The organism is Pseudomonas sp. TWR3-1-1, from assembly GCF_049896545.1.
In the GTDB taxonomy this organism is placed as follows: domain Bacteria; phylum Pseudomonadota; class Gammaproteobacteria; order Pseudomonadales; family Pseudomonadaceae; genus Aquipseudomonas; species Aquipseudomonas weihenstephanensis.
Window position 1 is genome coordinate 1 of the sequence record NZ_JAFCUO010000010.1, and the last position, 115,343, is coordinate 115,343.

General features: G+C 57.2%; 72 protein-coding genes and 1 pseudogene (1 of these 73 running past the window's edge). 40 read left to right on the forward strand and 33 right to left on the reverse strand.

The genetic code is table 11. The features are described 5' to 3' along the window. The 4 genes and pseudogenes from ACP7A4_RS19230 to ACP7A4_RS19245 form a co-directional block, all read left to right on the forward strand. A pseudogene (locus ACP7A4_RS19230) lies at window positions 1–138 on the forward strand (Hcp family type VI secretion system effector); the annotation flags it as partial. A gap of 110 nt (window positions 139–248) precedes the next feature. Beyond that, the gene (locus ACP7A4_RS19235; protein WP_426247962.1) at window positions 249–2,756 is read left to right on the forward strand and encodes a type VI secretion system Vgr family protein; all 2,508 of its coding nucleotides are present in this window, start codon (window positions 249–251) and stop codon (window positions 2,754–2,756) included. 49 nt (window positions 2,757–2,805) lie between these two features. Beyond that, window positions 2,806–4,956, forward strand: a complete 2,151-nt coding sequence (locus tag ACP7A4_RS19240) for a T6SS effector phospholipase Tle3 domain-containing protein (protein WP_426247963.1) — start codon at window positions 2,806–2,808, stop codon at window positions 4,954–4,956. Further along, window positions 4,956–6,533: a type VI lipase adapter Tla3 domain-containing protein gene (locus ACP7A4_RS19245; RefSeq protein WP_426248034.1), complete on the forward strand. Its 1,578-nt coding sequence runs from the start codon at window positions 4,956–4,958 to the stop codon at window positions 6,531–6,533. The genes ACP7A4_RS19240 and ACP7A4_RS19245 overlap by 1 nt, the downstream gene beginning before the upstream one ends. A gap of 214 nt (window positions 6,534–6,747) precedes the next feature. Here ACP7A4_RS19245 and ACP7A4_RS19250 read toward each other — a convergent pair whose 3' ends face one another. From ACP7A4_RS19250 to ACP7A4_RS19275, 6 genes are all read right to left on the reverse strand, one after another. After that, a complete protein-coding gene (locus tag ACP7A4_RS19250; RefSeq protein ID WP_059761615.1) occupies window positions 6,748–7,161 on the reverse strand; it encodes a hypothetical protein in 414 nt (137 codons plus the stop codon). 50 nt (window positions 7,162–7,211) lie between these two features. Continuing rightward, window positions 7,212–7,820: a His-Xaa-Ser repeat protein HxsA gene (gene hxsA / locus ACP7A4_RS19255; protein WP_059761614.1), complete on the reverse strand. Its 609-nt coding sequence runs from the start codon at window positions 7,818–7,820 to the stop codon at window positions 7,212–7,214. Beyond that, the gene (hxsC, locus tag ACP7A4_RS19260; RefSeq protein ID WP_059761613.1) at window positions 7,817–9,052 is read right to left on the reverse strand and encodes a His-Xaa-Ser system radical SAM maturase HxsC; all 1,236 of its coding nucleotides are present in this window, start codon (window positions 9,050–9,052) and stop codon (window positions 7,817–7,819) included. Before hxsC ends, hxsA begins: the two co-directional genes overlap by 4 nt. Continuing rightward, entirely contained in the window at window positions 9,052–10,539 is a 1,488-nt protein-coding gene (gene hxsB / locus ACP7A4_RS19265; RefSeq protein WP_426247964.1) for a His-Xaa-Ser system radical SAM maturase HxsB, read from the reverse strand. The genes hxsC and hxsB overlap by 1 nt, the downstream gene beginning before the upstream one ends. Then, window positions 10,536–10,835, reverse strand: a complete 300-nt coding sequence (gene hxsD, locus ACP7A4_RS19270) for a His-Xaa-Ser system protein HxsD (RefSeq protein ID WP_059761611.1) — start codon at window positions 10,833–10,835, stop codon at window positions 10,536–10,538. Before hxsD ends, hxsB begins: the two co-directional genes overlap by 4 nt. A 239-nt stretch (window positions 10,836–11,074) precedes the next feature. Beyond that, complete coding sequence (locus tag ACP7A4_RS19275) at window positions 11,075–11,989, reverse strand: LysR family transcriptional regulator (protein ID WP_048364829.1); 915 nt, start codon at window positions 11,987–11,989, stop codon at window positions 11,075–11,077. 267 nt (window positions 11,990–12,256) lie between these two features. On the opposite strand from ACP7A4_RS19275, the gene ACP7A4_RS19280 reads away from it, so the two are divergent. From ACP7A4_RS19280 to ACP7A4_RS19295, 4 genes are all read left to right on the forward strand, one after another. Next, a complete protein-coding gene (locus tag ACP7A4_RS19280; RefSeq protein WP_059761610.1) occupies window positions 12,257–13,276 on the forward strand; it encodes a zinc-dependent alcohol dehydrogenase family protein in 1,020 nt (339 codons plus the stop codon). Between the two features lie 437 nt (window positions 13,277–13,713). Continuing rightward, window positions 13,714–15,153, forward strand: coding sequence for a hypothetical protein (locus tag ACP7A4_RS19285; protein WP_426247965.1), 1,440 nt, complete (start codon window positions 13,714–13,716; stop codon window positions 15,151–15,153). A 90-nt stretch (window positions 15,154–15,243) separates the two neighbouring features. After that, complete coding sequence (locus tag ACP7A4_RS19290) at window positions 15,244–16,893, forward strand: VRR-NUC domain-containing protein (RefSeq protein ID WP_426247966.1); 1,650 nt, start codon at window positions 15,244–15,246, stop codon at window positions 16,891–16,893. Then, window positions 16,890–19,142, forward strand: a complete 2,253-nt coding sequence (locus ACP7A4_RS19295; RefSeq protein WP_426247967.1) for an ATP-dependent DNA helicase — start codon at window positions 16,890–16,892, stop codon at window positions 19,140–19,142. Before ACP7A4_RS19290 ends, ACP7A4_RS19295 begins: the two co-directional genes overlap by 4 nt. A 347-nt stretch (window positions 19,143–19,489) precedes the next feature. Here ACP7A4_RS19295 and ACP7A4_RS19300 read toward each other — a convergent pair whose 3' ends face one another. Then, the gene (locus tag ACP7A4_RS19300) at window positions 19,490–19,765 is read right to left on the reverse strand and encodes a peptidylprolyl isomerase (protein ID WP_048364834.1); all 276 of its coding nucleotides are present in this window, start codon (window positions 19,763–19,765) and stop codon (window positions 19,490–19,492) included. A gap of 45 nt (window positions 19,766–19,810) precedes the next feature. After that, complete coding sequence (locus ACP7A4_RS19305) at window positions 19,811–21,979, reverse strand: ATP-binding protein (RefSeq protein ID WP_426247968.1); 2,169 nt, start codon at window positions 21,977–21,979, stop codon at window positions 19,811–19,813. Window positions 21,980–22,233: 254 nt separating this feature from the next. Between ACP7A4_RS19305 and ACP7A4_RS19310 the strand changes: the two genes are divergently transcribed. Together ACP7A4_RS19310 and cobF are read left to right on the forward strand one after the other, a co-directional pair. Further along, the gene (locus ACP7A4_RS19310) at window positions 22,234–23,535 is read left to right on the forward strand and encodes an OprD family porin (RefSeq protein WP_203303383.1); all 1,302 of its coding nucleotides are present in this window, start codon (window positions 22,234–22,236) and stop codon (window positions 23,533–23,535) included. Window positions 23,536–23,639: 104 nt separating this feature from the next. Then, window positions 23,640–24,389 (forward strand): precorrin-6A synthase (deacetylating), encoded by a 750-nt coding sequence (gene cobF, locus ACP7A4_RS19315; protein ID WP_426247969.1) that lies wholly within the window; start codon window positions 23,640–23,642, stop codon window positions 24,387–24,389. A 6-nt stretch (window positions 24,390–24,395) separates the two neighbouring features. On the opposite strand, the gene ACP7A4_RS19320 is transcribed toward cobF, so the two are convergent. Then, a complete protein-coding gene (locus ACP7A4_RS19320; RefSeq protein WP_426247970.1) occupies window positions 24,396–25,694 on the reverse strand; it encodes a glycosyltransferase in 1,299 nt (432 codons plus the stop codon). 162 nt (window positions 25,695–25,856) lie between these two features. Between ACP7A4_RS19320 and ACP7A4_RS19325 the strand changes: the two genes are divergently transcribed. Genes ACP7A4_RS19325 through ACP7A4_RS19340 form a run of 4 tightly spaced genes read left to right on the forward strand, consistent with a single transcriptional unit; the run spans window position 25,857 to window position 31,528 of the window. Further along, complete coding sequence (locus tag ACP7A4_RS19325) at window positions 25,857–27,044, forward strand: acyl-CoA dehydrogenase family protein (protein ID WP_426247971.1); 1,188 nt, start codon at window positions 25,857–25,859, stop codon at window positions 27,042–27,044. Between the two features lie 58 nt (window positions 27,045–27,102). Further along, complete coding sequence (locus ACP7A4_RS19330; RefSeq protein WP_203303380.1) at window positions 27,103–28,857, forward strand: FAD-dependent oxidoreductase; 1,755 nt, start codon at window positions 27,103–27,105, stop codon at window positions 28,855–28,857. 12 nt (window positions 28,858–28,869) lie between these two features. Then, the gene (locus ACP7A4_RS19335; RefSeq protein WP_203303379.1) at window positions 28,870–29,901 is read left to right on the forward strand and encodes a ferredoxin--NADP reductase; all 1,032 of its coding nucleotides are present in this window, start codon (window positions 28,870–28,872) and stop codon (window positions 29,899–29,901) included. 19 nt (window positions 29,902–29,920) lie between these two features. Then, complete coding sequence (locus tag ACP7A4_RS19340) at window positions 29,921–31,528, forward strand: FadD3 family acyl-CoA ligase (RefSeq protein ID WP_426247972.1); 1,608 nt, start codon at window positions 29,921–29,923, stop codon at window positions 31,526–31,528. 124 nt (window positions 31,529–31,652) lie between these two features. Here the strand turns inward: ACP7A4_RS19340 and ACP7A4_RS19345 are convergent, their stop codons facing one another. Together ACP7A4_RS19345 and ACP7A4_RS19350 are read right to left on the reverse strand one after the other, a co-directional pair. Continuing rightward, on the reverse strand, window positions 31,653–32,024 hold the full coding sequence (locus ACP7A4_RS19345) for a hypothetical protein (protein WP_203303377.1): 372 nt from the start codon (window positions 32,022–32,024) through the stop codon (window positions 31,653–31,655). Window positions 32,025–32,313: 289 nt separating this feature from the next. Next, on the reverse strand, window positions 32,314–33,099 hold the full coding sequence (locus ACP7A4_RS19350; protein ID WP_203303376.1) for an enoyl-CoA hydratase: 786 nt from the start codon (window positions 33,097–33,099) through the stop codon (window positions 32,314–32,316). A 132-nt stretch (window positions 33,100–33,231) separates the two neighbouring features. Between ACP7A4_RS19350 and ACP7A4_RS19355 the strand changes: the two genes are divergently transcribed. From ACP7A4_RS19355 to ACP7A4_RS19400, 10 genes are all read left to right on the forward strand, one after another. Then, entirely contained in the window at window positions 33,232–34,017 is a 786-nt protein-coding gene (locus ACP7A4_RS19355; protein WP_203303375.1) for an SDR family oxidoreductase, read from the forward strand. Window positions 34,018–34,070: 53 nt separating this feature from the next. After that, window positions 34,071–35,048, forward strand: a complete 978-nt coding sequence (locus ACP7A4_RS19360; RefSeq protein WP_426247973.1) for a bifunctional MaoC family dehydratase N-terminal/OB-fold nucleic acid binding domain-containing protein — start codon at window positions 34,071–34,073, stop codon at window positions 35,046–35,048. Between the two features lie 10 nt (window positions 35,049–35,058). After that, complete coding sequence (locus ACP7A4_RS19365) at window positions 35,059–36,192, forward strand: acyl-CoA dehydrogenase family protein (protein ID WP_426247974.1); 1,134 nt, start codon at window positions 35,059–35,061, stop codon at window positions 36,190–36,192. Next, window positions 36,164–36,583, forward strand: a complete 420-nt coding sequence (locus ACP7A4_RS19370; protein ID WP_059761593.1) for a MaoC family dehydratase — start codon at window positions 36,164–36,166, stop codon at window positions 36,581–36,583. Before ACP7A4_RS19365 ends, ACP7A4_RS19370 begins: the two co-directional genes overlap by 29 nt. A gap of 18 nt (window positions 36,584–36,601) precedes the next feature. Continuing rightward, window positions 36,602–37,780, forward strand: a complete 1,179-nt coding sequence (locus tag ACP7A4_RS19375; protein WP_059761592.1) for a lipid-transfer protein — start codon at window positions 36,602–36,604, stop codon at window positions 37,778–37,780. A gap of 9 nt (window positions 37,781–37,789) precedes the next feature. Then, complete coding sequence (locus ACP7A4_RS19380; RefSeq protein ID WP_426247975.1) at window positions 37,790–38,959, forward strand: acyl-CoA dehydrogenase family protein; 1,170 nt, start codon at window positions 37,790–37,792, stop codon at window positions 38,957–38,959. A 62-nt stretch (window positions 38,960–39,021) separates the two neighbouring features. Next, on the forward strand, window positions 39,022–40,212 hold the full coding sequence (locus ACP7A4_RS19385; RefSeq protein ID WP_203303371.1) for an acyl-CoA dehydrogenase family protein: 1,191 nt from the start codon (window positions 39,022–39,024) through the stop codon (window positions 40,210–40,212). Between the two features lie 10 nt (window positions 40,213–40,222). Then, on the forward strand, window positions 40,223–41,377 hold the full coding sequence (locus tag ACP7A4_RS19390; RefSeq protein WP_059761589.1) for an acyl-CoA dehydrogenase family protein: 1,155 nt from the start codon (window positions 40,223–40,225) through the stop codon (window positions 41,375–41,377). A gap of 20 nt (window positions 41,378–41,397) precedes the next feature. Then, window positions 41,398–43,086: a class I adenylate-forming enzyme family protein gene (locus tag ACP7A4_RS19395; RefSeq protein ID WP_426247976.1), complete on the forward strand. Its 1,689-nt coding sequence runs from the start codon at window positions 41,398–41,400 to the stop codon at window positions 43,084–43,086. 87 nt (window positions 43,087–43,173) lie between these two features. Next, window positions 43,174–44,556 carry a DUF1329 domain-containing protein gene (locus tag ACP7A4_RS19400; RefSeq protein ID WP_256209643.1) on the forward strand — a complete coding sequence of 461 codons (1,383 nt, stop codon included), beginning with the start codon at window positions 43,174–43,176 and terminating at the stop codon, window positions 44,554–44,556. Window positions 44,557–44,792: 236 nt separating this feature from the next. Here the strand turns inward: ACP7A4_RS19400 and bcsC are convergent, their stop codons facing one another. The 10 genes from bcsC to bcsE are packed head-to-tail and all read right to left on the reverse strand — an operon-like array spanning window position 44,793 to window position 58,649. Beyond that, entirely contained in the window at window positions 44,793–48,059 is a 3,267-nt protein-coding gene (gene bcsC, locus ACP7A4_RS19405; RefSeq protein WP_426247977.1) for a cellulose synthase complex outer membrane protein BcsC, read from the reverse strand. Further along, entirely contained in the window at window positions 48,047–48,322 is a 276-nt protein-coding gene (locus ACP7A4_RS19410) for a hypothetical protein (protein WP_426247978.1), read from the reverse strand. Before ACP7A4_RS19410 ends, bcsC begins: the two co-directional genes overlap by 13 nt. Further along, entirely contained in the window at window positions 48,310–49,419 is a 1,110-nt protein-coding gene (gene bcsZ, locus ACP7A4_RS19415) for a cellulose synthase complex periplasmic endoglucanase BcsZ (RefSeq protein ID WP_426247979.1), read from the reverse strand. Before bcsZ ends, ACP7A4_RS19410 begins: the two co-directional genes overlap by 13 nt. A 3-nt stretch (window positions 49,420–49,422) precedes the next feature. After that, complete coding sequence (bcsB, locus tag ACP7A4_RS19420) at window positions 49,423–51,741, reverse strand: cellulose biosynthesis cyclic di-GMP-binding regulatory protein BcsB (protein ID WP_059762300.1); 2,319 nt, start codon at window positions 51,739–51,741, stop codon at window positions 49,423–49,425. After that, window positions 51,738–54,338: a UDP-forming cellulose synthase catalytic subunit gene (gene bcsA, locus ACP7A4_RS19425; protein ID WP_059762301.1), complete on the reverse strand. Its 2,601-nt coding sequence runs from the start codon at window positions 54,336–54,338 to the stop codon at window positions 51,738–51,740. The genes bcsB and bcsA overlap by 4 nt, the downstream gene beginning before the upstream one ends. Next, window positions 54,335–55,057: a cellulose biosynthesis protein BcsQ gene (gene bcsQ, locus ACP7A4_RS19430; protein WP_059762302.1), complete on the reverse strand. Its 723-nt coding sequence runs from the start codon at window positions 55,055–55,057 to the stop codon at window positions 54,335–54,337. Before bcsQ ends, bcsA begins: the two co-directional genes overlap by 4 nt. Next, window positions 55,054–55,308, reverse strand: a complete 255-nt coding sequence (gene bcsR, locus ACP7A4_RS19435; RefSeq protein WP_426247980.1) for a cellulose biosynthesis protein BcsR — start codon at window positions 55,306–55,308, stop codon at window positions 55,054–55,056. Before bcsR ends, bcsQ begins: the two co-directional genes overlap by 4 nt. Further along, window positions 55,278–56,921, reverse strand: a complete 1,644-nt coding sequence (gene bcsG / locus ACP7A4_RS19440) for a cellulose biosynthesis protein BcsG (RefSeq protein WP_059762304.1) — start codon at window positions 56,919–56,921, stop codon at window positions 55,278–55,280. Before bcsG ends, bcsR begins: the two co-directional genes overlap by 31 nt. Further along, window positions 56,908–57,108, reverse strand: a complete 201-nt coding sequence (gene bcsF / locus ACP7A4_RS19445; RefSeq protein ID WP_059762305.1) for a cellulose biosynthesis protein BcsF — start codon at window positions 57,106–57,108, stop codon at window positions 56,908–56,910. Before bcsF ends, bcsG begins: the two co-directional genes overlap by 14 nt. Then, on the reverse strand, window positions 57,105–58,649 hold the full coding sequence (gene bcsE / locus ACP7A4_RS19450) for a cellulose biosynthesis protein BcsE (RefSeq protein ID WP_426247981.1): 1,545 nt from the start codon (window positions 58,647–58,649) through the stop codon (window positions 57,105–57,107). The genes bcsF and bcsE overlap by 4 nt, the downstream gene beginning before the upstream one ends. 473 nt (window positions 58,650–59,122) lie before the next feature. Between bcsE and ACP7A4_RS19455 the strand changes: the two genes are divergently transcribed. Continuing rightward, window positions 59,123–59,389, forward strand: coding sequence for a YdcH family protein (locus tag ACP7A4_RS19455; RefSeq protein ID WP_059762307.1), 267 nt, complete (start codon window positions 59,123–59,125; stop codon window positions 59,387–59,389). Next, window positions 59,389–59,700, forward strand: coding sequence for a putative quinol monooxygenase (locus tag ACP7A4_RS19460; RefSeq protein ID WP_059762308.1), 312 nt, complete (start codon window positions 59,389–59,391; stop codon window positions 59,698–59,700). The genes ACP7A4_RS19455 and ACP7A4_RS19460 overlap by 1 nt, the downstream gene beginning before the upstream one ends. A 54-nt stretch (window positions 59,701–59,754) precedes the next feature. On the opposite strand, the gene ACP7A4_RS19465 is transcribed toward ACP7A4_RS19460, so the two are convergent. Together ACP7A4_RS19465 and ACP7A4_RS19470 are read right to left on the reverse strand one after the other, a co-directional pair. Further along, window positions 59,755–61,527, reverse strand: a complete 1,773-nt coding sequence (locus ACP7A4_RS19465) for an acyl-CoA dehydrogenase C-terminal domain-containing protein (protein WP_426247982.1) — start codon at window positions 61,525–61,527, stop codon at window positions 59,755–59,757. Window positions 61,528–61,572: 45 nt separating this feature from the next. Continuing rightward, window positions 61,573–63,195, reverse strand: coding sequence for an acyl-CoA synthetase (locus tag ACP7A4_RS19470; protein ID WP_426247983.1), 1,623 nt, complete (start codon window positions 63,193–63,195; stop codon window positions 61,573–61,575). A 169-nt stretch (window positions 63,196–63,364) separates the two neighbouring features. On the opposite strand from ACP7A4_RS19470, the gene ACP7A4_RS19475 reads away from it, so the two are divergent. Further along, complete coding sequence (locus ACP7A4_RS19475) at window positions 63,365–64,849, forward strand: PAS domain-containing sensor histidine kinase (RefSeq protein ID WP_203303362.1); 1,485 nt, start codon at window positions 63,365–63,367, stop codon at window positions 64,847–64,849. Between the two features lie 3 nt (window positions 64,850–64,852). Then, complete coding sequence (locus ACP7A4_RS19480; RefSeq protein ID WP_059762312.1) at window positions 64,853–65,488, forward strand: response regulator transcription factor; 636 nt, start codon at window positions 64,853–64,855, stop codon at window positions 65,486–65,488. Here ACP7A4_RS19480 and ACP7A4_RS19485 read toward each other — a convergent pair. Continuing rightward, a complete protein-coding gene (locus tag ACP7A4_RS19485; protein WP_426247984.1) occupies window positions 65,475–66,875 on the reverse strand; it encodes a PLP-dependent aminotransferase family protein in 1,401 nt (466 codons plus the stop codon). The two genes, ACP7A4_RS19480 and ACP7A4_RS19485, sit on opposite strands and share 14 nt — an antisense overlap. A 147-nt stretch (window positions 66,876–67,022) precedes the next feature. On the opposite strand from ACP7A4_RS19485, the gene ACP7A4_RS19490 reads away from it, so the two are divergent. Together ACP7A4_RS19490 and ACP7A4_RS19495 are read left to right on the forward strand one after the other, a co-directional pair. Then, window positions 67,023–67,655 carry a LysE family translocator gene (locus ACP7A4_RS19490; protein ID WP_059762375.1) on the forward strand — a complete coding sequence of 211 codons (633 nt, stop codon included), beginning with the start codon at window positions 67,023–67,025 and terminating at the stop codon, window positions 67,653–67,655. 158 nt (window positions 67,656–67,813) lie between these two features. Continuing rightward, window positions 67,814–68,701 carry a site-specific integrase gene (locus ACP7A4_RS19495; RefSeq protein WP_059762314.1) on the forward strand — a complete coding sequence of 296 codons (888 nt, stop codon included), beginning with the start codon at window positions 67,814–67,816 and terminating at the stop codon, window positions 68,699–68,701. A gap of 118 nt (window positions 68,702–68,819) precedes the next feature. Here ACP7A4_RS19495 and ACP7A4_RS19500 read toward each other — a convergent pair whose 3' ends face one another. Both ACP7A4_RS19500 and ACP7A4_RS19505 read right to left on the reverse strand, forming a co-directional pair. Beyond that, the gene (locus ACP7A4_RS19500; RefSeq protein ID WP_426247985.1) at window positions 68,820–69,269 is read right to left on the reverse strand and encodes a GNAT family N-acetyltransferase; all 450 of its coding nucleotides are present in this window, start codon (window positions 69,267–69,269) and stop codon (window positions 68,820–68,822) included. 362 nt (window positions 69,270–69,631) lie between these two features. Then, window positions 69,632–70,261 carry a dTMP kinase gene (locus tag ACP7A4_RS19505; protein ID WP_426247986.1) on the reverse strand — a complete coding sequence of 210 codons (630 nt, stop codon included), beginning with the start codon at window positions 70,259–70,261 and terminating at the stop codon, window positions 69,632–69,634. A gap of 441 nt (window positions 70,262–70,702) precedes the next feature. Here ACP7A4_RS19505 and ACP7A4_RS19510 point away from each other — a divergent pair, with 441 nt between their 5' ends. The 7 genes from ACP7A4_RS19510 to ACP7A4_RS19540 all read left to right on the forward strand — a co-directional run bounded on the left by ACP7A4_RS19510 (window position 70,703) and on the right by ACP7A4_RS19540 (window position 101,362). Further along, window positions 70,703–79,075 (forward strand): neuraminidase-like domain-containing protein, encoded by an 8,373-nt coding sequence (locus tag ACP7A4_RS19510; protein ID WP_426247987.1) that lies wholly within the window; start codon window positions 70,703–70,705, stop codon window positions 79,073–79,075. Window positions 79,076–79,159: 84 nt separating this feature from the next. Continuing rightward, window positions 79,160–80,956: a Hint domain-containing protein gene (locus tag ACP7A4_RS19515; protein ID WP_059762318.1), complete on the forward strand. Its 1,797-nt coding sequence runs from the start codon at window positions 79,160–79,162 to the stop codon at window positions 80,954–80,956. A 102-nt stretch (window positions 80,957–81,058) separates the two neighbouring features. Next, window positions 81,059–81,589 carry a hypothetical protein gene (locus ACP7A4_RS19520; RefSeq protein WP_426247988.1) on the forward strand — a complete coding sequence of 177 codons (531 nt, stop codon included), beginning with the start codon at window positions 81,059–81,061 and terminating at the stop codon, window positions 81,587–81,589. A 28-nt stretch (window positions 81,590–81,617) separates the two neighbouring features. After that, on the forward strand, window positions 81,618–88,859 hold the full coding sequence (locus ACP7A4_RS19525; protein WP_426247989.1) for a SpvB/TcaC N-terminal domain-containing protein: 7,242 nt from the start codon (window positions 81,618–81,620) through the stop codon (window positions 88,857–88,859). Window positions 88,860–89,144: 285 nt separating this feature from the next. After that, a complete protein-coding gene (locus ACP7A4_RS19530; protein ID WP_426247990.1) occupies window positions 89,145–92,000 on the forward strand; it encodes a Tc toxin subunit A in 2,856 nt (951 codons plus the stop codon). 27 nt (window positions 92,001–92,027) lie between these two features. Then, complete coding sequence (locus ACP7A4_RS19535; RefSeq protein ID WP_426247991.1) at window positions 92,028–96,854, forward strand: neuraminidase-like domain-containing protein; 4,827 nt, start codon at window positions 92,028–92,030, stop codon at window positions 96,852–96,854. Beyond that, window positions 96,851–101,362, forward strand: coding sequence for a SpvB/TcaC N-terminal domain-containing protein (locus tag ACP7A4_RS19540; RefSeq protein WP_426247992.1), 4,512 nt, complete (start codon window positions 96,851–96,853; stop codon window positions 101,360–101,362). The genes ACP7A4_RS19535 and ACP7A4_RS19540 overlap by 4 nt, the downstream gene beginning before the upstream one ends. A 72-nt stretch (window positions 101,363–101,434) precedes the next feature. Here the strand turns inward: ACP7A4_RS19540 and ACP7A4_RS19545 are convergent, their stop codons facing one another. The 6 genes from ACP7A4_RS19545 to ACP7A4_RS19570 form a co-directional block, all read right to left on the reverse strand. After that, a complete protein-coding gene (locus ACP7A4_RS19545; RefSeq protein ID WP_426247993.1) occupies window positions 101,435–104,356 on the reverse strand; it encodes an RHS repeat-associated core domain-containing protein in 2,922 nt (973 codons plus the stop codon). Window positions 104,357–105,092: 736 nt separating this feature from the next. Next, window positions 105,093–107,270 (reverse strand): RHS repeat-associated core domain-containing protein, encoded by a 2,178-nt coding sequence (locus tag ACP7A4_RS19550; protein WP_426247994.1) that lies wholly within the window; start codon window positions 107,268–107,270, stop codon window positions 105,093–105,095. 348 nt (window positions 107,271–107,618) lie between these two features. After that, window positions 107,619–108,809 carry a hypothetical protein gene (locus tag ACP7A4_RS19555; RefSeq protein WP_426247995.1) on the reverse strand — a complete coding sequence of 397 codons (1,191 nt, stop codon included), beginning with the start codon at window positions 108,807–108,809 and terminating at the stop codon, window positions 107,619–107,621. Beyond that, window positions 108,793–110,472: an AAA family ATPase gene (locus tag ACP7A4_RS19560; RefSeq protein WP_426247996.1), complete on the reverse strand. Its 1,680-nt coding sequence runs from the start codon at window positions 110,470–110,472 to the stop codon at window positions 108,793–108,795. The genes ACP7A4_RS19555 and ACP7A4_RS19560 overlap by 17 nt, the downstream gene beginning before the upstream one ends. Before the next feature lie 177 nt (window positions 110,473–110,649). Beyond that, complete coding sequence (locus tag ACP7A4_RS19565; protein ID WP_059762327.1) at window positions 110,650–110,985, reverse strand: RcnB family protein; 336 nt, start codon at window positions 110,983–110,985, stop codon at window positions 110,650–110,652. A gap of 115 nt (window positions 110,986–111,100) precedes the next feature. After that, window positions 111,101–112,147, reverse strand: coding sequence for a DNA topoisomerase IB (locus ACP7A4_RS19570; RefSeq protein ID WP_426247997.1), 1,047 nt, complete (start codon window positions 112,145–112,147; stop codon window positions 111,101–111,103). Window positions 112,148–112,428: 281 nt separating this feature from the next. On the opposite strand from ACP7A4_RS19570, the gene ACP7A4_RS19575 reads away from it, so the two are divergent. From ACP7A4_RS19575 to ACP7A4_RS19585, 3 genes are all read left to right on the forward strand, one after another. After that, on the forward strand, window positions 112,429–113,595 hold the full coding sequence (locus ACP7A4_RS19575) for a DUF1624 domain-containing protein (RefSeq protein WP_426247998.1): 1,167 nt from the start codon (window positions 112,429–112,431) through the stop codon (window positions 113,593–113,595). 70 nt (window positions 113,596–113,665) lie between these two features. Then, on the forward strand, window positions 113,666–113,872 hold the full coding sequence (locus ACP7A4_RS19580) for a hypothetical protein (protein WP_426247999.1): 207 nt from the start codon (window positions 113,666–113,668) through the stop codon (window positions 113,870–113,872). Further along, window positions 113,869–115,212 carry an OprD family porin gene (locus ACP7A4_RS19585; RefSeq protein WP_426248000.1) on the forward strand — a complete coding sequence of 448 codons (1,344 nt, stop codon included), beginning with the start codon at window positions 113,869–113,871 and terminating at the stop codon, window positions 115,210–115,212. The genes ACP7A4_RS19580 and ACP7A4_RS19585 overlap by 4 nt, the downstream gene beginning before the upstream one ends. 41 nt (window positions 115,213–115,253) lie before the next feature. Here ACP7A4_RS19585 and ACP7A4_RS19590 read toward each other — a convergent pair whose 3' ends face one another. Beyond that, window positions 115,254–115,343, reverse strand: the 3' end of a protein-coding gene (locus ACP7A4_RS19590; RefSeq protein ID WP_203303948.1) for a potassium channel family protein. The gene runs 687 nt beyond the window's last position; 90 of the gene's 777 nt are visible here — the last part of the coding sequence; the start codon falls outside the window, past its right edge; the stop codon is at window positions 115,254–115,256.

A 115,343-nucleotide genomic window follows, 5' to 3' on the forward strand; every position in this document is an offset into this window, starting at 1 on the left:
CACAACTGCCAGGACCCGTCGAATTCGCACTTCACGCACCTGGAAGACGTGGAATTCACCTACCGCAAAATCACCTGGACCCACGAAGTGTCCGGCACATCCGGTTCGGATGACTGGCGAACTCCGGTCGCAGGCTAAGGCTGCGCGAGCGCGTTAAAGCCCCGGGCAGTCAACTGTCCGGGGCTGCTCACCTTTCAGTGTTTTTTACCCGTCACAAATGCCCACTCTTTTGACTAAGGAACAGTTAAATGCGTCAAAGGGATTTGAAGTTCACCTTCAGCGTACTGACCAGTCGGGCGCAATTCGAAGTTGTAGAGTTCACATTGGAGGAGGCTATCAGCGAGCCTTTTCGCCTGACTCTGCAACTGGCCAGTGACAACCCCGCCATAGAGTTTGCCCAGATACTGGATCAGCCCGCGTTGCTCACACTGTGGGCTGGCTCCACGGCGGTACGCTACGTTCACGGCCTGGTTTCAAGCTTCACCCAAGGCAAAACCGGCTTTCGCCGCACGCGCTACAGCGTGGTGGTTGAGCCACAGCTTGCGCGGTTGGGTTTGAATAGCGACTGGCGCATCTACCAGCAAAAAAATGTTCCCGAGATCATTAAATCGGTGCTGAGTGAACACGGCATTCTTGAATATGAAACGCGCATCAATACTGAACATTTACCGCGTGAATATTGCGTTCAGGCGGGTGACACCGACCTCTACTTCTTTGATCGCCTTTCGTCCGAAGAGGGGCTGTTCTACTTTTTCAAACACAACGACAGCGCCCACACCCTGATTCAAGGCGACAAATTGTATGTGCAGGAGCGCATTGCGGGCGGGCCGGTGCTTTACACCTCGCAACCGGCGGCTGATGCCACCCAACCTGTGTTGTACGCTTTCAGCTACACCGAAAACGTGCGCACGGTTGAGCACACCGAGCGCGACTACACGTTTAAACGTCCTGCATTCGACTTGCAACAGCATGCGGTAGGCGAAGACATGCAGCGCCAATCCTTGCCCTATGAACGCTACGAATACCCGGGCCGTTACAAAGCCAGCACCGCCGGTAAACCGTTCACCCAGGACCGCCTGCGCGGTTATCGTCGCGATGTTCAAATGGCCGTGGTGCAAGGCGATGATCCACGCTTGATTCCGGGGTTTTCATTTCAACTTCGCGGCCATCCACGCGAGGATTTCAACCAGTGGTGGCGCTCAGTGCGCATTACCCACCGTGGGATACAACACGCCAGTCAGGAAGAAGAATCCGCAGATGCTGACATGGGCGTAAGTTATGACTTCACTGCCCAGATCATTCCGGAATCAGTGGAATGGCGATCACCACCATTGCCCAGGCCGCGAGTTGAGGGCCCGCAAATAGCCAGCGTGGTGGGACCTGACGGTGAAGAGATCTACACCGATGAATATGGCCGGGTAAAGGTTCAGTTCCCGTGGGACCGTGAAGGCAAAGACAATGACTTCAGCTCCTGCTGGATTCGCGTAGCGCAGAACTGGGCCGGGGCAGAGTGGGGCCATATGGCGATCCCGCGAATTGGCCAGGAAGTCATCGTTGATTACCTGGATGGCGATTGCGATCAGCCGATCATCACCGGTCGCACTTACCGCGCGACAAACATGCCGCCGTACCCGCTACCGAACCTCAAAACCCTCAGTACCATCAAAAGTAAAGAATACAAAGGTGGGCGGGCCAATGAGCTTCGCATTGACGACACCAATAAAGAGATCAGTGCAGCGTTGATGAGCGACCATGGCAGCACCGCTTTGCACTTGGGCTACTTGACCCATCCACGGCCCGAGGGGGGCGCCCCTCGGGGTGAAGGTTTTGAACTGCGCACAGATGAGAAAGGTGCGCTACGGGCGGCCAGGGGTTTGCTGATCAGTACAGAGGCGCAACTGGAGGCTGGCGGTGGCCATCTGGACCGTGGCACCGTGGTGCAAGTGCTCGAAGCGGCACTGCAACTGGCCAAGGGCTTGGGAGACTATGCCGTCGATAACCAAGGTATCGACCATGACACCGATCCGCAAAAAACACTCAGCGAAGCAGTGCGAGACTTGGGCCATGGCGCCAACAACGAACCGGACAAGCCCAATGGCGGCAACCCCGCAATAGCGCTTAGTGGTCAAGCCGGTGTGGCAGTCACATCACCCGGCAGCATTACCGTGGCTGCGGGCGAGCACATCGATAGCGTGGCCATGGAAAATCAGCAGCTCACTTCAGGACAAAAGTTTGTGGTTAACGCAGGCACTGATGTGGGGTTATTTGCGCAAAGTGGTGTGATGCGCCACATCACCCATCAGGGCCTGCTACTGTTGCAGGCGCAAAAAAACAATATTCGGCTGGAGGCGGACCAAAGTGTGGAAGTCACCGCGAGCAACCAGCATGTACTGGTATCGGCTAAAGAGCACATCACCCTCATGTGCGCAGGTGCGTACATCACCCTCAAAGGCGGCAATATCGAATTGGGCATGCCGGGTAATTTCACGGTAAAGGCAGCCAAACACAGTCATATCGGTGGCACTAGTCTGGAAGCCGAATTGCCAACGTTCAAAGTAGGGGACACCCAGCGGCGATTCATGCTCAAACAAATTGATGGCGCCACCCCGATGGCCAACGTGCCCTACAAAATCACATTGGGAAATGGCGAGATTATTGAAGGCATCACCGATGCGACAGGCGCCACGGATCTGTTGCAAAAAGATGCGATGAACATTGCCAACGTACGCATGATGCAACCCAAGGCAGAGTCATGAGTCTTACTGACACAACGGACGTGGTTAATCACCAGCAAGGAGCACACCCATGGGCGAAGCCGCTCAGATGAGGACTATCGTTTCAGCCAAAGCCATCACCTTGCCCGGCGGCGGCGATGTGCATTTGATTGCACCGCCGCCCAAGCCCTGCGTGACCATCCTCGTGCATGGGGTTAACGACCTGGCGGGGTGTTATGCGCGCATCGAAAGCGGGTTATGCCAAGGGCTGAATGAACGCTTGGACATGCCAGAAACGTTACCGGGCGGGATGAATAATCCCGGCTATATGAGATCTGCGGGCTACAGCTTGCCTTCGGACGACTCCGGCAAAGCTACTAACCCGGATGCGATGTATTACCGGCGCAAATTTAATGCAGCTGACGATGCCAAACCGACGCGAAGTGTGGTCATTCCGTTTTATTGGGGTTTTCGCGAAGAAGAAGCCCACATCAATAAAACCGCCCCGCACGGGGAGTGGCTGGACCGCAACAATAACCGCCTGGACAAGGCCGGTACCAAGGAAGGCGGGCAGTTTGCCAATGCCACTACTAACTTGCCGGACATGTGGGGCAAGGGCTTCAACGGCAAGCTGTTTGGTTTCATTTCTCTGGATAAAATTGGCGGCGATATGACCCATCCGCTGCACTCGGCCGCCGGGCGGCGTTACATGGTGCTAGCGGCGATGCGTCTGGCCATGGTGATCAAAATTATCCGTAAACGTTACCCGAACGACACCATCAACGTTGTGGGGCATAGCCAAGGCACGCTCCTGACGCTGCTGGCTCACGCCTATCTTAAAGATGACGGTGTGCGAGCAGCCGACTGCGTCGTGATGTTGAACTCGCCATACAGTTTGTTTGAACCATTCACCGAGAAATTCCAAAGCACGAAGGGCAGTCAACAGACTTCGCAAGCCCGGATTGCCACACTCAACGGTATTTTGCAGTTCATCGCTCAAGCACCTAATTTACACCCGGCTCTGTCACGCGTCGCCCTGAAAAACTGCCCGGGCTACGGTGCCATTGGTGGTTCAGGCTGGACCGGTGGTGCGGGGAGTCAAGCTAATATCAAAGGGGGAAAAATCCCTTTCAATGAGCGGGATAACCGAGGCAGTACCTACCTCTATTTCACGCCTCAGGACCAGACCGTGGGTTTGGCTAACGTGAAGGGCATAGGCTGGCAAGGGATCGGAGACGAGGTATATGGCCAGCCTGTCCGCTCGCTGCTACCCCTACATTTTCACCAACGGGTGTTCACTCTTCGCAAGCGTGCAGGTGAGCCAGAACGGGTGGGTAAACATACCCCGCCTTACGTCTATCCCCTAAGGCTAAAAGGAGAAGGAACATGGGACGACACCGGGCTGCCATTCAAGCAAAAACTCTCATTAGTCCGTGCCGAGCTTGAAGTGGGCGGGAAAGTGTTGCTTACCGCGCCGTTATTGCCTGTTGCGGCAATTGCGGATTTCAAAGCAGATGGTGTGGTAACTGCGCCAGGCGGTGATTCGCCAAGTGGTATTTACCAATCGACGGACTCGCTGGACCCTGTAGATGCAGCTATTGCCGTGAGCAACAAGGGCTGGGTACCGCAAGATACCCGACATGCCAGGCACGCACTCATGAGTGAAGCCGATGCCTTCAAGCAGGGGCGTGACAACGCAAGTATTGAAGCGGTCCTTAATGAAGGTAAAGAAAAGGCACACATGACTCACGTGTTTAGCGCTCGCGCCAAGGGTGACGGTCAAGTGCTAGTGACGCGCTCTGAGACGCCTTATGAAGCAAGATTGCGTTTACAAAAGGAATACAACGAACCGTTGTCGTTTCACTCTGCGATTCCCAACAACCCGGAACATAGTCGGCAAGTATTAGCGTATGACGTGGCGATTGGGGCAGGGGAGAGCGTGGATGATGTGACGTTTTATGCGTATTTATGCCGCGTGGCTGATTGGCGGCAGGATTGGAAGAGTACTCGGGGTAAGGCTAACGCACAGAGCGATGCCGATGTTGACCTCCCTAGTGAAGACGTTGATGCATATTATTTGAAAGAGAGTGAAATCAACCGCTCGATGATCGACTCGACTGTGGTTTATCGTACAAGCGGTGAGTTCCCAGTAATAAGTGACTTGATGCCTAAATTGATAGCCGCGCAAACAATAGCTGAGCGTGATGCGGGTAAGTCAATTCAATTTGGAAGCAAAGCATGATGCGCGCACTGACTATTTATTTATGCTTGACTGGTCTGATATTTACTAGCAATTCGATTGACGCCTCTCAAAATCCGAGCCGTTGCTTTGAACTTTCAGCGTCGCCTGTAAGTGCCTACATTCCTGTGGAGAAGATCACCACTATGACCACTGACGCACAGTACCGCGCACCGACCACCTCACCACGCTTAAACACATTGGATGTACTTAGTATTGGCATGAGTGTTGATACTTATCGGCAGGGACAAATATGGCATGTACTGCAAGAGCAAAGTGCAGGGCAGCCCAACTCTTTACACGTTGGAAGTGCACTCCCAATGGACCCGAAGAAGTACCCAGTATTAGCCGATGATAAAGACGCGGCTTACAGCCAACGTGAAACTGACGCATTAGAGTTGGGGTTAAAGGATTTTCCAGAAAAATGGCCAATTCCAACAATCACGGTTGTCAGTGATTGGGATCCAGACGCTATGAATTTACGCTTTACGCCGCCAAGAACACGAAACAGCTTGGCGGCAATGGTTAACGACATGCGATCCCCAGCAGGCTTACATTGGCACCGCATTAGAAATTTGAAAAATGGGATTATATGTGATGACACGCCAGAAGGGTTAGTTGAAGCTCTTTTTCAACTCTTTGAACACAACCCTGATCTTCCTGCCGTACTTGTATACAGCAATGAAGGTTTTAATATGGCGTATTCACTTTCATCTAAAGACACACCACTTATAGGCGGTGGCGGACCACGCAAACCCGGCGAACTTACTGACGCCATGGTTGCGCTGGTCGTAGGTCGCCCTGAGCGTGTCGAGTGGCTGCGTTACTACGCGCAATACGCCAAGGTCAACGAGAACAAGATCGATCCAGAGTTCCGTGGCTGGGGCTGGCGTAAACCACCGATTGAGTTTCAACCTTCCGAATTCATCCCGCAACCCTGGACGCAGCGCGCTTTTGAGCAATGGGATGCCATGCAGGTACTGGCCAAAATTCATCGCCCTGTGACGGTCTCACTCAAGCGACCCGATAACGGCGAACGCCTGAAGCGCGAAGCACTCTCAGCGCAATTGGCGGCCGGATGGAATAAAGCCACAGACGCGCTCACCCCCAAACCTGCGCGGCTATTTTATGACGGCGGATTGAACAGCAGACCCATTGCCGAGCTGTCCCCGGCATTGCACGCCGCCCACAGTTCTCTGGACCTGCTCGATTCACGCGAAAGCTACGACTTGACCCAGCGCCTGGGCGACACCGGTTCTGCGTCACCGTTTGTGGGTATCGCTCTGGCCACAATGGCCAGTTACCTGAATGCCGACACCAGCGTGGTCATGCCCATGCGCCGTCAGGATCAAGCGACGATTATTCCGATTACCTCAGCCACACCGGGCAAAAAACCTGTCAGCAACCCGTTTGGTATCAACCTCATGCCGCAGACAGCCAGCAGTGATGAGACGCCAGAGATAAAACCCGAACCTGTGCGACAAGTGCCAGCCATCCGCCCGTTAGCAGACGTGGACTACACCCTCGAAGAGTTTTTGGCCGAGCAGAACAAGAACCGAAACTGGATGGATGAGTTGTAAAACTGCGCGAGGCCGTTGCTTAAAAGCAGTAGCCTCGCGAGGCCATGCCTGCGTTTTTGACTGAAGAGTCAGGGCGCCCCATGAACGTGCAAGGTTTACGTTCGAGATTACAAACTATCCGGATCACTAAAAAACTATAACCAGACTCCAAGACGGTAGTTTTAAGCCTGCTCACCGAGTAAGGCTGTTATCTGCATTCGAACAAAAACTCGGCTCAGGGTAGGAGCCAAGTGCTGTTTGGGGTGGTGGACCGGATGCCGACTGCTTGGCACTGCTCCAGAATCGGCAGAATGTAGGTGATGTTGGTACGGCCCGGTTTGCCTTCTGCTCTGTAACGAGCCGCTTGGCAAAGTGGGCCGGCATTTTCGTAGGCATGGTTGGAGCGAATATTCACGGCTTGTGCTTGCCCGAAATGGTTGTTAGAGGCGAGGTAGTCCAACGTTTGCTGGAAAGCTGCCCGAGTCAGCGTCAACAGCGAGTCTTCCGATCCGGTCTGAATCACAACGCCATTGGCATCAACAGCCACGATACGAAAACGGGCACCTTGCGACGGTGTTTGCAGTTGCGCTCCTTGCAAGCGGCTGATCAATGCCCAAAGAGTGTTGTCGACTTGCGTGATGCGCTGCATGGAACAGTTCCTTAGTTGCTGAAGGGGGGTGAGTTTTACCATGAGACGAGTTATGGAACCTTGATCCCCAACGCATTCAGCGATGGCGTATCCATCCGGCCATTCACGGTGAGCCCAGTGTCCATTTGAAAGGCCATCAACGCACCACGTGTCGCTTTGCCCATCACCCCATCAATGGTGCCTTGGTAATACTGGCGTACCATCAGCGCGGTCTGCACACGGGTGACCAAGTTACTTTTCTGCTCATTGGTCGCTCGGCTCTTTGAAGCGCTGGAACTTGTCGCGCGGGGAGTTCCTGACGACTGATAAAGGCTGTTGCTGCTTGAGGCGCTGCTCGAAGTACTCGGCGCGCTGTAGCTTCGGGTAGTGGTAACGGGTGGGCTGTAATAGCGAGGTGCGCTATAGCCACCCGAGCCGCTGTAGTGAGAGCTGTGCGAACTGTGGGACCGGTGTGAACTGTGCGAGCGATGCGCCGCATAGATGTTAACGGTGTCTGGCGCATTGAGCGTATCGGCAAATACCGGAGGCAGTAGCTTGTCAGTGGGTTGCCAGTTCGTATCGGCGAGCGACAGATGGCCCGCCTGGGCCAAGGGAGTCCCTGCCATTGGCAGCAGGCTGATCCCACTGATCAGAACTTTCCAGCGGTCGAGCAATTTCACTGTGCACTCCTTGCATAGGCGCTGAAGGCCTCGGTCGATAGAGGTTGTACGCCTCGGCTCTGCCAGCGGTCGGTGTGGGATTTGAAGAAGCCGGAGCAATGTTTGACGGCTGCGCATTGCTGGCAAGTATCGATGAACAGGTTCTTCCAATCCGAGATGCTCTGGCGGCTGAAACGCGAGAGGTGAGCCGGGATCAGGCACAGGGGCAAGTTGTAGATCGAAACCGGCACTGCGCGGTTGAACAGGAAATACACGGCCTGGCTCAACGACTCCTGAAAGTCCAGCGGGTCAATCCACAGCTCTTCGTAGTGTTTTCTAGCCAAGCCGGTACTTTCGATACCCATAAGCGCAACATGCTGCACGAAGGGGAGGTTCCTAAACACGTAGTGGGCGAGCTCTGGCAAGCGTGGAGTGGTCAGGCGATTGAGGACCACGCGTATCTCGATGACCTGGTGGGCGCGTGCCAGGTTATAAAGACCTTGCAGGGTTTCGCTGAACGCGCCAGGCGCCTGTACCACATGATCATGGTCTGCGGCATTGTCGGCATACAACGGGATCCCCCAGCTCAACCGAGGGTGCCCAATGGCAGACAGCGCTACGATCCAACCCAGGTCTTGGAGCAGACGCCCGTTGCTGAGTACATGAATGGATTTGTGTGGCAAAACGGCTTTGCACTTGGCCAGAATTTCGAGCAGGCCGTCGCGATAAAGCGTTGGTTCCCCGCCACTGATTCCCAGATTCTCCTCGCCCGGGTCCATCAGGTCGATCAGCCGTAGATTCTCCTCAATGTGCCAACGGTCATCGATATCTTTAGGCGGCTGCGAGCACATCAGACAGAGGCTATTGCAACGATCGGTCATGAACAGCAAATTGCTGTCTGAGCCTCGTCGGTAGAGCACTCGCACTAACGTGTTGCCAGGTGTGATGGCAATGACATCGCCCGGCTGCACCACATTCGCATCTTTGGGGGAGTGCAGGTGTGGTCGCTCGCTGTCAAAGCCGCCGATCACTGGCTCCGGGACCAGGAATCCACCTACTGGTAATGAGAGAAGATGCGGGTTGCGTAACCGTTCTTCATTGGGTAGCCAAAGCAGCAGATCACCGAAATCAGCACTTGCGGCACAAACAGCCAGTCCTTGCTCGATGAACTCATCCACAGTGATGACCTTGAGCAGTTTGGGCTCATTCAGGTGATGGATTTGGAAGTGGGTATCTTTGCGTAGCATCGCCATCAGCCCCTGTAACCGGGGAACTGGACATCGTTGTAAGAGCGCCTGTTCAACCAAGACAGCAGCACCCTCTGGACTTCGTCGTCGCCATCATAAAGCAGGCCGAAGAGATGCTTGAGCAGCCCCATGTTCTTCTGACAGAAGCTGCTGAACACCCGGTGTCCGACCGGGTCAGCTTGGCGGGCATAGTGTTCGATGGGGTCAGCACCACAGTACGGGACAAGCGCGCAGTCAGAGCAACCCGGCAGCGCCTCTGCTACACCACTGGCAAGCAACGCATTCATAACGGGCGATGCGAGTAATTGCGACAAGGGTTGCTGCACAGTGCCTAACCTCAAGCCGCCTTCACCCATCTCCAGCAACATTCGGGCTTCGTCCGAGGGATAGACATAACCGTCGTAGTTGTAAACCAGCACCGCAGTACCTGCGCCAACAGGGGAACGCAGATCTACATAGCCAGAGGAAAAGGGTGTGAGGATATTCTTCAGCAATAGGCTCGTATAACTCTCTGAGAGGTATACGCCCTGTTGGTTGATATGTAGCAGATAGGCCAGTGCCTTCTTGTAGAAAGCCAGGTATCGCTCAATAGGGTAATCAAGTCGATGGGCACTCTTGGTGGCAAACCCATAAGGGCTCAGAGGTCGAAGCGAGATGCTGGAAAAACCCAGGTTTACATACTCATCGATGATCGCTTCCGGCTGTTCGAGGCTTCTTGAAGTCAGTGTGGTCAGTGCGCAAACAGAATCATGGCCAAGGCGCTCACGGACCCACTGGATGCCTTTTACAGTGCGCTCGTAGGAATCTCGTGACGGGGTAGGGCGGTTGGCGTTGTGCAAGGACGCCGGCCCATCGAGCGAGGTCGAAAAATGGATGCGATGTTGTTCTGCGAAATCGAGTATTTCCTCCGTAAGGTGGTGCAGCGTGGTGGTGATGACGAACTGAATATCCCGTTGCTCGACCCTGTTGCGCTCAACAACCCATTCGACAATCTGGCGCACCCGTTTAAAAGCCAGCAGCGGCTCGCCACCCTGAAACTCCACAGTCAGGGCGGGAGCGTTCGATTCGAACAGGCGATCGACCGCGGCCTGTGCATCGGCTTGCGACAGGTCGTGACCTGAGCCTCCCTGAGGGGCCCGCGACACTTGGCAGTACTGGCAGGTATGGTTGCAGCGCAATGTAACCACGAACAAGTGCAGTGCAGGGCCCTGGAAGAGGAAGTCCTTGCGGCTGCGATACTGCGCGGCCATCTCCGGTAGCGGGTAGTGGCGGCCTGGTTCGTAGATGAAGTGGCGGGCCAGCAGATCCTGGTAGAAAGGAGTACCTGCTTGAACCTCGAAGTAACTGAGGGCTCGTAATTGCGCGTCGTTCACGCGTAAGTACTCTCCGGTATCGGAGGTGAGCAGGATGTCACGCTCATGTCCGGTGTCTAGGCGCATGAATCGCAACGGCAGCAAACGGTAGTGCTTGGCGTCTGTCGCAATCAGTGTCACTGGGAAATCCCACATCCAGCGAGCGCGGCCCGGGCCAGAACTTCGCGCAACCCCGCTGTTTCGCGGTGGATGTGATCGCGTAGAGCGAAGTCGTTCAGATGCCGAAGAATCAGCGAGTGAGCCAGCTCAGGGGAAAGCGTAAGCCTTGCTTCCACGCGGTGAGCCGTGAGGCTTATCTGATTGGTTTCAATACCGACCTGAATCGTGACAGTGTCGGCCAGGGAATAAGCAACACGTTGCACCACATTGAGCGGGTAGGCTGCGCTGTCGAGTTGTAGCGTGACGGGCCATGTCATAGGAACCGATCCTTCAAATCCATTGGGAACGCGGGGATTTTGCCGGTTGCCGGAGCATTGTGCCATCCTATTTTTTACATTTGCGCACACTTGTCCAGCCTGAGAGTGATGCGCTCACTATGCCTCTGCCATTGATGCGGGGGAGGACCGAGGGTTGCTATCTCTTAGTCCATCCTTAGCCACAGCGGCTCCTGCGGCATCCCAACCTCACGCATCTGCATCTGCCTGACGGAAGACGCCTAAAGGCTATCCGGATCCCCAAAAAACATTTGAATACGGGAGCGTAGCCAACGTTCCCCTGGATCGTTGTCTTGAGCACCGCGCCAGGCCATATGCAGTTCAAACGCCGGGGTGTCGAGCGGGGGATCTTCTGCGCGCACACCGCCCGCGGCGGTCAGGGCCTCAGCGGTGTAGTCCGGCACGGTGGCGAGAATGTCGGTGCCCGCCAGCAATGTACTTAAACCATTGAACTGGGGAACCGCCAGTACCACGTGCCGCTTGCGGCCGAGCTTCTCCAGTTCGGTGTCGATAAACCCGCTCAAATCGCCGGCGAATGAAACCAGCGCGTGCGGGCGGGCACAGAAATCATCCAGCGACAGTGCGCCAGGGACCGTGTCGGCACGCAACAATTTGGGTTTACTGCGGCGCAAGACTTTGCGCTTCGCATTGGCGGGCAGGTCACTGGTGTAACTGACACCCACCGATATCTCGCCCGACGCCAATAGGGGTGGCATCAGGATGTAGTTCACCCTTCGCACCACCAAAACGATACCCGGTGCTTCGGCACGTAAGCGTTTGAGCAGCATGGGTAGCAGCGCAAACTCCACGTCGTCCGACAAGCCAATGCGAAAGACCGACGTGCTGGTGGCCGGGTCAAACTCCGAAGCACGGCTGACAGCCGTGGAAATTGAGTCCAGTGCCGGTGAAAGCAGGGCGAAAATCTCAATCGCCCGTGCCGTTGGCTCCATGCTGCGGCCGGTGCGCACAAACAACGGGTCATCAAACAGACCGCGCAGGCGCGACAACGCTGCGCTGATCGCCGGTTGCCCCAGGAACAATTTCTCTGCGGCACGGGTCACACTGCGTTCATGCATCAAGGTTTCAAAGACGATCAGCAGGTTCAGATCGACGCGACGCAAGTCGTTACGGTTCATCTAGCAGGCTTCACAGGCGGGTCTACAAACAATGAGGTAACGGATCTTACGGTGATAGATGTCGAATCGTCACTGCCTAGATTGGCTTTCTTATTGCCTGATCCGATTTTCTTGCAACTCAAAACGCCTTCGAGCGTGGGTTGATCCGCTTGAATCTGTCTGCGGATCAATGTCAGGCATGTCGACTATTAATGCTGTCTGGTAGTCTTGCGCCCAAAGCCCCGATAAAGTCCTGGGGTATTAGCGATTTATTTGGCGAGGTTTGCAATGTCGCGCACGATCCGTTTTCACAAATTTGGCTCGGCCGAGGTGCTCAAGTGCGAAGAGCACGAGGTCGCTGCGCCTGCGTCTGATGAAGTGCAGGTGCGCGTCCAAGCCATAGGCATCAGTTGGTATGACGTGCTCTGGCGTCAGAACCTGGCGCCGTCGCAAGCCCGCTTGCCCGCAGGTCTTGGCCATGAAATGGCAGGCGTTGTCACGGCCGTGGGCGAAGATGTGACCGATTTGCAGGTCGGTGACAAGGTGGCCAGCTTTCCCGGCCAGAGCGCCAATGAATACCCCACATACGGCGAGCAGATTGTCATGCCGCGCTCAGCACTCACGCGCTACCCGGATGTCTTGACGCCGGTTGAAGCCAGTGTGCATTACACGCCGTTACTGATCGCCTACTTCGCGTATGTCGATCTGGCGCGGGTCAAACCGGGGCAAACGGTATTGATCACCGACGCCAGCCATTGCTCTGGCCCCTCGTTCGTGCAACTGGGCAAAGCACTGGGGGTCAAGGTGATCGCGGCGACCAAATCGGCTGAGGAGCGCGACTATCTGTTGGGCCTGGGCGCCGACAAGGTGATCGTGACCGAAGAGCAGGACCTGCTGATGCAGATCAACAAGCTCACGGACAACCGGGGCGTGGACGTGGTATTTGACGGCCTGGGCGGCCCGCAAATGTCGGTATTGGGCGATGTGTTGGCCCCGCGTGGCAGCTTGATCCTCTACGGCTTGCAAGGCGGCAACCAAACGCCGTTTCCGGCCTGTGCCGCGTTCCAGAAAAACATTCAGTTCTACGTACACTGCATCGGCAACTTTACCGGCAAACCTGAACTGGGTATTGCGCAGGACGTCGAGGCCATGCAGCGCGCACTGCGCGATATCAATCAATTGACGGCAGATAAAATCTTGCGGCCGTTGGTGGTTCGGGTTTTCCCCTTTGACGAGTTTGTTGAGGCCCACCGCTACATGGACGACTGCCCATGCCGCGGGCGGGTAGCCTTGGCGCTTGAAGCTTGAAGCTTGAAGCTTGAAGGCATTATTCCTTCGGTTTAAAAAACGCTGCTGAGCACTTTGTTCAGCGGCGTTTTTTCTGGGTCACACTTCAACCGCTTATACAGCACTGATCACGCCCGTTTAAGAGGCCAACCGCCTACGTTTAATGAGGTTGGCGCGCACCGTCAATATTCCATCGTGTTAACCCGACGCCTCCAGCCAGACGAGAAAAGTTAAATGCTCGACTTGGCTTTTCATCGCAACATAAATACTGATAGTTTGTGAGTGGGCACTCATTTAATTATGAAGCTTGGCAATAACTATCTTATTGAATGTTTATTTGTAGGCTTATTCTTATGTAAATGTAATGCAGACCTTTAGCTTTTTGGCGAAATCAGAACACTTTAAGCGTCACTGACCAGGCCATTGAATAATAATTCGATATTACGGAGGCTTAACCAATGAGCACATTCCATGAACAAGCGATGAGCTTTGTTTATCAACAAGTCTTGCATCGACTGCTGGGGCTATTTAATCGTCACGAGCGCGTTGCACTGCAACTGTTGATCCAGCGCTTATTGGTCGCGGCAGGCGGTATCGAACGCATAGGGCACTTTCGAGTGATGGTGGTGCATGAAGGCGGCAAGGAAAGCGCTTATACACTGGCGTTTTTAAGGGCTGCACAGCTAAGCATCTCTGCGCGCGCGCCCGATACGTTCATCCTGCGCCTGGTCGTGCTGCGCCAGCCGCGACTCACCCCCTCGGTCATGACCCGCTTCCAAAGCCAGTGCAACGAGTTATTTTTGTATGACGACGGACGCGTTGAGTTGTTGCACGTTGACGAAAGCGGAGCACAAATCCTTAACCGCCACACGCTGCTCAATGAGCGTCCCCCTGAGCTGAACCGGATGCAAGTGCTGATGTCCGGGCATTTGAGCCAGGGCGAGGCGCGCGTAACGTTCTTGTATGCCGACTTGCTATCACGCGCCAAATTATTTCGTACGGCCTGCTTGTGGGGCAGCCCCGTCAGCGCGCTGATTGACAGACGCCCCCCGCAACATCTTGGCGAGTACGCACAATGGATGCTGCGCGTGGCCGAACATTTGGGGTATGTAAGGCCAACCGGTTACGGCAATGCAATCGCTGAGGCAGTCCATGTGTGCACCACACTGGATGACGACTTCAAATACCTGCTGTGCCAACAACCTCCTGCGGGCGAAGCTTATCAGCCAATGACAGGCAGCGGCATGGCAATCATCAATGTGTTTGATTGTTTGTCGCATGAGACCGAAGTGCTGAGTTCGCCCGCACTGCTCTTTACCGAAGGACCCTGGCCTGCCCAGACCTTTAATATTGAAGAGCCGCAGGTGGCAGTTATATTGATCGCCGCCCACGTTCAAGGGTTGCGCAGCCATTACCAGACCGGCAATGACTATTGCACCGGGGTCTGCCATTACTTGCAGAGCATCAGTGCAGAGAACGCGTTAAATGAACGGTATAAAGGGCAACTGACAAAACTTATTTGCGCCACTTTCAATACGCCTAAAAGAATTCAGAAGTTACGCCTACAGATGGAACAGTACCTTAATGACATTCACGGCCTGACAAACGAGCAACTTAACTGCCTGATTGAATCGCCTTTTGTTGAACAAGGGGCAGGGCTAGTAGCGTTTTTGCAACGTCATTACCCCGACAAGTTGCAGTGGGCCAACGATCTCCATCATGCCTTGGGCGCACATGACGAGGCATGCGCGCGTCACTCGGCATGGCTGCAAAGCATCAGTGGTTTACCCTTGGGCTCACTGCAAGTGCTCTACACCATGCGCAAGGTCGATTGTGTCGCGGGGCAATCGCTGATCGACCTCATGTGCACGCACGACCCACACAAGGGTGTGCCTTGAACCACTGATCCAATAGGAGTTGCCAGGGCACCGGGCAAACTGCTATCTGTACGCCCATCCAGTACTTAAAGCCAGTGGTCCGCTCTGCCTGTGATCTCCAATCCCATAGAAGATACGTTTTACTACCTGAAGAATTTCCAGCATGTACTCGCCTGGATCAAATCGCGGTATGACGATGTACTGAGCCTTGATGAGCGGGTTTTCATCGAGCATTTCCTCCTGCTGCCCAGCGGCTCACAGGCTTTGTGGGTCCGACTGGTGATGCGTAAAGGCCAGCATTTTCGGGCGAGCAAACTCTGTTATCCGGAAATCGGTGACATCGCACGGGCCGCTGCACCCTTGCTCGAACTGGGCTGGATAGACGAGCACGCGGCACTGAGCATCGCAGAGGTGTTCGATGTACTGCAAAAAGCTGAAATACAGCACGCTTTCAGCGCTCATATCACGCACCCCAACGCTAAAAAAGCCGATTTGCTGGCCGCATTGAGTCAGGCATTGACCCACATTCAAAGCCTGTCGATGTGGTGCCCATCTCTCCAGGACACCCTGTACACGTTGACTAACCGTCCGTTGAGCGATCGCCTGCGCTTGATGTTCTTCGGCAATCTGAGCCAGGACTGGTCTGATTTGGTGCTGGCTGATCTGGGGCTGTTCACCTACGAAACGGTTGCGTTCAGCCCCGACTCGCGGGCATTGCGTTGCAGGGCGGACATTGAAGGGTATTTGCACCTGCATGCGTGTCGCGAGCAGCTCGAAGCCCCCGGTGACTTGGAACAGGTATTAGCCCAGTTGCTGGAATACCAGGCCCAAAGCCGCTGGTTGCAACGTCGCCGTTCACGTCTGCTGTTCCAACTGGGTCAACACCATGAACGGGCTTGCGATTACGCACGCGCATTGCAGATTTATCCTCACAGCCAACACCCACAAGCCCGGGGCCGTACGGTGCGTGTACTCGAGCAACTGGGTGAACATCAACAAGCCCTGGCCCTGGCACAGACCGGCGAACAAGCACCTTGCTCCGATGCCGAGCTTCAGCAGTTGCAGCGCATGATTCCACGCCTGCGACGCAAGCTGGGCATGAGCGCAGGGGTACGCGCCAAGCCTGCTGCTCCAGAGCGCCTTGACCTGCGTTTGGGGCGCGATGATCCAGGTTCTGTTGAGTCCAAAGTGGCTGCGCACTTGCACACCCTCGATGCGCCGGTGCATTACGTGGAGAACACATTAATCAACAGCCTGTTCGGTTTGCTGTGCTGGCCCGCTATTTTTGCGCCGTTGCCCGGTGCGTTTTTTCACCCGTACCAAAGTGGTCCCGCCGATTTGCTCGAAGAAGATTTCCACGAGCGGCGTTCAACTTTATTTGAAGCGGCGTTCGACCAACTGCAAGACGGGCGCTATCTACACACCATTCGTGACACCTACGCGCGCAAATTTGGCGTGCAATCGCCGTTCGTGGCCTGGGGCAGCCTCAGCGAGGCCTTGCTTGAAGAGGCCCTGAGCTGCTTGCCACCTGAGCATTTGCAACTGTGGTTTCGCCGTTTACTGCTGGATATAAAGGCCAATCGGGCGGGCATGCCTGACCTGATTCAGTTTTGGCCCACACAACAGACCTACCGCATGATTGAGGTCAAAGGGCCGGGCGATCGCCTGCAAGACAACCAACTGCGTTGGCTGGCCTTTTGCGAGCAGCATCAAATGCCGGTGACGGTGTGCTACGTGCAATGGCAAGAAGGTGATGCGTGACTTACCGCATCGCCGTGCGGGCCTTGTGTGAGTTCACTGCCAAGTGTGGGGATCTGGATTTACGCTTTACTCCTTCGCCCAGCGCACAACAAGGCATTGCAGGGCATCGCACCGTGGCTGCGCGACGCAGCGCAGATTATCAAGCCGAACTCAGCCTCGAAGGTCAGTACGACAACTTGAACGTACGGGGCAGGGCAGACGGTTATGACCCCGCTGGCAATGTCCTGGAAGAGGTCAAGACCTATCGCGGTGACTTCAACGCCATCCCTGCCAACCATCGACACCTGCACTGGGCACAAGCACGGGTTTATGGCTGGCTTGTGTGCCAACACCTGAAACTGCCCGAGGTCAACCTGGCGCTGGTGTATTTCGACATCATCAGCGAGCAGGAAACCCGCCTTCAAGAAACCTGGAGCGCTGCGCGACTGCAACAGCTCTTTAACCAGCAATGCCAGTTATTCCTCGCCTGGGCCGAGCAGGAAGTCGCCCACCGAGCCGCCCGTGACGACGCCGCGCGCGCGCTGAAGTTTCCCCATGCGCAGTTTCGTACCGGGCAGCGAGCGTTGGCCGAAGCCGTCTATAAAAGCGCCCGTACGGGCCGCTGCCTGATGGCGCAGGCCCCCACCGGCATCGGTAAAACCCTGGGCACGCTGTTCCCGTTGCTCAAAGCCATGCCCGCCCAGGCACTGGACAAACTGCTGTTTCTGACGGCCAAGACCCCGGGGCGCCAGTTGGCACTCGATGCTGCGCGGGTACTGTATCCAACAGGTTCGGCCCAAACATTGCGGGTACTGGAGCTGGTGGCGCGGGACAAGGCGTGCGAGTACCCGCAAAACGCCTGCAATGGCGATGCCTGCCCTTTGGCCAAGGGGTTTTATGATCGGTTGCCTGCTGCACGACAGGCCGCGGTCCAGCAGGGATGTCTGGATCAGGCCACCCTGCGGGATGTGGCGTTGGCCCATCAGGTGTGTCCGTATTACCTGAGCCAGGAAATGGCCCGCTGGGCAGATGTTGTCATTGCCGACTACAACTATTACTTCGACTTCAGCGCGCTGTTGTACGGTCTGGCGCAAGCCAACCAATGGCGCGTTGCAACCCTGATCGATGAAGCCCACAACCTGGTCGACCGTGCCCGGCAGATGTACAGCGCCCATCTGGACCAACAGCGCCTCAACGCTGTCCGGCACAATGCCCCCGCAGCACTCGATAAATCGTTCAAACGCCTGAACCGCGAATGGAATGCACTGCACAAAGAGCAAGTGGCGCCTTATCAGGCGCATTCACAACTGCCTGCCAAATGGTTGAACGCGTTGTCGGCCTGTATCAGTGCTATCGGTGATTACCTCAATGATCACCCACAAGGCATGACGGGCGAGTTGCAAGCGTTCTACTTTGAGGCCTTGCAGTTCAATCGAGTGGCAGAGCTGTTTGATCCGCACTTCATTTACGACCTCAGCCTGCGCGAGGTCGGCAAGCGGCGCACCTCACAACTCAACCTGCGCAATGTCGTGCCCGCTGCCTTTATTGGCCCGCGTCTGGCCAGTGCACACAGCAACGTACTGTTTTCTGCCACCCTCAGCCCGCGCCAGTACTACGCCCAACTGCTGGGTCTGGCTGGTGACACGGTGTGGATCGACGTTGAATCGCCCTTTGCGGCCCGACAACTGTCCGTTAAGGTCATCAGCCAGATCTCTACGCGTTTTGCGCATCGCCAAGCCTCCGTTGCGCCGATTGTTGAGCTGTTCGCAACCCAGTTCCAACAGCAACACGGCAATTACCTGGCGTTTTTCAGCAGCTTTGATTACCTGCAACGCGTGGCCGGGCAACTGGCCGCCAGCCATCCGCAGATCCCGCAATGGCAGCAGTCAAGGCGCATGGATGAGGCGGCGCGCCAAGGGTTTCTCGATCAGTTCACTGACACGAGTCGAGGCATCGGCTTTGCCGTATTGGGCGGAGCATTCGGCGAAGGCATTGACTTGCCCGGTGCGCGGCTGATTGGCGCTTTTGTCGCCACCTTGGGGTTGGCGCAATTTAACCCGGTCAATGAGCAGATCAAGCAGCGCATGGCCGGGCTGTTTGGCGCAGGTTATGACTACACCTACTTGTACCCTGGGCTGCAAAAGGTCGTACAAGCCGCCGGGCGAGTGATCCGCACCCAAAGTGACCAGGGCTCATTGTTCCTGATTGATGATCGCTTTGCCGAGCCAAAGGTGCAGCAGCTACTGCCCAAGTGGTGGCATGTGCAATGAACCGTCCACTGATCGGAAACCCCCGAAAACCGTCTCAAGGGCAATGTCATCGTAATATCACCGACTGATAAACTGCGCGCCGCTGAAAACCTGCCGCGTACCGCAGGTTGGCCCACTCGTAGTTGAGTACCTCGTTTGAAGCGTGCGTTTTTGCTTTATATAGCCTGCATGGCGATTGCCATGGCCGGTTTTTCCTGGATTTTCTTTACCCTTTATTCGTAGTGCGCAGCACTCGCCACGAAAACCTGCTCACGGTGGTGTGTCTGACGTATTGAGCTTGAATGGTTTTATGACGGCTACGCAGCCTGCGGGCGCTGCCAGGCGATAGCAGCGGCGCAAATACGCGGTCAATCGCGGAAGAAAACTTGCACCAAGTGGTAACCGAACTTGCTTTTCACGGGGCCGTGGATCACCCGCAGCGGCTTCTTGAAAATGATCTGGTCGATAATCCCCACCATTTGCCCCGGCCTTACTTCCCCCAAATCGCCCCCGCGCTTGCCCGAAGGGCAGGTGGAGAACTTTTTGGCCAGTACATCGAAGGCTTCGCCCTTGGCAATGCGTTGCTTGAGGGACTCGGCTTCTTCAGCCGTTTTCACCAGTATGTGGCGGGCTTGAGCTTTCATGGGGCGGTTACCTTGCATCTGTAGGGCGTATTTCGAGGGCGCGGATTATGCCTGATTTTTCGTCGGGATCATTCCTCGAATCATGGTCGCCAGTTGTTCGACCGAGAAAGGTTTGCCAATCATGTCCATACCCTGTTCAAGAAACCCCTGACGCTCAGCCGCCGTTTCGGCATAGCCCGTCATAAACAGCACGTTGAGCCCCGGTCGGTGTTGGCGGGCAATTTCGGCCAATTGCCGACCATTCATCCCCGGCAGCCCGACATCCGTCACCAACAAGTCAATGCGCAGCGATGACTCCAGCAGCGCCAACGCGGTTTTCGCATCGGGGGCTTGATGCGCGGTGTATCCCAGCTCATCCAGCACATTGAGGACCAGCATGCGCACGGCCGGGTCATCCTCCACCAAGAGCACGCATTCACCTTCGATGGCGCACGGCGCATCGACGCTGCTGGACGCAGGCCGGGGGTGGATCTGCGGGCTGTGATGGCGGGGTAAAAACAGGCGGACACAGGTGCCATTGCCACTTTCGCTGTCCAGGGTGACATGCCCGCCGGACTGCTGGGCAAAGCCGTAGATCATCGACAACCCAAGCCCCGTGCCTTGCCCGATGGGCTTGGTAGTAAAGAAGGGATCAAAGGCTTTAGCCAGTACCTGCGGCGTCATGCCCGCGCCGTTGTCACTGACCTCAAACATCACGTAATCACCGGCTTTAACCGGTTCGAGCGTGCTGATATCGCTGCCATCCAAATAGCTGTTGAGGGTTCTGACCGTCAATTGCCCGCCTTGGGGCATTGCATCCCGGGCATTGATGATCAAGTTGAGCAGGGCACTTTCGAGCTGGCTGGCATCCGTGTTGACGGCCCAGATATTAGCGCCCAGCACCACGTTCAGGTCGATATGCGCCCCTTTGGTACGCCTGAACAGCTCCTCCAGCGAACTCACCAAGTGATTAGGGTCCAAGGGTTGACGGTCCAGTGACTGACGCCTGGAAAACGCCAGCAAGCGATGAGTCAACGCGGCCGCACGCTGCGCAGAAGACACTGCCGCGTCGGTAAACCGCCCGACTTCAGCGCTACGGCCTGCGGCGATGTAGCGCTTCATCAAGTCCAGGCTGCCAATAATGCCGGTCAGCATGTTGTTGAAGTCATGGGCAATACCGCCGGTCAACTGGCCCACGGCCTCCATCTTTTGCGCATGCCGTAACGCGTCTTCGGCCCGCTCGCGCTCAACCATTTCCTGTTGCAATTGCAGGTTGGCTTCGGCCAGCGCCTGGGTGCGCTCGGCCACGCGCTCCTCCAGGGTTTCATTGAGGTTAAGCAGGGCCTGCTCGGTTTTTTTGCGCTCGGTGATATCCAGCGCAGCCCCCATGAACCGGCGCGTGCGGTGAGGTTCAGCACTGAAACAACGGCCGCGGGCAAAAATCCAGCGCACGTGGCCGTCAATACCCAGCAGGCGGTACTCCTCGGCGTATTCGCTGTTGTTAGTGATGCAGGTTTTGATCGAACGCGTCAGCAGCCCCCGGTCTTCAGGGTGCACGCCTTGTAAATACGCGGTAATCGGCAACTGCCCGGACAGTTGCGGCTCAATGCCATGCATCTGTGCAAACCGACTGTCGGTGACGAACAGGTCTTCGTCGATGTTCCAGTCCCAGGTGCCCACACCATTGGTGGCGGTCAGGGCCAGTCGCAAGCGTTCCTCGGTGTCATGCTGCGCTTTGCGGCTGGCTTGCGAACGCTGGCGCAGCTTGATGGCTGTGCGCCGGCGGCGGGATGTCTTGACGGCCATCATCAAAATACCGGCCACCTCGCCTGACTCATCGCACACTGGGCTGAACGTCAGGTCCAGCCACATCTCGCTGGTGTGCTGGCGATCCGGAATCAGAAAGTACTGGTCGATGTAGGTACGGCTCTCACCGGCCATCACGGCCTGGATGATGGGCTGGGTAAAGTCGCGGTATTCAGGCCAGCTTTGATGAACCGACTGACCGAACGAGGAGGGGTGTTTGTCACCGGCCAACACCGCAAAACTGTCGTTGTAGACCTGCGTGAGCTGCTTGCCCCACAACAGCAGCATGGGCATGGGTGAATTCATCGCCAGTTGTACGCAGGTACGCAGGCTTTGCGGCCAGTCAGCCACCTCTCCCAGAGGGGTCAGTGTCCAGTTCACACGCTGGGACAAAGGGGCTAGCTGACTGAGGGAAAATACGGCACTCATGAAAAATCCTGAGGGGTCAATCGTCGATGTATCTATTTAAGGCCGGATGCGGGGGAAACGCTATTAACTAAATACCGGCCGCTTAAATCTTGGCAAAGTGCCACTACGTGCGACTAAGGTCCAATGAGGCTCAGGCTTAGCCTTTCGTATAATTGCGCTCCCCTTTGTATTGAACGGCTTCGCCCCGGTTTATGACCGCAGGCGCGGGTTCAATTGTTTTCGTTTTGCGAATGATTCGCTGCTGGAGCTTGTACATGGTTGTCCCTTTTTCGTTGTTGGCGCAGTGCCGGGTTGCACGCCTGAGCGCTCTGGCAGTGTGTGCAGGTGTTGCCGCACAGGCGCAGGCTGGCGGTTTTATTGAAGACAGCAGCGCCAAGCTGGAAGCGCGAACGGTGTACTTCAACCGCGACTTTCGAGATGGCAGTGCCTCAAACCCCCAAGGGGCTTCCAAGCGTGACGAAACAGCGCAAGGTTTTATCCTGAATGTGCAATCGGGCTACACCGAAGGCACAGTTGGTTTTGGTCTGGACGCGCTAGGCATGCTGGGTTTGAAGCTCGATTCCAGCCCGGCGGACAGCAACAGCGGCTTGTTGCCTTCGACCGGCAGTGACCCGCGTCGTTCCAAGGATCAGTACGCAAAAATCGGTGTGACCGCAAAAATGCGCGTGGCTGACACCGTGCTCAAATACGGCGCCTTACTGCCCGACCTGCCATTGCTCAAGTACAACGATGGCCGCTTGCTGCCCAACATGTTCAATGGCGCGATGCTGGTGTCCAAGGACGTGAAAGACCTGACGATCATGGCTTCGCGCCTTAACCGTTACACCGCCCGTGACTCCACTGACGCCCAGGACCTGCGCCTGAACTGCAAGAACAAGCGATACGGCTGCAACATCACCGCCGATCACTTCAACATGTACGGCCTGGATTACAAGGTGAACGAGCGCCTCACCGCGCAGTATCACTACGCCGAACTCGAAGACATCTATCGCCAGCAATTCGTCGGTTTATTGGCCAATCAGCCCGTGGGGCAGGGTGTGCTGTCGGCCGATGTGCGGTTGCTCAAAAGTGACGATGCCGGTTCGGCCAAAGCCTCGAACATCGACAACCGGGCGATGGGCGCCATGCTCGGTTACGCCCTGAGCGGGCATAAAGTCAGCGCCGGGTGGCAGCGCATGACCGGCGACACCTCGATGCCGTACCTGGATGGCAGCAACCCGTACCTGGTCAACTACCTGCAAGTCAACGATTTTGCCAACGCCCAGGAACGCTCCTGGCAACTGCGCTACGACTATGACTTCAAGGCCATGGGCCTCAATGGCTGGTCATTCATGACCCGCTACGTGAATGGCGACAACATCAAAGTGCAAGGCCGTGCGCAAGAAGGCAAAGAGTGGGAGCGCGACACCGAGGTCAAGTACATCGTGCAAAGCGGCACGTTCAAAGACTTGAGCCTGCGCTTTCGTAACGCCACCTACCGCACCAACTACTCAAAATTCGCCCGCGACGTGGACGAAACCCGCCTGATCGTCAGCTACAACCTCAACATCTGGTAAGCCTGGCGTGCGCGAATCAGACCTGAGCCAGGTCTGATTCGCGGTGCTTTCACCTGCGCAGCGCTCTATAGTCAGCGGCACGACTATTGTGGAGCCTTGTGTGCATGAAAACCCTCTTGCTGATTGGCATGGGCGCGGGTGACCCCGAGCACATCACTGTGCAAGCGATTAACGCGCTGAACCGTGCCGACGTCTTCTTTGTTCTGGACAAAGGTCAGACAACTCACGACCTGGTGCGCTTGCGGCTTGAGATTTGCCAGCGTTACATCCGTGAGCCGTCGTACCGCGTGGTGCAGGTCAGCGATCCGAAACGCGACAGTTCAACGCCGTCCTACACCGCTGGCGTTGAGCATTGGCACGCGCAACGGGCCGAGGTCTTCACCCGCCTGATCGAAGACCAACTGGCAGAAGGCGAGTGCGGGGCTTTTCTGTTATGGGGCGAGCCGGGGCTGTATGACAGCACCTTGCGCATACTCGATCGGGTCCGCGCACACGGCTGTAACGGTTTTGACTATGAAGTGATCCCCGGTATCAGCAGCGTTCAGGCACTGGCCGCGCGCCATCGCATCCCCCTGAATGACATCGGCCAACCGATCCGCATCACCACCGGGCGTCAGCTCAGCGCCAACGATCTGGACAACGTGGTGGTCATGCTCGACGCCCACTGTTCATTCGACGCGTTTATTGAGCACGACGTGGACATCTACTGGGGGGCTTACATCGGCACGCAGGATGAAATTCTGATCGCCGGAAAGTTGTCCCAGGTGTGTGAGCAAATCAAACAGGCGAGGGCGCAAGCCCGTCAGCGCAAGGGCTGGGTGATGGACACCTATTTGTTGCGCCGCCGCACCTGAGCACGCTCAAGCGGGAACAAGGCGATTTTTGGCCTCGATCCATTGCGACATGTACTGCGTACTTTTGTGCTGATGATGACGCAGCATGGCGCCGGTAAAGTTGTTGCGCCGATGCGCCTCAAGTTGCGCCAGGCAGGCTTCGATACGCTGAACCAAGGCCGGGCCATGGACGCTGTGCAGGTAGCGCTGAGCCAACAACGCCCGTCCGTTCAACTGGGCCTGATGCCAGGCCGACGGGTTGCGATACAGCTCAACGGCGGCGGCCGCAATGGCGCTGGCGCTTTGCGCAATGGCTCCGGCCCAGGGCATCTCACCGTGCATACCCTCGGCGCCCACCGGCGTGGTGACGTTGGGTGTGCCACACAGCATGGCATCGGCAATTTTGCCTTTGATACCCGCACCAAACCGCAGTGGGGCCAGGCATACCCGTGCGTTGCTCATCACCGCCAACGCATCCTCTGCCCAATTGAGCACGTGAAAACCCTGTGCCGGGTTGTGCAGGGCGGTGGCTTTGGGCGGGGTATAAGCACCGTAGATGTGCAGTTGTGCCATCGGTAGCTGCTGGCGAATCAGCGGCCAGATGCTGGTTTTCATCCATAACACCGCGTCCCAGTTCGGCGCATGGCGAAAGTTGCCAATGCTCAAAAAGTGCTGGCGCTGCTCATACGGCACATACGTCGCGGGCACGGCGTCCACCATCAGCGGGCACGCATGCAGCACGTTTGCGGGAACGTGGAACTGCTCAACCAGCAGGTCGATCTCGTACTCGGAAATCATCAGGCTCAGGTCGCTGCGGTAAATCGCGGCGATTTCACGCTGGGCCAGATCGGTCGCGGCCATCTGCTCGAATGTCTCGCGCGGCGCCGGGGCAAACAGGTCGCTGAAGTCATCCAAATCGGGGTTGTGTTTGAGGCGCGCCTTGAGCTGCTGCTGACGTGCGTCACGCAAGCTCTGCAAGTCTGAGGTTTCCAGCACGCGAAGGGCGTCAGGGCAATGCAGTTCGACCCGCCAGCCGAACTGCTCTTGCATCATGAAACGGTCAAATAACACGATGTGCGGCGCCAGCTGACTGATAAAGGCATCAAAGCTGCTGTTGTTCAGTTCAATGCTGACCTCATCAATGCCCAATGCAGCGAGGTCTGCCTTGTGTTCGCCAATGCCGGCCGGGCTGCTGAAGGTGATATGCCAGCCTTGCTGCAAAAAACTCTCGATGATTTGCATCATGTGCCCGCCCGCCGCGGATGAGCGCGGTTCTGGCCATACGTAACCGATGATCAGAACGCGGGTGGGGGCAGTCGACGGCATGGGGCAGGTCCTTGAAACGCTGAGGCTGAAAAAGGCGGCAATTAGAACACAACAGGGTTGGAGCTAGTCCGCTTTGACGATGATCGCAGTCGATACAGATCGGATTATTCGTCACAGACCGCCCGCGCATTCGCGCTGCGAGAGACTGACGGAGCACGACAGATGGACCCGAATCGAGAAAAAAGTCCGATAGAGCTTGAGCTGCTGCAACGCGCGCGCGACCTGATCCCGGCCCTTAAAAGCCGCAGTGCCCAGGCCGACAAGGACTGCAAACTGCCAGACGCCACGGTTCGCGACTTACAAGCCGCGGGCTTGCTGCGCGCCTTGCAACCCAAGCGCTGGGGCGGCCACGAGGTCGATCTGCGCACTTTTTTTGAAATCCAGATGACGCTGGCTCAAGGCTGTATGTCCACCGCCTGGGTGTTCGGCGTAATGGGCGTGCACCCGTGGCAGTTGGCACGTTACCCGCTGCAGGCGCAGCAGGATGTGTGGGGCCAGGACAGCGCTGCGCTGGTGGCATCCACCTACATGCCGGTGGCCAAGGTCACACCGGTCAAGGGTGGATACCAGATCAGCGGGCGCTGGGGGTTTTCCAGCGGCAGTCAACATGCGCAATGGTGCTTTCTGGGCGGCATTGTGCCGCAAGACGAAACCGGCCCCACCGAACACGGGACGTTCCTGATCCCGGCCAGTGACTACCGCATCGAAGAAAATTGGGATGTATTGGGCCTGCGCGGTAGCGGCAGCCACGACATTGTGATCGAAGACGCTTTTGTGCCCGCGCATCGCGTGCAACGCACCAACAATTTCAGCCTCGAAGCCACGCCTGGGCGGCTGCTCAACACCAACCCCCTGTACGCGATTCCCTTCGCCCAAGTGTTTGCACGCGCCGTGTCGACCTCAGCCATTGGCGCGCTGCAAGGCGCCATCGACGCCTTTCGCGACAACGCGGCCAAACACATTGGCAAGCATGGCGCAAAAACCGCCGAAGACCCGGCGGCGCAGGCGGCCGTGGCCGAAGCCACCATCACGGTCGACGCTCTGAAACTGGTACTGCTGCGCAATTACGCCCACTTGATGGCACTGGCGCAGGCGGGTGAGTACCCGGATGTCGAAACGCGCTTGCTGTATCGGTATCAGTCGTCCCACGTGACTAACGTATGTGCCGACCGGGTCAGCGACCTGCTGCGCTGCATGGCGGCCTCCGGTTTGTATAACGCCAACCCGGTGGCGCGATATTTCCGCGATCTGCATCAGGCCCGTGGGCACATCGCCAATAACGAGGCGGCCTACCGGCGCAGCTACGGCGTGGTGCAACTGGGCCTGCCGAACGCCGACCCGTTTGTGTGAACAGCCGACGGTGCGTTCGTCAGCCTCTCTTTCAGACCTCAGCGCAGGGCAACTCCTAATGACGGCACAAGCTCACACCCAGTCCAGCTATGACGTGATCGTGGTCGGCTCCGGCGCAGGCGCCATGACCTCAGCGCTGTTCGCCGCCGACCAGGGGCTTTCGGTCCTGATCGTCGAAAAAAGTGACCGTTACGGCGGCACCTCCGCCATCTCCGGTGGCGGTATCTGGATCCCTAACAACCATTACTTCAAAGCCCTGGGCGGCAATGACAGCCCTGAACTGTCGATGCAATACCTCAAGGCGGCGACCGGTGAGCACGCAGATGAAGGGCGACTGCGGGCGTATGTGGAGCATGCGCCGCAGATGATCAAAACCCTGACCCAAAACAGCCATGTGCGGTATGCGGTGGCCGACAAGTACCCCGATTACTACCCGCACCTGCCCGGCGCCTTGCCCGGTGGGCGTACGCTGGACCCGGAACTGTTCGACACCAGCCTGCTGGCTGAAGAGTTGCCCAACCTGCGTAAACCCTCACCGTCAACGTTGCTCATGGGCCGTATTGCCTGGACCGCACGCGATGCGCACACCGCTATGGCGCGCAGTTTTGGTTGGCAATGGCTGATCTTCAAATTGATGGCGCGCTACAAGCTGGATTTCAAATGGCGGCGCAAAAGCAAGTACGACCGCCGCGCGGCGCTCGGCAGTTCGCTGGTGGCCTCGTTGCGCCGCTCGCTGATGGACCGCAACGTGCCGCTGTGGCTCAACAGCGACTTTCAGGACGTACTGGTTGAGCAGGGGCGCGTCAGCGGGATCAAGGTACTTACTGGCGGTAAAGTCCTCGAACTCACGGCGCGGCGCGGGGTGATTTTTGGCTCAGGAGGTTTTGAGCAGAACCAGACCTTGCGTGAAAAATTTTTGCCGCAACCCACCCACACCCGATGGAGTGCCACGCCGCCCGGCAACAACACCGGCGCGGCGCTCGAAGCCGGGCTTAACCTCGGCGCGGCAACCGCCTTGATGAACTGGGCCTGGTGGGCCCCGACCATTGCCGTGCCCGGCGAAGAAAAACCGCGCGGGGTGTTTGCCGAGCGCGCGTTTCCCGGCGCCATCGTGGTCAACAGCCTGGGGCAGCGCTTCGTCAATGAAGCGGCGCCGTATCTGGAATTTGTCGACGCCATGTACCAGGACAACCGCAAATCCGCAGGTCGTTCGGTGCCTGCATGGGTGATTTTCGACGGGCATTTTCGCTTCCACTACGCGATGGGGCCGTTGATGCCTGCACAAGTGGTGCCCGACACTCGCTTGCGCAAGGAATGGCTCAACACCGTGTACTGGAAGGCCGACAGCCTGCAAGCACTGGCCGCGCAGATTGACGTGGACGCAGCCGGGCTTGAAAGCACCGTGCACAAGGTCAACCAATACGCGCACACCGGTGTCGACCTGGACTTCGCGCGCGGTGGCAATGTGTTTGACCGCTATTACGGCGACAGCAATATCAAACCTAACCCGTGCCTTGCCCCCCTGCGCAAAGGCCCGTACTACGCCATGCGCCTGGATGCAGGCGATATCGGCACCAAAGGCGGCCTGTTGACCAATCAACATGCACAAGTGGTGCGCGAAGACGGCCAGCCGATTCCCGGTTTGTACGCCATTGGTAACTGTTCGGCCTCGGTCATGGGCACCAGCTACCCCGGCGCAGGCGGCACGCTCGGTCCGGCCATGACCTTCGGCTACATCGCCGCACTCCATCTGGCGGCCAGCGCAGCGCCCTCAGGCCGCACGTTCGCGCCGGTAACAGCGGCCAGTCTGTGACGAGTATTTAAGATGAAGACACCGGCTTACCACACGCTGCGCATCGCGCAGATCGTCACCCAAACAGCGGATTCGTGCTCACTGGTCTTCGACGTGCCGGCAGCACTGCGTGCGCAGTTTGTTTACAAATCCGGGCAGTTCCTGACCTTGCGTGTGCCGTACGAAGGCGGCTGGTTGCCACGCTGCTATTCGTTGTCCAGCTCACCGCTGTGCGACGAACCGCTGCGCGTGACCATCAAGCAAGTGCATGAGGGGCGAGCCTCCAACTGGCTGTGCCAGCAATTGCGCGAAGGCGATTGCCTGGACGTGCTGGCACCGGCCGGGGTATTTGTGCCGCGCCACTTTGACGATGACTTTGTGTTGGTGGGCGGCGGCAGTGGCGTGACCCCGCTGCTGTCGATCCTGCGCTCGGCGCTGATAGCCGGCAGCGGGCGAATCTTATTGATCTACGCCAACCGCGATGAAGCCTCGGTGATCTTCGCCGCTGAACTCAAAGCCCTGGCCAGTGCCCACCCGCAGCGTTTGCAGGTGATTCACTGGCTGGATTCGGTGCAGGGCATTCCCGCCGTCGCGCAGCTGGCCGAAATGGTCCGGCCTTTTGCCCATGCCCAAGCCTTTATCTGCGGCCCCGGCCCGTTCATGGACGCAGCGGTCAGTGCCTTGCACGGCATCGGCATGGCGCACTCACGGGTACACGTCGAACGGTTCGTTTCGTTGCCCGAAGAGGGCAGCGTGAGCACCCCGACCCCGGTCAACACCGACCTCAGCGCCTGCCAAGTGTCAGTGCGCCTCGACGGTCAAGAGTTCGAGGTGCCGTGTGCCAAAGGCGAAACCCTGCTTAACGCCCTGCAACGTGCCGGCTTAAACCCGCCGAGTTCTTGCCTGGTGGGGGCTTGCGCCACCTGCATGTGCACCATGGAACGCGGCAGCGTCGAGATGCTGCGCAACGATGCCCTCGATCAACAGGAACTCAATGACGGTTGGGTACTGGCCTGCCAGTCAATCCCGCGCAGTGAGCAGTTACGCGTGTGTTTTCCCGAATAATTCGCCAGCCGAGTGACCGATGAATTCCAACCTCCCAGTCGTGCCGTCTGCCAGCGTGAACCTGGCGCATTCCATCCCTGAATTGCTGTTCAGCGCCGCCCGTTTACATACCGGGCGCACAGCCATTGAAGAGCACGGGCAACAGACCGATTACCGCGACTTGCCACGCTTGGCGCTGGCCGTCACCCGCAGCCTGATGGCGCAAGGTATTGACAGCGGCGATCGGGTTGCCATCTGGGCACCCAACAGCCGCGACTGGATCATCGCCGCGCTAGGCATCCATTGCGCGGGGGCAGTGCTGGTGCCAATCAACACCCGCATGAAAGGCAATGAAGCGGCCGACATTCTGCAACGCAGTGGCAGCCGCGTACTGTTTGTACAACCCAGCTTCCTGGGTACGGACTATGTGTCATTACTGGCGCCGTATCGTCCGGCCAGCCTTGAACGCATGGTGCTGCTGGGCGAGCCGCAGCTTGCCAGCCCCCGCGACATGGGTTGGGATGAGTTTTTGCTGGCAGGTGCCATCGTCAGCGAATCGAGCGCCCAGGCGCGTGCCGTCAGCGTTAAAAGCACGGACCTGAGCGACTTGCTGTTCACCTCCGGGACTACCGGCAAGCCTAAAGGGGTCATGAGCGCCCACGGGCAAACCCTGCGTGCCTTCAGCGAATACGTGAACGTTATTGGCCTGCGAGCGGGAGACCGCTACCTGGTAATCAACCCGTTTTTTCATGCATTTGGCTACAAAGCCGGCTGGCTGACATGCCTGCTGGCGGGCGCGACCATCCTGCCGCATGCGGTGTTCGATGCTCACGCCGTGTTTGAGCGCATCGCGGCCGAACGCATCACCGTGCTCCCGGGGCCGCCCACCTTGTACCTGACGATGCTGGCGCATCCCAAACTGGCTACCACAGACCTGTCGAGCCTGCGCATTGCGGTGACGGGCGCGGCAACCATCCCGCCGGTGCTGATTGAACGCATGCGCCACGAACTGGGTTTTAAGGTGGTGACCACGGCGTACGGCCTGACCGAATGCGGCGGGTTGGCCACCCTTTGCGATCCGGCAGCCCCGGCCCACACCATCGCCGCCACCAGTGGCAGGGCAATACCCGGCACCGAAGTGAGCATTCGCGATCCGCAAAACATTGCCTTGGCAGCCGGTAGCACCGGCGAAATCTGCCTGCGCGGGTTCCATGTCATGCAAGGGTACTTCGAAGACCCCGACGCCACCGCGCAGACCATCGACCCCGACGGCTGGCTGCACACCGGCGACATTGGGGTGCTGGATGCGGCGGGAAATCTGCGCATCACTGACCGCCTGAAAGACATGTTTATCGTCGGCGGGTTTAACTGCTACCCGGCAGAAATTGAAGCCGGGCTGTTGGAACACCCAGCCATTGCACACGTGGCGGTCATTGGCATACCGGATGAGCGCATGGGGGAGGTGGGGTGTGCATGCGTGGTGCTGCGCCTGGGCCACCCGTTGGATGAGTCGCAGTTGATTGAATGGGCGAGGGCGCACATGGCCAACTACAAAGTACCCAGGCGCGTGACGTTTTTTGAGGCATTGCCGATGAATGCGTCAAATAAAGTGGCGAAGAATGAATTAAGGACAAGGTGCCGTGCTTGAACCCATTCACTCGGCGGCCGATACAAATAACATCAGGCCGCCGGACGCGGCCTGATGTCAGGGCTGGACGTTAAATTTCACTTCGATATATTGTCACCCGAAGGCATATAGAACGCCTGTTGGATTAATCCACAATCTTGTAGGTCGTGGAAAGGGATTTTTCCTCACCGCTCGAAAAAAGCACATAGTAATAAGCTTCAACGGTATCTACACCTTCGAAAGCAACACTATCCACTTTTACTCGCGCCGGCACAGTCTCCGAAGTAATTACTATATCCTTAATTAAGAAACCAACAGACGTGGCCACCCAGGCTTCTACTTTTTGATCTTTTGCAATGCCGGGGTAAATCGGGAGCACAAACTCGCATTTATTAGTGCTGGCATCGCTGCGTTTAATAACATTCCCCTCAGAAGGGACAATAGTCGGTGCTATCAGTGCTTCAGTGGACTGGGTATCCGGGCGCGGTCTTTTACGAATTAAAGTGGCATTGGACATGGTGAAACCCTCGTTATTGAGTTAACACATGCACCCATTGATGTTTAAGCATGCCGTCAATAGCAGACAACGCTGCTTGTCTGGTGCCAGTGCAGGCTAGGCAAGTTAAGCCACGCCGTATACTGTAAAAGTTGACAGTTGACACAGGTGGACGCGGCGATTTTTTATTATCGGCTCCCATGGAGCCATCCACATCCAACAGTTAGAGTCTGCTTTTATATTCAGCGTCTGTTTTCACTCACGCGCGGTGAGTCAACGTCCCTGAGCACGGGAAACACAACGAACTGAGCTACCGCCCCTCAAACCGCGCCATCCGTTTTTCAATAAACGCCTGCATGCCTTCCTTCTGATCCTGCGAAGCAAATAGCAGGGCGTTGGCCTTGCGCTCTAACGCCAATCCAGTCTCCAGCGGTGCATCCATGCCAGCCAACATCACTTCTTTTATTTGCTCGGCAGCCAACGGCGGCATCGCGGCAATCACGCTGGCGAGTTCAAGCGCGTGAGCCTGCACCTGATCGTCGTCCACCAGGTCACTGATCAAGCCTGCGGTCCAGGCCTCCTGTGCCGTAATGGCTTGACCGGTGAGTGCCATGCGCATCGCTTTAACCTTGCCCACGGCCCGCACCAACCGCTGGGTGCCGCCGATACCGGGCATGATGCCGATGCGTATTTCCGGTTGGCTAAAGCGCGCCCCGCGCCCCGCGACAATGATGTCGGCCAGCATCGCCAGTTCACAGCCACCGCCATAGGCGTAGCCACACACGGCTGCAATCACAGGTTTGGGGCAGTGTTGAATCGGTGCCCACAGTCGTTCGGTATGGCGCTGGTAGATATCAATCGGCCCGACCCCGGCCATGCTGTTGATGTCGCCCCCGGCGGCAAACACCCGCTCGCCGCCCGTCAGCAGAATGCACCGCACCTGAGGGTTATCGGTCAGCTCAACGAAGTAACGCGATAACAGCGCCTGTAACTCAAGGCTCAGCGCATTGGTCGCCTGCGGGCGATTGAGCCGCAACAAGGCGACGCCCGCGCAGGGGAATTCAAGCAAAACCGGTGCGTTAGAGGGGCCGGACATGGTGTGCCTCGCTATCCAATACTGTCGGTGCAGTGTTGCGTTCACCGGGTTGAGCTTCATCGTCCGTTCAGACGACGAGGGGGGGGCGGCATTGCCCCTAGAGTGGCTCCTACAAAAGCAAAGGAGCGCCTCATGGACCCTCGTTCAGGGCTTGATTACAACGCCAAAGTCGTACTGATCACGGGCGGCACGAAAGGCATCGGCGCAGGCATTGCCCGCAGTTTTTTGCACGCCGGGGCGCAGGTGATTGTGTGTGCCAGGGCGGCGCCCGACGAACTGCCGCAAGCCGGATCGGCACAGGCAGTGTTCATCGCCAGCGACGTGCGTGACCTGGAATCTGTGAAGGCATTATTTGAGCGCATTCGCGCTGACTTCGGCCGACTCGATGTGCTGATCAACAACGCCGGTGGCAGCCCCGCCACCGAAGCTGCCAGCGCTTCGCCGCGTTTTCACGAGAGCATCATCCGGCTCAATCTCATCGCGCCTTTGAATGTTGCGCAGCAGGCCAATGCCCTGATGCAACAGCAAGACGAGGGCGGCTGCATCGTTTTTATCGGCAGCATCAGCGCCTTGCGTGCATCCCCCGGCACAGCCGCCTACGGCGCTGCCAAGGCGGGGGTGTTGGCGCTGGTGCAGTCACTGGCCGTGGAATGGGCGCCCAAAGTGCGGGTGGTGGCGGTCAGTCCGGGCCTGGTGCGCACCGAACAATCGCACCTGCACTACGGCGACGAACAGGGCGTGGCGGCAGTCAGCGCCGGGATACCGGCCGGGCGCATGGCGCTGCCTGAGGACATTGGCAATGCGTGCCTGTTTATCGCATCGCCGATGGCGGGGTATGCCAGCGGTTGCAATCTGCTGCTGCACGGCGGCGGCGAGCGGCCGGCTTTTCTGGGTGCCGCGCACAGCGCCGGGCACTGATCGAGGGTGTACGGCGACCCGCGGTTGCCGCTTTCAACAGGTAGGAGACGAACGTGGCTGATGCTCAATTACTGACCGAGGTGCGCGCCCTGGTGGGGCGTGAATATGGGCGTGTGTATGCCTGGGACGAGATCAATGCACCGATGATTCGCCAATGGTGCGAAATCATGGGCGTGCACAACCCGCTCTATACCGATGCGGCAGTGGCCGCCAACAGTGCGCAAGATGGGCTGGTGGCGCCGCCTGCCATGTTGCAGGTGTGGTGCATGGAAGGCTTTCACCTGAACAACTACGCACCGGGTTCGACCACCGAAAACCCGTATGAAGTGCTCAAAGTGATCGAGGCTTACGGCTACCCGTCGGTGGTGGCGGTGAACTCCGAACTGAGCTTTGAACGCAACCTGCGCCCGGGTGAAAAGCTCTACTACACCACGCGCCTTGAATCGGTGGGCGATGAGAAAACCACCGGCCTGGGCACCGGTTTTTTCGTCACCTTGGTGATGCGTTATTTCGTGGAACACAAAAGCGGCGACGAGGCGGTCGGCCAACTGCTGTTTCGCGTATTCAAATTCCGCCCGGCCACTGCCCCCGCGGCACCCGCGCCAACGCTCACCGAGCAGCCCACACCGGTTGCTACACGGCCCAAGCCTGGCATGAGCGACGACACGCGGTTTTTCTGGGAAGGCTGCGATGCCGGCAAATTACTCATCCAGCGCTGCACGCAGTGCCACACCTTGCGCCATCCGCCCGCGCCGGTGTGCATCGAATGCCATTCCTTCGACTGGGACAGCGTGCGAGCCAGCGGGCGCGCCAGCCTGTATTCATTCGTCATCATGCATTACCCCCAGGTTGCGCCGTTTGATCATCCCAACCCGATTGGCCTGATCGAACTGGCAGAGGGTGTACGTCTGGTGGCCGGGTTAACGGGCGTGACGCGCGATGAACTGCACATCGGCCAAGCGTTGCAACTGCACTTTCAAACCTTCGACGGCGAGCTGACGTTGCCGATGTTCCGGCCCGCAGCCGAGTGAGGAGGCCAGCATGAATTTCGACATCACCGAGGAACAAAGCGCAATCGCTGAAATGGCGGGCAGTGTGTTTGCCGACTATTGCACCGATGACCGCTTGCGCCAGTTCGATCACAGTGACCAGGCGTTTATGGCACCGCTGTGGCAGTTGTGCGTAGACACCGGCCTACAGGCTTTGGCCATCCCGCTCGCCCAAGGCGGCAGCGGGTTGGGCATGACTGAGCTGATGTGGGTGTTAGAGGCGCAAGGCAAGGCGCTGGGGCAAGTCCCGCTGTGGCGCCATCAACTGGCAGCGGCCACCTTGGCCCATTTTGGCCACCCCGATGTGCAGGCATGGGCGCTGGAGGCGGCCAACGGTCGGGCACTGCTGACGCTGGATCTGAGCGGTCTTGCCAGCGCCCATAGCCTGCAACTGCACGCGCAGCCCACAGATCAGGGTTGGTGCCTGACGGGGCGGGTGAACGCCCTGGCACTGGCCGAGCAAGCACAAGCCGCGTTGCTGCTGGTGAACATTGAGGGGCAGCCACGCCTGGCGCTGGTCGAACTGGTCGCGAGCGCGATCAAGCATGTGCCAGGGCGCATGACCCACGGTGAGGCCATAGCGGACCTGCTCATCGACGACTTGCACCTGCGCGCTGAACACCTGCTACCGGTCGCCGCACTGGGTTGGCTTGAGCCACGCACAACGGCTGCCTTGGCGTCACTGCAACTGGGGGTGAGTGGCGAACAGATTCGTCGCACCGTGGCGTACGTCACTGAACGGCGCCAGTTCGAACGCAGCATCGGCAGTTTTCAGGCCGTGCAAATGAGTATGGCCAATGCCCACATAGCCCTCGAAGCCCTGCGCAGTTGCCTGTGGCAATTGTGTTACCGCCTCGATGCAGGCCTGCCTGCGCCGAGCGAAGCACTGGCCACCGCCTGGCAGGCCTGCGAAGCCGCGCACTTGATCGGGCACAACGCCCAGCACGTGCACGGCGGCATTGGTGTCGACCTGAGCTACCCGATGCACCGTTTTCTCTATTGGAGCCGCGCCTTGAGCTGTGCTTTGGGCGGATCGGCAGCAAGCCTTGAACGCCTCGGCGATTGGCTGAGCCACCACGACACGCTGGGATGGAAATATGACCTTGCAGAACACCAAGCGCTTTGACGACGTGCGCCCCGGCGACACCCTGCCGGAACTGGCGATCCCCATCACCGTGGGCCTGATTAGCGCAGGGGCGATTGCCACGCGCGATTACTTCCCCGGCCACCACGACTTGAATGCCGCGCAGGCACTGGGCTCACCGCACATTTTCATGAACATCCTCACCACCAACGGCCTGGTGCAGCGTTATGTCGAGGCATGGGCCGGGCCACTGGCACGTTTTGCTTCGCTGAAAATCAAGCTGGGCGCGCCGAACTACCCCGGCGACTGCATGACCTTCAACGGCGCGGTGAGCGGCCAGGACGCGGCCACGCGCACGGTTGAAATCACCCTCAGCGGCAAAAATTCCATGGGCAACCACGTGACCGGCACGGTCACGCTGGTTTTGCCCTGACAGCGGGAGACAGCACACATGTCGCAATCGTCACTCAGCGGGCGCGCCGCCATTGTCGGTTTGGGCGCTACCGAATTTTCGAAAAACTCCGGGCGGACCGAACTGCGCCTGGCGCTTGAAGCCACCTTGGCGGCGCTCAAGGATGCGGGCATCAACCCGGCCGACGTGGAAGGGTTCAGTTCCTATTCGGTGGACAAGGTTCCTGAATACGAAATCGCCCGTTTGCTGGGCTGCAAAGACGTCAAGTTCTTCTCGCAGGTGCCCCACGGCGGTGGTGCGGCATGCGCGCCCATCATGCACGCGGCCATGGCCGTGGCCACCGGGGTGGCCAAAGTGGTGGTGGTGTACCGCGCCATGAACGAACGTTCGTGGTACCGCTTTGGCAGCGGCAGCTATGGTTTTGCCTCGACGCCGATTTTCGAAAACGTCAATTACGGTTGGTACATGCCTCACGGCCTGCACACACCCGCCTCCTGGGTCGGCATGTTTGCCCAGCGTTACATGCACACCTATGGCGCCACCTCAGAAGATTTCGGCCGGGTTGCAGTGGCGGTGCGCGACTTTGCGGCCACCAACCCGGCCGCATTCTTTTACGGCAAGCCGATCACCCTGCAAGAGCACCAAGCCTCGCGCTGGATCTGCGAACCGTTGCACTTGCTCGACTGTTGCCAGGAATCTGATGGGGCGGTGGCGATGGTGATCACCTCTGCCGAATACGCCAAAGACCTGCGCCAAAAGCCGGTGATGATCAAGGCTGGCGCCCAGGGCATTACCTCGGGCCAGCAAATCATGACCTCCTTCTACCGCGATGACATCACCGGGCTGCCTGAAATGGGCGTGGTCGCCAAAGAGCTGTACCGCCAGTCAGGGCTGGGCCCGCAGGCACTGCAAACTGCAATCATCTACGACCACTTCACCCCGTTTGTATTGCCGCAACTGGAAGAGTTCGGCCTGTGCGAACGCGGCGAGGCCAAAGCGTTCATTCGCGCAGGCCACCATGCGCGCGGCGGCAAGTTCCCGATCAATACCCACGGCGGGCAACTGGGCGAAGCCTATATCCACGGCATGAACGGCGTGGCCGAGGCCGTGCGCCAAGTGCGCGGCAGCGCGGTGAACCAGGTGGATCACGTAGAAAACGTGTTGGTGACCGCCGGTACAGGCGTGCCCACCAGCGGCTTGATTCTGGGCGCAGCTTAAGGAGCTTCCATGTTCGTCGACCTCACCCCCGAACAGCATGCCCTGCGCCGCACGGTGCGGGACTACTTCCAGAATTTGATGACCCCGGCACTGCGTGAACAGTTGCGTGGTAAAGAAGGCGGCGAGCTGTACCGCGACACCATTCGCCAGATGGGCCGCGACGGCTGGCTGGCCGTGGGCTGGCCCAAGGAGCAGGGTGGCCAGGGGTACGGCCCCACCGAGCAGTTCATCTTTTTTGAAGAGGCCAATATCGCCGGGGCACCGCTGCCTTTTGTGACCATCAGCACCGTGGGCCCGGCCTTGATGGCACACGGCACTGAAGCGCAAAAAGCCCGGTTTTTACCCGGCATCGCCGCTGGTGAAATCATCTTTGCCATCGGCTACTCCGAGCCGGAGGCGGGCAGTGATCTGGCGGTGCTGAAAACCACGGCGCGCGAGCAAGGCGAGCATTTCGTGGTCAACGGCAACAAGCTATGGACCTCGGGCGCCGAATCGGCCGACTACATCTGGCTGGCAGCCCGAACCGACCCGCACAGACCTCGACACAAGGGTGTGTCCATCCTGATCCTCAACACGCGTGCCGAAGGATTTTCGACCACCGTCATTCCCACCACCAGCAACCCTACCGCTGCCACGTATTACGACAACGTGCGTGTGCCCAAGGACATGCTGGTGGGCGAACTGCACGGCGGCTGGAAGCTCATTACCGCACAGCTCAACCATGAGCGGCTGGGCCTGGGCGCGTGGTCAGACAAAGTCGTCGGGCTGTTTCGCCGGGTGTGGTCGTGGGCGCGCGAGGTGGATGAGCAGGGCGCGCGGGCAACCGACAAACCGTGGGTGCGCGCCAATTTGGCCCAGTGCTACGCCCGGCTTGAAGCCATGCGCCTGATCAACCTGCGCATCGCCGCCGACCTTGAGCAGGACCGCATGGACGTGGCGCTGGCCTCAACCACCAAGGTCTATGGCTCGGAGTCGGGGATCGAGATTTTGCGGCTGTTAACTCACATCGTCGGTGCCAACGGCCTGGTGCGCAGCGGTTCGGCGGCTGCCTTGCTGCACGGTGATCTGGAGTACGAAGTGCGCGCCTCGGTGACCCTGACATTTGGCGGCGGCACCAACGAAATCCAGCGCGAACTGATTGCTCAGTTCGGCCTGGGCATGCCGCGCACTCAACGCTGATAACGATTAGGCGTAGCAGCGGTCGAGCACAACCACGCCGCGCGCCATTACAGGGGAATCCCATGAACGCAATTGAGCAGTTCAGAGCACACACCCGCAGTTGGCTGCACGAGAATTGCCCGCCCTCACAACGCCAGGCCATCCCGGAAGGCGAGTTGGTGTGGGGCGCCCGCCAGGTTACGTTTCCAGGCGAGGACGCGCGCCTGTGGTTCGAGCGCATGCGCGACAAGGGCTGGTTTTGCCCAGACTGGCCCGTCGAATACGGGGGAGGCGGGTTGAATCCCGAGCACAATGCGGTGCTCGAAAGCGAGCTGCGTCGCCTTAAGTGCAGGCCAGCGCAAATCAACCTGGGCATCTGGATGCTCGGCCCGGTGCTGCTGGAATTCGGCACCGAGGAGCAGAAAAAAACGCTACTGACGCCGATGGCCCGTGGCCAAGTGCGCTGGTGTCAGGGGTTTTCAGAACCTAACGCCGGCTCTGACCTGGCCAGCCTTAAAACCTCTGCCCTAGATGCCGGCGACCATTTTGTGGTGAATGGCAGCAAGATCTGGACCTCCTACGGCGACAAGTCGGACTGGATGTACGCGTTGGTGCGCACCGACGTCACCGCCAGCAAGCACGCGGGCATCAGCCTGATCGTGCTGGACATGAACAGCCCCGGCGTGAGTGTCGCACCGATTGATTTGATCAGCGGCAAGTCCGCGTTTTGCCAGGTGTTCTTCGATAACGTCCAGGTGCCTAAAAGCCAATTGATTGGCCCGCTCAACGGCGGCTGGAACCTGGCAAAGCGCCTGTTGCAGCACGAGCGCACAGCCATGTCCAAATTCGGCGAATTCAGTTTGCCGACCCATTTCCATCTATTGCCACTGGTGCAGGCGTACATGCCCGCGCCACAGGGGCAGGCGCAACACGCGATCGTGGCGCGTGCGGTGGCCAGCGCCATGAATGAACACGCTTACAACTTGACTGTGCAACGCATGGGCGAAGAGGCCCGCGCCGGTCACGACGTCAGCGGGCTGATGTCGATCATGAAGCTGGTACACACCGAGCAGGAGCGCGACAAGTTCGAAGTGCTGCTGGACATCATGGGCCATCACGCGCTGGGCTGGGACAACGATGCCTTCAGTGCGCAGCAACAGGCCATCACCCGTGGCTGGCTGAACAGTTTTGCCCTGACCATTTCTGGCGGTGCGTCGCAAATCCAGCTCAACGTGATCGCCAAGCGGGTCCTCGGCCTGCCTGACGTGAAGTAAGGAACCCAGCATGACTCTGCTCTATAGCGAAGAACAACGGCTCCTGGCCGACAGCGCCCGCGAGTTCCTGGCCGCGCGCAGCCCCGTGTCACATCAACGCGCCTTGCGTGATGAGCGTCGCGAACACGGTTTTGACCCACACCTGTGGCAAGACGCAGTAGCACTCGGCTGGAGCGCAATCCCGTTCCCCGAGAACCTTGGCGGCCTGGACTTTGGCTGCATGGGGCTGGGGCCGATCTTTGAGTCCATCGGCCATAACCTCAGCGCCTCGCCCTTGCTCTCCAGTGTGGTGCTCAGTGGATCGCTGCTGCACCTGCAAGGCAGCGCCCTGCAACAGGATGTGTGGTTGTCGGCCGTCATCAGCGGTGAACGTCGTATGGCCCTGGCGCTGGATGAGCGCCCCCGTCACGACCCGCAGCACGTGGGTTTGACCGCTGAGCCGCGCGGCCCCGGCTATTGCCTCGACGGCCACAAGTATTTTGTGATCGACGGGGTCGGTGCCGATGCGTATCTGGTGGCGGCACACGCGGGCGATGCCCACACCCCGGATCAAGGCACCAGCTTGTTTCTGGTCCCGGCGGATACACCGGGCCTCACCGTCAGCGCGCTGCCACTGATTGATTCGCGCAACCATGCCCAAGTGCGTTTCGAGCAAGTGCAGGTAGGGCCAGAGGCACTGCTGGGTGAAATCGGCAGCGCGTGGCCAGCCCTGAACACGGCGCTGGACCGGGGACGCGTGTGCTTGGCGGCCGAAATGCTGGGCATGGCGCAAAAACTCTTCGACATGACCCTCGAATACCTTAAAACCCGGGTTCAGTTTGATGTGCCAATCGGTTCGTTCCAGTCACTGCAACACCGGGCGGCGCAGCTGTATGTCGAACTGTCACTGGCGCGCAGTGCAGTCATGGCTGCTCTGGCAGCCCTGGACGATCCGGCGTTGAGTGAGGTGGAGCGTCAACGACTGGCCAGCCTGGCTAAATGGAAGACCGGTGCGATGGCCATCCGCGTGGCCAATGAATCAGTGCAAATGCACGGCGGTATTGGCGTGACCGACGAGCTGGACGTCGGGCTGTTCCTCAAACGCATCCGGGTCGCCCAGGCGTGTCTGGGGGATGCCGATTTTCACTGCGAGCGCTACGCCACGCTGGAGTGCGCGCACGTTTGAGCCATAGGGAGCATAAAAAGATGAAGCTTGAACAATGGCGCAGCGCCTGGCGGCAATTGATTGGCGCAGGCTCGCCCTATGAAGTGTTGACCACGCCAGGCAGCGGCCAGAAGTCCTTTCGTCACACGGCGGCCAACGTCTGGGCAGCCATCGACAGCGGGCGCGTGCACGGCGACCGCGAATTTTTGGTGTGGCAGCAACAGCGGCTCACATTCAACCAGTTTTTTGATCAGGTGGACCGGCTAGCGGGGCAATTGGCCCACCGCTTCGGGGTGCGCCAGGGCGACCGCGTCGCCATCGCCATGCGCAATCAACCGGCGTGGCTGGTGGCATTTTCTGCCATCCAACGCTGCGGCGGGGTCTGTGTGCCGCTCAACAGCTGGGGGCTGCGCGATGAGTTGTTTCATGGCCTGCAAGACAGCAGCGCGCAGGCACTGTTATGCGATGCGCCGCGTTTGCAACTGCTGGCCAGCGATCTGCATGAACAAGGGCTTGCCACACTGGTGGTGGGCGTCGCCGAGTGCACGCCGTTGCAAGCGCATTGCCATCGCCTCGAAGACCTGCTCGCGGCCCCGCAATTGTCAGCCCCGACGTTAAGCGTGAGGGCCGATGACCCCGCCATGATTTTGTACACCTCGGGGACCACACGCTTGGCCAAGGGCGTGCTCTCGACCCACGGGGCTGTGTGTCAGGCGCTGGTGGCGCTGGAGTTTCAGAGCGCATTTTGTGCACTCAGCTCACCCGAGCGCATCCGCGTTGTGGTCAACAGTGGTTATACGCCCACCACCTTGATGGCCGTGCCGCTGTTCCATGTCAGCGGGCTGCATGCGCAGTTTCTACTGGCCCTGCGCAGCGGTCGGCGGCTGGTGCTGATGTACAAATGGGACGTCGAAAACGCGCTGGACCTGATTCGCGATGAGCGCTGCACCCAGTTCAACGGTGCGCCGGTAATGATGCAGCAACTGCTGAACGCGCCGCGGTTTGGCAGCGGCGACACCCGCAGCCTGTTTGGCCTGGGGCTGGGCGGCGCGGCGCCGTCGAGCAGCTTGTTGGCGCACCTGACCCAACGCAAACCTGATGCCATTGGCGGCAGTGGGTACGGGCTGACCGAAAGCAACGGCATCGGCGCGGCCAATGGTGGCGACCCGTTCATTTACAAACCGGCAGCGGCAGGCTGGCCATTGCCCATTGTCGACGTGCGCATCGGTGACAGCCCCGATCAACCGCTGCCCACTGGCGCCAGCGGGCTGATCTGGTTGCGCTCGCCGACCTTGATGAGCGGCTACTGGAACCTGCCTCACGTCAGCGCCCAAACCTTGCGTGATGGTTGGCTCGATACCGGCGACATCGGTCGGCTCGACGACGAGGGTTTCCTGTACATCACCGACCGGGCCAAGGACATGATCAACCGCGGCGGCGAGAAAATTTCCGCCGCCGAAGTGGAGTCCTGCGCCTGTGAAATGCCCGGTGTGCTGGAGGCAGCCGCGTTCGCTGTACCGGACGATGAGCTGGGTGAAGCGGTGTTTCTGGTCGTGCGTGGCGAGCCGGACACGGTCCCGCACAGCGAAGCGCTCAAAGGTTATATGGCCGGGCGACTGGCCAGCTTCAAAGTCCCGGCACACATCCATGTGCAACACACACCGTTTGAACGCAACGCGTCAGGCAAGACCCTCAAGGGCGTGCTCAAGGCGTTGCTGTTAAGCGCCTGATTAGTCTTTGTGGACGATGTGTGCGAGGCCAGATGGCGAAGAATGACGTGACACCCCCAGCAAGTTTTTTCGCGTAGGAGGCAATACATGAAAATAACAAGAACAGGCGTCATGCTCGCAGCCACATTGGCTGTCAATGCGCTGAGCATCGGCGCAGCCCTGGCGCAGGTCAGCCCCGAGGAGGCGGCCAAACTGGGCAAAGAGCTGACCTGTGTCGGCGCTGAGAAGGCCGCCAATGCGGCCGGGACCATTCCGCCCTACACCGGCCAATACCTGGGGGAAGTGCCGGGCTGGCAGCACGTTAAATTCTCCGGTGATCACCCTGTCGATCCGTATGCGGGCGAAAAGCCGATCCTGGTGATTACTGCGCAAAACATGGCGCAATACGCCGACAACCTCACCGAGGGTCAGAAAGCGCTGCTCAAGCGGTATCCGACCACCTACAAAATGAACATCTACCCCGGCCATCGCGACTTTCGCTACCCGGACTACGTGTGCAGTCGCGCGATGAACAATGCCCTGAACGCCAAATTGGTGGATGACGGCATGGGCATAGAAGGGCTTGGGCAAGTGCCATTTCCGATCCCTAAAAGCGGCATGCAAGTGCTGTGGAACCACCAACTCCCGGCCCGCGCCTGGACCGAAGAAAAAACCAGCGACCTGGCCTCGGTGTTGCCCAATGGCAGCATTGGCTGGGGACGGGCGTTCGCCAAAGGGCTGGCACCGGCCAACTCGCCGATCGTTGAGCCCAGCACAGACGCCAAAATTCAGTCCTACACCAACAACACCACCCTCAAACCCGCGCGTGACAACGGGGTAATCAACATTGCCCATGAACCTTACAACTTCAAGACCGACCCGCGTCAAGCCTGGACCTACAGCCCCTCGACCCGGCGCGTGCGCCAGTTGCCGGGCTACGGCTATGACCAACCCATGATCGGCACCAACGGCACCATGACCGTGGACGAAGACCGCTTGTACAACGGTTCCACTGAACGGTTTAGCTGGAAACTGATTGGCAAAAAGGAAATGTACATCCCGGCCAACGCCTTCAAAGCGAACGCAGGCACGGTGAAATACGCGGACATGTTGACGGTCAATCACCCCAATCCTGACTTGATGCGTTACGAGTTGCGGCGCGTCTGGGTGCTCGAAGGCGATTTGAAGGAGGGCTACCGCCATGTGTACGGCAAACGCGTGCTGTTCATTGACGAAGACACGTGGCATGCGGTGCTGGCCGACAACTACGATGCGCGTGGGCAATTGTGGAAACACGCGATGATCAACTACTACTACCACCCGGACATGAGCGCGTGGCAGGCCGGGTCGCAGTTCTTCATGGACCTGAACTCGGGGCAATACACCGGTTACGGCATGACCAACGAGTCGAAAAAAGGCCCGATTCTGAACGAAGGGAAATTCACCATCGACCAATACACCGCTGACGCGGCCAGGGCGATGGGGCGCTAATGTCATTGCGTTGACGACTCATGACCCCAATCACCGGGTTTACGAGCGCTTCGCGCCCGATCGCAGCCTCGTGCCTCGACAGCGACTACAGGGTAGTCGTTGACGAGTAATGCGAGGCTACGTCCGGCGGTGAAACCGTCGTAAAGCCATCCAGCTCGGTGTTGCAGATACACCGCAATCACCAGGTTTACGAGGGCTTCGTACCTCGAGAGCGATTACACGTGTGGCGTTGGCCATTACCGGAAGTCGGCGTACGGTATCAACGGTTCTACCGGCAACGGCAAATTGCCTTGCCAGGTGTCAAACGTATACCGCAGGTACATCAACGCACGGCTGGGTGCGTAGTCGTCGCTGTGTTGGTAGAGCACGCCACCGCCCAACACCAGATTGTCGGTCAACCTGCGCTCAACCAGGCCCTGCAAGCGGTAACCAAAGCCGCTGCTGCTGCCACCCTTGGTTTCACCTCCCATGGCGACACCGTCAAAACCCAGATCAATCACAGCGTCTGAAATTTTCGAATTCAAACCACTCAATGGGTATAAATCGCTTGAGCTGCTGTGCGCATGGGACCAACTCAGCGAGCTTTCGAGTGACACCGACCAGTTAGCCGTCCTGAAGGCATAGTTCAACGGCACGCCAATCGAGTAGTACTCCTGCGGGCTGTAATAACCGCCCTGGCCCAAGGTGTATTCGCTCAGGTCCTTGTCGTACCCCCAATACATCAGGGTCAGGCCGGTGCGCATGCGTTCATCCGCGCGCTCCATCAAACGGTAGTAGTAACCGCCCATTGCGGTGGTTTTGTGGTTGTTCTCGACGTTTTTACCGCGCAACCAGTGTTGACCCAAACTGGCCCATACGCCATCCACGCCACCTTCGTCGTGACTCAGCCCCAATGTGAGGCCATTGGAGGTCACACCACCCCACGTGATCCCGGTGGTGCGGTCCTTGGCGCCAGCATAAGACAGGATCGAGTTACTCAATGGGCGACGCGACCCGGTCAGGGTCCAGCCCAGCGAACCGATTTTGTCACTGTAGGCCACACCCCCCAGCCAGTTGGGCACATCAAAGGTGTCTGGGGTGCGGCCGATGTCGATGTCCCAGGTGTCATTTTTCCAGCCGGTGGCCATCGTGGTGCCACGCGCCGATTGCGAGTGGTTGTCGCACCCCGGATACAGCAGCCGGTTCGAGTCTTTTTGCCGTACGCCGACGCCACAGGTGCCGTATTGCTCGCGCACCTGGCCGTCGGCGTCGGTGTCGAATTTACCGGCGTCCATGTCCAGCTGTTCTGCGCGCACCCAGCCTGTGCCATCGGCAATGGGCAGGTCCAACTGCAAAATGGTGGTCGTGGTGTCGGTGTCCGAGGTGCCTTTGGAGGCATCGTCCGAACGCCAGCCGTAATCGGTGTACAGGTGCACCGTCGGGTTTTGCCGTTGATAGAGGCTGTCCACATCACTGCGCAAGCTGCTGGCCAACCACTCGTCATTGTCTTTGGCACGGCTGGCCAAGGTCATGGCGCGGTTATCCCGCGGTTCGGCTTGTGCAGGGGTCATCAACCCGGCACCGGCCATGCCCTTGGCGTAATAGTCCAGTGCCTGTCGTGGTTGTTTGGCCGCGATCAACCGCGCAGCATCGCGGTACACCACCGGATCAGCCTGCGGGGTTTTGAGCAGTTCGACGAACAACACGCTGGCTTTGTCGGGTTCACCAACCTCAGACCAGGCATTGGCCAGGCGACGTTGCTGCGATGCGCTCAATACAGCTCCCGCTGAGGGTTTGAACTGCGCCAACTGTTGACGCGCTGGCGCCAATTGCTGGTTGGCAATCAGGTTCTCAATCTGGCCCAGATGCGCTTCGGTATTGTCCGGCTGCTTTTGCAACACCTGACTATAGAGGCGCTGCGCTTGATCGTAGTCCCCCCGTTCCTGCGCCCAACCCGCGACCGTCATCAGGTCATCGTTGTTGGGCGCTTGCATCAGCAACGCGATGGCTTGTGGCTCCTGACCCGCCTCGCGCAAACTTTGCGCACGCGCCACCAGCACATTACGGTGCAGGCGCGCGCCCAGCTCGCGCATGGCCTCAGTCCACTGCGGACGCGGCAGTTGTTCCAGCGCGCTTAACGCGCTGGCGTCGCGCTCAGTGCCCGACAGGTACAGCGCGTAGGCATACAGCGCTTCAGGGTTGTGCCCCTGACGGCGTATCAGTTGCTTGAAACTGTCATCGGCGGCGCCCGGCTGGTTGATTTCACGCTGCGCGTTGGCCAGGCGATAGGTCAACCACGGCTCGTCCGGGGTCAGGTTGCGGATTTTGCTGAGTAGCGCGACCACCTGCGGCCAGTCCTTGCGGGCGGTCGCGGTATCGGCCTGCTGGTTGAGTTCATCCAGCTCAAAACCCTGACGCAGGCTGGCGAATTCTTTCTGGCTGGCGGCGGGCAAGCTGTTGAGAAAGGCTTTGGCTTTTTCTGGCGATTGCGCGCTGTACAAACGCACCAGCGCGCGTACTGCGCTGGCGTTACCCGGTTCCAGTTTGCGGGCTTGCAGCAACAAGGCTTCGGCTTGAATGTCGTTGAGTTCGCCGCGAGCGACACCGGCCAGGCCAATCAAGGCATCGGCATCGCCGGGTTTGGCTTTGCGCGCTTGTTCGAAGGCTCTGCGCGCCGTGGCGTAGTCTTTGCGATCCAGTGCTTTGTCGCCCTGACTGAGCAGCATCAAGTAATGACTGGCGTCCATCAGGTCTTGCCATTGGCTCATGAACGAGGTGTCTTGCTCTTTGTTGCGCGCTTTGATGAATGTGGCGTTGGCGTCTTCATAACGACTTTGACGCAGCAGCGCCAAACCCAGTGCGCCGTAAAGGCTTGGATCGTCGGGGTAGCTTTTGATCGCACGGCGCAGCAGACCTTCGGCCACCACCGGGGTGCGTTGCTGCTCGATCATTTGCTTGCCCTGCGCACCCGCCAGCCAGGCCGGGTCCGCCAGCAGGCGCTGTTGGGTGTGCAAGGTTTTGTTGGCCTCAAGCACCGTCGGGGAGGCGGGGTAGCGTTTGATAAACGCCTGCCATGCCTGCACGGTTTTGCGGTCGACGGGCAAGGTGTTGAGGTATTCATACTCTCGATCTGCCGCCGCATTGCTCGCCTGCGGATCGGTGGCCAACTGCTCCAGCACGGCCAGCGCCTCGGGCGCGCGCTTTTCTCTGAACAGCAAATCGACCAGGGTTTGTCGCAAACCGGCGTTGCCGGGGTACTGGCCGTCGAGGGTGCGCAGTTGCTCAATCACCTTGGGCCGTTGGCCGGGAATGTTGCTGCGAATACGCAGGTACTCCAGCGCCGTGGCAAAGTCAGGCGGGGCGTCGCCAAACAGCTGTTCAAAAATGGCTGTCGACTCTTCCGGGCGCCCCGCAGCGGCGAACAATCGCGCCTGTTGCAGGGCTTTTTGACTCTGCGGGTCTTGCAGCTTCATCAGGCTTTGGGCCTGACGTAACGCGCCAGAACCGGGGGCTACTTGCTGCAAATGGTCGAGGCGCTCGCGGGCCAGATCAGGTTTTTTTCCAGCAGCGCCTGACGAATAGACGCCACCAGCGCTTGGGGATTGTTGGGGGCGATGAGTTCCAGTCGCGCCAAAGAATCGCGCACCAGGTCTTCGCGGTACATGGCCTCACCGACTCGCACTTGCTCCAGCAACCATTGTTGTTGTTCTTGCACCGTGGCGGGCTGAGCGAGGGCCGTGGTCGACAATCCCGTGAGCAAAAACGCCCATGTTTTTAGTTTTTGCATGTGTCAATCCAGGCCGGTAGCAGCTGCCCATCCTTGTCAAAGCGATAGCGTTGTTCATCAAAGCCCTGGCCAAACAACACCAATGACTGGTTGTAGTAGGCGTCGGCGGCGGGCGGGTCTTGCTGCAAACGCAACTTTTGCACCGCGTAGGCAGGCGAGTCGCTGCCCGCCAACAGCGGCAACAGTGCCGCCGAGAACCCGGCAGGGCCTTTGCCGGTGTATTGACCGCTCAGTGCATCCACACTTTCCGGGGGGTAGCCCAAGGTTTGGGTGAGGCTGACCATCGGCGCAAAATGCTCTTGCAAGACTTTGCGCCGGGGAGCGTCCTGGGCCAGCATGCCGATCCACAGATACACGCGGATCGCATCGTAGTCGCCCGCGCTGCCGTCCTTGCTGTCAGGGGCCCAGCCGCTACCGGCTTTCCACAGCAGCCAGTCCGGGGCAAACCCCTTGGGCGAGCCTTCGATCAGCACACGCTGCTGATTGGCCGCCAACTCGCTCCAGACCGGCGACAGTTGGCTGAACCGCGCCAGTAACTGCGGCGGCAAGTAGCTGGGGTTGAGCCGCCAGCCCTCAGGGTTGTCAAAACCCAAGTCGCCTGGCAACAACATCAACCCCAGCTTGGGCAGTTTGCGCAGGCTTTGTGCGGCGCTGCGCCACAGCATGTTTTGCCCCATTGCGCTGTACTCGGGCACCTGCCACAGGCGCCCGGCTTCCAGCAGGCTGTAGGCAATCCACAAGTCGGCATCGGTGGCGTTGTTGCTGTCGAGCACTTGCCATTTGCCCGCCTTGGAGCGTCCCCACAACCAGGCCGGTAAGTGCGCTTCAAGGCTGCCATCGGCCAGGTTGTTACGGGTCCACTTCAAGATCTTCGCGAAGCTGGCCTGATCGTTGGCCAGCAAGGCGAAAAACAAGCCGTAACTCTGGCCCTCCGACGTGGTGATCAACTGCTCGGAAGAGCGGTCGATGATGCGCCCGTCGCTGCTCATCATGGCTTTTTTGTAGCTGTCCCAGGCTGGCCAGTCACAGCTGGCCGCGCTCGCCAGTGCAGGCAAACCGAGGGTCAAGGTTAGGGCGAGCGCGGCAAAGGGCTTCATGGTTTAGTCATCCTTCAAACGACGATTGGCCGCCCAGCTCAGGGCACGCCACAGCAAGAAGGCGCTGAGCAAGACACTGATCACAGCAATCACGGCCAGCAGCACCGGGTGCTCGGACAGCTGATACCAGAGCAGCAGCCACCACGGCAGGTTGCCGACAAAGTAGTTATCGCCGACCAGTTGGCTGTACACGCCGCTGCTGCGGATCAATGCAACCGAACCTGCTACGGCATTGAGCTTGCCGGTGTCGGCCAGGGTTTCACGCAACAAGGCGTAATCGGCATCGTCATTGCCTAACAGCGCCACGATGCTGCGCTGGTTATGGTGCGGCGACTGCATGCCCATGATCGCGGCAATCGGTGCTTGTGCGCTGACTTCGACCCGGGTGGCTGGCTGGCTGTGTTCATCCACTGACGGGCCGCGGCGGGCGCTTTGCTCAATACCGGCGTTGCTGTAAGGCTGTACCAACATGTCGCGCTGGCGTTGCAACAACAGGCTCAAGTCTGGGTTGTCACGCATATCCTCAGGCATTTGCCCCAACAGCAGCACGTCTGCGTCTTGTTTAACGGCGCTGTCCACATCATTGCTCAGGCGCAGGCCAAAGGCCGGGTAACCGGTGCGGGCGCTAATGCCTGCCACCGCTTCGAGCAGAGTGCTGACTTGCGTCGGCGTCGAGCTGCCCGGTACTACCACGATTGATTCGGACATGTCGGCCATGCGGCTGAACGGGAAACCACTGCGGGCGAACGCTTTAAGGTCCGGCATGCTGATGTAGTGGTGATAGCCCGACAGGTCGATGGTGGAGTCTTCATCGATGATCGCCTGGGTGTTGGCCGGCAGAATGGTCTGGCAACGGTCACGCTGTGCACTGCCTACGGTGCTGGCGAAGTTGAAGTCGAAGCGCAAGCGGTTACGGTCACCGATTTTCAGCGACGGGACGATCAGCTTGTCGTTGGCGTTGGCCGAGTCGTTGGACAGCACCGCCAAACGCAGCTCTTCGAGGTTGCTGGTGTTTTTGCGCTGCAACGCCAGGCTGGTGATGAACTGATCATTGAGGCTGATGTTCAAGCGCGAATCATCATTGGCCGACGGCGCCGTGTAACGGTACTGAGTGCGCAGCGGAATACCCTGGTTGCGCCACACGAACAGGTCGGGCGGCAGGTTGATGTCCAGGGTGATGGGGCGCGGTTGCAGGCCACTGACTTGCAACTGCTGCGGGTAGGTAATCAGTTCGGCAAAACGCACAGGCCGGTCGGTGCGCATCCATGCGGGCGCGTCATAGGGTTTACGCGGTTGCAGCGCCTCGACTTTGTCGATGGTAGCCTTCTGACCCCGCAGCAGGTTGCCGCCCAGGGCCAGCGCTTTGGCGGCGGTGGCCAGGTCATCTTCGTTGCGGCCCATGACCAGCAGGATCTTGCTGTATGGCGCATCGGGGTGATCGATCAGTTGCACCACCGGGGCGGTGACCGCCGGGAATTTTTCCAGATCGCTCATGAACGCCGGACGGTGATCGTTGGTGGCGAATACGATTGAGGGCTGTGTAGCTTCTTTGCTTTGCACGCTGGGCAAGGTGTCAAACAGCACCGGGAAGTCAGCGCCGCGCCAGTTGGACTGGCTGCCAAAATAGGACGCCAGTATCGCGGCGGCTTGTTGTTCGCCCAAGGTCGGGTTGGCGGCAAACACGAACGGCAGTTCCAGTTTGCCGGTGTTGCGCGGGTCAAAAAACGGCAACGGGAAAAACGCGAGGTCGTTTTTCAGGCTCAGGGCCTGCTCTTGCAAGGTGATGCTGCTGGCACGGCTGATGTTGACCCACAGCGTGTTATTGGCCGGGTCTTCGCAGATGTCGGTGTAATGGCCAATAAACTCAAGGCGCACGCGGTTGAAGTCTGCAATCAGGCGCGGGTCCAGTGCCATTTGCTGGGTGGTCTTGCGCCCCAGCTGGTCTTTCTCGATAGGTAAGACGCCCATCAACACATCGTTGAGGTACACCCGCAGATGGGAAATGGTCGGGATCAGCGAGGGGGAGGCGGTGTATTCCAGTTGCAAGCGCGCATCGCTGGCAATCCGGTCGCGGCGCACGCTGAATTCCACCTGTTCGGCACTGTTGATACCCAGCAACAACGTGTCTGTCGCGCGGCCCAGCTGCTCAAAGGTGCGCGTGACGGTCCAGCTCGGCAACGGTTGCTGGGTGTCCTCCAGCGCAGGCTTGGGCAATGGCGCCGGTGAGCTGCCCGGCAACGGTAATGGCGCCGCCATCAACTGTGAGGCGAAGGTCATCAGCGCAAGGCTGGCAAAGAAAGCTTTTTTAGAAAAACGACTCATGATTCGCTCACTGGCCGGGAGGTAATAGGGGGAGAGACGGGCATGCGCGGCAAAAAGCTGCCCAGCCACTGAAGGATTCGCATGAACGGGCGGGCGATGTGCCGCACCCAGGCAGGCAGGTATTCATAAAGGCGGTAATAGCCTTTGACGCCCAGGGCGAGAATTTCGCTGAGGCTCTGGATCGGCTTGTCGGCTTCAAACTCGCTGTTGTGGTCGAGCCAGGCATCGGCGCGGCCGAAGGTGCACTGCACGAACTCGATTTTTTGCGCAGGCGTCAGCTTGGCGAAGTTCAACCCCATGAACAGCTCGTTGGAGCGGGTCAGGTAGCCGGGGAATACAAATTCGCGGGTGCCCCGTTGCAGAATCAATGACACCGGGGTGCCCACCGGCAATTGCAATGCCTGACCCAGTTGCAGGCCCACACCGCCGTCGGAGTAGTCCACCAGTTCGCACGGGTAGCTGTGGCCGTCGAGCAGTTTGATGGCGCCCGGCAAGCGCGTTTGCACACGGTGGGTTTGACGCACTTGACGCACTTCAGCGGCCACGGCCACCGCCGCACCAATGATCAGCAGGTTGTAAACCACCCACAACACACTGACCAGGATGGTGATGATTTCATCCTTAGGCCCGGTGAACAGGCGCCACACCGCAAAGCCCAGGCCCAGCAGGTTGAGCAGTGACAGCACCAGATACGGGCGCGCGGTCTGCCAGTCAAACTGGTTTTCTTCCATCATCCCGCCCTTGGCGGTGACGTTGAACTTGCCCCGCGAGGGGCTGAACAGGGCCACAGTGGTGGGGCGGGCGATGTACCACGCCAATACGGTTTCATACACCTCGCCCCAGAACGTCTGACGATACGCGCCCTGCATTCGGGAGTTGGTCAGGCTGGCGTGGATCATGTGCGGCAACACGTAGAGCAGGATCATCACTGCCGGGGCATAGATGATGTAGGCGTGCAGCAACAGGAACGCCAGCGGCGCGGTGAGGAAGATCAAGCGCGGCAACCCCACCAGAAAGTGCAGCATGGCGTTGGCATAGCAAATGCGCTGGAAGAAGCTCAAGCCTTTGCCCAGCAGGGGGTTGTCGGTGCGAAAGATCTGCACCATGCCCCTGGCCCAGCGAATGCGCTGACCGATGTGTGCCGACAGGCTTTCGGTGGCCAGACCTGCCGCTTGCGGGATGCGCAAGTACGCCGAGTTCCAGCCTTTGCGGTGCAGGCGCAACGCGGTGTGGGCGTCTTCGGTCACGGTCTCGACGGCAAAGCCGCCAATGTCGTCAATTGCAGTGCGGCGCAAGATGGCGCAAGAACCGCAGAAGAACGCGGCGTTCCACATGTCGTTACCGTCTTGCACCAGCCCGTAGAACAACTCGCCTTCATTGGGCCGATTGCGGAAGGTGCCCAGGTTGCGCTCAAACGGGTCCGGGGACAGGAAATGGTGCGGGGTTTGTACCAGCGCCAGTTTCGGGTCCCGCAAGAACCAGCCCACGGTCAATTGCAGGAAGGAGCGGGCGGGCATGTGGTCGCAGTCAAAAATCGCCACCAGTTCGCCGTCGATTTGCGTCAGCGCATGGTTGAGGTTACCGGCCTTGGCATGGCGGTTGTCGGTGCGCGCGATGTAGTTGATGCCCACCTCTTGGGCGAATGCCTTGAAGCTTGGGCGATTGCCATCATCCAGCAAGTGGATGCGCAATTTGTCTTTGGGCCAGTCAATGCCCAAGGCGGCATACACCGTGCCGCGGGTCACCGACAACTCCTCGTTGTAGGTAGGGATCAACAGGTCAACCACCGGCCATTGCCCGGTATCGGCCGGCAGTTGCGCCGGTTTGCGGTTCAGCGGCCAGGACGTCTGGATGTACCCCAAGATCAGAATCAGCCAGGAATACGTTTCGGCGGCCAGCAGGATCAAGCCGCAGGTCAAGTCCAGCCAGTCGTTCCAGTTCAGGGTGGAGGTGTAGCGCCACCACAGGTAACGGCACGAGACAATGATCGACAGCGAAATCAGCAGCAGTGTCGGAAACCGCCCCGGCATGCGCCGCACCAGCATGGCTATGGCCCACAACAGCACCACGAATACCAACTGCGCTAGATAGTCGAATGGCTCGGTGACGCAAATCAGGATCAGCACCAGCGCAACCACGCCGATGGCGATGTACAGCACCTTGCGGGTTTTCCAGCGAATCGCGTTCCACCAGTGCGAGCCTTTGTGCACCTGCGGACTGAGGGTCGACGGCAAGCGTTCAAATGCATTGGACAGCGCATTCCACGGCCGTTGCAGCACCAGCAGCCACGAATACAGACGAGCACGAAACTGGCGACGGGCACGCTGGCGGCGCAGGTGGTTTTCGTCAACGGGGCGCACGATGAGCAGCCACACGGTTTGAATGGCGTAACGCAACGGGTCGCCAATGGTCGGGCGCTTAGTGGCCAAATGCGGATACCAGCGCCGGTGCTGTTCGCGCAGAGCCTGCCAGTTAGGCGACTCCAGACGCAGAAAGACCCAGCCCAGCGCCTGGATCAGCGCCAGGATGAACGCGGTAAAACGCGTGCAGTTTTGATCGCGGCGCAAGCGTGTATAGGGGAACCGGTCGGCGATCATGCCTGCCTCCGTCCACGCAGCAGGCACCAACTGGCCAGGCTGATGATGTCTTGGGCGATCAGACTGCCGGGCGCGTAGCGGCCCACGGGTTCGCGACTGGCCAAGGCTTCGCCCATTGCTTCGTCGGCGTGCAGGTTAATCGGCACCACCGAAGCGGCGTAGCGATGGTGCCAAATCAGGGCCAGATCGCGCTGCAATTGGCTGCCCGCGTCATACCGGTTAACCACAAATACGGTGTCTTGCCGCGCTTGGGTCTGCAACAGCACATGGCAGGCGGCATCGGCGTTGAGCACAGTGAAGGAAAAAGCACACTGAGGATTACCCGCATGCCCCGGCAAGCGCTGCGGCAGGTCGAACAGCACCCAGTCAAACGCCTGATCCAGTGAAGCCTGGCGCTTGCTCCACAACTGCGGGCTGTCCAGCAACATGGCATCAAGCCGGGTGAGTTCTGCGCCCTCAAGTTGGCCGTAAGGCAGCACGCAAAGGCCGGGCGTCACCGTCCAGGCCTGTTGCTGCCAGGGTTGTTGGTCCAATGTGGCGCGCGCCCAGCCATCGCGCGGCGCCAGGTCCAGGTTGAAGTGCAGGCCCAGGGTGTTTTCCGGGCACATGTCCACCACCAACACGCGCTGACCCAGCGCGTGCAATGCATACGCCAGTGCGGCGAGGGTTGAGCTGGTGCCCACGCCACCGCGAATACCCCGCAGGCTGATGGCGATCATCGGGTTGTCTCCGGATGCGTTTGCAGCGTCAGCGCCGGGTTGTCCGCAGGCAGGGTCAGGCGCTGCGCTTCAAGATGAGCCAGCAAGGGCCAACGCTCCAGCGCCTGCATCAGTTCCATTTGCGCGGACACGTCGACATAACCCAGCGTGGGCAGGTCCATCATCGACTTGAGGCGCGCGATGTCGTCCGCCCGCTCAGTGCGCGAGAGGATGTCGGCGCTTATTTGAAACGCTGTGGGTAGGGCAGCCATCCGCCGTTCTCCTTGATTCGCACATAGGGCTTGCCGTTGTAATCCAGCACCACCGTTCCCGAGTTTTCAGACACTTTGGCCGTTTGTGGCAGGTTGCTCAGTAACTGTGACCAGTCCAGGTTTTGCCCGTTGCTCAAGGCCGGATCGGCGTACAGGCGAGCAATGATTTCAGCAATGGCCAAATAGCTGCTGGGTTGAGTGACATGCACAGGGGCCGTGTGTGGGGTTTGGCCCATGTTGATCAACTTGATGCCGACCGGAACGTGGGTGATTGAATCGCTGGGGATCTCACGCATCCCGGAGATTTGCATACGGTCACCGTGCAGTGCCGCGCCATGCTCGGGGACGATGGCCACGACCACCCGGCGACCGCTCTTTTGCAGCTCTTTAAGGAACGCGTTCAGGTCATCCAGCAGCACCTGCGCGCGGCTGCTGTAGTCAGCGCGTTTGGTGCCACCGTCCGCTGTGACTTGACGATTGCCGTCATGCAGGGTGGTGGTGTTGTAGAACAGCGCCATGTTGGGTTGGTCTTCAGCCAAACGGTGTTGCCACCACTTGCTCAGCACATCACGGTCGCGCCAGATCGGCGAGCCGTCGAAGCTGACATACGCCCGTGGCACGCCCGGTGCAGTGCCCAGCGCGGGCGGCGGCAGTTGACCCTGCTCGCGCACTTCTTGCAGGAAGCCGTCGAACTCGCCGGTATGGTTGAGCATCAGTTCGTCCGCGAACCCGAGCTTGCGCAGGTCATCAAACAACAGGCATTGGTCTGCCGGTGTTTTGTACAGCTGCGCGTGGGAGGTTTGACCACAGCTGGCGCGCAACAAGCGAATCGCTGCCGGGCCGCTGTAGGCAGTGGCCGAGTTGAAGTTGTCGAAAATCACGTCCATCTGGCTGAACAGCGCGTTGTCACGCAAGCCCACTTCGTCCAGGTCATCCCAGGCCATCGAGCAGATGTTAATCACCAGCAAGTCAAACGGCGGCGGCTTGACGGCCGGCTCCTTGAACTCGACTTTGCGCTCAGCTTCGCTTTTATAGAACGTGTCGAGATACGCATTGAGCGTTGTGTCATCCGGCTCACCGGTACTGGCGACAGGGGCGCCGGCGCCGGGTTGCACGTTCGCCACCGACGGCTGGGCGACTTGCGGGATCATCTGTTGCAGGTTGCCCATGCCCAGCCAGCACAAACCCAGCAGGGTGAAGGTGGTCAGGCGCAACCACTGATTGAGAAATGCGTAGCCGATGATCAACACCAGGAGCATGGCGCACACTTGCCAGTCGATAAAGCGGCCCAGCAGTTCGACGATGTAATCCACCGAGAAGTCGAGCACGCCGGGCTGGGCGAGCAGACGGCTAAAAGGCGGGAACCAGGTGTCCTGATACAGCAACGCCACGGCCACCGGGATCGCAATCACGCTGCGCACACGACGCAGCAGCGGGTGGGCGAGGGGGATCAGCAACACCAGTGCGAAGATCAGGTTGGGCAGCACTTGAAAATTCAGGTGCCCGGTCCAGGCCAGCAGGAACTTGGCGAGGAAATACAGGTTCCAGCCGCCCAGGCCTTTCCACTTTCCGGCGATCCTGGCGGGGGGGGAAGACGACTTAAACAGACTCATCAGGCGTTCTCGAAGACGAACTGGCAGAAGCGCGACGACGTACGCCGCGAGATTTCAGGTAGCGGGGGCGCAAGTACTGCTCCAGGGAGACTTTCAAGCGCAGGCGAATGCGCCGTGACAGCAAGGTCAGCACCACCGTCACGGCACTGGTCAGGACAATCACATCGAGCAATTCAAGGAACGTCATGGCGCAGGCTCACTGAGGGGCAAAGTGATTCTTTGCGCGATTAACGGCGGGTGATTAAGCGGTGTCAGGGGTGCCGTCACGCTGTGTTCAATCGGGATATACAGCCCCAGGTCAGTCACCGGCGCCTGCATGAAGGCGTCTTCAGGCAGGTCAGCCATGCCGTTCAGCACCTGGCGATGGTTGAACAGGTCTCGCCACGGCAGGCGGCAGATATTGCCCAAAGCAGGGTCCAGGCCATCGGCACGGCAAGCGAACAAAAACAGGTACAGCTCGCCATTGAGCAAGCACGCGATGTCACCAAAACGGCGCAAACACATTTGATTGAGGAACAACTGCGGTTCAAGACCCGGCACCGGTTGGAACTTGAGCAGTTGATGGGTCACTTCCCCCGAGCTGTCTGCGACGATTTGCTCCACGGTGTCATAAAACACGCGCGGGCTGACCAGACCGCGAATTTGCGGTGGCCGCTGGCGCTCCAGCAAGGTTTCGAAATCGCTGTTTTGGCTGTATTGCCAGCGCTGGCCCTGCACGCTTTCGATCATGCTCAAAAAGCGCGACAACACAGTGCCCTCGGGAACAATCAGGTTGGCACCGCACGCCAGCAACAAGCGCTCATCGCGATAACGCACGGCCGGTTCCATTTCCCGCACCACGATTTTCAGTTCAGGGCCGCATTTTTCCCGCAGGTCATGCAGCTGCTGCGCCAGTTCAAGCAGTTGATGGCTGTTGTCGATGCTCACAATGACCGTGGCAGCCCGTGCCGATTGGGCTTCTTGCAACAGCGCTTGACGGTCTTCAAACAGGTACCAATGCCTGGACAATGAAGGCGAACCTTCAAGCACTGCGCGCTCGACCAGATACACGTGCTGGTCGTCCGCTACGCGCGGCTGGGTATCGACCCCTGATTGGGGAATCAGGGTGAAGCACTGTTTATCAATCGACAGCTTGAATTCCTGGCCAGCGCTGACGCCCAGTCGGTTATGCCAGAAGTGCAGTTGGTAACGAATATCGCCATTGTGCCGGTACAACCGGCTCAATCCGGACAACGTCTCATTGAGCTGCAACAGTTCGCTGTGCAATGACTGAGCGTCGCCGTGAGCGATCACCAGCAATGTGGCCTGGCGCTCTTGTAACCAGGCGCGCACCCGTTCACACCAACGCTGTAAACGCTGCGACCCCACTTTGTCGCCCCAACTGCTGGCAGGTGCCACCAATACAACCTGGCTCGCAGGACCAATGCCGGCGCGGCTCATGTCTCGGGTCAGCGTGGCCAGGCCCGGTTTGATCTCGCGCACGGGGATCTCGAACAGTTTGAGCTTGGCGGGGCCGCGATCGGGTGCCAGGTCACTGAGGATGCTGTGCGGGGTATTGGCGCAGGAAATCAAGGTCGACGGTATTTGCGGCGCCAGTGCTTCAATGAACTGGCGGGCCACAACTTTTGCGTCAGTCGGTTGATCGACGGTAACCCAGTACAAACCTCCCGTGCGTAAAGCGATCTGTTGATCCAGCAACCCGCGGATGGCCAAAGTGGTAAGAGCCAAGCGAAACGTCCCCCCATGGAAGCGTACGAATAAATAGCGCGAATGCAGTCGGGTACAACGATCACACACATCGCAGGTTGCGCAGATTGCATAACGCTTAATGACGTCAAACAAATGGCGCTAATTTTTTAACCTGTTAAGCGTAGACGATTATTCGTACACGTCCCTGTTAAATCAGTCCGTACATACGTAGGACATAGCCTTGGCGCATGCCAGAAAGTGCGCATCCTATCACTGCAAAAAGGGGATCGCTCATGATTTAAAACAAGTTTCGTCAAAAAAATGCTGCAAGTAGTGCTCAAGTCATTAAATTGACAAGTTTTTGATCCAGGGCACTAAAGAGCACCTGCGGCTTTCTGAGTGCGCCATAGCGTGCTATTGCTTAACAGGCGTTGGGCGAGCAGCCAAACGTGTCTGTTTGGGTTCACTGAGTGAGCCTGCCCCCTTCACCGCAACGAACATGAGGTGCAGATATGCCGGTTAAACATGACTTGCCTGAGGACTTGGGCATTACCCCTGAGACCTTGAACACGCTCAAGGCTCACAACCCTCACCTGACAGCGCTGATACAGAAGTATGCGCAGGCCGATAAAAAGGTGCTCGATGCCGAAAAAGGCGATGCCGTCGCCACGCCCGATGCGGTGCTGACTGAGCTAAAGTCCAGCCGTTTAGCCTTGAAAGATCAAATTGTCGAGGCGTTGAAAGCCTCACAAAAGAGCCAAACAGCGCAGGAGCAGTAATGTCTAACATCATCAAAATTGTCGCCACGCTGCGCGCAAAGCCGGGCAAAGGCCAGCACCTTAAACAGGTATTGCTGGCGTGTGTAGAAGGCTCGCGGGCCGAACCCGGCTGCTTGTTTTATGACTTGCATGTAGACCGCAGCGACGCGGAGCGTTTTGTGTTCATTGAAGGCTGGAAGGACATGGCGGCCATCGAGCACCACAAAACCACCGCGCATTATCTGACGATGGGTAAAGCGGCCGCAGACCTGGTCGACACGCGTGAGGTGCTACAGCTCGATGAAGTGAGTGAGCCTGCTGCGCGCCGCTGATGGACGCTGCATGATGGTTGGCGGCCCTCATCAGGCCGCCATTTTTATAGGGACTTAAAAGCTGGCAGCGTCCAGTTCGAACAGAGAGTTGCTGCCAGCGCGAATGGTTTGCTCCAGGCTGAGCGTGCGCGGCAGCACGCGACTGAAGTAAAACGATGCGGTGGCCAGCTTGGCGTCATAGAACGCAGGCTCTGCCTCCCGTGCACGTTGCGCCACATCCGCCATGCGCGCCCACAGCCAGGCGTACGCCACGTAACCAAACAGGTGCAGGTATTCAACCGAGGCCGCGCCAATTTCGTTGGGATTGAGGGTGGCTTGTGCCCGCAGCCAGTCACTGACGTCTTCAAGGCGCTGCACGGCTTCGAGCAGCGGGTTTGCATAAGGCGTGCCGGGCAGGGCGGCGAAGTCACGGATCTGGCGGGTAAACAATTGCAACGTGACACCTTCATTGGCAATCACTTTGCGCCCCAGCAGGTCCAGCGCCTGAATCCCATTGGTGCCTTCGTAGATTTGCGCAATGCGCACATCCCGCACCAACTGCTCCTGACCCCATTCACGGATATAGCCGTGGCCGCCGAACACTTGCTGGCCCAGCACGCAGCTGTCAAAGCCGGTGTCGGTGAAGAACGCTTTGGCCACCGGGGTGAGCAGTGCCACAAGGGCGCTGGCCTGTTGTTGTTCTTGCGCATCGGCCGAGTACTTGGCCAGGTCCAGTTGCTGGCCGACGTAGCTGGCAAACGCACGGCCGCCCTCGGTCAGGGCTTTGATGCTGAGCAACATGCGCCGCACATCCGGGTGCACGATGATCGGATCGGCGATTTTGTCCGGCGCCACTGTGCCAGTGGGGGCGCGGCTTTGCAGGCGTTCACGGGCATAGGTGCGCGCGTTCTGGTATGAGGTTTCAGCGCATCCAATGCCCTGTATACCGATCGACAAGCGCTCGTAATTCATCATGGTGAACATCGCCGCCAAGCCTTTGTTGGCTTGCCCGATCAACCAGCCGCGGGCACCGTCAAAGTTCATCACACAGGTCGCCGAGGCCTTGATACCCATTTTGTGTTCGATGGAGCCACAGGTCACCGCGTTAGGCTCGCCCAAGGAGCCATCATCATTGACCTGGATTTTAGGCACCAAAAACAGCGAGATCCCTTTAGGCCCCGCAGGCGCATCGGGCAGCCTGGCCAACACCAGGTGAATGATGTTCTCGGTCAGGTCCTGGTCGCCGCCGGTGATGAACATTTTGCTGCCAGAGACGCTGTAGCTGCCATCGCTCAAGGGTTCTGCGCGCGTGCGAATAAGCCCCAGGTCGGTGCCTGCATGGGCCTCGGTCAAACACATGGAACCGGCCCAGCGCCCTTCATACAGGGGGGGCAAGTAGGTCGCTTTGAGCGCCTGGCTGGCGTGGGCATCGATTGCCAGGCACGCGCCACTGCTGAGCGCTGAATACAGGGCAAAGCTTGAGTTGGCGGCGTAGAGCATTTCTTCAAACTGCACCGCGAGCATTTTGGGCATGCCCATACCGCCAAATTCAGGATTTCCCGACACCCCGACCCAGCCACCTTCAATGTAGGTGGCGTAAGCAGACTTGAACCCGGCCGGGGTGGTGACCTGGCCCGCCAGCCAGTGCGCGCCTTCTTCATCGCCCGCCCGGTTAAGCGGAGCAATCAACTGGCCGGTGACTTTGGCGGCCTCTTCAAGAATGGCATCGGCGGTGTCGGCGTCGACATGATCGGCCAGCGCAGGCAAGCGCGCCCACAGGGCTGGCGCTGCAAACACTTCGTGCAAGACAAACCGCATATCACGCAGCGGCGCATTGAATTCAGGCATCACAAAACCTCGTTGTGGCACAGCGAATAGGGGGCGCGCACCGGCTCAAAGGGCCTTGGCCATGTCGCGCAAGACGTATTTCTGAACTTTGCCCGTAGACGTTTTGGGTAACAGGGTAAACACCACGGTGCGCGGCACCTTGAACCCGGCAAGATATTCGCGGCAAAAGCTGATGATTTCAGCCTCACGCACATGCCCATGGTCTGCTTTGAGGGTGACAAACGCGCAAGGGGTTTCACCCCATTTTTCGTCCGGGCGCGCGACAACGGCGGCCTCCATGACACCGGGATGGCGGTACAACACGCCTTCCACTTCGATGGTAGAAATGTTTTCGCCGCCGGAAATGATGATGTCTTTAAGACGGTCCCGAATTTCAACATAGCCATCGGGATGGCATACCGCCAGGTCGCCCGTATGAAACCAGCCGCCCTCGAAGGCTTCTGCCGTGGCGCTGGGGTTCTTCAGGTAACCCTTCATCACCGTGTTACCGCGCATGAATATCTCACCCATGGTTTCGCCATCTCTGGGCGTAGGTTGCAGGGTTTTGGGATCGGCGACCATCAACCCTTCCAGCGTGGGGTAGCGTACGCCCTGACGGGATTTGATCTGAGCGCGCTCTGCCAGCGGCTGCTCATCCCACGCATCGTGCCAGGCGCAAATCGTCACCGGGCCATAGACCTCGGTCAAACCATAGACATGGGTGACCTTGATGCCCATTTCTTCCACGGCGCCAATCACTTTGGCCGGAGGTGCCGCACCGGCCACCAGCGCATGCACCGGATGGTCGATGGCGGCCTTGGCAGAGGCTGGCATGTTGACCAGCGCGTTGAGCACGATGGGCGCGCCACTGAGGTGGGTGACCTGATGCTCGCGAATCAGTGTGAGGATTTTTTGCGGGTCGACCCGGCGCAAAAACACATGCACGCCTGCCAGCGCGGTAATAACCCACGGGTAACACCAGCCATTGCAGTGAAACATCGGCAAGGTCCACAAGTACACCGGGTGGTTACCCATAGCCCAGACCATCTGATTGCCCAACGAACTCAAGTACGCGCCACGATGGTGATACACCACGCCTTTAGGGTTGCCGGTGGTGCCGGATGTGTAGTTCAGCGCGATGGCGTCCCACTCATTGGCGGGCCATTGCCATTGGTACTGCGGATCACCCTCGGCCAGCAGGGCTTCGTAATCCAGCGCACTGAGCGGCTGGCCTTCGCCGTACTCCGGGTCATCGACGTCGATAATCAGTGGCGGGTGATCGAGCATGGCGACGGCCGCATGCACCACGTCATGGAACTCGCGGTCCGCGATCAGCACTTTGGCTTCGCCGTGGGCCAGCATGAAGGCAATCGCTTGCGCATCAAGGCGCACATTGAGGGCATTGAGCACGGCGCCGATCATTGGCACGGCAAAATGCGCTTCCAGCATCGCCGGAATGTTGGGCAGCATGACCGCCACAGTGTCGTTTTTGCCGATGCCGCGCCCGGCCAGCGCGCAGGCAAGCCGTCTGCAACGGCTGTAGGTTTGGGCCCAGGTTCGACGAATCGAGCCATGAATGACGGCGGGGTAGTGAGGGTAGACGCTGGCGGTGCGTTCGATGAAGCCCAGCGGGGTGAGGGCGGTGTGATTGACAGCAGCAGACCCGAGGCCTTGCTCAAAAATCGACATAGTGGTCATTCCGGTGGCTGATTGTTAGCTCTATGGCTGCCCGTTCTGCCAGTGGCGCGCGGGTCAGTTTGATGTCCGGCCCGAGTTATATCCCACTCTGTATTTGATATGGAAGTAATACCTAAGCACTATAGTAGTTGTTCTATAGCCTCTAGCCTCAGGACCTTAAATGCCTGTTTCTCTCTTGCTGCATGACCCGCAACCCACTGTAGTGCTCGACGCAGAGGGCTTGCCACTCACGGCCAATCGCGCGATGACCACGTTGCTGGCCGGTGCGCCGCTGGGTCAAGCACGCGCATGGCTGCCGCATAACACGCCTGAACTGGTGCGTTCATGCCTGCAACAGGCTCGCGCGATTGAACAAGTAGAGGCCCAGTGCACGGCACAACTGTGGCTCTGGACACTGATCCCTGATGTCGCCAGCCAATGCGTGGTGGCCCGTGGCCGGGAAGCCAGCGAGGAGCTAGTGGCAGGGCGCGAAGCCGCGAAAGCCAGGCGCCTGTACCGTCTGATTACCGAAAACACCACCGACCTGATTTCACGGCACACCCCGGACGGGCGTTTTCTGGATGCCTCGCCCGCTTCCTGGACCTTGCTCGGTTATTGGCCCGAAGCCCTGCGCGGCACGCAAGCGCAGCGCTTGTTCCATCCTCAGGACCTGGCCGGGGTGATGCTTGAAGCGCGTGATGCGCTGCACGTCGAGGGCTATCACACCATGACCTACCGCATTCGCCATCAGGCTGGGCATTACCTGTGGTTTGAAACCGCCAGCCGTGCCATTCGTGAAACCTATACCGGGGATGTGGTGGAAGTGGTCAGCGTGTCACGGGACATCACGCCGCGCGTTCAGGCCGAGGAGAACAGGCGCCGATTGGCAGACGTGGTTGAGGCCCAAAAGCGTCAGCATCAAGATGAAATGGCACACACGGCGCGACTGGTCACCTTGGGGGAGCTGGCCTCGGGGATTGCCCACGAGATCAATCAGCCGCTGGCCGCCGTGGTCAATTATGCCCACGCCAGCCAACGCTACCTGCAAAACCTGGCCAACAACCCGCAAGCGGTCGAGCGGGTTGCCGAAGGTCTGGAACGCATCACCCTGCATGCCAACCATGCTGCTGAGGTGATCAAACGCTTGCGCGGTTTTTTGCGTAAGGGCCGGCGCAATGTGCAAGCGCTGGACGTGGGGGAGGTGATACGCCAAGCCGTGAGTTTATGTGCCTGGGAGGCGAGCGCACGCCAGATCAGCATCGACCAGCAACTGGCGGCCTCAGTGCCGCGGGTGTATGCCGACCGGGTCCTGTTGGAGCAGGTACTGCTTAACCTGTTGCGCAATGCCATTGAAGCCAACCACGAGCAACATCCCGGCAGCCCTTCGCGCCTGCTGTTGCGCGCACACCCCTTGAGCGACGGGCGCCTGCAAATCAGCGTGCACGATCAAGGACCGGGGGTCAGTGATGAGCAACTGGAGCAGCTGTTTACGCCGTTTTACACCAGCAAGGCCGACGGTCTCGGCCTGGGCTTGTCGATGAGCCGCAGCATCATTGAAGGTTTTGGCGGCGAATTGTATGCGCAACCGCAACCTGAAGGCTTATTGGTGTGCTGCATCCTGCCGTTGAACGGGTCAATCACCCAGCAAAAACAAGAGAGTATTTAAAGCATGACGATTGCAGTGCAACCCAAGGTATACGTGGTCGATGACGACCAGGGCATGCTCGACTCAACCGTGTGGCTGCTGGAGTCCGTGGGCCTGAGCGCGCTGGCGTTTACCAGCGGACAGGCTTTTTTGCAGGCCTGCGACGCCAGACTAAACGCCTGCGTGATCCTCGACGTGCGCATGCCATCAATGGGCGGCCTGCATGTGCAGCAGGCACTTATAGAACGCGGTATTAACCTGCCGGTGATTTTTGTCAGCGGGCATGCCGATGTGCCCATCGTGGTGCGCGCGTTCAAGGCCGGCGCCCATGACTTTATCGAGAAGCCCTATAACCAGCAGTTGTTGCTCGACAGTGTGCAGCAAGCATTGAGTGCCAGCGTGGCGCAGCGCGTGACGAGTCAGGCGCTGCGCGATGTGCAAGAACGCCTCGATAGCCTGACGCCTCGCGAGCGCGATGTGTTGCTGCCACTGGTCAAGGGCTGCACCACCCGCCAGATAGCCGAGCGACTGGCCGTTAGCGTCAAGACCATTGATCTGTACCGCTCCCGGGTCATGAAGCGCATGCAAGCGCAGCATTTGCCTGATCTGGTGGGCATGGCCATTGCTGCCGGGCTGGTTGATCCGCTCAACCTGCGCTAATCAACAGCGCTTCAACGGCTGCCATCACCTGAGGATCATCGGTGTGAGCGACATTGAACCGAAGCTGGCGCTGGCGTGAAGGGGCATAACCGAACAACGTCCCCGGCGCGAGCACCATGCCCTGTTGCAGCGCCGTGTGGGCCAAGGCGTCAGCATCCAGACCGGCTGGCAATGTGGCCCAGATAAACAGTCCACCCTCGTAGGGCTGGCTCAAGGTCATGCCTAGCCCGTGCAACCATGCCGCCACCCGCGCACCGCTGCTCAACAGGTCGCGCAGCACACGCTTACGGTGTTTGTGATAACTGCCGTCGTTGAGGGTTGAGCACACCAGTTGCTCAAGCATCTCGCAGGTAATACCGCCGCACATCAGCTTCATGTGCGTCAGGCTGGCTGCTTGCTGCGCGGTCGTCACCACATAGCTGACCCGGAAATTGGCGCTGAGGGTTTTGGAAAAGCCGCTCAGGTAGGTGACGTGCTCAGGCCCCGCCAAGGTGGACAGTCGCAGCGGCGGGTCAGGGTGCAGGTCGCCATACAAATCGTCTTCGATGATGTGGCAACCGTAGCGCTTGGCCAGCTCTAAAATTCCATAGGCCTGACTGGGCGAAAAGGAATGCCCGGTGGGGTTATGCAGCACGCTGGTGGTCAAGTAAACGCTGGGGCGCTGTTCAATCAACAGCGCTTCCAGCGCCTGCAAATCCAGACCTTGAGCCGTGCGTTCAAGCGTTACAACCTGCGCACCGTGCAACGCCAGGTTGGCGTGAAAATTGAAATAGCAGGGCGCATCCAGCAGCACGGTGTCGCCCGGCCGAAGGCGTAGACGCAGCAGCATGTCCAAAGCCTGGATCGTGTTGCTGCTGGTGATGATCTGTTCAACAGGCACATCGAGGCCCTGGCTCGCCAGCTTTTGCTGTAATGCCTGGCGCAGCGGCAGATAACCTGCCGGGTCGCCATAACCGGTCAACCGCAACTGGGCTGAACGACTGATTTGCCGCAGGCTGGCGCGCAGGGTGCTGGGTTGCAGCCAGTGTTCGGGCAAGTGACCCGCGCCGGGGCGCATGGCAAGGCTGGCACCGATCAAGGAGCGACGCAGTACGCTGGTCAAATCCTGTGGCAGCAGGTCGACGCCAGCGGCGCGCGACTGTGTCGGCGCCAGGGCCACAAAATAGCCGAGGCCCTGACTGGAGGTAATACGGTTTTGCCCGCGCAGGCGATCGAGTGCCTCGATTAGAGTGAATTTGCTGACCCCTAATGCTTCGGTCATTTGCCGTGCGGAGGGCAATTTACTGCCGGGGCTGAGTAATCCCTGATCAATTGCTGCGCTTAGCGCATCAACGATTTGCTGAACCTTGGGCGTTCCGGGCTGAAATTCAAGGGTTGGAATGTGCATGACGGCCTCGTACTTTGCCGGTCATCCTACCAGTAAAGATCGGTAAAGTTAGGCCGGGCTTTATCTGCTGCATGGAGCGCACTTTGTCTAACATGGCCCACCGCTCGTACCCGTTCGAGTGATGAGATCAGGGATGTAATGCGCTTTATGGCTACTCAATTGACTTTTGCGTCCTTTGCTTACTTTTTGATGTTCTGCGCCACGATGACTTTCAGCCCTGGCCCCATGACCTTGCTGTTGATGGGGTTTGGCATGCAGGAAGGCTTGAAACGCTCCATGCCCGTGCAGTTGGGCGCCAGTGCGGCGTATCTGGTGTCGATTCTGATTTTTGCTGTCGGCTTTGCCGAACTGGTGAAAGGCAATGTATTGATCAGCCGTGGGATTCAATACATTGGCGTCGCCTATTTGCTGTACCTGGCTTACCAGCAATGGACCCGTCAGGGGCTTTGCTTGCAAACCCCTGACACGCCAATGGCCAGCGGCTTTAAAGGACGCTTCGGAAAAGGTCTGTTGACCGGATTCTCAAACCCCAAAACGATTGTCATGTTCAGCGCCGTGTTCCCGCAGTTTGCAGGGCAGGGCGGCGACACCCGAATGCTGGATTTGGCAGCGCTGGGGCTGGCCTTCTTGCTGCTGCAATTTGCCAGTGGCTGCTTGTATTGCTATTTCGGCCAACGCATTCGCCATGTGCTGCAAAGCCCCAAACGCCAGAGACTGCTGCAAAGGGCCACTGCCGTCATGCTGCTGTGCGTGGCTGCGTTACTGGCGCGCGGTTTTTAAAGACGGCGCTGGCGACTCAACACTGCGGTAAACAAATCAGATTGATGCGGTATATTGCAGGCCTGTTTTGAGCCGTATCGAGATTGGTTTTGTCGACTTCTGACCCCGCAACACCGCTGGCCGCCATCAGCCCTTTAAATGCCGTGCAGGCGCCTGTGATGCTCTATCTAGAGCGGCTTGCGCCATCGAGCAAGCAAACCATGCGTTATGTGTTGCAAGACGCGGCCGATCGACTGGGCGTTGAAGACGTCACCATCGACGAATTCCCGTGGCATCACTTGCAGCCGGGGCATATCACGGCTCTGGTGGCCGCATTGCGTACCGACGGCTATGCACCCAATACGTCGTCGTTATACGTAAACGCCATTCGCGGCGTGATGAATCAAGCCTGGCAGCAAAGCCTGATCACCCAGGATCATTTACTGAAAATCCGTGCTGTAAAAGCAGGCGGCGGCACACGGCTAAGCAAAGGCCGCAACCTGCGGCGCAGCTTGATTCGTGAGTTGATGGAGGTGTGCGCAGCCGACCCGCGCCCGCAAGGGTTACGTGATGCCGCGATCATCGCGATTCTGTACGGCTCGGGGATGCGCAAGTCTGAGTCGGTGAACATGGAACTTAGCCAGGTCAACGTGACAGAGCGCAGCTTGCAGGTATTGGGCAAGGGCAACAAAGAACTGATCAAATTCGCCCCGGCCTGGGCCTTTGAAAAACTCGACGCCTGGCTGCAATTTCGTCGGGCGAACTTACCCGAGGGGGTCAGTGACGATGAGTTTTTGTTCAATCGCATTCGCCGAGGCAACCACATCACCCGCGAGCGCATTACCAAACACGCGATTTACTACATCGCCAAACAGCGCGGCAAGCAGGTGGGCGTCAACATCATGCCCCACGACTTTCGTCGCTCATTCATTACCCGCGTGATCGAAGAGTACGACGTCTCCATTGCACAAAAACTGGCGCACCACGCCAACATTGCCACGACTGTGAGTTATGACATGCGCGATGACAACGAACGCCGCAACGCCACCGACCGTTTCATTCTTTAACGGCTTTATCCGGCGTGCCGCACCGCGTGAAGCAGGGCAGAGTGTCAGGCTGATTACTCCGATCTACATATAACTCAACTAAACAGACATTTAGTTGAGTTATGAATTTTGGATATATTCAATTCTTAAAGGGGATAGGAATTCGCCGCCTCCATGTCATCAGGTACTCGACGCAACCCGTTTGGGGATCAGATTGCTCCTTAACCCACTTAAAGCCCTGGGACTGGTAAAAGGCGACACTGGGTGAGTTTGCCTTGTAAACCGCCAGCTTCAACTCGTTGCGCAGCAATTTGGCATGGCCGATCAACTGTTTGCCCAAACCCTTGCCTTGATGGGCGGGATCAACAAACAAGGCTGCCAATTGATCACTCATCAACGAGTAAAAGCCTTGAACCCCGGATGAACCCTCAATGACATAGGTTACAGATGCTGGAATATAAACGTTGCGCATCATCTTTGTATGCGATTGCCAATAAGACGCATCGATAAAGTCATGCGCCTTGATCGAAGCACTCAGCCAAATACTTAGAAGGCATTCCATGTCGCGATATTCAAATGGCCTAATCATTTGTCATTCCATTGTGGTTTACGTGCTGAGCACAGTGAAAAACTGGTGGCGTCAGCCCCTTAGTAGTCAACGTCATGCCGGTAGCACTGACATTAACGATCACGTGTTGAACGGCCGGACATTGTTGCACAAGCCCAAATAGGTATTGAGGAACTTGCAGCACATCCGTCCAGGTCGGTAAGACGGTAAGACGGTAAGACGGTAAGCGCGACAAAGTCTTCGGCTTATCAGGCTGAGCCGATATTAAAAAGCAGCCTCCACTGACCCTGACACTCCAACACAAATGTTCGCATAATGTATATTATGTTAAATCATGTATTTGGCTAATGTGTTCATAACGCTTTATCACGCCAGTCAGTGATTTAATCGCGAGCATCCTCGCCCTTCAGGACTCTATGGATTTCAGTAATCACCTGCTTTGTGGCGTCTTCGATCGTTCCCTCATTGCGGCATAACATCCAGCCATGCTGTGCTGTGGCTCGCTCGAACGCTTGGGTGCAGGCAACATGTTCCTCAAACTTATGGATCACTGTACTGCTCAGCCCACGCCGTCGTGCCATAGCTCTGGCCCATGAAATCTCAGGGCTGGTGACAACTGCGACATGCAGATCCGGCACTCGCACTTTATGATCGATGTTCAACTGCAGAATTTCAGTAAACGGGACTATCCGGCGAAACGCAGCGTCAGAGGGATACCAGCGATCGATCAATATGATGCTGTCATGGGGTTGTTTGGCCAGCACGTTTTGGGAAATCCACCTGCGGCTATCAGCAAAACGCTCACACACCCGAAACTCCAGATCCCGAGTGGGACTTCTGACGAGTTCGTTAACGAGGGCCATGATTTCCCCCCTAAAAGGATCGCTTTTTTGCTCACTCAGCCGGATGACTTTTTGGCTGTCGGCCCTCAGTGCTTGGGTAATAGCTTCCAACAGCGTGGTCTTGCCAGTTCCTTTGGCACCATCTAGAGAAATAAACAGCTGACGATTCATTCTTCACATTCTGCCGAGGTTGGTCCCTACCTTACGACGCCACCCTGCTCCCGCCAACGACTCTTTACCTGAGCAGGATCTCGTTCTGCCATTTGGCAAACAGCAAAGTCATGTGCTGGCTGTGGCCATCGTGACCGTTCAGCTTAAAAGTCGGACGTCATTATTTAAATCATGCCTGACTCAGCTCATCGCAAACATCAACGTGTTCAACCAAAACAGTTCTTTGCAACGTGCATTTTCCACCCCGTCAAAACTCAAGCGCTTGCCAGCCAGAAGTACAGTGTGGCCGCCAGTCCAAAAAGTTTTTGCAATGCTGGCAGTGAGCTATACCCATACAAGTCACGGGCCTATCTGAAGAGGCACCTGATACAGGTGATAGTCCCAGCAGATGCAATAAACGCTGACGCAACCTCCCGCGAATTCTTACAAGGATGTTAAGAAATGCTGACGACCAGTATGGATGCGCGGTCGCGCCTGCTTAAGCTTCATTCTGATCACCGGGTAGCGGATGCCCTGATCGCCAAGAACTTCCATAGCGCAGTGCAGATTGCCGACATGGCGCCTTCGCACTTCGTGCGCTTGATGACCCCCCATCTGGCAGGCGGTAAAGACACAGCACGCCAAGTGCATGCCCGTGCAACACAAATACGCTCAACGGTGCTACATGCCTGGTCAAACGTAAAGTCCATCGTACGATCACCGCACTACAAGGCACTCTCCATCACCAATATTGGCGGTGACATCGCTGAACAATTCGAGCTGTTGCCCAGCTATGCCGAGTTCTTCGGCCCCGTGGACTACTACGCCTGCGAGGAGTGCCAGTCTATCTTCGGCGCCGCAGCTTATCTCGTCGATTTGCTGCGCATCATTGACACCTATGTCACCGCCCCCAACACGATCCCGGATCACCTGAAACTGGATGCCCGACGCGATGATCTGGGGCAGATCCCCCTCACATGTGCCAATACCAACACCACCTTTCCACTGTTGAACATCGTCAACGAGAGACTGGGCAAAAAAGCACGCGATGTGCTGAACCTTACTGCCGATCAAGACCTGTTTGAGGTGATTTCGACACTCACGTACCCGTTCACACTCGCGTTGCACCTGCCAATGGTGAAAATCCGCGTCAGCCTCGCGCAAATCAATATGACCGTCGCCGACCTCTACGGCGCATTTGGTGCTAGCGCTATAGACGTAGGCTGCGCCCGACTTAATCTTTCGGGTACGGCTTACACATTCCTCACGCATTCGCTCGCAGATGACGCTGCGCAACTATCGGCATCCTATGGCGTTGCGCAATCTGCTCTCGGCACGCTGTCGGACGTAACCACTCTACTGGCCTCCACAGGCATGTCGCCCACTGACTTACAGCACCTTTTAACGCAGAACCTCAGCGACGCCGAGCTAGAAAAGGGCGTCGCGGCGAACTTCTTCATTAACAGTGGCCTGGACGGTAAAACACTTTATTTTGTTGCGGGCGACGATAAAACCGGGACCCCCGCGAGCATTGCAAACTTAAACCCCGATGCGCTCGACAGGATCAGTCGGTTCGTGCGCTTGGCCATGCATCTTAGTTGGGATTACGCCCTGCTCGACTGGGCACTGCGCGTTGCCAGCGCGGGAAGCACGCCGCAGATAAGCAGCGCTACGCTGACACTGCTGGCCGAGATGATTGAGCTCGCCGACATGTGCCAGCTCGATCTAGTGGCGCTCTGCAACTTGCTCGGGCCCGTGAAGACCTATGGCGCTGGCAACGACAGTGTGTCGAGCGTACCGTTCGATGAGTTGTTTAACGATCCCCGCGTATTAGGCCAAAAAACACCCTACAGGCCCGCCCCAAACGCACTCAATCCGCTGTTTACCTCACAGGTTGTATCGTGGACAGTCGCGGGGGTAGCTACCGATGATCTCGTTCTGTCTGCACGTCTGTGCGGTGCACTGGGCGTATCTGCCGATACCCTGCACCGCTTGGCGGGGATGCTTTTTCCCGGCTCCACCACAGTGCCTCTCTCCATTGACAACCTGTCGACGCTCTACCGCCATGCCGTGTTGTTGCGTGTGACTGGGCTGCCAGCAGACCAGCACATGCTGTTCATGGCCCTGGGGCAATGGAGCAAGCCTTCTCTGTCGGCTGTTGAGCTGCGTAATCTGCTGGTACAACGTGCCTGGCTTGAACACTCAGGGACCAATGTCTATCAGATCGACTACTTCCTGAACGGGCAAACCGGAGCAACGGTCAGCCCCTTTGTCAATCCTCTGTACCGCATCAGCTCAGTTGGCGAATGGCTGGATTTAGTAGGGCAATCCACCCAGGGGTTAGGGCCACTGACAGCTCGACACGAAAAACTGGAGAGTCTGTTGGCCACGTTTTTCGGCATCGCAACCGACATGCTCGCAACACTGATTAAGCTGGTGATCAACAAAATACCCCTGCCTGCGCCCTCCACCACCTGGCAAGATGCCTTCATTGCGTGCGCCGACCAGACATCAGGCCCCAGCCCCTATGTTTCCGGTGTGCTGGACGGCCTCTCACGATGGCTAGTCATCGCCAATGCGCTCGATGCCCCGCAAGCACTCCTCAATAGTTTGAGCGCCAGCCCTGCCAACGCGACGGCGTTTGGCATGACCGACTCCTCGCTCACTGCGCTCGTGTTTGCAGACGTGATTACACTGTCCACTTTCGTGCAGCAAATGGACACCTTTCAGGACGTCAACAGCGGCCTGATTCACTATGTAGAACTCACGGCGAGTAGCGCATCGCCTGACGATTGCATCATCCAACTCTCACAGGTGACGCAGTGGGACTGCGTTCAGCTAGAGGCTTTACTCCCAAGTGTTGCAACGAAGAATCGCACGGCGGCAGTGGCTGAGCTGCAACGTCAATTCGACCTGTTACACCAACTCGGCGCCGACAGCCATTTCATGCAGCATATGCTCAGCGTCACCACCAGCTCCACTGCGTCCTGGGCTGATTACACACAGCAGGCAGACCTGGTGCTGGCCAAGATCAAGGGCGTGATCCCGGATACACAATGGTGCGACATTGCCCTGCACCTCGACGGTGCAGTCGCCGAGCAGATGCGTGGGTTCCTTGCCCCCTTTGTGCTTTCAAGGCTTGCCGACCTCAACTCTTTGCGCGAACTCTCCGAATATCTGCTGATCGACGTCGAAGTCAGTGGGGTACGCCAGATCTCATATATCCGCGAAGCACTCAACGCCGCCCTGCTCTACCTGCAACGCTGCCGCTTGCGGCTGGAAAATGGCGTCGACGAACTGGACATTCCCCAAGCCTGGTGGGCGTGGATGATGAATTACCGGATGTGGGAGGCCAATCGGCAGATCTTTCTGTACCCGGAAAACTATATCGATCCTACCCTGCGCCAGTCTCAGACCCGCCTGTTTACCGACCTGCGCAATCAGCTTCAGCAAAATGCCATTACCGATCAAAGCGTCGACGCGACCTACCGTGAGTACCTCGATAACCTGTGCAAGCTGGCTCAACTGGTTTACGTGGATGCCTATCAAGGAACGGTGCACGATCCCCAACGAGGCGCCATCGATACCACATTTTTGTTTGCCCGCACGGCCACCGAACCCTATAACTACTCCTACATCAGTTATGACACCCAGGTGTGGTCAGAATGGAAGCCGATAGACATCACCATACCGGCAGCCCTGGTCACCCCTGTCTATGTCTTCAATCATCTGTTCCTGTTCTGGGTAGAACTCAAAACCTCAAGACCTGCAACCAGCGACGGCGCCAGCGGGCAACGGGGTGTCGCCTATAGCGCCAGCATCAAATACTCGTTCACACGGTTTGATAGCTCCTGGATTCAGCCTCAGGCGTTGATCAGCGACGAAGTGGTCTACTTCATGCCGAGTGAATCGGATCAGCAAGGTGCCCTTGGGCCGCTGGCCTCTGCACCTGAACTGTTCCACATGACAGATATCTTCTGGAACAAAGTCGCGGTGAATATCGTGCCGGGCAACACAGGCCAGAACGACAAGCTGTGCGTGATGTATGGCCCTTTTCTCGACAAAGGCCTGACGGCGACTGCACTCCAGTTGCCCGCCGTGCCCGCCCCCTTGATCAACGACACATCCAGCCAGCTCAGTTTCAAACAAACCGTGTTTGACATTGCCGCCACCTACAATCAGTTTTTTAAATCCAGCGTGCTGGGTCACCTGCCCATGATGAACACCGCGCTGCTGGACCGCGACTTGAATCCCTCCTTTCTGGCACGCCCCAACGAAGTCATCGTGCTGGAGAAAGAGTCGGGCGAGAGCGCACCACCGTTGTTTAAACCGGAAATCGACACCAACTTCGGAACGCTCAAACTGGTAGCCACCGCCAGCGCCTACCAGGCTAACTACTTGACCGATTTTACGCCGCCCTACAGTACGGCGCGCATGGTCAGTACCGTGACAGAGCAATCGTTCATCTCCAGCACAATCACTGCGCAAGCCTCGCGTCAATGCTTTGTCGACCTTCAGGCCAACTATGTGGTCGACGCCAATGGCCTGGTCTCACCGAGGTTTGGACCAGCCACTGACTTGTCGTTCCTGTTCGCCGGGGCACCGGCTGACGTCAAGGACCGGCTGACCTTCGACATACGCAAGAGCCTGTTCTTAATGATGGGCGACCCCACGCTGTTCGCGACGTTACCCGTACCCACTGCGCGCTTGGTCTCGGTAAAGAACCAGCCAGGCAGCTTCATGCTCGACACCGGCGACGAGAGCTACTTACTGACCCCACAAGGTGCAGACTATGCGCCGCTGTCCGCCAGTACCGAAGTCGCGGCTATGCGCTCCTCGCCAATTGTGTATGACGTCTACTTTGCACCTGTCGATCCCAATCAAAAAGCCTACAGCCAAATTTACGCAGACCTGGCCAGCAATCACGTCATAGAGAATGTGAGCGGCACTTATGGCTGGCTATCGGCCAATTTCACTGCAGACTCTGATCTTTCGTTCCTCTTCGCCGGGGCCCAACCCAATGCCAAGGCGACCATGATTACCCAAGTGCGGCATATTTTGCTGAACTTGCCGTCGCTCACCAAATTGCGCTATGCAGGCAACAAAATCAGGCATGTCGTGACGCCCTCTTCCTTCGTCTCTAACGACATCAACACCAGCGCGTCGCAGCAGGCTTTCACTGATCTGAAGGCCAATAACATCATCGACACCAACGGCCTGGTCACGGCCAGCTTTAACGAACAGACACCGCTCGACTTTCTGTTTTCCGGTGCCTCGCAACCCCTGAAAGATCAAATGACCGCGCAGGTACGCGCTGTACTGTTAACACTGCCTAAACTGGTCCAGCTCACCTCATTCGTCTCGAACACAATTGATGCAGCCACCTCGCAAACGGTGTTTGCGGCCCTGATTGCCAATCACATTATCGATACGCAAGGGATGTTGGCTGTGAGCTTCACAGCGTCGAGCAGCCTGTCGTTCCTGTTTACCGACATGCCTGAACCCAAGAAGACGGCCCTGACCGAGGAGGTACGTGCGGTACTGCTGCGCTTCTACCATTCGACCTACCAAATCGATACGCATGCGCTGGGTTTCGACGTTGCGCGTATCAGTGCTCGCGCCAGCGCACGTGAACTGGCGGCGCGTATGTTCGTCGGTGGTGTCGAAGAGTTACTGGCGCTTGAGACCCAGAATGCACCGGTCATTCCAAAAGTACCGTTCGATCGTTTATCGCCACTGAGCGCGGTCACGCCACCGGCTCAATATGATGGAGCGCAGATTGACTTCAATGGCCCTTATGGCGAGTACTACTGGGAGCTGTTTTTCCACGCCCCCATGCTGGTCGCGGATGCGCTGGCCTTAGACCAGCAATACGCCGATGCCAAACGCTGGCTGGAATACATTCTCAACCCTACGGCGCAGGAGCAATTCGTCGGGCCAGGCGAGTTGGCCAGCACCGACATCGATCCGGCCCATGCACAAGCGGCTTACACCGGCCTCCTGACACTGGGGTTTCTGAAAGAAGTGACACCTGGCTGTGCTCGTGTCACCGCAGCATTCACGCCGAACGCCGACCTGAGGACCCTGTTCGTCGACATCCAGGACTCCTCGTTACGTGCGCTGATGCTGCGCGAAGTCGCTAATGTGCTGGGGAACTTCCAACTGGCTCAACCTGCCAGCCATTTCTGGCAGTTCCGCCCTTTTCGTAACCACACACTGCAATCGCTCAAGGCGATCTTGACCGATACGGCTCAAATCGCGACCTATAACAACGATCCCTTTGACCCGCACGCCATCGCACGACTGCGCATAGGCGCCTATGAGAAAGCGATCGTAATGAAGTACATCGACAATCTCATTGCCTGGGGAGACATGCAGTTCTCCCAGTACACCTGGGAGTCAATCAACAGCGCCACGTTGCTGTACATGTACGCCAATAGCATCCTCGGCGACAAACCGGTGAACCTGGGCCCGTGCCCTGCCGTCACACCGATGTCGTTCAATGAGATCAAAGCGCACTACGCAAACGGCAATATTCCGCAATTTCTCCTTGATCTGGAGAACTGGTTGTCACCTGAGCTCGATACTTTGCCCGCCGTGCGAGCAACAGGGGACGCCTTCAACGCACTCGACGCCTATTTCTGTGTGCCAGAAAACGCGATGTTAACCACCTATTGGGATCGAGTAACGGACCGCCTCGACAAGATTCGCAACGGACTTAACATTGATGGCGTTGCAGTGCCGCTCACCCTGTTCGACCCGCCCATCGACCCAATGGCACTGGTTAAACTGGCGGCTTCGGGGAGCGGCATGCTTGGCGTGCTGGCATCCGGGGGTCAATCCATCAGCTCACAGTACCGCTTTGGCCTGCTGTTCGAACAAGCTCAGCAACTCACCTCTGTGGTCATGCAATTGGGCAGCGCGTTGCAATCAGCCCTTGAGCGCAACGATGCCGAACAGCTCGAGGCCCTGCGGCAGACGCAGGAACTGGCAATCCTTGACCTGAGCACCTCAATCAAGGAAAAGCAGATCGAGCAGCTTCAATCGACTCTGGACGCGTTGGTGAAGTCTCAGCAAAGGGCGCAGCAGGAGACATCCTATTTCACCGGGCTGGATGCATCCGGGTTGTCGTCGCAAGAGGTTGCAAGCCGGGTTTGCCTGGCCGAAGCGATACTGTTTCAGTCACTGACCGTGCCCATTCGCGGGATTTCAATCGCCGGCTACCTGTCGCCTTCGATCTTCGGACTGGCCGATGGCGGGATGAAATGGGGCGATGCCATCGCAACCGGTGCCGAGATCAGCAGTGCCGTTTCGCAATCACTGCAACTGGCCGCACAACTGACGGCAACGACGGGCGAACAACAGCGGCGCAGTGACGAATGGCTGCACCAAGCCAATCTGAACACCCAGGAAGCCGATATCTTGCAACAGCAGATCGAGGCGACCCATGTACAAATCACCATGGCGCGCCAGGACCTGATCACCCACAAAAAGTCCATCGAGCAAGCCAATACCGTCGGCACTTTTCTGCGCAGCCGCTTTACCAGCACCGATCTCTATCAATGGATGGCTGGCCGACTGGCGGGGGTCTACTTTCAGGCTTATCGCATGGCGGTTGATGCGGCTAAAGCGGCTGAGATTGCTTACCAGTACGTGACTACGCAAAACGACACTTTTATTAACCTGGGCTATTGGGACAGCCTCAAGAAAGGCCTGCTGGCTGGCGAGGCGTTGCAATTTTCGCTGCAACAGCTCAAGCAAGCCTACATGGCCGGAAATGTACGGCGCCTGGAAATCAGCAAAACAATTTCTCTGTTGCAACTCGATCCAGAGCAGATCCTCAACCTGCGCCAGGGCAAGGAGGCTACGTTCAGCCTCACCGAGACGATGTTCGATTTCGATTTTCCGGGGCATTACGCGCGCCAAATCGCCTCGGTCGCGATCTCGATCCCCGCCGTCGCCGGTCCCTACCAGAACCTCAATGCAACCCTGACCCAGACCAAGAATCAGGTGGCCATCAGCAGCGATCCTGCGGTGGTCGAATACTTGCTTGCCGTTGAGCACCCTGTCGGTACATCACCGCCCAAACAGCCCGACGCGTCACAACTGCGAGTCGGATGGCTGGCCTCTCAAAGCATCGCGATCTCACGTGCCATGAATGACAACGGGATGTTCGAGCTTAACTTTACGGCGGAACGTTACATGCCCTTTGAGGGCACAGGCGCCGTTAGCGACTGGACACTCTCTATTCCGCCTGAAAATAACCGCATCAATCTTGACCAACTGAGCGACGTGATCATCGAGTTGAAATACACGGCGCTCGACGGTGTCGGCAAAAATAAAGTCAACGACTTGCTGCGCAAGTACAACGTCCAGTTCGCCAGCAAGCTCTATCTTAATGCCCGACAGATGTTTGCCAGTGACTGGCAGACATTCATGGCGCCTCAAGGACCACCCGTTACCCAGACGCTAAGCCTTGGGCTGACCCGCACCATGTTCCCGTATTTCAAGTCGATGACGGCCAATACGGCAGCTATCAGGCTCACCACAGCAGCAGGCGTCACACTGAGTGGCCCCAGCTTTATCGCGCTAGTCATTGGCAGTAACCGTTATGAGCTGGTGTTTGGAGCCAATGGCATCGCGCCAGTTCCGCCTGCGGGAACGGCCACCTTGGGGCTGACCGACGCCGATTTTCTGGTGCCGTGGCTGCTGCACGTCACGCTGGCCAACGTGCCGGACCCGCAGATTCTCATCAAAGACAAAAAACTTAACCCGCAGGGCTTTCTCAATCTCGAAATCATCCTGTCGTACAGCGCCGACGTGCTGGGTAATTAGTCAGGACAGCGGCAGATAGGCCGCAACACCCGGCTAACTCGGCGGCACCGGGGCCGCAAGACGTTTCCAGAGAGGAAATTCAACATGACAAGCTGTGTCGACCGTCTCGCCCCGTCCGAGCGCATCCTGTGCAATTCAAACCATTGCGACGGATTCCAACAAACCTCCGGTTTCCATGCCATCTGTAACTGCACCGACTGGGAAGGCAAACCCATTCCCAATTGCAATCCCAAAGACAACCTGTACCCGGTTCAGACCGGACAGTGCCTGGACCGCAGCGGTAACTACCTGCCACTGAGCAATGATGACTGCTACGCACAAGGTTTCCAGTGGAAGATCTGCTATTGCTGTTGTTCCTGTTTCTCAGCCAAGACACCGGTCGCAATCCCCTCCGGTATGCGGGCTATCGGTGACATCAACATTGGCGATCCCGTTCTGGCCGCAGCCAAAAACAATAACGGCTGGTCCTGGTCAGAGCAGATCGTCCACTTCAGCTCTGGCTCACCGCCCAGCGCGACCGGCACCGGGAACCTGATGTTCCTGATCACTTATGACGACGGTAAATCCGTGGTTGCCTCGCCCAATCAACTGTTCTTACTGAGTGGCAGCGGCAAACTCAAGCGCGCCGATCAACTGGTGCCCGGCGTCGACCAACTGGTCAACGAGAGCGGTTCAGACGTGGCCATTCACCGCGTAGACAGTGGCAATTTCACTGGTGCCGTACACCACATTGCCACGGATGTTCCCTCATACGAGGACTTCACCGGCAGCCTGGATAATCACCTGATCAACGTCAACGGCATTATCTCGGGCGACTACCTGCTGCAACTCTTTCAGGACACGGACAAGATGAAGCCCAACCTGGTGCCCGCTACGGACCCGGTTGTAGGAACCCCCGCTTATAAAGCCTTGTACCCTGCGGCCCATGCTTCGGTCTTCAGCGCCCGCTCAGCCAGCGCCATCACCGCCACCGCGGCTGCCAGCAGTCTTAACTTCGCTGCACACGCCGAGTCGGCAACCACAGTCCCCAACGATGCCGCCATGCTGTTCACCCCACAACAGGAAGCACAACTTCTCGATCCCGACATTCCTAAACGCGCCCTGTCTGACAGCACTAACAAGGACATGACCGCGTATTACTCGCAGCTGTTCTCCTCTTTTTACCCGGATGTACGGTGCTACCTGGACTGGACCAGCACGCGAGCCAATATCTTCGCGTTCACTAACTTTGGTCAGAAAACCGTCGTGATCGGCGGTGAGTTATTACGCCTTGGGTCGCTCTATGATGCAGCGATATGCACCGCGATCTCATTCGGCGTGGCAAACCTGGTGGCCAACCCAGACGGCGATCTAACCCGCGGCCGCGCGTTGTATGTCGGCATGGGCGAACTCTCGCGCAATGTACTCAAGGGTGGCTCCGCATGGGCTGACACCACACTCAAGGCCAACGAGCAATTGGGCGAAGTTTTCAGGGCGTTGATCGCCAAGGGCGACGCAGGTGACGAAAGCGCATCGCTCACTTGTTTGCTCAGCGTAATGAATGCAGCAGTCAGCGGCGATGAACTGCCGCCTTGTGCCGGTGGACCGGTGATGGGAAGCCTCAAGGTTGCATCAGCCAGCTATGACGAGGACTGCCAGCATCTCACTCTCACCTTCAGTGCCCCTCTGAGCGCTTTTAGTGCGACCAACCTGAAAAACTACCGCATTACACCGGCCACCCACGCCACCGCGGCGGTGCTCGCCCCAGGCAATCCGGCGCAGGTGGTGCTGTCCGTTGATCTGGCAGCGGGCACTTATGACATCGCGGTCGTCAATGTGCGCGCTGCGGATGGTGCATCGCTCGACCCGAGCGCGAGCAAAACTTCACTGACCGTCGCGTAAAGCAACCCCTTGGGTGCAGCCGCCTGACGCGGCTGCGCCCAAAACCGGCATTTTGAACTGTTCAACCTTGAGCCATCCAGCGCGATGGCCAGTGAGGCCATGATGATCCAGCAACCCCATTCACTTAGCGAAGACTGCGCGCGTCTGGGCCGCGAGTTGCGCCTCGGCGCCCCGGCCCCGGAAGCTGTCTTGGTCGGCGCTCTGCAAGACCCCGAATATGCCCGCAATCTGTTTGTGTGCCGTGAAACGCCGCCCATGCTTCACTTTCTGCTAAACAATCCCCCTCAGCCCAAGGCCATCGCCATTGCGCCACAACAGACCTCAGCGCCAGAACACTCAACCCTCGAACTCGTGAGCAAAGCATCAAAGTCATTCTGGGCCTGGACAAAATCGGGTTTCCAAACAGTCACTGACGAGGTCTACGCCGCACGTCTGGCGTCTTGTACTGCCTGCCCGAAGCTGATGACCCACCCCGAAAAGGCTGCCTATGCGCTAGTGAGTCTAAACGACAAAATCTGCGCTGATTGCGGTTGCGTAGTGGCCAAAAAAGCCAAGTTACCGCATGAAACGTGCCCGGCTAGCGACCCGCAACGCCCCGGCCTTAATAGGTGGGGCGAACTGATTAGCCAATAACCCCGCTCGCGGCACAAGGAAGAACGCGATGGCACAGAACAACAAGGGCCACGCCAGGCCCGGTACTGGGCACGATACTGCGAATGTAAGTGGCACACCCCGGGTTGAGGGGCTTGAGGCCGGTATTCAGTTGCCATCGGGCGGCGGCGCATTGCGCGGTATGGGCGAACGCTTCCAGGCGAACGGTTTCACGGGCACGGGTGCGCTGCATATTCCAGTGCCTAGCACCCAATCGCGCTCACTTAGCGCAAACCTGTCGCTGGACTACAGCTCCACGGGTGGGCAAGGCATTGCAGGTATGGGCTTCGCCCTGTCAAGTTCGGCCATCTCTCGGCGCACCACTCACGGCGTGCCCAAGTACGATGACACTGACGTGTTTGTGCTGGACGACAACGTGTTGGTCGCCGATGTTGGCGGGGCGACACGCCTGAGCCTTGGCAGTGCAGACTATGATGTGCTTCGCTTTCGACCGCGCCAGGAGGATCACGGACTGCGAATCGAACGCTGGACCCTTCTCGATGGCGCCAGGGCACCCTTCTGGCGCATCGTCGAGCACGACGGCACCTTGCGTTATTTCGGCCTGGACGACGCTTGCCGCATTAGCGATCCGTCTGATCCGTGTCGTATTTTTTCGTGGTGCGAACAGCTCGCGATAGACACCAAGGGCGAAGCACAAAGCTTCAGCTACAAGCAAGAAGATGCCGCCAACATCACCTGCGCCATTTACGAACAGGGACGTCTACGCAGCGCCTTACGCCACCCCGAACGTATTTGTTACGGCAACAGCGCCCCGCTCGTGATAACCGATGGCAACCTGCCTGACGTCGACAAGGTGCAATGGCATTACGAGATCGTCTTCGATTACGGCGAGTACGACTTTACCCCCGACAACCTCGTGCCCCATACGCCAGTGCGCAGCTGGGCAGCCCGGCCTGATCCGTTTTCCACCTATAACGCCGGTTTTGAACGCCGCACTCATCGCCTTTGCCGCAACATCGCCATGTTCCACCGTTTTGATGAGGTGTGGGGGAGCACGCCGGTCTTGGTTCACGTCACCGCATTACGGTACGCCGAAGATCCTGCCGGCAGCGCTCTGGTCGGCGTGCATTGCGAAGGCTGGCGACACCGGCCTGGCCAACCTTATCGGGTTAAAGGGTTACCCGAACTTGTGCTCGGTTACACAGCCTATGCACCCGACAGTGGCTCTTTTCACTTAATGCGCCAAATCACCGGCGATCCCATGCCCGGCGCAAACGCCCCGCCTTTCACTGTGCTGACTGACCTGTATGGCGAGGGACTGCCTGGCATCCTCTACCGCGATGAGGCCGCGACCCGGTTCTGGTCGCCCGTCCAGACCGAAGAAGCACCCACCGCTCCTGTGGTGGCTTATGCGCCTGAACCGCCCCGAGCCGCACCGTTACGCTCAGACCTTGGCCAGTGGCTTGACCTCAACAGCGATGGGCGTGGCGCACTGGTGTGCGCTGCTGGCGACGCGACCGGCTACTGGCGCATGGCATCAATGCCCGATCCGCATTGGGAGGGCTTTGTGGCGCTGCCTCGCGGGATTCTTCACGATCTCGGTGCGCAAACTGAACTGGCCGACCTGTCAGGCACCGGCCGGAACGACCGGGTACGGATCGATCCTACGCACCTGGTGTATTGCGAATCCCTTGGGACCAACGGTTTTTTGCCGCCGCGCACCCTTGTCAAACCAGAGGGTCTTGCCATTTCAGGCGGCCCTCAGTTAGCCGAACTCACGGGCTTCGCCGACTTTATGGGCGCCGGGACGCCGCAACGCTTCAGAATTCGTGATGCGAGTATCGAGCTGTGGCCGAGCCTGGGTTGGGGAGCATTTGCAGCGTGCGTGGTTTTGGCCGGCGCTCCCCGGCTCGGCCCGAACTGGGACCCAGCCCGGTTGCAATGGGCCGACCTGGATGGCAGCGGCTGCCCCGCGCTGATTTATGTGCACAATGACCGCGTCGAGATTTATGACAGCCTTGGCGGTAATGGCTTCGCCGCCGTACCGCGGGTAATCGCACTGCCCATGTGCATTGCCACACCGGACCAAGTCTCATTCGCCAATGTCTACGGCGTCAGCGAGTGTCTGCTGGTGCGTCAGGAACTGCCCGCCGCCGTGCAATGGGTTTACGATTTTTGCAGTGCCGGCAAACCGTACCTGCTAGGCACCATTGCTGATCCCATGGGCAGCACCACAGTGATGCGCTATGTCAGCTCAACCCGTTTCTATCTTGAGGACAAAGCCGCGGGCCACCCTTGGGTCACCCGCTTACCCTTCCCGCTGCAACTGGTCGCCCAACAAGAAATCATCGATCCGATCTCGGACACTCAACTGATCACCACCTTTAACTACCATCACGGCTACTACGACACCGCCGAACGTGAGTTCCGTGGATTCGGCATGATTGAGCACACAGACGTGGCACTGCCGATAGGTAGCGGGCGCACTGCGGCGCTGCAAGAGTCGGTGCGCGCAGCCGATGGCGGTGAGATTGGCGCACCGACGTTGACACGAGAGTGGTATGAACTCGGTGTTTGGGAACTTGAGGAGGATCTGCAAGCCGCTCGGGCGCGCGAATTTTTCGCCCTGGACAGCCAGGCTTTCCCGCAGTTACAGACACGCTACGTACTTGGCATCCACGAAAATACCAACGCACAAGCACAGCGTCAGGCCAGGATCATTGCCGCAGGCACGTGTATACGGCGCGAATTATTCGCGCTCGACCCCGTGCTCAATGAGCGCGTACCGTTCCGCGTGCAGCAGTCGGCGTGTACGGTCACGTTGCTGCAAGCCCCCTCCGATACGCCGCCACAACACCTTCAAGCCCCAGACTTCGTGCCCTATGGCGTGTTCTTTAGCCATGAACGCGAAACAGTCGACAGTGAGTACGATGGCCTCGCACACGATCCGCGTATCAATCACACGCTCACCCTTGACCTGGACAACTACGGCAACGTCACCCGCCATTGCACCATCGCTTATGCGCGACGTTACTGTGCCCAGCAAATCGACGAACAAACCTTGCAATACGTAATGTGCGAAACGACCGATTTTATGCCTGCGCGCGACACGGCACACAACTTGCTGATCGGTTTGGCGACTGACCAGCGCAGTTACCACATCGAATCGGGTGCCCTCGATGCCCCCACGCTCGCAGCTCGCTACTACGCGTTCGACACCATCGCAGCTGCGTGTATCAAGGCGCTTGCCGGGCCTGTTTCGCTCTACGGGACTAGCCTTGCCCCAGGATCAACGGCGCAGTTACTGTCCTGGCAGCGTACGTTTTATCTGGAGGACAGTGGCGCGCCCACAACCTCGCCATTGCCAGCCATGCAGGCTCTGATGGTACGCACTGAAACGGCGGCGTTTGCCGATACCGCCATCACCGCCCTTTTCGCCGAATTACCGATGCCGGGTGGATTGACAGGCTTTCTGAGCGACCAAGCGGGCTACCGTTTAGCACCGCTCGAAGGTTTATGGTGGGCGCCGCACGACAGCATCCATTACGGCAACAGCAGCCAATTCTATCGCCCACTCGAAACACGCGACGCCTTCGCCCAAAATGACACGGCTCGCTCGGGAACCATTACTGCATTCACCTACGACCCAGATTGGCTCTTCGTCACGCGTATCAAGCACAGTGGCCGCGACAGCGATGTTATGCCACACCTGACAACGGTCGATGCCGTCGACTACGCTGGCCCCGAACCGCGCCGCATAACGGTGAATGGACTGACCACCGAAACGGCGCGAGACCCCCTCGGCCAGGTGGTTGCGGTGTCCTACCATGGCAACGAATGGCGCAACGGCGTCGTTTGCCCTACAGGATTTTCGCCCATCAGCGACACTGCCTGGTATGACTGGCCCGAGCCAGCCAGCCTTGAAATCCTGACAGCAGACCCCAGCAGCTATTTACGCGGAGCGGCTCACTATTATTTCGCAGACGACCATGCCTACGTCAGTGGCCGCGGCCCGGTTGGCTCCATCAGCCTTGATGCCGAACGCTATCCCGATGCGGCCACACCCGACACACCTGCAAGTGGGTTGCGCATGGCCATCACGTATCAAGACGGCATGGGCCGAGCCGTACACACCAGGACCCTTGCAGAACCCGGCGACGCCATTCTTTGCGACGCCACCGGGGCGCCAATCCTGAGTGGTGGCTTACCCAGCATTGGCCACGCCGCCGCACGCTGGCGCTGTACGGGCCGGGTGCGCCGCAACAATAAAGGCCAGGCTTTCGAGATCTACAAGCCTTACTTCGCCACCACGTGCCTGTACCCACCCGATCCTGCTGCGTTCGACTCCATAGGGCCGCCAGAAACCTATATTCATGATGCACTGGGCAGACTGTTGCGAGCGGCGCGACCTTTCGGTGCCTTACGCGATGCGTTTTACTCACGCAAGGACTACGGCCCATGGTCAGAAACCACCTATGACGAAAACGATACGATCAAAGATTCGCCCTACTATCAGCACTACCTGTCGGGACAATTGACGTTGCCGTCGTGGGCGGTCGATGCACTCTTGAAAGCCGCCGCTTTTGATGCCACCCCCTCAACCGTGCACTTCGATACCCTTGACCATCCGGTACGCAGCGTCGAGCGCACAGCGCCCGATGCCCCCTTAATGCTCACCACCCACCGCACGTTCAGTGTGCAGGGATTTGCGCTGTCGGTTGCTGACCCACGGCTATCCGATGAGGAAAGGGTCAACTCGCGCACCGTTTACAGCATGTCAGGCAACGCTCTGAAAACCTTCAATGCGGACGCAGGGACCTACTGCACCTTGCATGATATTAACGGCGCGCTGTGCTACCAGCACGACGGCCGCGCATGCGTGATGATTCCAAGTTTCGACAGCCGACACCGAGTTACGGCAACGTCAGTCTGGCCGGGACCCGATGCTAACCGAACGCTCACTTGCGGGCCGCTGGTAGCCGAACGCACGATCTACGGTGACAGCCTCGACAGCGCTGCACATTCGCCCATCGAGCAGGTCGTTGAGCGCAACCTGTTCGACCGGCCGTTCATCGTCTATGACGGGGCGGGACGCCAACAAAACAACGCATACACCTTGCTCGGACAGCCGATGGACTCATCCGTTCGGGTGCGTGCACGCTACCAGGACACCGCCGACTGGCGTAGTTCGGCCAACAATTGGCCTGGGCTTTTTTCCGATCTTGAGCGTCAAATGGCCACTGACGACCTGGCCGGTGCGCCTGATAAATCACCGGAATCAGTGACACGATTCACTTACAACGCCTTAGGGCAAACGGTAACGACGGTTGATCCTCACGTAAACGTCCAGCGAGTGGCCTACAACGTGGCGGGCTTACCAGACGGCACCTGGTTCACCGCCGCTGGTGAAGTCGAACGCGTGGTGATGACCGGGCTGGCCTATGACATCCACGGCCAGCAGATTGGCGGCTCCTGCGTGAACGCGGCAAATACACCGTTCATAACGGTCGCTCTCGCTTACGATCCCGATACACAGCAGATGACTGGTATCAGAACAACCCGCGCCAAAGACGGGCAAGACCTTCAAAACCTTGTGTATTGGTACGACCCTGTCGGCAATGTCACCCATATTGAAAACAAGGCGCAGGGCGCAGTGCCCTCCCTGCCTGAGGGGGTGTCGCTTGATCAGGATTACACCTACGATGCGTTGTACCGGCTTACTCAGTCGACCGGTATTGCGCTGCAAAGCCTCAGCCTTGCCGACGCCATGGGCGGTGTTTTCAATCCATTTTTTGCATCGACAGCAGCTGCCAATTACACGCTGGGCTATACCTTCGACAATGGCGGTAACCTCTGCACCACGCGATTCAGCGCCGGGGCGAATGCGTGGTGTGCTGAGCTGACTGTTGCACCTGACTCCAACCGGGGTGCCGTACTGAAAACCGGCGAATCTGACACGGCGGTACGCACCTGGTTCGACGACAACGGTAATCAGGTAAAAACGCCTGATGACCGTCCAATCCAATGGAATTGGCATAACCAGATCGCATCAATCAACGTGGGCGAAACAGTCGACAACGCGCGAGCAGGCGCCGACTACTTCTCCTACTCTGGCGCCGCCTATCGGCGACGCAAAACAACGGTGTCAGGCACAGCAGGCAACACGCAGGTTGAGGACCAGTTCGATTTTGGCAGTTTGCAGGTCAGTTGCTTAACCGTTGAGGGCCAATGCTCGGTCCAATTACGGCGTACACGCCAAAAGCACGGCAACCACCTCACGTTTGAGCGTCTGGAGTGGAGCAATGCGGCTCCCGACACAGGCCTGCCCACCGCACAGGAACGCTACCAGTTGGCCGACATGCTGGGGTCGGCGGTCATGGAAGTTGACGGGGAGGGAAACCTGCTCACCTATGAACACTATGCAGCCAACGGTGCAACCCTGTTCGCTACAGGGCAAAGCACGGCTCAAGCTGAACTTAAGCGCTTTCGTTACTCCGGCGAGGAGCGCGATCAAACCAGCGGTTTATATTTTTACGGTGCGCGATATCTGGAACCGTGGACGGGTCGTTGGCTCAGTCCCGACCCGGCGGGCGACATTGATGGTCCCAACCGTTATGCCTTCGTCGGCGGAAACCCCGCCTCCCATATCGACATAGGTGGGCTGGCTATAAGCCAGAGGTGGAAATATAGAAAAAAACACAACCCCAGGAAAGTCAGCGCCCACAAGAGCGGTATGAAGCTCAAGCGCCCCAGTTTCACCTCAAGCGCCAACAAAATTAAGGTGAAGGGGACTGATCTTTCTCACCGTAGTTCGTGGGAGACCATCCGTAATTACACTGAAAGGTACAAAAATAAAGCGCTGAGCAAAAAATCATTTGTCGCCGTCATGTCATCGATCGCACCTTCACTGGGCACGAGTATTACTCAGTACGCGAGCAGCTCAATGAGCCCGGATCTCACCCACACCCTGCTACGCGACATGAACAGTGCCAGCGAGAATTTGCGCGCTGGGCATAGCGGCCGCAATCGCTCGATAAAGGGCCGCTTTGACAGCGGGGTCCAGGCCTCATCCTCGAAAAATCGCTCACGATCGCCTTCACCGGTCTCCAAGCGTCAGATCCACACGCAGTTAGAACATGGCCAGGAGGTCATATTTTTTACCCGAGGGTCAAACATCGAGTCGTCCCAGCTTCTTGGCATCAGCGTCAAGGATATGCAGTCGAGTCTTGAGGACAGCCTGAAACGCAGCGTGACAGTTACGCACAAAGGCAACGAAGCCATATTCAAATAACAACCGGCAGGCCAGTAGGCGGCGTTACGAGGCAGAAAACAAATGACTTATTGAAATATAAGCGACGACCCAACAACCAAGTTCGTTAAGCCATGCCCTGCCTTTATTACAACCTGTCCTTCACCTTGCGCTGACAGAACAGAACCGCACACCCAAAATACTTCAAACTATAAACGATATCTCCTAATAACTTAACGGCACGATCTGACCCGACCCACGTGTATCCCAGTGTTAGTTTCAAGTGCCCTCGTGGATACCCCGCTTGGCTCACTGGAGTTCATGAACATGCACAGCCCTTCCGCACTGCTATTGTCACTGGCCAGCAATGCAGGTCCTCCCGCACCTGGCAGACTCAACTTTGAAGCGGCCATGCAGCACATGCGCCTCTATTCAATATTTGATGTAGTCCGCCTGTCTAAGTCTGAATTCATCGAAAGCGTCTCTCAATATTGTGATGAAGATGCCAGCCAGGTCTACGAGACCGCTGTCAGTTATGCCGCGCAAATTGAGTTTCATCACCGCGAACAACGTCACTCAACCACGGATAAAAATCGCAGTAAACGCAAGACCTCAGCCACAGAACAATACGGTGCCTCCTATGCCACGTTGTTCGAAGATACCGGCAGCGAAGTGTGCTCCGGGGATTCGCTTGCAGCACTTGATTCTCCGGCTGCGTATGTGCGGGCTTTGTATTTATTTGCACTGGACATCGAGAAAACAGGAAAAGGGCTGCACCCGAAAAACACCCTTGATGCACGTCGCCCGACGTTGAAAGACATGGTCATCGACTTGGATGCGGTGAACCACCGGCTCCCGATGCTAACGCTGGTGAACGAGACTTTACAAACACACATCCAATTGCATCTGGCGAATAACACACCGGTATATGGCACCAGGAGCGTCGAGGAGGTGCTGGCAGAAAAGCGATTTCCCTTCACGCTCCCCTTCTATCTTCCTCGCGAACAATGCGTATTGGGTTTAACAGACTACAGGCCAATGTTGGGAGAAATAAACTACAAAATCAGCACGACGTTACCCACAAATCAGCAGGCCGGCACCGGTTATGGAAAAGTACAAAAAAACAGCCAGGAAGCTCAAAAATTACTGTCCGCACTCAGTCCGCAGCAATACAAAATACTCACAGAAGCCGAAGCTGACGAGCGTACAAAAGACCTATTTATTCAGCAAAACTTCAACTCAACGCTTGAACACCTGAGCACGCTTTCGCACTTCATGGAAAGAATCGAACTCAATACCGAAGCGCTACACGAAGTGCTGTCTGTCGAAACGTTCACCCCCATAAAATCAGTGAATGTAACGACATCAGCACCACACGACACCGAACATTACAGCCACTTTTTAACGATGGGCATACGCCTTGATAAAACACACAATACCCAGCAACTGATTGGACTTGACGTGACACAGCTTGACCGTTTGCAGCGTGTCATTCGGCTGCACCGCTGGACTAACATGTCCATCAGCGATTTAAAATTATTGTTGCACAGTGCCGTGCGAGCCCAATCACTCTCTGCGCGTTTCACCCTCAACGAACACAGCGTACGGGCATTAGGGGTTTACCGTTACTTAAGTCAGCGCTATACCCTGAACGTCGATGAATTTTGCGCCTTGCTGCACCGTCTGCCCATTCATGCCAAGGCACAATCGGCTTCGTTGTATGACCGTGTGTTCAATAACGATCAACTGTTCAATGCCTCACTTCTACTGGACGACAGCCCTTTAAACCTTGTCAGCCCTGACCCCGATTCATTGAGCTGTTTGTCTAAAATCGGCGCGAGCCTTGCGCTCAGCCCTACGCCAGACTCACTGGGCGTACTGTCTAATCAGGTTCAGAAGTATATACCCTCCCCCAAAAAAGACTTGCTCACCCTGTCGAGCTTTTATCGTCAGGCACGGATAGCCATGCTTTTCAATTTATCAGTCAAAGAAAGCGTGCAACTGGCTGAATTATTGGGCGGTGTCAGCCACAGCAAACAACTGACCTTCCCGACGCTGCGAAGTACCTTGACGCCTTCCGCTCCCGACCTGCTCGACGTGCTTATGCAAATGGACTGGGCCACCCAGTGGTTTAAACAGGCCGATACCAGCATTCAAAAAGTTCGTCATCAATTAAGACTTGAAACGTCACAGTCGCCCTCTGCCATAAATGAATATGCCCAGCAGCTGGACGCCGCCTTTATTGAGTTAGAACGCTGCCTGTTGGCGGACGAAGAAATGCCTGGAAGTAGTTTAAAATCAACGCTCGCGTCAGCAAATATCAAGTTTACCCAAGGCCAAATACTTGCCAAGTGTTTGCTTAAAAACTTCCCGTCCTTACCCGAGTACCTTGATCCGGATAAATCACTCCAGGGACTAGAGTCGGCGGCAGAGAAGTTGGCTGACGGCATTAAAGAGCCTCAAGCCAAAGCAGCAGTAATAGTGGCTATTGTAAGCACACTGAAACCCTTTTTATCGCAAGCCTATCAACGTCTGCTGCCCTGGAAAGGCCATCTCTGGAAGGTATTCCAAGACACCACCACGCCCGAAACGAGCGAACTGTTTACTACCGTTTACAAACACGCAACGTACAACATGGCCAATGCATTGGGCAACTCTGACACGCGCAAGCAGTTAAAACACAGCTTGCTGGCGATGCCTGGCGCCGTTACTGCCCTGGCATTGCCGCTCAGTACTGCGGCTCTACAGGTTTTTTTGCTAAACCCGCACTGGTTGGATAAAGCGAATAACAAAGAGGCTCAATTAAAACTGACATTCACGACACTGTACCTTTTTCAACAACTCAAACAGATGACTCAAACCTACCCCATCACAGAGAGTGATCTAATAAATTACTTACAATTCGCCAATGCGCTGGACGGCACGACAGAGACCGACACCAGTCTGCGCTTAAGTCGATTACTGGGCTGGGCCGTCAGTGAAATCCAATCCCTCCTGCGCGAAGTTAACTGGACACGGGTTCAATCTGTCGCACAACTGGAGTGGATCGTTCGATGCCAACACACTTCCAATACCACAGGGCTGTCAGCGGCAATATTATTGACCGCGACAAACTTGGACGTGGATGCCCCAGGCGATGAGTGGGTACGCGTCGGCGAAGCTGTCATGGCGACGGCTGTTTAACTTCCTAATATCTAGAGGGGTTCAAGAATGAACATGTCGCATGGTCTCAAACAGCAACTCAATGAAAAATTACGGGACGCTCAGCTGTCCTTCTATCTACATGAAGTCGATCCTGCGGGTGGGAAACCGCCAACAGACAACACACTCCTGCCTGGAAGAACAGCCGATGAGTTATATACGCACTGGCTATTGGATGTGCAAATCAGCCAGTCCGTTCCCACCAGCCGAGTGGCGTGCGCGACAGAGAGTTTACAGCAGTACATCAATAGTATTTCTCTTGGCGTTGAGCCAGGCTACGACATTCAGGGCATGACCCCAAAACAGATTCATACTTGGGAAAACAGCCTGTACAGCTATTCTGTCTGGCACGCAAGCCAGCAACTGCGGCACTTTCCTTCTAACTATCTAAGCCCCGCGCTCCGTCAGAATAAATCAGACATTTTTCAACAATTGGAAAATGATATAAATCAATCCCGCCTACAGCAAAGCCATATCGACACCGCGGTACAACGCTACCTGGGGCGTCTTGAGGAAATCATTAACCTACACACGATCAATGGTTATATCGATGGCACTGCCGAGAACATGGCAGACAGCACCTACTATTTAATAGCAAAGTCCAAAGACAGCAATACCTATTATTACCGCTCCTTGAACATGCGTTCACCCACTTATTCAACAACCACTGAACGAGCCGCGCAGGACTCATTAAACTACCCGGCCCCAGGCGCATGGTCAGACTGGATGGATGTCCCCCTCCCTGCTTCGGAGGATATCCCGCTACAAAGTATTCGCCCTGTGTGCTTTAACAATCGTTTGTTCGTCATTTGGGCCCAATGTACAAAGCCTCAATTCAGCCACCAGGAACTGCCCGCCCTCATCGGTGAAATCGACTACAAGAACCCTGACAGACTTTTGCGTTTTGGCCGGTACTACACCCGATTACGCCTGCATTATTCGTATAAAAAACTGGATGGGAGTTGGAGTTGCCCCCAAGTGTGCATTGATGAAAACTGCACCAGCAAGTCACTGAATGCTTTAACGCCGCAAGATTTAATGTCTTCGATCCGAACGGTCGCCGTCTTGAACTCAAAAACGACGCCCGCGACTTTATTCTTAGGTTTGGCAAGCCATTTCGATGCCCAAAACCAACCGCTGCACGCCAATCACCGTACCAATGGCGCAAACTTTAACTTTTCTCATGCCGTACAGATGGACAGCCAGTTTAATATTTCTCCACTGGTCTCATCGGGATCGCTTAGCAGCTTAATCCGTTTTTTTCCAAGCTACCTGGCGGTGGACGCCAATCGCTACCTGATCACATTTGCGAAACATAACGAAGAAAACTTACAGTTCCATGCCCCCGCGAGTGACATTGTCAGTTTCAAAGCCCATAACCTGACTTCCCCCCATGTCACAGCAGACAGATGGAACTATAACGGCACACAAGACCATATCAACAATACGCCCGAGCGTATTGGTTTGACATTTAACAAAACCACATCAACGCTGGAAATCAGCTCCTCGCTGGACACATCCTTTCCCTCTATCAAAACCGTCACATTGCACACCGAAGAAGCAGCGTCAAGCCTCACCATCACGTTGGCTGTCGAGGTACCGCAAAATGGGGGAGCAAGCCGCATTGCCTTATATAAGAACTCCTCATTATCTTTACGTCACACCGACTCTGAGTCGGTATTCAATGAGCGCTTAACGCTTTCAATTACATGCAATAAAACAAAAATTGCCTTTCCCGACATCATCACCCACCTGCAAAAAAAAGAATCATCATCCATTACTGAAAGAGTTTCAAACCTGTCATATAACGGTAACGCCTTCGAAGCGTATGACCTTGAAGACCTGACAATACCGGCGATTTTTTTCAACCATTTATTTGCCACGGAAGATACCACTTACTCGGCCAAACTTTCCTTTAGTAGCGATCAAACTCATCAGCCGATCCACTTTAAGGCCCTTAGGATCAAACGCTCTAACCGGACTTACAGACAAATAATACTTACACCCCATCAAGTGGAATCATCGAGTCACTACCCAAGACACGTGCACATCACCAATACGCACCTTGTGGGAGGCCCCAATGGAATGCGCCGAAACCTGGAAGGCGGATTGACATCGTTAACAGCAGGCCAAATCCATACAGCGCAGCTGAGCATAGACCCTTATATGCTGATGCAAACCGACACCCTGAACATTCATATATTCCATGGCGTCTTGATTCGAGAACAAAATATCGACGATTCCGACTCAATCATTTTGGGGTATGCGCTCAAAGCATTTGAGGTGACGCTCAATGCCCGCGCCCGAAGCGATATACCTATGGGGCCTAAAATCAGTCGCCTTGCATCGACCGACAACGGCACAGCAGAGTTTTTGGATTTCAGCACCTCTTCCATTCCAAAGTCCGACCCGTCAAATAGCCTCAATCTGCCCTTCATACGCCTCAACACCGGCCTTGCTGATAAGTTAACCCGCGCAGCGAATGTTGATATGGCGAGTGTATTTTCCTTATCAAACCTCCCCCTGATGGACCCGTCACTCCCCCCTGGCGGCCCCCATAAACCTGCCGACTTTCATGGCGCTTACGGCAAGTACTTATGGGAGTTATTTCTTTATTTACCTTGGCTCATTACTCATCGTTTACACACCGAGCATCGCTATGCCGAGGCCGAGTCATGGCTTAAATACTTATTCGACCCCAGCCGTAATCAGCCAACTGCGGCGCATACCCAGGCCTATTGGGGGCTAACAGCACTGACGCCCGCGTACTCAGAACCCAGATATGCTCGCGACAACCCTCTGGACCCAAATCAAATTGCACTCAGCGCACCGGTCTACTTTCGTCAGGCTTTATTTTTGTTGTACGTCGATATCTTGCTCAATCGGGGAGATGCGGCTTATCGACAGATGACCGCAGAGAGCCTATCTGAAGCCAAGCTCTGGTATGTACGCGCCAAGCGTTTGCTTGGACCCTTGCCAGAGATCAGCAAGATTGAGCCGTGGTCAACTATTACGCTGGCGACATTGGCTAGCCGACCTGATAGCGCCCTGCGTGAGACGGAGCGCATGGCATTGCAACCTGATTCTGGCGTGCCGCCTCTCGCACGAGACACACTGGGCGCGCAGCACTACATGCCTCTGGACACGCCGGACTTGTGCGCCCCTATAAATAAAGACCTCTTGATGCGCTGGAAGAAAATTGACGCGCGGTTGCACAACCTGCGCCAGCATCTGGACATAACCGGTAAACCGTTACATATACCGCTGTATGTCGCACCTCTGGCACCCCGTGGGCTGCTTGCTCTTTATAGCCAAGGACACATGACAGGGAGCACGTCGAGCCGCACGCGCCAGCCTGTCCATGTGGGGCATTATCGCTTTCACGTGATCTACGCGCAGGCGATGGCCGCTGTCGACAACCTGATCCTGTTTGGCAACAGTCTGCTGTCAATGGTTGAGCGTCAGGAACAGGCCGCGCAAGTAGAGTTGCAACACCAGCATGTTTGGCAGCTTGCTGCACATGCACTCGAACATCACGCGCACAGTGTTCGGGTGGACGAACAAAACCAACTGGCGTTATTAGCCGGTCAACGAATAGTCGAAGCGCGTATCACCCACTTTGAGCGACTGCTTAAAGAGCGCATCAGTTCTGCCGAACACGTGGCGACTCAGGAACTGCAAACCAGCGCATCGTTAGAAAGCGTGGCTTTTGGACTGCAAGCCGCAGCAGGGCTGGCCATAATCCCTCCCAACATTTTTGGCACCTCCAACGGCGGATGGCGGCTTGAAGGTGGCTTCTATGCCGTCCAGGCCGGCGTGCAACTGCTGGCCAATGAAAAGCGCGCCAATGCTAATCATCTGGACCGTAATGAACTGTTCAACCGCCGTGCGCAGGAGTGGGAGCATGCGCTGGATCAGTCACGTCTTGAGTTGTCACAAGTGAAGGCGCAGGTTCAAGCGTATGCCGAACAATCCAATAGCACCCGTTTGCAATTGCAATCGACAGCCACCGCACTCAGTCAAGCCAAGATCGCCTACGACTTGCTTAATAAGCGATTCACTGCGCCTCAAATGTATCAATGGCTCAGCGCCCAGCTGTCGACATTTTATTTACAGGCCTATGACGCGGCACTTGCGCTGTGCCTGGACGCACAAGCGTGCTGGCAGTACGAACGGGCAGAGTCGAGTCGAACATTCATTCACACAGCCAATTGGAATAACCATCACCGCGGGTTCACCGCAGGGGAGACGCTAAAACTTAGCCTTATCACCATGCACACCGCCTACCTTCAACACAATCAACGCGCGCTGGAGATCACAAAAACGGTTTCATTGCGTCATTTGCAGGCAAAAGATACTTCCGCCACGTTGAACATGTCGTGGCCAGAAATCAGCGCGTCGTTGAAAACCAGGGGAACCGTTGCATTTGAACTAACCCAAGCCATGTTTGATGCCGATTATCCGGGTCATTACCTGCGACGAATTAAAAGCATCAGCGTCTCACTCCCCGCAACGCTAAGTCCTTATGAAGATATTCGCGCCACCTTGACTCAAACCTACAGCACGATTCAGACCTCGCAGAACGCTGACTTTGCTTATCCCAACCTGCGTGTCAGAGAGCAAATCGCTTTATCGACCGGATTAAATGACAACGGTTTGTTCACGCTCAACTTTGAAGGTGACGATCGATATTTGCCGTTCGAGTACACCGGGGCAGTCTCACGCTGGATCTTGTCGTTCCCTAACCCTGCCGCCCAGCAGTCGATGCTCGACTCCCTCAGTGACGTCATCGTTCATGTGCGCTATACCGCCAAAAGCGCAGGAGAGCGCGTATGACACAACAACACGCCAGCGTTGAGACTTTCATGCCGTCGCTGCCCAAGGGCGGAGGTGCCATCCAGAGCATCGGTACGGGTTGGGGTGCCACAGGGGCGACCGGTGGAGCCTCATTCAGCGTGCCTTTGCCCATTTCTTCAGGGCGGGGGTTCGCCCCAACCCTGAGTCTCAATTACAGCAGTGCACTGGGTAACGGACCTTTTGGCCTTGGCTGGACAGCATCACCCGGCAGTATCAGGCGCAACACCGATCGCGGCGCACCTGATTATGATGCAGACAAGGCGTATGTCGGCCCCGGGGGTGGCGAACTGAGTCCGGAGAAAACTGAGGCAGGGACCGTCAAAACCACATCAACGACACAATTCAACACCCTGCAACTGAACACCTCTTTTACCGTTACACGCTATTTTCCACGCGTTGAAACAACCTTTTCGCGCGTTGAACACTGGTCGTCCAGCGCCGATCCCGGGGGGTTCTGGCTGGTACAAAGTGCCGATGGAACCCTGCACTTTTATGGCAAAACCCGCAGCGCGCGGTGCTTTGACCACAGTGCAGTGCAACATGTCGCGGAGTGGTTACTTGAAGAAAGTCTGTCCCCTCTCGGTGAACAGATTTACTACGACTATAAACGTGAGGTTCCGAGCGCAGAGGCTGAGCTGCCTCGTGACTTCCGCAGCCAGTGCTATCTGAAACGGATTTGTTACGGCAACCTCCAGGCAACGTCTGACCTACAGTTGTGGTCATCTGATGTGCTCGCCGACAAACAATGGCATTTTGAAATGTGGTTTGACTACGGGGAACGCTCAACCAGCTTGAGCCAAGTACCGGGCTACACCGAGCAACAAACGTGGCAGTTACGCCCCGATCCGTTTTTTAGCTACGTGTACGGCTTTGAGCTGGGAAGCCGTCGCCTGTGCAAACAAATTCTCACGTTCCATTATTTCCCCCTGGAAACAGCGCTGGGGCCAGAACCTGTGCTGGTAAAGCGCATGCTCCTTGAATATAAAACCAGCGGGCTGGGGGCCAGCTTTCTGAGCGCGTTCCATAGCCAAGCCTTCGATGCGGCGGGTGTTACCAAGTACTGGCCGCCGCTGGAGCTGACCTACAGCTCATTCGAGCTAACGGCTGACCCGGCGCGGTATCTGCCTTTTCAAGCCCTGCAAGGGCCAGGCGATGGGCAACGCTATCAAATGGTCGACTTGTACAGTGACGGCTTGCCGGGTGTGCTTTATGGTCACGACAGACTGTGGCAATACCGTGAACCCGTCAGAGACACTCATGGGGCTCACACCGATGCGGTGGTGTACGGCCCGCTGCAAACGTTGCCCACGATGCCTGTCAGCGATAGCCGTGAATCCTTGCGCCAGCGGTTGGCCGACCTCAATGGTGATGGGCAGTTGGACTGGATCCTCGCCCAACCCGACATGAGTGGTTTTTTCACTTTGAACTCGCGCAGGCGCTGGTCGGATTTCGCGACGTTCGCGGCGCTTCCCGTGGAGTTCTTTCACCCTCAGGGGCAACTGGCCGACCTGATGGGCAATGGTATTCACGACCTTGCCCTTATTGGTACCCGCAGTGTCCGGCTCTACATCAATCAAGGGGATCAGGGGTTTACGCCTGGGCGTGAAGTCCCTCACCCAGTGGATGATGATGCGCTGCCAGTAATCGGTCATTCACCCTCAGAACTGGTGGCCTTCAGCGACATTCTGGGTAGCGGGCAACAACACTTGATTCGTATTCGCCACAACGAAGTAAAGTGCTGGCCAAACCTGGGTCGCGGGCGTTTCGGCAAGGGCTTTGTGTTTGCCCGCCTGCCTTTCAGTTACGCGCAGTTTGATGCTTCACGGGTTGTAATGGCTGATCTGGATGGCTCAGGCGCCGTGGATTTGATTTACCTTGAGCCCGAACACGCGTTGATTTTCATGAACCTGTTTGGCAATGGCCTTGAAGCCTCCCCCCTGCATTTGCCATGGCCTCAAGGCGCGCGTTATGACAGCAGCTGCCGGGTCAGCACCGCAGACCTTCAAGGGTTGGGATGTTCGAGCCTGATTGTGTCGATCCCCCATGCCACGCCTGCACATTGGCGTTACGACTTTGTCAGCAGCAAGCCATATTTACTTACTGCCAGCGATAACAATATGGGCGCCAGTGGCACATTGACTTACCGCAGCAGTGCCCAAGAGTGGCTGGACGAAAAACAAGAGCGCTCACAAGCAAAAAAGCCTTCAATTTGTGGTGTCCCCTTCCCATTGCATCTGGTGACCCAACAGCAACAACACGATGCCATAAGCGGCAACCGCTTAACCCGGCGATTCCAATACCGCGAAGGTTATTACAATGGGCACGAACGCAAGTTCCAGGGCTTCGGCTTGCTGCTAGAGACCGATACAGATACGCAGCAATCCGCCACTCTCACCACAACTGCTCAGCACACTGAACCTCTCATGAGCAAAACCTGGTTCCACACCGGCAAGGCGACGGACCTGCTGCGCAGTGATTACTTCAGCCTGGATGCAAACGCTCATCCACTGGGGTACACAGCATTCAGCCGTCTGTCCGGCGATCAATCACACGACACACTCATTAAAGCCTCTGGTATCGCGGACGTTGTGCAGGAGATCAATCATGCACTGGCTGGCTTGGTATTACGCCAAGAGGTATATGCCGCCAAAGACCCGCGCTCTACAGCCGTCCCCTACTCAGTCAGCCAGCAGCGCTACCTGATACGCCAGGTCAACAATCACGCCTCCATGCTGGCACTGAACCTTGAGACCATCAGTTACCGCTACGAACGTGAGGCCGCTGATCCCGCCTGCCAGCACACGATCAATTTGCGCTGGGATGCTTATGGCGATTTGACGCACAGCGTCACGGTACATTACGCACGCCGTAAAACACCTCTCGATGCCTCTCCATTCACAGATACCTATCAGGCACAGTGGTGGCAGGACACTCATGACTCAGCGCAACAGTCGTATTACCTGACAGAGACCAGAAGCCAGTCGATTCATCTGGACAATCCTCAGCGTTGGCGTTTGCACTTGCCCTACCGGCAGCGAACCAACGCTCTGGTACTTGCCAAAGGCAACACCCCCCAAGCATTGACCCCCCAGCGAATCAGTTATGAGCACTTCATTGATGAGCACGCTGACGCGCCTCTGGGAGTTCAAGCGCAACGCACATTGGTAAGTTTGTCTACGCAATATTACCGAGGTGTTCAAGCCTCTAAAGCGCTCCCTTCCGGGCAAGCCAGTTTTCAGGCCTTGGCCGATCACACTGAAACAGCGGAACTTGATGAGCATTCGCTTAAAGCCTACGAAGACATCCCGCAGCTGCCTGGCGCCGAACCTTTCGACCTGGAGAGCGCTCTGACGCAAGCGCACTATCATCGGATGTCACTGTTTTTACCTGAACCCGCGACCGCGACACCCATTTGGTCTATCAAAAAAAACTTTACCCGTTACAACGCCGCACAAGGTTTTTACCGGGCATACGGTGTTCGCCCAACCCAAAGTCATGGCGTAACCCATTTCCAGCACGATCGCTACTACTGTCAGATCGCCTCTGTCAAAACCGCGGATGGCTGCATGACGAAAGTCCAATACGACTATCGACTGTTACTGCCTGTAAACATCACCGACCCGCAAGGCACTCAGCAACAAGCACGGTATGACGCGTTTGGCCAATTACGCGCCACCAGTTTTTTCGGTCAGGAACGCGGTCAGCCCGCAGGCTTCAAGCCCTTGTCAGACTACCGCCCCCCTGAAGACGACAGCCCGGACAACGCAATCAAAAACCCTGAAAGCGCGCTATTGAACGCTGCCACCGCCAGCTTCTACAACCCGTTCAGCTGGATGGGGTATGTACCTCCCTCTGCCCAACGTCTGCACTGGATCACTCAAGGCTACTTGCTGCCCAACGGATACGTTCGCGAGCATGCACGCAACCTGACACTGGACATGGGTAACCCCAGCGATAAGCAGTTTTATGATCAGCTACAAAAAACTCAGCGTGAGCCGGTGCATTCAGTCGTGTTGCAGGCAGATCGATACCCCGCCAACGCCGATGAGCCAGCTCCCCTTATCCGCATCAACCTGAGCTGTAGCGATGGGTTTGGCCGACTCCTGCAAACCAAGCAGCTAGCCCCTGGCGGCATTGCGTACAAGGTCAATACCGACGGAGCACTTGAAGTGGACTCAGCGGGCAAGCCTGCGCTTGAGCAGAGTGAACGGCGCTGGCGGGTGAGTAGCAGGGTCGAATACAACAACAAAGGTCTGGCCATTCGCAACTATCGCCCTTACTTCGCCGACCAGCATCGCTACATCAAGGATGAGTCACTGCGCAAGAGCGGTTACAGCGATCAAGTGTTCTACGATGCGTTGGGTCGTCCAACGCACACCCTCAATGCGCGCGGCGATTTGAGCCGGCAAACCTATTGCACGTGGTACACCATTTCAGAAGACGAAAACGACACCTACGGCCTGGAGCAGAATCTCCCGAGCGACTAGCCAACATGGCCCAACCCGGCAACCGTCAAAGATGCTCATGGCGGTTGCCGGCTAAACCGATTTCGCTGGTCATCAGTGCGGGTTGCGGATGCCGGCCACCCGGTAGCGATTACCGCCCAGGCGCTCAAACATCAATCGATACGCCCCGCGCCCACGCGTGCGCCTGTATCCGTGCAGATCAGCAGACCACAGAGCATCCGCATGTTGATGCCAGTTGACTGCGCGGAAACGCCCTTGACGAACATGACTGATGGCCAAAGCAATACTGCGTCCTTCGGCCCCTACAAGCAGGTGAGCGACAGCCGAATCGTCAACACTTATTGCCGCAGGCTCTTCGGTTAGCGCTTGGGCAGAGGTCTGAGGCTCTGAACTTGGCAGATGCGCAGCTTGCTTTTGCAGGCGCTGACGCGACAGTTTCGTCAACGGAACGACTTCGTGCGCGCCACTGCCACCGAGGACCGAGGTACTGGGGGCTTGGGACACGTTGCGCGCACGAAGCAAAACGCTGTGTACACCCAGCTGTCTTAGTTTTTGGCTGGGTGGCCTGCCTGTCGACACCGCCGTGAGCAAACTGTTTTTGGTGGCGATAGGTCCGACATACCCGTAAATATCACCGGAGGCCGTGGGATGAATCGCCATGGTTAACCCCAGGTCGGCAGAACTTCGTCTGTTGTAGAAAAAGTTCACCAATTTGACGGTCTCCGCATTACTCAAGCCGCCTTGCTGAGCGAGCTTCAAGGCGTCGTTAGTCACATCCGAGGCAAACTCAATTTCCTCTGCTTGCGCCTCACTCTGACTCAACAGTGGCTGTTGCTCCGGTGCTATGAACTCTTGTAAGCGGTTCAAGACAAACAGGACGGACATCGACAACGCTCCCACACTGGCTCCCGAGACCGCCGCATCAAAAAATGCCCCCAAAACAAAACCCAGCAGGGCAAACAAGACGATCAGGGACAAGCCTGCAATCACTCGGTAGCCTTGGGGAATCTCGTCTTGCAGGCCGCTACGGTCAACCCGGCTCATCGGGTTGTTGCCGACCATGGCATACCTGTTCAATCCGTCGACATCTCCGGCCGGGTCAGCACTGACCCAGCGGTGCAGCCAGGGCGCATAGTAACGAAACCCGTAGTAGTACAAGCCTGTGGCATCCCGCTCTTTGCCTGAATAGCGCCGGGTTTTGAGCGTAGCCTCAAACACACTGTTAGCTGCTCGCCACGCCGTTGCTCCAAACGGATAGAAACATTCATGGCTGAGCAGTGCCGCCTGCTCATCCAACTCAAGTACAGCGCTGCCTAAGTGGTCGGACACGCTAAAACGCAATTGCTCATCTTCAACGCCTTGGGGTAATCCCTGCGCCCACTTCAGTGCTCTGACGCTGCTACGCCCCGCTTGCAGCGTAGACACGCTTAACTGCTCCCCCGTTACTTGATTGCGTTGCAGCTCAAGCCCTGGCAAATAACGTACTTCGCTCACATGCTTAAGCGCCTTGGCGCGACTGACTCGACGCTTGATCGTACGCAGCCCTTGGCCGTCGTAGTAGTAAGTTTCGTCGTCGTCCTCGCCCTCATCACGTTGCACGTTCGTTACCCGCTGCAACTGATTGCGTACATTCCAGTCCATGGCCTGGCCGCGGGTTAGCGCCAGAAGATTTCCACAGGGATCAAAGTCGCTGTGTGACGCTGGCGATGCAGGGTCCACTACCCACTGTGCGCGATTACTGTTTTGCGCTACAGACAGGCGCTGTGTGTAGCCTTGACCCGATGAGGGGACGTGCTGCATCTGCACCAGGTTTGCACCTGCGTCATAGTGATAGTGGCGCGAGTAATTACGCAGCAACGTTGGGTCAGCCGAACCCGGCAGCAAAGCCGCAGGTAGCGTCCTGCCACCTGCGTGGTGAGCATTTTCTCGGCCCGTGGCTTTGATCAATTGATAAAGGGTGTCGTAGGTGAATGTATTTAACGCCTCAATGGTTGAGTTGTTTGCCCACGTAGTGGGCTGAGCATTATCAAGAATACTCAGTACGTTGCCGACCCGGTCATAGCTATAGACCAGATCCTGGAGCATGGCTCGGCGCGTGCCCTTGCGATACGCCGCCAAACGTTGCAATTGGCCGTCACTCTCAGAATAGGTGGCCTCTGTCACAACACCATTACCTGCGTGTTCAGCCGTCACCTGGCCTGCGGCGTTGTAAGTCAACTGATCAACCAATAACGTCCGTTTGCCACTTTTAAGACGTAGATAAACACTGGCTTGCTGACCCGCTACGCCGTAATCGATTTGCTGCTTGTTACCTTGCGCATCCAACTGCTCAATTACATCTCCCAACGCGTTGTAGTGCCAAGTTGTTGAGTAACGCTCAGGTTCCAGTTGCTGGTCGCGAAGGCTGGACTCCTCAGGCCAGTCAACCTTCTCAGGCGTAAGGCAAAAACGTCGAGATTGAAGCGTCACCACGCCCGATAACGCGTATTCCTCATGGAGAACACTGCCTGAAGGGTCGTCATGGCGAATAAGCCGGCCACAGCGATTGCCTTTGGCGTCATCGTCGTCGGTGTGGGCATACACAAAACGCTCAATGCAACGCGCCAGCGGCTCATCACTGCGCTGTTCATGTATGACCTTGGGCCTGGACTGTGTGTCGTATTCGAAATGCTGGTGAGCACCCCGTGCGTTCCAGAGGTCAAGCGGCTGTAATGCCGACCCAAACAGCGCAATCCGCCAACCGCTGTCCACACTGTCGATACGCAACGGCTGGCCTGAAAGACTTGAGATAACCCGCTGATTAGGCGGCGATGCGCGGCGCGCCGTGCCACGCAGGCTGCCTAAACGCGGGTCCCACTGCTGGCTCAAAAAGCCATTCGCGCCATACAGTGATTGATGAATACGGGACTGAGGGACCTCCTGCGACGCTTTGCGGTAGTAGCCCACACTACGAACGCTCAAACCTCGGGGGTCAATCGCCGTCAGTGACGGCGTGTGGTGATGTAAAGATGACATGACGTCAGACCTGTTTTACGCAATAGAAGAAAAAGGCTATTACTGCGGTCACGGTCAAAGGTGGTCATATTGTAGTTTTCGTTGGCCCTTCTTATGGGAAGGGGTATTTCACGCTCGAGTGGGGCGCCACAGTCGTGAAATATTGCTGAAGCCCGCTCTGGCAGTTTGCAAGAGTATCCCCCGCACCTCAGTGATTGCCGATACGATGCCACGCGCAACCCCCACCCAAGTGCGCGTGCGAGCGCTCTGCGCATCTGGAGGTGAGCCTGTGGCATAGGCGGCAACCGCCTCAATCCCCACACCCGCCCAATACGTCCATGTTTGATTGAACATTCGACTCAGTCCGCCGTGCAGCGTGTCGATCGCAGGAGGGAGTTGAAGGGTTTGTTGATGCCGTTCAAGCCGCACCGAGGAATGGCCACTGCGGATAATGGAGCCTGCTGCGGCATCGTAAGCTTCTATCAGGGGGCCAATATTAGGGATCAGCGGAGCAGGTATAGCGCCAGAAAAAATGGCGTTGGGCACCGTTGCCAAACCATAGGCCGCAGAGGCCAGCAATGTTCTTGGCACCCTTGCGCCAACCGGTGTTTGCCCCCAGGACGCGCTATCACCCAGGCCACGCAGCGCCTGCTGCATTATTTCGCGTGAAAAAGCACGCAGATGGCCACCAAGTCGTTGTCGCGCCACCGGGTCCCACACGAGGGCTGTGTCCCCCGCCTCAACGTCCGCGCGATGCTCAAACCCTAGATCGGAGGAAGCTGCGACTGCAAAACCAATGAATGGGCTCCAGCGCACTACATTCCCCCAATAAGCCACTCGTCATATGCAACATGGCGAGGGCATCAAGTAAAGCCACCGTGCTTCTCAAGGCGTTGTTAAGTGCCGCAGTGGGCTGTACCCCCTCAAAAAGAGCAACATCCAGGCCTGTACTCAAGGCGTTGCTGATGTAGGTCGACAGGGCGTCACGAATGGCCGCCGAGCTTGCGATTTGCACCCGAGACCGAACCACACTCGACACCTGTGCAGTAAAGCTGCGCAAGGACACTGTGCGGCTTTTGGGGGCCGCCACATCATTGCTTTGCAAGCCTTGGGCGTCACTGCGACTGACCGGGTTACCGTTCGCCATGCAATACAAATTCAAACCGTCAACGTCACCGGCCGGGTCAGCGCTGATCCAGCGAAATAGCCAGGGCGCGTAATAACGATAACCAAAGTAGTACAAGCCACTGGCATCGCGCTCCTTGCCCGAAAAGCGCAACGTTTTATACGTGGCTTCAATGGCGTTTTTAGAAGCCAGCCATGAGGTGCCGCCATACGGGTAGTAGTCCTCCTGGCTAAGCAGACGCGCGTCTTGATCCAGCTCCAATGTGCGACTGCCCAAATGCGTCGAAAGGCTGTAACGCATCTGGCCCTCCTGCATACCTGAAGGCATGCCTTGCTCCCACAATAGAACTCGAACGCTGCCAAGGTCGCCCTCTACCGTCACAACATTCAACCATTCGCCTGTGGCGCTGTTGCGCCTGATCTCCAGCCCCGGCAAGTAGCGGATCTCACAAAGGTGAACCTTTCGATGAGCGTTATACACGCGTGCTTTGAGTATTCGCTGGCCGCTTGCATCGTAGCGATAGACTTCGTCATCGTTTGCCCCATCCTCGCGAACCACTTGAGTCACACGCTGTAATTGGTCGCGCAACGTCCAGTGCAAGGCTTGACCTTGTTGAAGAAATTGCTGGTTACCATTGAGATCAAACCCGCTACCTAACCGTGGTAACGAGGAAAAATCCGCGTCCTGGGCCAAGCTGTGGTTGCTCGTGTTTGAGACGCTCATGCGCCGCGTATAGCCGCTACCTTGCGTGGGCACATGACGCAGAGAAACAAGATTGCCGCCTGCATCGTAGGTGTAGTTTTGGCGATAGTGCCGGCAACGCTGGGCAATACTCGCACCGAAATCCACTCGCCCCGGCAAGCCCGGACCGTGGCCTTGATGGGCATTCTCACGTCCGGTCGCCGTTATCAATTGATAGAGCGTGTCGTATGAATAGGTACAGGACGACTCGATTTGCGTGTTGTCCAGCCACTGCGTCTGTTGTGCTGCATCACGAATGCTCAGTACTTGCCCAATGGGGTCGTAGGTATAACTCAGGTCCTGCAAGGCCAAATCAAGCTGGCCATTACGGTAAGTTGTACACCTTAGCAACTGATCCGTAGCCACATCGTAAGCCAGCACACTGCGCATGCCATTCCCCGCATACTCCCTCTCAACGTTCCCGCTGGCGCTGTAATGACGCTGCTGCAGCACCGTGCGCCTCACCCCCCTATTCAACGTGACCGCCAGCGATGCCAACAAACCATCCACCCCATAACGTGGCTCTTGTCGATAGCCCTTGGCATCTGTCTGAACCATTAATTGCCCCAAGGCGCCGTATTGCCATTGAGTGGCATAAGTGTGGTCTTCAAGCGTCAGATCTCGTAGCGCTGGCGACAAGGGCCAGTCCACTTCCCCAGCTAAATCCCGGCAAAATCGTCGCGACTGCGCCGTGGTGTTTCCCCACAGATCGTAGTGCTCATACAGTAACGTCCCCGCGGGATCATCATGACGGCGCAAACGGCCACAGCCGTTGCCCGCCTCCTTTTCAGCGGTTGCTTGGGCATAGCTCAAGCGCTCTGTGCACCTTGGCTGCGGCGCATTGGCGGGTTGTTCAAATACCGCCGTCAGACGCACAAGCGCATCGTATTCATAGCGGTGTCGGGTGCCAGCACCATCCCAGCGATCCAGCACCTGATGACTCGACCCTACCCAGACAATACGCGGCCCTTGGTCCACATTACGGCAGCACAACACGCTGCCCGAGAGTGAGAAAACAGTCAGTTGATTGGGTTGGATACTCGGGTCTTTGTCGTGCAATGCGCCCAAGCGCGCGTCCCATTGTTCACATAGAAAGCCTGAAGCAGTGTAAGACTGCCGGCTTATACGTGCCTCAGGAGGTTGCGCTGTTGAACGACGGTGGTATGCCACGCAACGCACTTCTAAACCGCGCGGATCGCAAGCGCTGAGCGAAGGGGTATGGTGATGCAAATGGTGGGGCATGATCGGACTCCTGAACTGCACAATGATTAAAAAGTGTAGATATCAAGCTTCAGCGTCATGCCCTATTCGGTACGCGTTTTGTTATGAAAAACGGGCAGTTACAACATATTCAGATCATTCACAGCTGATGGGTTGTTGGGTCTTACAGCGCGAAGAGGACAACGCGCGTAGCTCTTAATTTTCAGGCTGGCTAACCACTTGCAATGCTTGTTCAAACAGGTCGTTGATGGCCTCGACTTTAAATTTTTGCGCTGAGACTTTAGTAATGGGACGGCCCAGATCAAGCACCGCGGCATGGAGGGGCGAGTTGAAGTTCACCGTGCTGAGTTCTACTCCCTGCCCCTTCAAAAACTCTCGCAATTTATAGGTATCGAGATACCAGGCGCGCAAATTTTCATTTCCGTTGTACAGGCCCTTGATTTTGAAAAGCTCGATGTTTTTATCCTTGAAGGGGTCATTTTGTGGCACCACATCAAAGGTAAGCGTTTGAGCCTCGTTACCGTCAGGCACAAACCCGACCCTGAACACACTCGCGCCCTCAAGGCTGTCGATATAAGGATTCATGTGGCCGAGCATGGAGCTGTTTCTTTTGTGTTTTTGATTACAGATCGATCCCGCCGGGATCAAATTGAACAAAGAAATCGCCAGGAACGGGAAGCGCGTCTTGGGATAGAAATGATCAAGGTCAGGGCGTACCAAAATAGCGGAATACGTCTGGATCTCCTCCAACGCGCAATAGGGACAGACCGTCAGGGCGAGTTGGCCAGTAATCGCCATACCAAATCGCTCTGAGACAGCTTCGTAATCAAAACAATCTTTGAACACCTGTATCCAGGTTGGAAAGCGCTCTTTATCGGCGTCGGTAACTTGCGAGTGACCGCGCTTGGCGTTTTCTAACCGACACAGGTAGCGCTTTTTTTTATGCCGCGCCAGGCCGGACTCCAACTGTTCCAGAATATGAGGCGTTAAACACAGCGTGTAGCGTGTGGTTAAAATCCGCAGTTCGGCAATGGCTTTATTCACAGCCAGATCAAAAGTAGCTTTGCCAGCCGGCGACTGGATATCGAGGTTAACGGCATCGAACACCAGGTCCGATTCCCTCAGCAGATAGGCGTAACAATACCGTTCGGCAAGCATCGGAAACAAGGCAAACAGTTCTTCAATTTTGGTTTCAAACAGCGCGGGTGGAGCAATCAACAGCCCCCTCAAGTAGTCTTTAGTGAACACCCCTCGCACCTTGGCCTGCTCGTCGAGAGGGACCTTGTTGAGCAGGTTAACTATTTTGGGATACAGCACATCTTCCAAAGCGTACTCAACGTACGCCTGGATGAATGCATCCGCGTAGACTTTATTGATTTTGATCATGATAGAGAAAATAGTTCTTGATAGGCGTGCCCGGCAGTTTTTCAATCAGCGTGCGGTCTTGGGAAGTTAATTGCCCTTGTTTGGCTGCCTGCAACAAGTGCGCGATTTTTCGCTGTGCGTGCTCACCAAAGGTCGATGTCAGGTGCATGCCATTCATATAAATATCGGCAATGCTATTACCAAATCCAGAGGACGGGATCACTTCAATATCGCCGTCTTCATTTTTGGCGAGCGACACAATATCGTCAGGCAAAAAGTCACTGATCATGATCGGCGAATGGGTGCAGATAATAACCTGAGGCTTTCTGACACCTCGGCTCTGCTCCAAGTACCCGAGGTGAGATAAAAACTCATGCAAAAACGTCCGTTGCCATTCGGGGTGTAAATAGAGGTCGGCCTCGTCCAGCAGAAAAATATGATTGGCTTGGGGTGAGGCCGTCTTTAAATAGTGATAGCTCTCGGAGAATACATGCGCACGTGCCAGCTCTCCACTGCTAATTCCTCGCCAACCCCACTTTATGTTTGCAGCGATATTTGCAGGCAATCGCTGGATGACCTCGGTCAACTCTTCGATGGTCGCATAGTCATCTGTCTTGACCCTGCGCAAGTTCAGATATTCTCCGTCATAACAATGGTCAATTATAAGGGTGGCTATCCGTTCAAATATATTGAGATAGCCTTCCAGCACCTTATTCATGTGTTCGACGCGAAGTCCATTTTTGGAAAAGCGTACCCACTCTGAATAGGCCATCTGCTGCAGCGCTCGCCTCAAACAATTAGAGACGCTCAAGCGGTCAGCGTTATCCCTTATCACAACACTGTACTGATGAAGCAAGCGAGACAAAACATCGTCTTGTGCGCCCGACACTTTACTGAGTGCACTGAGGATCGAGAGTACGTTCATACCCAACAGGCGTTGGAACACGCTAGGTACGCCGATACTCAATTCACTCAATACGGGTGAATAATCGATATGTTCCCATTTGGAAAGCAGTTCATCACTGTGTTTAGTCGTTGCTGGGTCTCGCCGAACAACACGCTCAACAATACTCAAGGAAGACGATGAAAACGTGAATTCGAAACTGACCCGTTCCATGAACTCATCACGATCAGAGGCATTATTGAAATAACTTAACAGCTTCTCAAAGTAACGCTTTTTACGGGGCGTACTTTTCACATTCTCCCGAACACTTAAATCATGAATGAATTTCGGGGTCTTGGTTTTGGAGAAATTCAATCCACCGTATTCACCGGAAAGCGTATTGATTTTTACAACATGCAAGTTGTTATCGAACAGAAACAACTGATTGTCTGGCACATGAAAAATCTCGGCATCTGACTCGACCCACCCCAGCTCGTCAATTGTCATGTTGATCTTGCATAAGTGATAGCGGGCCTCAACACGATCAAAAAACACCACCAGCGCTCTGGAGTCACTCTCACCACTGAGCAACTCCAGCACTTCCAGTGAGCTGCTCTTGCCCGCGCCATTAGGCCCAATCACGGCCGTACAATGATGATCATTGTAAAACCACGTCGTCTCTTCTTTTTTAAACAGCTTTAAACAACCCAGATTGTAAGTGCAGTTAAAACTGCCATTAATAGGAATATTAAGGTTCTTTAACGCCTTATGTTCCGCTACAAAAATATGGACCAAAATCATTGCCGTATCCATTGTAAGTAAGGCAAAAGACGGCGTCTTGCCCCCCCTTCCTCAGCCATCAATCCTTGGCATGCCAGACACATGCGAATAATGGCATTTTACAATCAACCATAAAAAAAGTGCTACGGCCCACCGTCACGGCAGAGCCGCTGTGCTCAGCGGCCCTTTCCTGTTGACTTACTGGCTTACCACCGTGCCATCCAGTGCGCGTATTTGCTTAATCACTGCGTTAGCGCGGTTGACCAGCACGTAATGGCGGCTGAACTCGACCCATTGGGCGCCTACGTCAGGTTCTGGCAAGCCTTTGGCTTTCCAGTTTTTAAGCGCATTTTCCTCGCGGGTGTATTGATCAGGCGCCTTGTCACCGCTGGTGTAGCACGTGTGGTGATCCATGGATGTGGCCAATATGGAGCCTTTCTTGCAATCGCTGGCGGTGTCATCTGCGGCCTGCACAACAAAAGGTGCTGCGCATAAAAAGCCGGCAATGAGTGATGCACAAAGGGTATTTCGCATGGTTAACCTCTTTAGGACGCAATGGACCGTATTCATGCCTGTGCTGCTGCAATGAGCGTCAGGCTTGAGGGGTAGACCCTTACAGCGCGCCAGAGTGCCGAACTTTCATTAATGATCAGGCATCACCGCCTTTGGCTTGGGTATGCAACAGAGTATCGAGGAACATTGCCAGTCCCACTTCCTGCACTTTTAGCCCTTTGCGTACCCTTGGCGTGGGCAGATCCGCCAGTGCGCCTGATATAAACCCCTCCAGCACGGCCGGGTGGATATAGCACTTGCGACACACCGCCGGGGTGTTTCCCAAGTGTTTAGCGACGTTTTTCACCATATCAACCACGTAGCGTTTGGCGTCTGCCTCAGGCTCCCATTGCAAACCTCGCAAGACTGATAGCGCTAATGCGCTGCCGGCCCAGGTGCGAAAGTCCTTGGCGGTGAAATCAGCGCCGGTCAAGGTGTGCAGATAGGCGTTAACGTCAGAGGACGTGATGCTGTGGCGTACCCCTTCTTCGTCCAGATACTGAAACAGGTTTTGCCCTGGAATCTCCAGGCAACGTTTGATGATCCCCGCCAGCCTGCGGTCCTTGACTGAGATTTGATGCTCGACTCCGCTTTTGCCGCGAAACTGAAATTTAATCGTGCTGCCACTGACCTCAACATGGCGGCTGCGCAAGGTCGTCAGCCCAAAAGAGCGATTGTCTTTGGCGTATTGGGTATTACCGACGCGGATGAGGGTCGCGTCGAGCAAAGTGATGACCGTGGCCATCACCTTGTCCCGACTGAAGCCCGGTGTGGCGAGGCGCGCTTCCAATTGCTTGCGCAGCTTGGGCAGGGCCCGCCCGAATTCGCGCAGACGGGAGTATTTACTGGCATCGCGCACTTCACGCCAGCGCGTGTGATAGCGGTATTGCTTGCGCCCTCGGGCATCACGCCCCGTGGCTTGAAGATGCCCGCGTGGATCGGCGCAGATCCATACCTCGATATACGCGGGCGGCACCGCAAGGGCATTGATACGTTTGATTTCGCCCGGATCAACAATGCGTCGGCCTTCGGGATCGAAATAACGAAATTTCCCACGCGACCTTTTGCGGGTGATTCCAGGCTGCGTGTCGTCGACATAATGCAGGTCGTGGGGCAACACATCAGGGAACGGTATCTCGGGCATGGCAGCGATCCTGAAGAAAATTGGCCGTTACAGCCATTGACCGCGTGCTCGGGCAGACGTGCCAACCCATTGCAGCCTGCGGTTCGTGTGCCTTGCCTCGTGGTCGCCGAATCAGCCCATCACAACCTCAGCACAAACTCCTGTGCTGAGGCATTGATGAGCAGGGTCCCGGCTCGATGGAATGAACGATGGTCAATCGAATTAGAAACGTTATAAGATAACTATTAATTCATGTTCGCCCTTGCACGTTCATTCCCACAATCCTTGCTTGCGATCCTTCAATGACTAACGCTCCCACTGCTGCACCTCCCATTCACCAACGCCTGCTGTCCATCGACGCCCTGCGCGGTCTGGTGATAGTGCTCATGCTGCTGGACCACGTGCGCGAGACCTTCTTGCTGCACCGACAGGTCGCCGACCCCATGAGTATTGACAGCACCGAACCTGCCCTGTTTGTCAGCCGTACCCTCGCCCACTTATGTGCCCCGGTGTTTGTTCTGCTCACGGGGTTGTCCGCGTATCTCTACGGCGAGAAATATCAGGGCAAGCGCGATGTCTCCGCTTTTCTGTTTAAGCGCGGCCTGTTTCTGGTGGTGCTGGAGTTCACGCTGGTCAACTTCGCCTGGACCTTCCAGTTCCCGCCCAGCGTGATTTACCTGCAAGTCATCTGGGCCATTGGTATCAGCATGATTGCGCTCTCAGCCTTGGTCTGGTTACCCCGTCCCGCGTTGTTTGTTGTGGGCCTCGTCATCGTGGCCGGGCATAACCTGCTCGACACAGTGCACTTTGCGGTGGGTTCTGACCTGCACGTGCCGTGGGCAATTTTGCATGACCGGGGCTGGATCGAGTTCTCGGATACCTTGCGACTGCGCACCTCCTACCCTGTGCTGCCGTGGATCGGTGTCATCGCGCTCGGTTATTGCGTAGGCCCGTGGTTTACACGCTCGGTTTCAGCCCACGTCCGTCAGCGTTACTTGTTGTTGACGGGTACAGGTCTACTGCTGGGTTTTGTCGCGTTACGTTGGCTCAACGGTTACGGCGAGGCGCAATGGACGAACTACGGGAATGTCACCCACACGCTGATGAGCTTTTTCAACATCACCAAATACCCGCCTTCGTTGCTCTTCCTGACACTTACGCTGGGCGTCGGCCTATTGCTGCTGTTGGCGTTTGAACGTGTCCAGCAACACAAATGGCTCAGCACACTCGCGGTGTTGGGTGGCGCACCGATGTTCTTCTATCTGTTGCACCTGTATGTGCTCAAAGTGCTGTATGTGCTCTGCGTTGCAGTGTTTGGACTGAACCACGGCGCCTACTTTGGGTTTGACGGCATTGGCGCTGTCTGGCTCACCGCCATTGCGCTGGTCACTGCACTGTATTGGCCGGTGAACTGGTTTGCCGGGTTAAAAAGCCGTCGACGTGACATCACCTGGCTCAAGTATTTTTGAAGGGATACCCGTGGATGGCGCACAGACCCTGCGCTGTCGAACTTCTTGAACTGTTTATGGATGAATGCACATGCGACGTTGCTCCCTGCCCCTGTTTCCGACCAGTGCATTGCTGTGCGCGTCGGTTGCAGCCCAGACCCATGAAGTGAAAATGCTCACCTGTGGCGCCACGGCAAGCATGCTGTATGAACCGAGTTACTTACAGATTGCTCCCACACTGCCAAAGCGGGCGCTTGATCGCCTGAGTGCCGCGCTTGAACAACAGGTCGCGCAATGACGGTCCTGCACACTCGGGCCGTGATGCTGATGGTGTTGGTCAGCCCGATCACCCTGGCTGACGCCATTCAATCCCAAAGCCGGGGTTTGATCGAAGACAGCACCTGGAACGTGATTAACCGCACAGTGTACGACCGACGAGACTATCAGCATGGCGCTCGCAACAGCGGCGCGCGTAACGCCTACAAACCAAAGGCCGAGCGTAATGGCTATGCAGAAGAATGGGCCTACGGTTTGATGGCCACCCTGCAATCAGGTTTCACACAAGGGTTGATTGGCGTGGGGGTCGATGCGCACGCCTACCAAGGCGTCAAACTTGACAGCGGTGGCGGACGGGCTGGCAAGGCGCGCTTGCTCGGGCTGGACAACGAAGGCTACCCCAAGGACAACTTTAGCCGAGGCGGTGCAGCACTTAAGCTGCGCATGTCCAATACCGTGGTGTCCTACGGCGAACAGCGGGTCAAAACGCCAGTCTTCAGTTCTTCCGACAGCCGTTTGCTCCCCGAGACAGCCACCGGGGTCTTCGCCGTCAGCCATGAGTTTGCAGACCTTAAAATGGTCGGCGGGCATTTCACTGAAAGCACCGACCGTAACGCCAGCAGCCACAATCAAGGCTTTGTGGTGAACTACTCCAATGCGCTCAAAGGCGATGCCTTTGACTTGGCAGGCGTGGTTTACACCCCGCGCAAAAACTTCAGCGCCAGCCTCTACACCTCGCGCTATGAGAACACCTGGAACCAGCACTATCTGGGTGCGATCTTTAGCCAGGCGATTGATGCTAAACGTGCGTTGACATTCAACTTCAACCTTTATCGCACAACCGATGAAGGCAAAGCGCTGTCAGGCAGCATCGACAACACCACCTGGAGCGCACTCTCTACCTACTCCCAAGGGCCGCACAGTGTCAGCCTCGGTTACCAGAAAGTACACGGCAGCACACCGTTCGACTACGTGACCCGAGGTGCCATTTTCATTACCAACGCCGTTCAGTTGTCTGACTTCAACGCACCCAACGAACAGTCATGGCAAGCCCGCTACGATCTGGACATGTCGCCCTGGGGCCTGCCCGGGCTGATGTTCAGCGCAGCCTATGTGCGTGGCAGTGATATCGACGGCAGCCATGTGGACCCGCGCGGCGGCTATGCCTACTTGGGCTATGGCAAACATGGCAAGCATTGGGAGCGGGACCTGGAGGCGCGTTATGTCATACAGAGCGGCGCGGCCAAGGGCACCCTGCTGTCACTGCGCCACAACGTCCACCGGGGCAACGCCGCACAGGCCGAACTGGACACGGACCAGATACGGCTTGCCATTGAATACCCGCTCAGTGGCAGGCTCTGAATCATTCAAGGCGAGGGGATCGATGTTTCCTCGCCCCCCCCTTAAAACTTATGACCCAGGGCCATGCCTGCAAAAAATGACAACACAATCAAGGCAAAGCTTGCCCACAGCGCGTATCGCTTGAGGCTGAC

Excerpts from the sequence above, each read along its gene's own strand:
- ACP7A4_RS19565 (WP_059762327.1), bottom strand. The coding sequence starts at position 110,985 with ATGCGAAATACCCTTTGTGCATCACTCATTGCCGGCTTTTTATGCGCA.
- bcsA (WP_059762301.1), bottom strand. The coding sequence starts at position 54,338 with ATGATCGCCGACCGGTTCCCCTATACACGCTTGCGCCGCGATCAAAAC.
- ACP7A4_RS19355 (WP_203303375.1), top strand. The coding sequence starts at position 33,232 with ATGGACCCTCGTTCAGGGCTTGATTACAACGCCAAAGTCGTACTGATC.
- ACP7A4_RS19365 (WP_426247974.1), top strand. The coding sequence starts at position 35,059 with ATGAATTTCGACATCACCGAGGAACAAAGCGCAATCGCTGAAATGGCG.
- ACP7A4_RS19285 (WP_426247965.1), top strand. The coding sequence starts at position 13,714 with ATGAGCACATTCCATGAACAAGCGATGAGCTTTGTTTATCAACAAGTC.
- ACP7A4_RS19585 (WP_426248000.1), top strand. The coding sequence starts at position 113,869 with ATGACGGTCCTGCACACTCGGGCCGTGATGCTGATGGTGTTGGTCAGC.
- ACP7A4_RS19385 (WP_203303371.1), top strand. The coding sequence starts at position 39,022 with ATGAACGCAATTGAGCAGTTCAGAGCACACACCCGCAGTTGGCTGCAC.
- ACP7A4_RS19465 (WP_426247982.1), bottom strand. The coding sequence starts at position 61,527 with ATGCCTGAATTCAATGCGCCGCTGCGTGATATGCGGTTTGTCTTGCAC.
- ACP7A4_RS19330 (WP_203303380.1), top strand. The coding sequence starts at position 27,103 with ATGACGGCACAAGCTCACACCCAGTCCAGCTATGACGTGATCGTGGTC.
- ACP7A4_RS19250 (WP_059761615.1), bottom strand. The coding sequence starts at position 7,161 with ATGCAGCGCATCACGCAAGTCGACAACACTCTTTGGGCATTGATCAGC.
- ACP7A4_RS19555 (WP_426247995.1), bottom strand. The coding sequence starts at position 108,809 with ATGATCAAAATCAATAAAGTCTACGCGGATGCATTCATCCAGGCGTAC.
- ACP7A4_RS19495 (WP_059762314.1), top strand. The coding sequence starts at position 67,814 with ATGCTCTATCTAGAGCGGCTTGCGCCATCGAGCAAGCAAACCATGCGT.
- ACP7A4_RS19470 (WP_426247983.1), bottom strand. The coding sequence starts at position 63,195 with ATGTCGATTTTTGAGCAAGGCCTCGGGTCTGCTGCTGTCAATCACACC.
- ACP7A4_RS19335 (WP_203303379.1), top strand. The coding sequence starts at position 28,870 with ATGAAGACACCGGCTTACCACACGCTGCGCATCGCGCAGATCGTCACC.
- cobF (WP_426247969.1), top strand. The coding sequence starts at position 23,640 with ATGAAAACCCTCTTGCTGATTGGCATGGGCGCGGGTGACCCCGAGCAC.
- ACP7A4_RS19275 (WP_048364829.1), bottom strand. The coding sequence starts at position 11,989 with ATGAACCGTAACGACTTGCGTCGCGTCGATCTGAACCTGCTGATCGTC.
- ACP7A4_RS19460 (WP_059762308.1), top strand. The coding sequence starts at position 59,389 with ATGTCTAACATCATCAAAATTGTCGCCACGCTGCGCGCAAAGCCGGGC.
- ACP7A4_RS19300 (WP_048364834.1), bottom strand. The coding sequence starts at position 19,765 with ATGAAAGCTCAAGCCCGCCACATACTGGTGAAAACGGCTGAAGAAGCC.
- ACP7A4_RS19350 (WP_203303376.1), bottom strand. The coding sequence starts at position 33,099 with ATGTCCGGCCCCTCTAACGCACCGGTTTTGCTTGAATTCCCCTGCGCG.
- ACP7A4_RS19305 (WP_426247968.1), bottom strand. The coding sequence starts at position 21,979 with ATGAGTGCCGTATTTTCCCTCAGTCAGCTAGCCCCTTTGTCCCAGCGT.
- ACP7A4_RS19500 (WP_426247985.1), bottom strand. The coding sequence starts at position 69,269 with ATGATTAGGCCATTTGAATATCGCGACATGGAATGCCTTCTAAGTATT.
- ACP7A4_RS19375 (WP_059761592.1), top strand. The coding sequence starts at position 36,602 with ATGTCGCAATCGTCACTCAGCGGGCGCGCCGCCATTGTCGGTTTGGGC.
- bcsG (WP_059762304.1), bottom strand. The coding sequence starts at position 56,921 with ATGAGTCTGTTTAAGTCGTCTTCCCCCCCCGCCAGGATCGCCGGAAAG.
- ACP7A4_RS19575 (WP_426247998.1), top strand. The coding sequence starts at position 112,429 with ATGACTAACGCTCCCACTGCTGCACCTCCCATTCACCAACGCCTGCTG.
- bcsQ (WP_059762302.1), bottom strand. The coding sequence starts at position 55,057 with ATGATCGCCATCAGCCTGCGGGGTATTCGCGGTGGCGTGGGCACCAGC.
- ACP7A4_RS19535 (WP_426247991.1), top strand. The coding sequence starts at position 92,028 with ATGAACATGTCGCATGGTCTCAAACAGCAACTCAATGAAAAATTACGG.
- ACP7A4_RS19240 (WP_426247963.1), top strand. The coding sequence starts at position 2,806 with ATGGGCGAAGCCGCTCAGATGAGGACTATCGTTTCAGCCAAAGCCATC.
- hxsD (WP_059761611.1), bottom strand. The coding sequence starts at position 10,835 with ATGACATGGCCCGTCACGCTACAACTCGACAGCGCAGCCTACCCGCTC.
- ACP7A4_RS19395 (WP_426247976.1), top strand. The coding sequence starts at position 41,398 with ATGAAGCTTGAACAATGGCGCAGCGCCTGGCGGCAATTGATTGGCGCA.
- ACP7A4_RS19580 (WP_426247999.1), top strand. The coding sequence starts at position 113,666 with ATGCGACGTTGCTCCCTGCCCCTGTTTCCGACCAGTGCATTGCTGTGC.
- ACP7A4_RS19245 (WP_426248034.1), top strand. The coding sequence starts at position 4,956 with ATGCGCGCACTGACTATTTATTTATGCTTGACTGGTCTGATATTTACT.
- ACP7A4_RS19345 (WP_203303377.1), bottom strand. The coding sequence starts at position 32,024 with ATGTCCAATGCCACTTTAATTCGTAAAAGACCGCGCCCGGATACCCAG.
- ACP7A4_RS19310 (WP_203303383.1), top strand. The coding sequence starts at position 22,234 with ATGGTTGTCCCTTTTTCGTTGTTGGCGCAGTGCCGGGTTGCACGCCTG.
- ACP7A4_RS19455 (WP_059762307.1), top strand. The coding sequence starts at position 59,123 with ATGCCGGTTAAACATGACTTGCCTGAGGACTTGGGCATTACCCCTGAG.
- ACP7A4_RS19480 (WP_059762312.1), top strand. The coding sequence starts at position 64,853 with ATGACGATTGCAGTGCAACCCAAGGTATACGTGGTCGATGACGACCAG.
- ACP7A4_RS19545 (WP_426247993.1), bottom strand. The coding sequence starts at position 104,356 with ATGTCATCTTTACATCACCACACGCCGTCACTGACGGCGATTGACCCC.
- ACP7A4_RS19400 (WP_256209643.1), top strand. The coding sequence starts at position 43,174 with ATGAAAATAACAAGAACAGGCGTCATGCTCGCAGCCACATTGGCTGTC.
- bcsR (WP_426247980.1), bottom strand. The coding sequence starts at position 55,308 with ATGGCTGCCCTACCCACAGCGTTTCAAATAAGCGCCGACATCCTCTCG.
- ACP7A4_RS19380 (WP_426247975.1), top strand. The coding sequence starts at position 37,790 with ATGTTCGTCGACCTCACCCCCGAACAGCATGCCCTGCGCCGCACGGTG.
- ACP7A4_RS19370 (WP_059761593.1), top strand. The coding sequence starts at position 36,164 with ATGACCTTGCAGAACACCAAGCGCTTTGACGACGTGCGCCCCGGCGAC.
- ACP7A4_RS19520 (WP_426247988.1), top strand. The coding sequence starts at position 81,059 with ATGATCCAGCAACCCCATTCACTTAGCGAAGACTGCGCGCGTCTGGGC.
- ACP7A4_RS19490 (WP_059762375.1), top strand. The coding sequence starts at position 67,023 with ATGGCTACTCAATTGACTTTTGCGTCCTTTGCTTACTTTTTGATGTTC.
- ACP7A4_RS19560 (WP_426247996.1), bottom strand. The coding sequence starts at position 110,472 with ATGATTTTGGTCCATATTTTTGTAGCGGAACATAAGGCGTTAAAGAAC.
- ACP7A4_RS19235 (WP_426247962.1), top strand. The coding sequence starts at position 249 with ATGCGTCAAAGGGATTTGAAGTTCACCTTCAGCGTACTGACCAGTCGG.
- ACP7A4_RS19530 (WP_426247990.1), top strand. The coding sequence starts at position 89,145 with ATGCACAGCCCTTCCGCACTGCTATTGTCACTGGCCAGCAATGCAGGT.
- ACP7A4_RS19475 (WP_203303362.1), top strand. The coding sequence starts at position 63,365 with ATGCCTGTTTCTCTCTTGCTGCATGACCCGCAACCCACTGTAGTGCTC.
- ACP7A4_RS19320 (WP_426247970.1), bottom strand. The coding sequence starts at position 25,694 with ATGCCGTCGACTGCCCCCACCCGCGTTCTGATCATCGGTTACGTATGG.
- ACP7A4_RS19340 (WP_426247972.1), top strand. The coding sequence starts at position 29,921 with ATGAATTCCAACCTCCCAGTCGTGCCGTCTGCCAGCGTGAACCTGGCG.
- ACP7A4_RS19410 (WP_426247978.1), bottom strand. The coding sequence starts at position 48,322 with ATGCAAAAACTAAAAACATGGGCGTTTTTGCTCACGGGATTGTCGACC.
- ACP7A4_RS19525 (WP_426247989.1), top strand. The coding sequence starts at position 81,618 with ATGGCACAGAACAACAAGGGCCACGCCAGGCCCGGTACTGGGCACGAT.
- ACP7A4_RS19515 (WP_059762318.1), top strand. The coding sequence starts at position 79,160 with ATGACAAGCTGTGTCGACCGTCTCGCCCCGTCCGAGCGCATCCTGTGC.
- ACP7A4_RS19510 (WP_426247987.1), top strand. The coding sequence starts at position 70,703 with ATGCTGACGACCAGTATGGATGCGCGGTCGCGCCTGCTTAAGCTTCAT.
- bcsF (WP_059762305.1), bottom strand. The coding sequence starts at position 57,108 with ATGACGTTCCTTGAATTGCTCGATGTGATTGTCCTGACCAGTGCCGTG.
- bcsZ (WP_426247979.1), bottom strand. The coding sequence starts at position 49,419 with ATGAAGCCCTTTGCCGCGCTCGCCCTAACCTTGACCCTCGGTTTGCCT.
- ACP7A4_RS19485 (WP_426247984.1), bottom strand. The coding sequence starts at position 66,875 with ATGCACATTCCAACCCTTGAATTTCAGCCCGGAACGCCCAAGGTTCAG.
- ACP7A4_RS19390 (WP_059761589.1), top strand. The coding sequence starts at position 40,223 with ATGACTCTGCTCTATAGCGAAGAACAACGGCTCCTGGCCGACAGCGCC.
- ACP7A4_RS19570 (WP_426247997.1), bottom strand. The coding sequence starts at position 112,147 with ATGCCCGAGATACCGTTCCCTGATGTGTTGCCCCACGACCTGCATTAT.
- ACP7A4_RS19280 (WP_059761610.1), top strand. The coding sequence starts at position 12,257 with ATGTCGCGCACGATCCGTTTTCACAAATTTGGCTCGGCCGAGGTGCTC.
- ACP7A4_RS19325 (WP_426247971.1), top strand. The coding sequence starts at position 25,857 with ATGGACCCGAATCGAGAAAAAAGTCCGATAGAGCTTGAGCTGCTGCAA.
- ACP7A4_RS19540 (WP_426247992.1), top strand. The coding sequence starts at position 96,851 with ATGACACAACAACACGCCAGCGTTGAGACTTTCATGCCGTCGCTGCCC.
- ACP7A4_RS19505 (WP_426247986.1), bottom strand. The coding sequence starts at position 70,261 with ATGAATCGTCAGCTGTTTATTTCTCTAGATGGTGCCAAAGGAACTGGC.
- bcsB (WP_059762300.1), bottom strand. The coding sequence starts at position 51,741 with ATGAGTCGTTTTTCTAAAAAAGCTTTCTTTGCCAGCCTTGCGCTGATG.
- hxsC (WP_059761613.1), bottom strand. The coding sequence starts at position 9,052 with ATGGCGATGCTACGCAAAGATACCCACTTCCAAATCCATCACCTGAAT.